We start from the raw sequence: 115,343 nt of genomic DNA on the forward strand, positions 1-115,343 counted from the left end.
AGAGACGGCTTTTTTCTGTAATGATAACTAAATCTCGCCCTGAGATCCTAAAAATGCAATGCCTTCATCACCACCAGCCAGTACCGCATACCACCATTCGATGATTTCATATCCGGCGGCGACCGCCATCATGGCCAGCAGGCCAAACAGCCCTGCAAGCAGTTTATTACAGTAGCCTTTGCGAAACAGAAACTCGGCAATCGGGAAAGCGTAAAAGCCAATAGAGTAGTGCGCCAGCCGGTCATACTGGTTACGCTCTGAGCCAATTAAATCGTTAAACCAGTCAAACGGGACTTCTGCGAAAGTGTAGCGCGCACCGATGGTGTGCAAAAACAGCCAGATAAACATCAGCACGTAAGCGGTACTACTGAACTGAAACTTTTTCCATGTGCCAATAATAAGCAGGAATACTCCAAGCACGGGAATGATTTCAGCGACCCAAACCGCCCATGAAGCCGGGTTGATGGCAGAAAAAATCAGTACTGCCAGATAAGCCAGACTCAGCCAGCAAAGGACGGGGTTGTGTTTAAGTAAATTACGCATAGCTGGATCAATCCATGTGGTTAACGTATGGATGCAGTATGCATTATAAATGAACGCTGTTCAATAAGGGTTTTGAACGCTGTTCATTTTAATGGATGTTCACCCAGTAGCGGGCGATGTAACGGCGGTACTCCTGAGCGTAGATGATGTTCTCAAGTTCGCCGCCATTAGCTTCGATGACCTTTCTTGAAGCGATATTATCTTCATCGGCTGATATGAGCACCCTGGTGAGCTCCAGTGAACGGGCGATGGGAAGCGCGAGTCTCAGCATCTCCTTTCCAAAGCCGTTGCCGCGGAAAGAGGGGGCTATGTCATACCCGATGTGCCCGCATACTTCGCGCAGGATCTCTGAGTCCAGATTATGACGAATACGAATAACGCCGACGATCTGTCCTTCGTCATCTATCAGCCAGCGGTGACTGCAGGGAACGTGCTGAGGGCGGAGGTATAACCCGGCTTCATCGTCGGCCAGTCGCTTAAGGTAGCGTGAAAAACTGCGGTCTGCTTCTGAGTAGAAATCAGCGTTGTCCGGATCATGATCCAAAAGATCCTCATAAAATCGCAAAAACTGCGATTTGTATTCCATGGCTGGCTTTATAAGCTTCATTCACGCTTCCTGTTCAACAGATTACAGTTAACATAAACACAGTTTGCACCGTGAAACAAACAGAAATCTGTGAGCTCTTCCGCTGAATCAAAGATGACAAATTACCATTTTTGTCTTTGAATTGAATTAGACCCAAATGCAAGAAGCCGTTATGCCGAACACTCAAGTTGTACACAGTCATGATCCGCACCTCGAAAACCCGCTGGTGTGGCCTATCCTGGAAGTTCTGCGCCGTCAGCATCAGGGATGGAAAGTGCATACCCTTGCCGCGCACCTCGCCGAGCTGGGGCTGGTGCCTTTTCTGGACTCATCGCCGGAAAAAGATCTGTTTAAACGTAATTTCCTGATAATGAATGCGCTTTATCAGCTTCAGGAAGTGCTCTATCCGGACTCCTGGGTACAGGTTCAGGCGATGGACATTCAATTGATGAACGCCATCCATGCCGCCCATAATGCCATCGATCCTGAAGATCCTCTCAGAGATTACTACACCGACTGGAGCAACTATGAAGCGGAAAACGGTGAAGTAAAACGCCTGCTGAATGAGTTCTGGACTCGCTATAAGAAGTTTGTCGGTTCGACCAACGGCAAGGATATGACCCGCTCGAAAGCTCTGCGGCTGTTTGAACTGGAAGAGGACGCAAGCCGGATAGAGATCCGCAGGCAGTGGCGACGCCTGGCACTTAAATGGCACCCGGACCGTGACGGAGGGGATACGGAAAGATTCAGGGTGATGTGCGAGGCCTGGAACATTCTCAGGGAGTAGGGTATTTAAGATATGAACTAAAAAAGAGAGGGAATCGCCCCCTCTCTTTTTATATCTACTTTTTATTGAGCAACGAAGCCTTCAGTGCGTTTAATACTGGCAAACAGCATGTAGATGGCGGTTGCCAGAAACGCGATGAACAGGTAGTTCATCAGGCTGAAGTGTTGCGCAATCGCCGGGCCGGCTACTGAGCCCACGCTGTAGCAAAACAGCATTACCTGGGTAGCCGAGACAATGTACTGCTCACCCAATTTGTCACAACCCAGGTTTATGGCCACCGGATAGACAGCAAACGCAGCAACGCCGAGCAGAAACAGGCTGATCACAATCAGCGCAGGTGATGCCCATACTTCGTTAGCAGCGATAGCCGCTACACCGACCAGACAGAACAGAGCCATGGCCAGAGTGCGGCTCATATAGCGCAGCAGTATGGTCACCAGTGGCTGAACTGCCATGCCACCCATGATAAATACCGTCATCAGTTTACCAATATCGCCCTGGTCAAACGCCTGACGTTTCAACTCCAGCGGCAGAAGGCCATACAAAGCGCCCAGTGTCAGACCGGAAACCACGCATCCGACAATCGCGGGTTTGCTGAGTTTCATGATCTGCTTTGGTGACAGCGCCGCGTGCTCTTCCTGCGCAGGCTGAGCAGGTTTTGCTACAAGCAACACCATTGCCGCAACCATGAACAGGGCAACCGTAATCGCAAATGGGGTGGTGCCGGAAAAGCCCAGCCCCAGGCCCAGCTGGCCAACGGAAGAGCCGCCGTACAGTGCGCCCATGTAAAGTGCCAGGCGTTTGGCCCGCTGCGATTCATCGCCACTGAGCAACCATGATTCAACAATCACAAATACGCCCGCAACCGCAAGACCGGCTACAAAACGCGCCGCCAGCCAGATTTCACGGCTTGCTGACAGCGGCATAATTGCTACGGAAAGTGACAAAATCACAAGTACCAGCACAAAACCAGCTCTGTGGCCTGTTTTCCTAACCAAAGGTTCGATAAACAAGGTTCCTGCCAGCAATCCGGCATAGAAAACGCTGGCCAGCCACCCTGCAAGTTCCACAGGCAAAGCATACCCGCTGAGAAGCAACGGAAGCATACTCATCAGGTAGCCGGATGCAACAGCGTAAAGGCACAAAGCTGTTACAGGCACTGCGATTCCAGCGCGCTGTGGAAGAGGAAGGGTTTGGTTCAATGCAGGATTCTCCGGGTCGGACAGATTAAAAGATCGGCGCGACTATCGGATTTTCAGCGTAATTTGTACAACGAAAAGTTTTGAACCTGACGACAAAAAATTTTTATCGAACTCTGAAGGGAGAAATCAGAAGAAAACACCCGCCAAAATGGGGCTGGCGGGTGAGATAATATATGGATATGAGGTTACTTTTGAAGTGCCTGATCCAGCCACTGATCAAACTGGGATTTTGGCAGAGCACCGTTAATTACATCAATGCGCTGGCCATTTTTAAACACCATGATGGTCGGAATACTGCGTATCTGGTATTTAGCAGCCAGTGCCTGCTGAGCTTCCGTATCAACTTTCACACAGCGTACGTCACCCTGGCGTTCTGCTGCGACATCGGCAAATACCGGGGCAAAGCCCACACACGGACTACACCACGGAGCCCAGAAATCGACCACAACCGGTGTATTGCTGTTTATCAGGGCATCCAGGTTTTGCTCTGTCCCTTCTACAGGCGCGCCATCGAGCAGCAGGGATTTACAGCGGCCACAGGTCGCTGCGTCAGAAATCCGCTCAACAGGTACACGGTTCAGGCCCTGACAGGACGGGCAACGGGTATTGAAACTTGTCATACTTCCTCTTTTTTATATTAGTTATGGCTAAACTTAGCAGTCATTGTACCAAATCTGTCAGCGGCTCTTAAAGTCGTCTTTTTCGATTCCGTGCTTCTTCATCCTGAGATAAAGTTTTTTGCGTGGTACCTGAAGGTAAGCTGCAGCCTCAGATACTTTGCCTGAGAACAGGAAGAGGGCATCTTCAATAACCTGTTTTTCATAGTCATCGACCAACTCATCCAACTGAACCGATTGCTGATGATGGAGCCTGTCCTGGCCGGTCAGTTTGACGATGCCAATGGCATACAGCTCTGCGACATTTCTAAGCTCCCGGATGTTTCCCGGCCAGTCATGGTTTCTCAGGCAGGACAGGTACGCGGGGTCAACATCCGGAAGTGGATTGCCCAGCTTGGCGCAGCTTTGTTTCAGGTAATAGTGAAACAGCGCGGCAATATCATCGGGACGCTGACGCAACGGCGGCACATCGATAACACCCTGGCTGAGCAAATAGTAAAGTTCCGGGTGCAGGCGCTGTTCCTGAATGAGTTGTTGCGGCGGCTGACTGAAAATCCCGATAAGTCGCACAGCCCGGCCGGAAAGCCGCTCCTGGTGAAGTAAGAGCTGACTGAGTTGTTGCTGCAGAGCCAGATCGGTTTGTTCAGCGTGTGTCAGGATCAGGGTGCCATCTTCTGCCTGAGATAAAGCTTCTGCTACCTGTTCCGGACTCGTCAGGCTGGTACCGTTAACTTCGTGCAACACGTTACTCTCTGAAAGCTGATGGATCAGGTACGCCAGGGTATGCCTGCCAACGCCTGATTCGCCAACCAGCAGTACGTGACTGCCAAGCAGCGCAAGTTGGGCGATGTGGTTGCGGATCAATGCCATTTGTGCTGATTTGCCGATAACTTCCCGTTTAATTGAGCGGGTCAGGTTTTGTTTTTGCTCGATAAACGCCTGGCGCCCGGCAAGATGTTTTTTGATAAGCGTTAACAACTCAGGTGGATTGATAGGCTTCTCGAGGAAATCACTCGCCCCTTTTTTGACCGCTTCAACCGCCATCGGAATATCTCCGTGACCGGTGATGACAATCACGGGGATTTTGGCATCTGTTTGCTTGATCCTGTCCAGCAGTTCCATTCCGTGCATTTGCGGCATATACATGTCAATGACTGCAACGCCGGCCCACTCTTCACTGATAAGAGGCAGTGCCTGTACCGGGTCGGCCAGTGTTTTGGCCGGAATACCGGCGATGGACATCAGATGGGCGTATGAGTCGAGGACATCCTGATCGTCATCGATTAACAACACATTAAATTCATTCATAAGGTAACTCCAAAACGACCATGGCTCCGCGCTGCAGAGATGAGGCCAAAAAGATATTTCCGTTGTATTTTTCTGTCAGGGAGCGGCAGATATTCAGGCCGAGTCCCAGTCCCACTTCTTTGGTGGTGGTAAAAGGGGTAAACAGGCGGTCAACCACCTGCGGATCGAATCCGTGTCCATTGTCTGAGATGGCGATGGTGTGAAATCCATTTTGACTTCCCAGCCATTCCAGCGAGACTTCGCGATCGATCTGTTCGCTGACCGCATCGATGCCGTTAGCGAACAGGTTGATCAGCACCTGCTCCAGGCTCATGGCATCTGCGCGTACCGTCAGGCCGTCAGGGATCGAGTAGCTGAGCCGGGTTTGCTGTCGCTTTGCTTTGGTTGAAATCAGGGTCAGGGTCTGCTCAATCACTTCCTCCAGCGCGACGTCGGAGGTGTCACTGTCGCCTGGTGATTTGCGGGCAAAATGACGCAGGCTGTTGACCAGTTTGCTCATGCGGGCGCTGAGTGATTCTATCTGATCCAGTGCGCCTGTAATCATCTCGGGGTTGTTCTGCTCCAGCGCCATACGGGCACTGAACAGATAGGTGGAAAGGGCGGAGAGCGGCTGATTCAGTTCGTGCGCCATAGTGGTCATGGTCTGACCGACAACTGCCATTTTGGCGGCCTGAATCAGCTCGCTTTGAGTCTTTTTCAGGTGATCTTCGGCGCTGCGCCGTACTTCTATCTCGCTCAGCAGTTCATCATTGGCTTTTTGGAGGGAGTGCGTTTTCTCAGCAACCCTCTGTTCGAGCAGGTAATTGGCGTGTGCCTGCTCGGTAATGTCAGTAATGGTGATAATGACTTTTTGTCCGCCACCCTGGCGATACAGGCTCATATAAAAACGAAGATAGTTGGGTCTGGACTCAGATCCCAGTGACAATGTAACGTTGTCACTCTCTGTTTTATCCAGTGCGCTGAACGCATGTTCCAACACCTGCGCCTGACCGTACGGAAGCCACTGCCAGATCCGTTTTGGCCTGTCTGTGACTCCACCCCCAAGCAGTTCGGCGGCGCTGCTGTTCATGGACTCAACCACGCCGGAGACATCACAGGTGATCAGGCAGGCAGAGGTATTGTTCAGCAGGTTTATCGCGTTGGTTTGCTCAATTTCACGCAGTGTCTGGCGCAGTACTTCCAGTTTGCTGCTGAGTCGCGAGATCTCGTCGCGGCCTTCAGGAACAAATGGCGTCTCCAGCCGGTTATCGGTGATGGCATCAAGCTGCTGGCTGAGGGTGTTCAGGCGGCGGACTATCCTGCGGTTGACGAAGTAATAGGTCAGAAACAGACTGATGAGAATCGACAGGCTGAAGCAGACTACCAGAACATGGTTGCCGTACGCGATCAGCCCGGCGGTGTCTTTTTTCACCTGACGGAAATCCCGGTCTGCACTCAGTACCAGCCCGGCAATGCCCTGGTGAACCCCGCCAAGGGAGTTACTGATTCGGGTCTGGTACTCAGCCAGTGACTGCTCCAGTAATACTTTATCGATAAGGGCGGTATGAAAAGGGCCGTTTTCGGCCAGCAGGGAATGCAGATCATCGAGTAACTGCTGGTAAGCGATGGCGGATGGGTGAATAAAAATGGGCTGACTGAGATCGCTCAGTTCGGAAAGCTTGTATCCCAGTACTTTCAGTCCATTATTCACCTGGCTTTGATGTCCGGCCTGGAGCAGATCCCGGGTAAGGGCAAAGAGTTCTTCCTCTTCATCCAGAATCGACTGAATCAGGTTCCACTGCTCCATACGAAAGCTGGTCGCTTCCGGCTGTGATGAGCGCTGAAGCTGCCACTGAACTTCCTGGCGCATCGGTTTAAGCTCGGAAACGATATCCTGGTGAATCCAGCTCAATTGCTCATCCAGCAGTTTGAGCTGGCGGTTCTGGTCGATCCTGGCAGATACCAGAACCGCGTAATGGTCTATCTGGGACATCAGCTCCTGGTAACCGCCGGCGAGATCAGAGGTGTTATCACGAAGCGCAGCTTCAATGGTTTCAAGCTCATTGTTCAGTTCACGCACCAGTTCATCGAGCGAGGTTTTGTTGCTGACCTGTGATAACTGAACAACCAGATGCCGGATTTCAGCACTGCGGCTTTCAAGTACAAAACTGGTGTTATAGGCCGGAACACTGGTGGTCAGCAGGGTACTTACCCGCCGGTCAAGGCTGTTCCATGTCATCCACGAAACCAGGCTGACGATGGTCAGCAGCAGGGTGGTCGTTGCAAATGCCATTATCAGCTTTGCGCCAATGGTATGGTACTTAGAACTGGTCATTGCGGTTACTCTGTTCTATCAGTTCGAGGGCTCTGCTGAGATTATCGGCAAGACGATGTTTGACCTCATGCAGCCACTCTTCTTTCTCTGCCGCAAATGCGGCCAGGCTCTGCTCATCAGTCCGGGAAGACAGCATTGTCAGTCTTGCGGCTTGCCGGCTGAACTCCTGCTGACTTACTGGCAGGGTAAACATCAGTGATTTTGCCGCTTTCAGCGCAGGTGACTCGAGCGCTGCGTCTCCGGAACGTTTCTGAGCGTTGAGCAGGGCAAGCCAGGCATCATTGAGCTCGGGCAGCCTTCGGGTAACGGCAATATCAAACAGCAGATTTACTCCCAGCTCCTGCGCCATCAGCGTATCGATATCCAGTGCGATATGCTGCTTCCTGGCCAGTGAGCTGTCGATCAGGGAATATTTGGAAAAGCTGTTGTCGGCCATGCGCTTCTGACTGCTTTCAGACATCATCATTTCAAGAAATGCATTGGCGTAAGGGTCATGCTGATTAAGTACGCCGATGTAGGTCGGCATCAGGGTAAACTGCGGGTCGTACTCAAAGCCGATATAGTTGTATTTACGCTGCAGATTATGCGCGTAACTGTCGATTGTCGGACCCAGCCCCAGGCTGCCCTTGGCAATACTGTCGCTGACGCCAAAGCTGCGTGAGGAGACCGTTGCGAAGTTGGCGGCAATATTGAGCATGTAGTGCCAGCCACGCTCCCAGCCATACTCAGATAACACGCTGGCCAGCATCATCTGTGTTGTCCCGGATCTTGCCGGGGTGCTCATAGTGATATGGCCGAAGTATTCCGGCTGCGCGAGTGAGATAAACCCGTTTGGCTCAGGCAGGTTGTGGCTTTCCAGGTAGTCTTTGTTCCAGACTACGCCCGCACCGGAGTAACCGATCGTGACGACTTTTTCGCTCTTTGGCAGAACATAGGGCTGCAGCCATTGCGGTGGCGTGTGCTGTGTCGAGAGATCTGCCAGCTTGCCTGCCCTGAGAAGATGGGTCATCAGGTAGGGGGAGGAGGTCAGCAGAATGTCTACATCACCGATATAGCTTTTATTAAGCATTTGTATGCTCGAGCTGGTTCTGCGATGCAGGACTTTAACTGCGATGTCCGGGTAGTGCTGATTAAATGCTTCAACCAGAGGAGTCAGTGGCTCGCGGGAAAACGTCGTCAGTATTACCAGCTCATTACTGTTTCGGGCAAGACCAGGCACTGCCACTAAAATACCGAGAAGACCGATCGTTAATTGCCTGAATAACCTCAAAATGTGCACTCCATCAAAACTTTGTATCCTGGGGTAAAAAACATGGGCGATGGTTTTGGGTCATTTCTGACCCGCGCTGCAGCTCTAGGCGCCTGCGGTCGTCTTACCTTCAGCACGAACGGGGGATGTCAGCCATTGCCATGATTAATTTTATCAATAAACCGCACGATTCCCCGCGCGAAATTCCCATTTTTGACCCGTTTCAAAATGCGGTTTGAGTCAAAAATGTCTCAAAACCGCGATTTTGAACATACTGCCACCGGTTGGTGATACTCGCTTCGTCAAAACGCCATAACGGCAAATAATCTGAAAACGGAGAAGCAGGTATGCTTAATTTCTTTAAAACCCGGCCGGATCTTCCTCTGGCCGATACCAGCAAAGAGGCGATGCAGTCGCGATTTAAGAGCTACCAGTGGCAGGTATTCCTGGGACTGGTGTTCGGTTACGCGGTTTTTTATGTAGTACGTATGAGCCTGGGTGTGGTGAAAAAGCCCATGCTGGATGCAGGCATCGTATCGATTGAAGAACTGGGGATCATGGGTTCCGCGTTCTTCTTTACTTACGCGATTGGTAAATTCTCGAACGGCTTCCTTTCTGATTATGCCAACATTGGCCGGTTTATGTCGTTCTCACTGATGCTGTCGGGTATCACCGCAGTATGTATGGGTCTGAACACCACCGCATTTTTCTTCATTCTGCTTTGGGGTTTGAATGGCTGGTTCCAGTCTGTGGGTTCTGCGCCTTCGTGTGTGTCCCTGTTCCAGTGGTTCTCGCCAAAACAGCGCGGCAGCCGTTACTCAATCTGGGGTGGCTCGCGTAACATCGGTGAAGGTATCACCTGGATCCTGACCGCATCGCTGGTGAGCTACTTCGGCTGGCGTGCAGGCTTTATCGGCGCGGGTATCGCGGCTATCGCAGCAGCGATGACCATGTTCTTCATCCTGAAAGACCGCCCGCAAACTTACGGTCTGCCTGATGCTGCAACTGCGTTTGATGAAGAACCTGAGTTCAGGAAAAAGAACAGCCCGGAAGAGACCCGTCGCGCTCAGCTGTTCATCCTTAAACAACCTACGGTATGGCTGATTGCAGCAGCGTGTGCAGCGATGTATGTATCACGTTACGCAATGTCATCATGGGCGGTACTGTACCTGCAGGGAGCGAAAGGTTACTCGCTGATGGATGCGGGATTCGCGATGTCGACTTACCCAATCGCGGGTCTGGCGGGTGCAATTCTGTCAGGCATTATTTCGGACAAACTGTTTAACGCTAACCGTCATATTCCGACGCTGCTGTACGGTATTGCCAACATCGCTGGTATGTGTCTGATGTTCTTTGGTCCTGATAACCGCGTGGTGGATGCTGTTGCACTGGGTCTGATTGGTTTTGCTATTGGTGGTCTGGTTGTATTCCTGGCGGGTCTGACTGCCTGTGACCTGATGCCGAAGAACGCAGTAGGGGCAGTAAAAGGCTTCATCGGTCTGTTCTCTTACATTGCTGCATCGGGTCAGGAACTGGTATCGGCTTCTCTTATCAAAATCACTGAAGTGGACGGAGTGAAATCGTATGACTTCGCTACTGCCCAATACTTCTGGCTGGCAGCCGGTGTGGTTTCACTGCTTCTTGCACTGACGGTGTGGAACGCGAAGAAAGTCACTGATATTCAGTAATTATCAGCATTAAGCAGGAGCACCGCTCCTGCTTTTTTCTCTGAAGATGTTGTAAGGAAAAAGAGATGTGTAATACCAAAATTCTTGCCACCCTGGGCCCGGCCAGCCAGAGCCGGGAAATGCTGAGCCAGTTGATCGAAGCGGGCGTGAACGTCGTGCGGCTGAACTTTTCTCACGGAACGGCCGAAGAACATATTGAAAGAGCGCGCCTGGTACGTGAAATTGCCGCAGAGCAGGGAAGACATGTGGGCGTTCTGGTGGATCTGCAGGGGCCCAAAATCCGTATTTCTACGTTTGAACAGGGTGCGGTTGAGCTGAACTGCGGTGATGAGTTTGTACTCGATGGTAACCTGCAGCCCGGCGAAGGAAATCAATACGCAGTCGGGCTGGATTATCCTGAGCTGATTGACGATCTGACTCCCGGAAACACACTGTTGCTCGATGACGGACGTATTCAGCTCAGCGTAACGGATGTTGACGCAGAGAATCGCCGGGTAATCACACGGGTACTGAACCGGGGCAGACTATCGAACCGTAAAGGGATCAACCTGCTTGGCGGAGGCTTGTCAGCCCCTGCACTGACAGTTAAAGATAAGCGTGACATTGTCACTGCGTCCGAGCTGAAAGCCGACTTTGTTGCGGTGTCTTTCCCGCGAAATGGCGCTGATATGGATTATGCGCGGAGCCTCATCCGCGAAGCAGGGTGCGATGCTCAGCTGGTTGCGAAAGTAGAACGTGCTGAAGTAGTCGCCAGCGAGCAGAGCATGGATGACATGATTACAGCGTCTGATGTGATCATGGTGGCCCGTGGTGATCTGGGGGTCGAGATAGGCGATGCGCGTCTGCCAAAAGTCCAGAAACAGCTTATTTCCCGTGCCCGCTATCACGGTAAACCGGTGATCACCGCCACTCAGATGCTGGAGTCCATGATTGAAAACCCGACCCCAACCCGCGCAGAAGTTCTGGATGTTGCAAACGCGGTGATGGACGGCACTGATGCGGTAATGCTCTCTGCTGAGTCTGCCGCCGGGGCTTATCCGCTGGAAGCAGTACAGGCCATGGTTCGTATCGCATCCGGCGCTGAAAAAGAGCAGGGCGATGCCCAAACGTGCTGGGATGATCTGGAGCACCTGTGTGATAACGCCGGAAAAAGCTTTGCCCTTTCATCAATGATTTCTGCAGGCCGTGTGCACAAAGATCTCGGCGTGGCGATTTTAACCACCAAAGGTGAAACGCCTTTGCTGATGTCGCGTTGCCAGAGCGATGCCCGTATCTGGGCGCTGTCCGATGACCCTTCGCTGCTGCAAAAGCTCTCAATTTTACGTGGGGTTACCCCGGTAGAGTTTAAGCGTAATACGGCTGTTACCCTGGCAGAGCAGGTGAAATCTGAACTGAAATCCCATGCGAAGGGGATCAGTTCGCTGCTGATGACCCAGCTGGATTCAATGGAAGGCATTGGCAGCATTAATGTCTGCTGGCTGCTTGACCTTGAACAACCTGAAGCGGTCGCAGCCTGATAAGAGCCACTTCCCCCTGTGAGCTCTCCCTTTGGCCTGTAACACATACAGGCCTTTTTTGCGGATGGCAGTTAAGTTTGGCATCATTCAATTTCATTTATTACGCTTTTTCTATATTCTCTGCATTAAAACTAAAACAATATAGGTGAGGAACGTATGTACGCCGAAATTACCGGGTGGGGCAAATGCCTGCCACCTGCAACGCTCTCTAATCAGGACCTGAGTACTTTTCTGGAAACCTCTGACGAGTGGATCCGAACCCGTACCGGAATTGAGAACCGCCGCATCAGTCATGTAAACACTTCAGACCTGGCTACAGTTGCCGCTCAGCGCGCGATTGACTGTGCGGGTATTGATCCGCAGGAAATTGACTGTCTGATCGTCGCGACCTGTTCTCCGGATAACCTTATCCCGAATATTGCTTCTAAAGTGCAGGGTAACCTGGGCATTCAGACTGCAGCATCATTTGACCTGAATGCAGCCTGTACCGGTTTTGTTTATGGCCTGGAAACCGCCACCCGTCTTGTTCAGGCTGGTAATTACCGCAATGCTTTGGTGATCGGTGCTGAACGCCTTTCTTTTTACATCGACTGGACTCAGCGCGATACCGCTGTGCTGTTTGGTGATGGTGCCGGTGCAGTTGTTGTCAGCCGCAGCGAAAAACAAACCGGTCTGCAACAGGCACAGCTGGGTTGTGACGCTGAAGGCCGCGACATTCTGGCTATTCCTGAATACGGCACAGCAATGGACCGTTTTGCCGCGGATAACGGTTACTGGGGTTTCAACTTTATCGGTAAAGAGATCTTTAAACGCGCAGTGAAAGGCATGGGCGCAGCAGCGCACACTGTACTGGAACGCTCGGGCATGAGCACCGATAAAATTGACGTGGTGATCCCACACCAGGCGAACATTCGTATCATTCAGACTCTGTGTGATTATGCCGGTGTCAGTCAGGACAAAGCGTTTGTAAATATTCAAAATTACGGCAACACCTCAGCGGCGACCGTTCCGATCGCTCTGTGTGAAGCAGTAGAGCAGGGTTTTGTGAAGCCAGGAGATAACATCCTGACAGCCGCCTTTGGCGCAGGCCTGACCTGGGGTGCCGGGCATATCATTTGGGGTGACAGGGTCACTCCGATAAATGAATCAACCGCAGAGCTGCCAGAATGTAACCAATCAGCACTGGAACTGTTGCAACAGGCGATTGAGCACTGTAAGAACAAACCTGTTCAGAACTAAATGTATTACGTGGTGCCATTGCGAAAATTTTCAATTCCGCACTGGTACCATGAAACCTTCAATACTCACTACCCTGGTCAGCCTTTCTCTTTCATTTCCTGCAATTTCATCGCCTTATGCTTTGTTTGGTATGTCGTCCAATACCGATGCGGTGAAGGATACTTCAGCTCAAATATCCCTTGGCTACAGTTTTAACCAAAGCTGGGCACTGGAGAGCGCTTATTCTTCGGTTTCTGTAAACAAGTATGAGAAAGAGCATACAGGTGGATCAAGTTATCTCGACCGAATGTTCTCCGTTGAACAATGGCAGGTCAGTCTGACTCCCGTATATAAGTACTTCATCAATGATGACTGGCGTTTACTGGCAAAAGCGGGCGCGGTATATACCAATAACGATGCAAGTTATCGCGAGTATGAGGTAACCGTGAGCAAGAAAACCCTCAATGAATCGGGTAGTGCCAACGGAAATGGCTGGGGCGCGACCTGGGGTGTTGGCGTGGAGTATTTGTTGGGTAATGGGCTGGCGAATGAGACCATTCTGCGTCTTAACTATGACGTTCTCGACGGCTCGGTGCTGAACTACGGCGAGTACCAATATGACATGGAAAACAGCCAGAAGCTGACACTGAGTATTGGGATGACTTTCTAGAAATGGTTGACTCGGAACGCTGAATAAACAAGAATTTCGCAGAATAACCCAAAAAGAGAAATGCCCCATGGCTAAGCAACTTGAACAGGCACAAATTGATACCATTAACGCTTACGATGCAGAGCAGCGTCTGAAGTACTGCGTGAAAGAGGTGGTGGAGAACCGTGAAATCTGGATTCTGACCGATGAGCACGGTTGTGTGATGCTGAATACAGAAGAAGAAGACTGTGTACCGGTATGGCCAAACCGTGAATTTGCCGAGGCATGGGCCAACGGTGAGTGGGAAGAGTGTAAACCAGAAGCCATTTCCCTGAACAAGTGGCACAGCCGCTGGACTTACGGCCTGGAAGACGACGAACTGGCAGTGGTTGTTTTCCCTAATGAGAACGAAGAAGGGGTAGTGCTGTACCCGGATGAGTTCGATTTTGAGCTGAAAAAACAGGCACGCTGATATACACAAAAGGGGCTTCGGCCCCTTTTTTAGTACCTGAGTTTCGAGATCAGGAAAAGATCCGCATATCGAAGCGGAAATCGAGTTTTTCTGCCCGGTCCAGTACCCGTTCCAGCTTTGGGTTGGCCGGGTTGAGTACAAAGTTGCTGTCCCGCGGAGAAATAGCGGAGGGCACCTGCAGCGCAGCGTACTCGTCTGCCAGTTCTTTCAGGAACTGATCGCCAATCTCCTGGGTGAGTTCAGAAGGGGGCACGTCGCGCCATCCCGGTGGCAGTTCATCCTCGTCCAGGGCGATCACCAGTTCTTCGGGCAGTTCAATCCGGTAGAGGTCATACTGGTCCGCAATCGCCGGATCTTTGTTCACATGGACAAAAACCTCAAGGGCACACAGGGATTCCGACTGAGCAAAGTAGAGCGCTTCGACGCCTTTGGAGTTCCAGCGCCCGCCAAACAGCTTGGCACCAATCGGATTAAACGGCTCATCCTGATAACGTTTTTGAGTAAGACGGTATAACTTCATCAGGAGAAAACACCGTGCTGAATGCGGCCAATCAGATCTTTTACCGTCTCAAAGTCAGCGGTGGTGGATACCATATCCAGCGGGCGTTTACCGCCGAGACCATAAACTTCCTGATGCATCCACTCCAGGGCGCGTTCTTCATCACCAAACAGCTCACCGGCCAGTTTGATAAGCATCGCAAGCCGGTACATGACATCACTCTCCTGCATGTTAAAACGCTCATCTTTTGCAAGGCGGCGTTTGATGGTGCTGAGTGGAATATGGGTGATGGTATGAAACTCACTTTGTGATAAGCCGGCTTTTTCCACAATGTTCCGGTACACCGCAGGTTTAAATCCATCCCTGACAGCCTGAGCTGTATTGGCGTTTTCCAGTCCCATCTGAAACCAGAAACTGTGCCTGTACGAATGACGGGGTTTGAATGTTCTTCCTGATTGCATTTTACGACTCCGCATTTCATTTGTTGGTTCATTTGGTCTCGTTATTATGGACCAAATGAGCCTTTCGGGCAATCCGGGAAATAAGAGGTGAGTTCCGTATCCCTGGTAACTTGCCTTAAAAATCAAACTGATAACTTTATAAATTACTGGTTATTTTTTGTTACTAATCAACTTGCGTATAAATAGCCTGAATCCCGTGAAGTTTACCGCATAACCACACAATAATTGCCAATTCTGTGCGTAAATTCCGCAGGAGTTGCTAACTTATTTTTAGGTGGAATTTATCTACCCAAGGGCAGCAATAAGCCCACAAGACGTGAAGCAATAACAATGAACCTCAGGGAATAATTATGTTTAGGATAAGCAAGATAGCAGCATCATTGGCGTGTTTAGCGCTGAGCGGTACCTTGTACGCGGCAGAACCTTACGACGCATCCCAGTCGTATGCGGCGGGCACTCAGGTCACCTTAGATGGCAACACCTACGAAGCCAAGTGGTGGGTTAACGCCGGTCAGAGCCCAACGGATAACTATGCCAATGAATGGGACTCTCCGTGGAAACTGGTCAGCGGAACTACGCCAGAGCCTGAACCGACCCCTGATCCTACGCCAGATCCGACTCCTGACCCAACGCCGGATCCAACACCTGACCCTGGACCTGTGGGCGGAGCCTGCGCTGATTTTAATGTTTACCCGAACTGGACGCAGGGTGACCATGCGACAGGTGGTGACATCATGGTCAATGAGAATGTTGCCTATCAGGCGAACTGGTGGACCTCTTCGATTCCGGGCAGCGACAGCAGCTGGGCACATCATCTGGATTGTAATGGTGGCTCTAACGGCGGCAGCACACTCGCTCTTCCGAATCCTATGGACCCGGTCAGACTTGAAGTCGCTGGTTGGCCGAATAGCTTTGTCGTCAGCAGCCCAAATACACTTAATGGCCCGTCAACTCTGTCAGTAAACACTCTTAACAGCCAGGATCTGGCCGATTTAACCAAACTGACTGACGCCTTCACCACTCTGATTCAAACCGCTGAGCTTGCCGGCTCGACCTCAATCATATTGAGCAGTGATGTACTTGACGTTGCCACTGCGGATAAAGGGGCTGCTTTAGGTACGGTCGCCGTCAAACAGGCGCTGACCGCGGCCGTTGATGCGACAGGTACTCACAGCAAGATTGATGTTAACGCGATCAACGCCCTGACCGATGATGTAAAAGGCTGGGCAAACGCGCATAACCTGGTGATCTCGAACGTCGCACCTCAGGCTACCTTTGGCTGGACGCTTGCGATTGGTGATTTCGCTTATAATACACACTCAGGTAAACGAGCAGTATGGAACGCGGCATCTGGCTTGTCTGCGGATCTGCTCACCAGTTTTGAGCTATACCAGGCGGCGTCAGCCACCAAAGCAGACTTTATCGCCTTTACCAAGTCGGTGGGTACGCCAGCGCTGAGCGATGAGCAATGGCACTACGCGCTGGAGTACGTCAAACAGGTTTCTGACTCGGTGAAAACTCCTGCACTGCTGGCTGCGATTCCGACTGCTCAGGCTGCGAACTACTTCCTGGGTAACACTACCGGTGACCGTCATATTCGCAAAGCTGCGCACAGTAATGTCTTTGCGATTACGTTTGATACCGCCACCACCGACCTTGATGCGAAAATCAGCAGCTACAATAACGCTACTGTACCGCTTTACTACGTCGGTGAGGATGTGATCAACGGGCCGCTAACGCGTATCGCCGCACTTAACAGTGAGCTGGCAAGTGCAGAAAATGCGATGAACAACGAAGCCTTCCTTTATGAGATGGCTCAGGGAAGCTGGACACCTTCCACAGTCTACAAATGGGCAGACTTCCTGGCAGGTCTGAACTCAATGCACAATGTCGGCGTGGCAGGCAATACCTTCTGGCTGCTTGATGACACCGCTGATGACGCAACCAACGCCATCTACGCTAAAGTCGCGATTGCGGCCTTCCTGTCACAAAGTATGCAGGAGACCATTCGCTACAACGCTTGTGATGAGAACAACTGGTCTGAAGTAAGATATGGTGCGCCGGTTAACTACCCAATGACAGCAAGTTGTGGTCAGCTGGGTCAAAAATACGCTGATTACGGTATGGACCCGAACACGGGTATCGACCACCCATACTCGTGTCCGCGCGACCCTAAGATGGAAGTTAGCGCTCTGACTAATGCCAAATGGTATGGTGCGCCAGCGCCAGTGTTTGCCGCACCGGATGCAGTACTCGCTGAGAAAGGTTTGTTGGTTAACGGCAATGTCGGTCGCTGGACCAACGATGGTCACTGTATGGAAGTACCAGCCAGTGTTGACGAGTCGAAACAGGTTTGGGAACGCTCAGACTGTAAGGTCTACAGCGGACAGAAAGCCGGTAAGTTTATCTGGGATGGCACCGATACTAACGGCACAGTCGAAGGCTGTGGCTGGTGGGGACGTGGTGTAATCCAGACAACAGGCCGTCAGAACTTTGGTACCCTGAACCACTTTATGGGTCGTTCGCACGTAAACCCTGACACTATTGGCACGACAGTGAACGGTGTTGTAGTGGAAGCGCCACCGGCCAATCCGCTGTATGCTAACCTGGACTTCTGTTCTAACCCGGGCCTTATCTGCAGCTCTGAAGAGAACCGGGAAATTAAATGGATTGCAGGTCTGTTCTACTGGGTAACTTCGGTGCAGGCGTACAATGATGAAGGAGGGCCATACGCACACTGGAACTATCACACTGAGCTGAAACGCTACGTTGATGGCGGGTTGCAGGGCACTGAGTTTATCGATGCGGTATCTGGTATCGTAAACCGTGGCTGTCCTGACCATACCTGTCCGGTCAGTGGTGAAGTTCACGCCATTAAAGAGCGCCAGGCTAACTTTAAGTTGGTGCTGCAGACCCTGGGGTTGAATCCGCAATAACCGACGCTGGGGCTTCTGCCTCAAGCCAGATTTAATCATCAATGGCTCCCGGTAACCGGGAGCCATTTTTTTATTGCCCTTTACTGCTGAGCTGCGCAGTAAGTACGGTAACCACCAATAAGATTGCGCGCACGGAAACCATTGTTTACCAGCTGACGGTATGCCACGTGGCCACGCAGGCCAACCTGACAGCAGATCACGATCTCTTTATCTTTCGGCAGCTCATCCATGCGGTGACGCAGGGTATCTACCGGAATATTGACCGCGCGCTCAAGACAGCCGTTAGCCACTTCAGCCGGGGTGCGCACGTCAATCAGGTACTGATCATCGGTCAGGCTGTCCAGCTCGTGGTAGTGAATGCCTTTGGATACACCTTTCATCAGGTTAGTCGCGACAAAGGCTGCCTGATTGATCACGTCTTTTGCGCTGCCAAACGGAGGCGCGTAGGTCAGTTCAAGGTGCTGAAGCTGCTCAACGGTCATACCTGCACGCTGGGCAACGGCCATGATGTCGATACGTTTATCGATGCCATCTTTACCCACTGCCTGAGCACCAAAGATTTTGCCGTCCTTCGGATCAAACAGCATTTTGAAAGAAACGATCTCCGCGCCAGGGTAGTAGCTCGCATGGCTGGCGGTATGAACATACACTTTCTCGTAGGCGATACCTGCCTGTTTCAGCTGCTTTTCGTTCTTGCCGGTTGAAGCTACGGCCATATCAAAGATTTTACAGATAGCGGTTCCCTGGGTGCCCTGATAGGTTTCATTGCCGCCCAGCATGTTGTCTGCCGCCATACGCCCCTGACGGTTCGCCGGACCCGCCAGGGGAACCAGAGTCTGCTCGCCGGTCACAAAATCTTTTTCTTCGATGGCATCGCCTACAGCGTAGATGTTTGGATCGCTGGTTTGCATCGAGTCATTAGTGTAGATACCGCCCAGTGCGCCGATCTGCAGGCCGGCTTCTGCGGCCAGTTTGGTTTCAGGACGTACGCCGATCGCCATGATCAGAATGTCGGTATTCAGTTTATCACCGTTGCTCAGGCCAAGTTCCAGATGACCGCACAGGTGCTGGTTCTCATTCGACTCACCGGCTTCAGTGTTAGCAACCATCGCTGAAGGTACGTGCTCCACAGACTGAAGCGCAGTGCCCAGTCTCAGGTCGATGCCTTTTTCGCGGATCTCCTGGTGCGCAAAACCGGCCATTTCTTTATCTACCGGCGTCATTACCTGATCGGCCAGTTCCAGCAGGGTGGTTTTGATACCCAGGTGGTGGAAGGCTTCCATCATTTCCAGGCCGATAAAGCCACCGCCAACCACAGTGGCATGAGCGGGCTTGTTCATCTGGATCGTTTTAAGGATCTTATCCATATCAGGAATGTTGCGCAGCGAATGCGTCAACGGGTTGTCGATACCAGGAATTGGCGGTACAACCGGGCCCGCACCGGGGCTTAACAGCAGAAAGTCATAGCTTTCTGTATAGTCAGTGCCGTCAAGTACATTGCGCACAGTCACTGATTTTTCACCACGGTTAATAGTGATCACTTCTGACATAACGCGAACGTCAACATTAAAACGGGCCAGAAAGCTCTCCGGCGTCTGAAGAAGCAGGTTACTGCGCTCGGTGATTTCACCACCAATGTGGTAAGGAAGGCCGCAGTTAGCGAAAGAGACGAACGGGCCGCGCTCGAACATGATGATTTCAGCATCTTCACTCAAACGACGTGCCCGGGCAGCAGCAGATGCGCCACCGGCTACACCACCAACAATTACAATTTTGGTCATTGACGAAAAACTCCGCTTATTTACAGGAACTCGGTGTACATCCTAACTTTTTCAGAAAATAGTTGGCAGGACAAATACCTGTAAATGCACTCTGGAGCAGATTGAGCCCAACAAACACTGTCAGCCAGACGAAAAGGGGATGGACCCACACTGTCAGTACTACAGATAACAGGGTCATTGACCCGGCCAGAACGCGAACACCATTTTCAATCGTCATGATTACACCCTCCGTGATTAGGTTCTGAAATGGACTATACATATCTATATTAGCCCTGTCTAATGTTAATTGAATGAATTTAGCATTTACTAAATAACCATTGACTCATGATGCTAATTTAGCTAAAACTAAATTAGAAGTGAGCAAGAGGGATAGGTTATGGACGTTGAAAGCATGAAAGCCAATGCAACTGAAGTCTCTGAAATACTTAAGATTTTATCTCACCCTGACCGTTTGATGGTGCTATGCCAGTTAATGGACGGTGAGGTAGGAGCGGGGCAACTACAGAGCCAGTCGCCGCTGAGTCAGTCTGCTTTTTCCCAGCATTTAACGGTGCTGCGTAAGCACAATCTGGTGAAAGCACGCAAAGAGTCACAGCAGGTGTTTTACTCTCTGGCGGACCCCCGAATCGAACAGTTGATCAATAGTCTGCATACCGTTTTCTGCCACTAAGCGAATTCATTCAAAAACTTTAATGAGGTAAACAATGCTCGATGTCATTCCATGGCACTCGCTGGCAGGCGGTGCGCTGCTCGGAATTTCTGCATCAATCCTGTTACTGGTTAACGGAAAAATTGCCGGGATCAGCGGTATTCTCAGTGGCTTATTAAAAGGCGAAAAGCGCGATTTCTCATGGCGCCTGTTGTTTGTGACCGGCATGGTCGCCGGTGGTGTTGGTGGCGTAACTATTCTTGGAGCGGAAGTACCAACCAGTTTCGATACCCCAATGTGGCTGATAGCAGTGGCGGGGTTGATGGTGGGGCTGGGTACAAAAATGGGTAATGGCTGTACCAGTGGACACGGTATTTGCGGTATTGGCCGCCTGTCGGTGCGTTCAATTGTCGCTACCTGCGTATTTATGGCGGTTGCCGCCCTCGTTGTTTTTGTTCGTCTTCATCTTATTTAAAAAAGGTTTTCGCATGCTACGTGTAGTTGCTTTGTTAGCAGGAATATTGTTTGGCCTGGGAATGACACTGTCGGGTATGGCAGACCCAAAAAATGTCATTGGTTTTTTAGATGTGGCCGGTGAGTGGCGGCCGGAACTGATGTTTGTAATGGGAGGGGCGCTTGCAGTCTTTATGCCGGTGTATTTCCTGGTAATTAAGCCTAAATCCAAACCGCTGGTAAGCAGTGAGTTTTGTGTGTCGAGCAAAAAGGAAATTGACGGCAAACTCGTTGGCGGTGCAGCGCTGTTTGGTGCCGGATGGGGACTGGCTGGGATCTGCCCGGGACCAGCGGTGGCATCCCTTGCTCTGGGTAATCACGCTGTGGTGGTGTTCTTCCTCAGCATGATGATCGGATTTACTGTGGTAACCGTCAAAGAGCGGGTTGAAAAACAAAAGCTTTCTGCCGCATAAGAGCAAGTTGTTGCCTATATTTTAAACGAAGTCAGATTCAGTCGGAGGAGCGATGAAGCACAATCGAAATCAGGGATTTGTTCAGCGTGTGATGAACAGCTTTTTCCCGCCGATCCTGATCATCCTGGCTTTGGCCGTTGGCGCAGTATCACTGTGGCTAACGCCCAAAGAAGAGGATCCTCAGATCGTCGTGCCAATGGCAGACGTGCTGATCCAGGCGCCGGGCCTGAGTGCCCGTCAGGTGGAAAAGCAGGTAACCGAGCCGCTGGAAAAGCTGCTTAGTCAAATCGACGGCGTTGAGTATGTTTACTCTATGTCGACCGAAAATGCCGCTCAGGTGATCGTCCGCTACTACGTGGGTGAAAGCCGCGAAGGTGCGTTGGTTAAGCTGTATAACAAGCTCTACTCCAATCAGGACAAGGTGCCACCATCGGTGACTAACTGGGCGATCAAGCCGGTTGAAATCGATGATGTACCTGTGGTGGTGGCATCGCTCTATTCGACTAATCCTGACGAAATCGGTACTTATGAGCTGCGCCGAATCGCCGCGCAGGCAACGCAGCGTCTTAAAGCGCTGGATAGTACCAACATCGTTGAAGTGATTGGTGGTCAGCCGCGTGTTATTGAAGTGGATCTCGATACCAGCGCGATGGCGAGCCGAAAAACCACCATCGATGACCTGCAAAACGCATTTGCGCTTAGTCACCAAAAGGTGGGAGCAGGTTCAACCCAGTTTAACGGCAGGCAGTTTGCTGTTGAATCCGGCCAGTTCTTTACTAATGCCGAAGAACTCGGCTCTCTGGTCGTTAACGTGGTAAATGGAAAGCCTGTTTATCTTCGTGACGTGGCCAAAGTAGTCGATGGCCCGGCAGAAGCAACAGATGATACCTGGTTCCGTTACGGCCCGGCGAGTGGCAACAGCAATGAAGCCTGGCCCTCGGTGTTTATCTCGGTTGCCAAGCAAAAAGGCTCCAACGCTGTTACGGTTGCCAAAGACGTACTGGCAGAGCTGGATGCGCTGAAAGCTGAGCAGCTTCCCGGTGGGGTGGAGACTGAGATCATCCGTAACTACGGTCAGACGGCCGATGACAAAGTATCAAACCTGGTTTCAAGCCTGGGTATCTCAATTCTGACTGTGGTGGTGTTCGTTGGCCTGTTTCTGAACTGGCGCAGCGCCCTGGTAGTGGGTATCGCGATTCCTATCAGCTACGGTGCTGCCCTTGGGATGGACCTGGCGTTTGGGTATTCCATCAACCGGGTAACCCTGTTCGCACTGATCCTGGCGCTGGGCCTTATCGTGGATGACCCGATCGCCAGTATCGATAACATTGAACGCTATCTGAAACGTAAAGATCTCAGCCGTACCAAAGCCATTGTGCTCGCGATGGCAGAAATCCGCAGCGCTCTGCTGATGTCGACAGTTGCGATCGTGATTGTGTTTACACCAATGTTCTTTATCACCGGCATGATGGGCCCATACATGGCACCACTGGCGTTTAACGTGCCGATCAGTGTGGTGTTCAGTACCGTGGTGGCCTTTATGATCACACCGTGGCTTGCGAAAAAGATTCTGAGAGCCGCTCAGGACAAAGGCGAGTACAAAGTCGAAAACACCGTGCTTTATAAGGTGTACGACAGGATGCTCAGCCCCTTACTGGTCACCCGTCGCCGCAGTTGGGCATTCCTGGCCTTAATCGCCGCGATGTTTGTTGGCGCCGCGCTGCTGCCGGCCCTGCGACTGGTACCGCTGAAACTGCTGCCTTATGACAATAAGAATGAGTTCCAGCTGGTACTGAACATGCCGGAAAGCACCAACTTTGCCGATACATCGAACGCACTTCGGGAGTTCTCTGACTTCCTGGTGACGGTACCGGAAGTAGAGTCAGTCTCTGCGTTTGCCGGACTCGCATCCCCGATGGACTTCAACGGTATGGTGCGTCATTACTTTATGCGTAATCAGGCCTATCAGGGTGAGCTGCGCATCGTACTGGCTGAGAAAGACCGACGTAATATGCAGTCCCATGAAATCGTGACCCGTTTACGAAGTGATCTGGAAGCCATTGCCGCCAGACTGGGCGCTGACATTCAGTTAGTTGAAGTACCTCCTGGCCCGCCAGTGATCGCGACTATTACTGCAGAGGTGTATGGCAAAGAAACAACCAGCTATGAGCGACTGCAGCAGCAGGCGGGCAATGTCATCAACCGTCTTAAACGTGAAGAGTTTGTATCTGAAGTGGACAGCTCTATTCAGGGCGACAGTCAGGTATGGCAGTTTGTCGTGGATCGGGAGAAAGCAGCGCTGTCCGGGATTTCCGTGGCCGATATCAACCGTACTCTGGCCGCGGCCAATAACGGTTTTGTTCTGGCCAACCTGAAAGCAGAACGTGAACTGGAACCACTGCCAATTAAAGTTCAGCTTCCGACAGAACAGCGTGATGTACTGGATAATCTGCTTTCACTGTATGTGAGAGGTCAGGCTGGCATTGCTAAACAGGAAACCGGTAGCGGGCTGGAAACAACGCCGCAGCCGCTGGTACAGCTTTCTGAGCTGGGCAGCTTTGTACTGCGAGACCAGGAGCAGCCGATCTATCACAAGAACCTGAAGCCGGTCGTGTATGTGTACGCAGAAGCGGCAGGGCGCGTGCCGGGTGAGATCATTGCAGATGTATTGTCTGACCGCGATGAGCCGGTGTCAGACCAACGCCGTGATCTGTCAGACCGCAGTTATCTGAGTAATGGTGCTGGCGATGGCTGGTCAGTGGGCTCTGATATCGAAGTAGTCTGGTCTGGTGAAGGTGAATGGAAGATAACTGTGGATGTGTTCCGTGATTTGGGTATCGCCTATGGCGCTGCGCTGCTGGGCGTGTTCGTAGTGATGCTGGTGCAGACGGGTCTGCCTGCGGTATCCGGGATCATAATGCTGGCCATTCCGCTGACGGTGATCGGTATTATGCCTGGCTTCTGGCTGCTGAATATGCTCAGCAGCGATATCAATGGCTACCCGAACCCGGCCCTGTTTACCGCAACGGCCATGATAGGCATGATCGCCCTGGCGGGGATTGTGGTGCGTAACTCGCTGGTGCTTATCGAATTTATCCATCAGGCGCTGGCGGAAGGGCACAGCCTGCACATGGCACTGGTTGAAGCAGGCGCGGTACGTATGCGGCCAATCCTGCTAACGGCGGGAACCACTTTGCTGGGTAATATTGTTATCACCCTGGATCCGATTTTTAATGGCCTGGCCTGGTCGATTATCTTCGGTATTACCGCGTCAACGGTGTTCACTCTGGCGGTGATCCCGGTGGTATACAACCTGGCGTATGAAAATGTTGAAGGGCACGGCTTGCCTGTCCATGAGGAGGAAGACGCATGAAATCATCTAAAATCCTGACAGGCCTGGTACTGTTCTCTGTTCTGGGTGTGTTGTTTTTGTATATGGCGGGATTCTTTACAGAAAAACTGCCGTCTGAACCTGTACTCAGCCAGCAGGAACTGTCAAAGCTTCAGCAACAAACGCTGCAGGCTGAAACTGTTGACGTATACCGCGAATTTACAGGCACAGTCGGCGCGGATCAGAAAGCGGTGCTTTCTGCCCGGTTAACTGCCAAAGTGGCGGAAGTACTGGCCGATGTCGGAGACACCGTAACTAAAGGTGACGTATTGATGCGCCTTGAGAGCGACGATCTGGATGCTCGCGTAATGCAAACTGAGCAGGCGCTGTCATCCGCTCAGGCTCAGTTGAATGCGGCACGTAAGGAGTACAACCGGGTAAGGGAACTGGTACGAAAAAAACTATTGCCACAATCTGAGTATGACCGGGTAGAAAGCCAGCTGAAAACAGCCAATGCAGGTTTTAAACAGGCTCAGGCCGCGGTACGTGAAGCGGAAACCACCTTTGGTTTCAGTATCATCACCGCACCATTTGATGGTGTGATCACCCAGCGTCCGATAAACCAGGGCGATACTGCTGCACCGGGTGCATTATTGGTCAGCATGTTTAACCCGGACACCCTTCAGCTGGAAGTCAATGTTTCGGAGAGCCTTATCAGCAAACTGGCGATTGGCAGTCAGCTGGCGTTTTCCCTGCCGACTTTTGAAGAGCAGGGAACCGGTGAGGTGGTGGAGATCTCTCCGGCAGCCGATAACACCTCGCGCAGCTTTTTGGTTAAGCTGGCACTGAGTGAACTCTATCAGGTGTATCCGGGTGTGTATGGCAAAGTCAAAGTACTCAGCCACCAGAAAGAAGTCGTCAGGCTGCCGCAGGAGGCAGTGTATCGTGTCGGCCAGCTTGATTACGTCAAAGTGGTGGAAGACGGCATGCTGAGGCCAAAACTGGTACAGCTGGCTGAAGGTAATGTGGTTCGCAAAGGCGTGGCCGAGGGAGACAGTGTAGTGCTTAATCCGCTGGGTTATGCGCAGTAACTGTTCAATAGAAAAAGCCCCGTAAGTATAAAAAAGGGCGGCAACCTTCAATGGTGCCGCCCCTGTTTTTATAACCAGTTATCAGTAACCAAAAAAACGTGCCCACTTACACCAGACTTTCTGTAGTCCTTCACGGTCTCCGCGGACAAAAAATACTTTCTGGCCTGGTTTTGCCTGAGCCAGACGCGGCAGGTCAATTCGTGCTACGCAACCAAGCTTTGGATAGCCTCCTATGGTTTGCCGGTCGTTTAGCAGAATAATGGGATTACCATCAGGTGGAACCTGAATAGACCCCAGCGCGATGCCTTCGGAGATCAGTGATTCCTGAGGCGGAGTGAGTCCAGGGCCGTCCAGTCTGTAACCCATCCGGTTTGCTGCCTGATTGACGGTAAACTCACTCTCAAAGAAAGTGGACTTAAACTCATCACTGAACTGGTCACACTGATAGGACTCAATCACCCTCAGGCGCAGGGGCAGGTTGTAGTCCGGGGTAAAGCGGAATGTAACTTTGCTTTTGCGCATCCCGGTGCTCTGACGGTGAGTAAAAGGGATATAGTCTTCTCTCTGAAGCGGAGACCCGTCACAGTGCAGTCCGCCAAGCAAATCACGTTCTACCGTTGAACAGCTTCCATAGTGCTCAGGGACATCAAAACCACCCTCAATGGCAATATAACTTCGCAATCCGTTACGGGGTAACCCGAAGCTGAGCAACTGACCGCGACGGGCGTGGAAACGCGACCAGTTAGGTATAGGATCGCCGTCGAGCTTGGCCCGTAAATCACCGCCACAAATAGCCAGGTTACAGTTATCCCGAATATAGAATGCTGCCTGACCAAGCGTCACTTCAATCACGCTGGCATTGGTTGGGTTTTTTAGAAGGTAATTAGCCCAGCTGAATGCATAATCATCGACGGGGCCGCCCTGAGTGATACCAAGCTGACTGAGTCCAAAGCGGCCAAAGTCGTGGATCAGGCTGAGCTGACCAGGTTTAATGACTTCTATTGCTCCCATACTTTACCTCCAAGGCTCAGATATTCCTCTTCGTCTATCGCCACAAACGTGACGCGGTCACCAACCTCAAACGGGCTGATCACATCACTCTCGGGCCGGTAAAGCGGAACGGGGCAGTTACCAATGATGTTCCAGCCTCCGGGGCTTTCCAGCGGATAGACCGCCGTCTGAGGGCCTGCAATACCGACACTTCCGGCCGGGACGGATGCACGCGGCGCAAACAACCGGGGCAGTTGAAGCGATTCAGGCAGTTCTGCCATAAATGCAAACCCGGGGGCAAAGCCAATCGCACAGACCGTAAAGGGCTGAGAAGTATGAAGAGAAATAATCTCATCGACTGACAGATCGTTCTTCTCTGTAAGACGGGTCAGATCCGGTGCTACGGATGGATGGTAAAACACCGGAAGCTCAATATCCCTGCCGGGGAAAGCGGCGCAGCTTTCAATCGCGTTACCTGTGATGGAGTGAACCGACTCAACCATCTGTTGCTCAGAAATTAAAAAGGGGAGGTAGTCGACAAGAATGGTGGTGAAGGAAGGGGTCACATTCATGATCACATCTGCATGCCTGTCGCGAATTTGATTCGCGATATAGGCGATGCAGGGTGCCCGCTCCGGTGCAATGTGGTCACCGAGTTTGATCAGAATACTGCACTCAGCGACCGGACAAATCTCAAACTTTTTCAATGCTCGCCTCCTGACGGATTCAGGCCACGCGAAATGCGCTCTATCATCGCAATTGCGTCCGGATTATCCCCGTGTACGCAAATCGTGTCGGCCTCAATGGGAATGACGTTGCCGTTAATACTGGTGACGCTGCCATAACGGGCCAACTGCATCACCTGATGATAAATATCGTCTTGCAAATGGTGTACCGCTTTAGGGTGACTGCGCGGTACCAGCTGACCATTATCCTGATAGGCCCGGTCAGCAAAGGCTTCAAATAACAGAGGAACGTTAAACTGATCAGCAAGGTCAAGATAACGCTGATTGTCTCCTGCCAAAATCATGACGGGCAGGGCAAAATTTTCTGCCGCGGCTAGCACGGCTTCAAACACGGACTCATCACGCATCATGTCGTTATACAGCGCACCATGGGGCTTAATGTACTCGACGTTCACATCACAAAGCTGAGCCAGTGCCTGCAGCGCGCCAACCTGATAACACAGGCTGTGAATGATCTCCTGAGCTGAGAGCTTCATCTGGCGACGGCCAAAACCCTGAAGGTCAGGATACCCCGGGTGGGCACCAACCGTTACATCGTACTGGCGGGCAAGTTTCAGTGTTTTTGCCATCACATCCGGGTCTGATGCGTGAAAACCGCAGGCGATATTAGCCATATCGACCCATGGCATGACGGACTCATCCATACCCATGTTCCAGGCGCCAAAACTCTCCCCCATATCACAGTTGAGTTTAATACGTTGTAACTGCATGATTTCATCCCTGTTTAACCCTGCTATTCTTATCCTAGACCGGGCAGGACGAAAAACAGAGTATTTAAGCGCGTAAATATGACCGGGATTACGCTTTAAACGGGATCCAGCCTCCGGGTAAGGGTAGGAATTTAAAATGATTTCTGTAAACTATTCGCCAAACAAACGTTGGCAGGAAAGCAAATGAAAGTATTAGTAACCGGTGGCATGGGCTATATCGGCAGCCACACCTGTATTCAGATGATCGAAGCGGGCATGACGCCTGTTATCCTGGATAACCTGTATAACAGTAAAGCCAGTGTACTTGAGCGTATTGAGTCCGTTGCCGGTAACCGTCCGGAGTTTGTTCAGGGCGATATCCGTGATAAAGCGCTGCTGGTAAAAACCATGCAGGAACATGAAATTACCGCCTGTATTCATTTTGCCGGCCTGAAAGCGGTGGGAGAGTCGGTTGAAAAACCGCTTGAGTACTACGATAACAACGTGCATGGAACCCTGGTTCTGGCAGATGCCATGCGTGAAGCCGGCGTTAAAACCCTGGTATTCAGCTCATCGGCGACCGTGTATGGCGACCCTGCCAGTGTGCCAATTACTGAAGATTTTCCGACCAGCGCGACCAACCCTTATGGCCGCAGCAAGCTGATGGTAGAAGAGTGTCTGACTGATTTCCAGAAAGCGAATCCGGACTGGAGCATTACGCTGCTGCGTTACTTTAACCCGGTTGGTTCCCATCCAAGCGGCGATCTGGGTGAAGATCCTCAGGGGATCCCAAACAACCTGATGCCGTTTATCTCTCAGGTAGCCGTAGGCCGCCGCGAGTTCCTGAGTGTATTTGGCAGCGACTATCCAACCAAAGATGGTACAGGTGTACGTGACTACATCCACGTAATGGATCTGGCTGACGGCCATATTGCGGCGCTGAAGTCTGTGGGTGACAAAGACGGCCTGCACATCTATAACCTGGGTACCGGTAATGGCTACAGTGTACTTGAGATGGTGAAAGCGTTCGAAAAAGCCTGTGAGAAAGAAGTACCTTATAAGCTGGTGGAACGTCGTCCGGGTGACATTGCCGAGTGCTGGGCTGATCCGGCGAAAGCACAGAATGAGCTGAACTGGAAAGCAACCCGTACGCTGGAAGAGATGACCGCCGATACCTGGCGCTGGCAGTCTGCCAACCCTCAGGGATATCCGGACGCGAACGGATAAGAAAATTGAAAAAAGAGGCCAGAGGGCCTCTTTTTTGATCTAAATCGAGATTTTCCTAAATTATCTTACCGTACGCTTTCCATCCGGACTCAAACTGCTAGACTTACAGTGTTACTGGTTTCAAACGTTTAAAAAACATTTTTTTAACCGCCTCTTTTGAGTTACGGTGACTTTTTTCAGGCGTGGGGAATGGTAGATGGATTTAGCCCAGGTTATCGATTTTTTGGTGGAGAATGGTATGGAATTAGGTCTGATTATCACGTTTATCGTGGTTGCAGTGATCATGCTGCGTAAAGAAAAAGCAGAGAAATAATTACCGGTAGCAAGTTCCCTGATTTACTTTTTGTTTACCTTTTAAGAACTTGTCATCTGAAAAAGCCAGCTTTCGCTGGCTTTTTTGTTATGTGTTATTTATGTGCCTCAGCAACCGAAAAACTCTCAAATTCAGCACTTTCCTGAGCTCAGGTTGCGGAGCATTTAAAAGAAGTACTCCAGGCTCACGCCCCAGTTTCGGCCCGGTTGTGAACGATAGTCCATATTGTCACCAGCTTGCTTGCCCTTCAGATCATCATACAGCCAGTATTTGGTATCAAAGGCGTTGAACAGACCGGCGCGCAGGGTTAAATCATCCATTGGGCGGTAATATCCGGTCAGGTCCAGTACCGCATATCCTGGAGCGTCGATGTTGGTATCTGTCTCCCAGCGAGTTTTGGCAGCAACCATGGTCACATTTGCAATGCCACCAAACTGTTTGTCTCTGTTGTCATAACCAAGGCCGAATACGCTGGTCAGCGGTGCTACGCTGTCAAGCGCCATGCCGGTCTTCATGTCTTTGCCCGTGGTGTGAGCAACAGAGAACTTAGAGTAAAGGCCTTTCGGTGCAGAGAAAGCTTCATCCAGCAGGACAGTCGTACCAAACTCTACGCCACTGATTTCTACTTTATCAAGGTTTACCTTTTCGTAAACTTTCTTGCTGCCGTCCATCCTGCCGGTATCACGGGTGGTAATGAAGTCAGAGTATTTGTTATGGAACGCCACCAGCTCGAACTTAGCCTGTTGCTTACGGCCACGCAGACCCAGTTCATACGAAAGGCTGCGCTCTGCTTTCAGGTTTGGATTCGCTTCAATGATCGCGCCACGTTCATAAAAGTAATACAGGTCTTCAACGGTAGGGGCTTTAAAGCCCTGGCTTACCTGTGCAAAGGTGCTTAGCTGTTCATTGAGGTGATAAACCGCTCCAAGCTTACCGGTAAAGGCCGAATCGCTGTTTGCACCGTATTCTGTCTTAAATCCGTCATCAACACTTGGGTTGGCTTCAAATGAATCGTAGCGCAGGCCCGCGTTCAGGATCAGGCGGTCTTCCATCAGGAACACCTGATCGTTGGCAAAGATCCCCCAGTTTGTCAGCTTTGAATCCGGGATCAGGGTGGAGCCTGGATTGGATGTGCCTTTGTCCAGGTAGTAGTCGGTGTTCTTAAGACTGTAATCGGTTTTCTGGAATGAACCACCATAAGTCAGCATGTGATAGCTGTTGTCCATTTCGATCAGCTTGTTCACCAGGGCATCGAACTGAACCGAGTCATCCTGGCCCTGACGTTCACGCAGACGGCGGCCGTAATCGAACATCGGATTGCCTGATGTAACTGTCTCGTAGTTTTTGTTCAGAGTCTTGTGTTGCTGATAGTTCAGGGACCATTTCACATCATCCGCAATAGTCGTGTTCGCAAGCCACTCGTGTTCAATACCGACGCGCATACGAGTGTTGGTATCATCGCTGCGGTTATCGTTGTAATGCAGAGAACCCGACGGTCCCATGCTGATACTGGTTCCATTTGATGAACGTTCATCTTCATCATAACGGTGCTCATAGTACTCAACTGTCGCACCAACACGGTGTGCATCATTTATCTGGTAGAAAGCTTTGGCCAGCAGATTACCCAACTGTTTATCTGCTGGATCTGCCACACTACGATCCGGACCATCAATATCTGAGCCACCGCCATGAGTCTTCATCTCGTTACCATCGGCATACGTCAGCATCAGCAGGGTTTCCAGCTTATCTTTGCGTGCAGCCCAGGTAAGGGTGTTTTTAAAAGTATTATCTGCTGAGGTATAACCAGACTTAATCCCAAAGCGCTGTTCATCGCCGTCGGTTTGAAGAATGTCGTCCGGATTTTTGGTGCGCATCAACACCACACCACCCAGAGCATCTGAGCCGTAAAGGCTGGAGGAGGGGCCTTTGTTGATTTCAATTGACGCCAGTGTGTCTACTTCAAATGCATTCGGGTAGTGACGCTGCTCATTTGCGCCAGGGTTATAAGGTACGGCCTGCTGCACGCCATCAACCATGACTTTCACCCGGCTGTCGTCCATGCCGCGAATGTTGAAGCCTGAGATACCAAAGCGGCCGCCACCGTTAACAGACACACCGGGAGTGTGTTTAAGTGCTTGTTTTACGTCTGTGGCCATTGCATTATCGATCTCATCACCCGATACTTTTTCTACCGTTGATGAAACGTCTTTGACGTCCTGTTCAATCTTGGTGGCAGAAACTACCACTTCATCAAAGACCACATTGGTCTGGGCAAAAGCCTGGGATTGAAGGGCAAGCAAAATGCACGAGGCGAGCAGGGGTTTCTTAAATACTTGTTGCGACATACTTTATCCATCTCAGTCGTTACTACAGAACGGAGCGGATTGTAGTGGATCGAAATGATAATAACTATCATTTCGATAAAGAAATTTTGAGACTATGCCCATAAGCTATACAGGGTTATGTGCCATAACAGACTGAAATTTCAGGTATTTAACCCGATTATTCTCCGGTAAAAAAGCCGTAACTGATTTACCTTAACGTGATCCTGATCACGCAATCAAGCAAGGACAGACCATGAACAGCCCAATTACCCTGGAAGCCCTGCACATTCTCGATGCAATTGAACGCCGGGGAAGTTTTGCCGCCGCAGCTGCAGAGTTAAACCGGGCGCCTTCCTCCCTGAGCTACCAGATACAAAAACTGGAACAGGACCTGGACCTGGTGATTTTTGATCGTTCCGGCCACAGGGCTCACTTTACTCAGGCCGGGAGATTGCTTCTTGAACGGGGCAGGCTGCTGCTCAATGCTGCCGATGACATGGTTGCTGACGCCAACGTTCTCGCCCATGGCTGGGAGCTGGACCTGACCCTGGCGCACGATGGCATTATTCCGGTATCTGCCTTTTTTCCTTTGGTTGAAAAGCTGGGTGAAACAAGTAAAACCCGGGTGAAACTTCAGGAAGAAATCCTGGCAGGCTGTTGGGAAGCACTGGCGACCGGACGTGCCGATCTGCTGGTCTGCCCAAAACAGGACAGCATCCCCCAGGACCTGAAATACGAAACCATAGGTACTATGGCGATGACCTGGGTCGCCGCGCCAGATCACTTCATTCATAAACGTAAAGGTAAGCTGGATCAGGAGGCATTACGTCGTTACCGTATCATCGCCATCGCTGATACAGCCCGGGATGCGCCTGCGCTGACCAAAAATATTCTCGATGAACAGCCAAGGCTGACGGTCACCAATTTTCACGCCAAACTAGAAGCCTTGCTGGCAGGGATGGGGATCGGTACTATTCCGTCACATATTGCTCAAAGGTTTATTGAGCAGGGGTCACTGACCCAAATCGCCGATACTGAAGGCGCCAGTATCGACATTGTTCTGGCCTGGCGGCGGGACAAAATGGGCAAAAGCAAAACCTGGTGCATTAAGTACCTTAAAGAGCACTGGGATCTGAATTACTCGTTTAGTGGCAGCCTCATATCCGCTACGCCATCTTCAAACTGAACATCCAGCTCAAAGCCAAGCTTTTGTGCCAACATGAGCATGCCCCGGTTTGAGGGCATTGTCATGCCGGACATCTGTTTGGTTCCGCGCTGGCGGCAGTAATCGATGATCTTTTCCATCATTATCTTACCCAACCCGACGCCTTTCAGGTCTGAGCGCACCAGGACTGCAAACTCTGCATCGAAATTCTGCGGGTCTGCCACGGCTCTTGCTACTCCGATAATGAGTTCGTGCCCGTCTTCCTGCCAGGTCGCGACAAACGCCATTTCCCGGTCATAGTCAATCTGGGTCAGATTGGCCAGCGCCTCATGATTAAACTCACCGACATCACTGAAGAAACGTTTATAAAGATCCTCTTTTGATACTCTGGAGATAAATTCCGCGTGCAAAGGTTCATCTTCAGGCAGGATAGGGCGAAGCATGATTTCCCGGCCATTTTTGAGCATACACTTTTGCTCATACTCGACCGGATAAGGTCTTATCGCCAGCCGCTGATGAGGGTGACTACTGTGTGGCGCAAGCTTCAGTCCTGCATCGAGAATGGTAAAATCGCTCCCGCCAGCCAGTACTGGATGCATGTCCAGTTCCCTGATTTGAGGGCAATCCACCACCATTTGCGAGAGTCGAACCAGAAACTCACACAAAGCTCCTATATTAATGGCGTTTGGCCCGTGCTGCAGGCGCAGATTTCCGGACTTTATTGCCCTGACAATCAGATAACGGGCCAGCGCCATGTTCAGGGGAGGGATAGCTACTGCAGCACTGCGTGTTTCATCCCACTCCATCCCACCTTCACCAAGCATGATCACCGGGCCAAACACAGGATCAGTATGGATCTTTACCCGGATTTCCTGGCCGCCACTGTTGCTGGCCATTCCCTGAACCACGAGCCCCTGAATGTGAGCTGCCGGATAAGAAAGCGATACCCGGTCCAAAATAGCCTGCGCGGCATTTGCGGCTTCGGTGCTGTTACGAAGGTTGAGCATCACCCCATGCACCTCTGATTTGTGGGCAATATCGTGAGAGCGCAACTTAATCGCAACCGGGTAACCAATCTCTTCTGCGATGTGCAGCGCTTCACTGGGATCAGATGCAATCCATGTCGGCAGCACGTCGAAACCGTAATATTTAAGCAGGGGCGTGATCTGATGGGTATCGAGAACTGTATTTTGCTTGCTGAGCTGTCCTTCGATCCAACTTTTTGCTTTGTCGCAATCCTGGCCTGAAATCTGACCGCTGGAAGCGGGCGTTTCCATCAGTTGCTTCTGATTACGCCGATACTCCACCAGGTGCATGAATGCGACCACAGCACTTTCTGGTGTACGGTAAGTCGGGATACCAGCCTCGGTGAACAAAAGTCTTGCTTCCCTGGTGGTTTGCTCGCCGCTCCAGTTAGTCAGGATATTAAAATGACGGGCTCTGGGGTGAGTCTGAATACACTCAATTACTGCCTGTGCGGTTTTGGTTGAATGGGCAATGGCTGACGGGCTGTGCATGATCAACAGCGCATCGAAGTCGTCGCTGTCCATCAGGGTGCGAATGGTGTTCACGTAACGCTCGCTGTCTGCATCCCCTATCAGATCGACCGGGTTACTGTGTGACCAGCTCTCCGGAAGCTGACGGTTCAGCGTCCCAATCAGTGATTCAGACAGTTCAGCGAGCTTTCCGCCGCGTTCGATCAGAGTATCGACCGCCATGATGGCCGGACCGCCACCATTAGTGACAATAGCCAGGCGTTCCCCGCGCAGTGGAACAGAGTGAGTCAGGGTTTCTACTGCGGCAAACAACTCATGGGTATTGTTTACCCGCAGCATGCCGGAACGGCGGATAGCCGAGTCATAGACAATATCCAGCCCACACTGACCACCGGTATGGAGAAGGGCAGCGTGCTGACCTTCGGGCGTTCTGCCACCTTTCAGAACCAGGATTCGCCTGTTGCGCGATGCCGCCCGGGCCGCTGACATAAACCGCCGGGCATCTTTAATCGAGTCGAGATAAAGCAAAATCGCATCGGTTTTACTGTCGGTACACAGGCAATCGAGCAGCTCTGCCACGTCTATGTCGCCCGCATTACCCAGTGAGATAAAGGCAGAGAAGCCGATGTTCTTGTCATTGGCCCAGTCCAGCACGGTTGTGCACACCGCCGCGGACTGAGAGATAAAAGCGATCTTTCCGGGTGACGCTGTAACGGGCGAGAATGACGCATTCAGCCCCTGCCATGGCAGCATCATACCGAGGCTGTTAGGGCCAAGCACCCGGATCCCATGCCTGCGGGCAATATCCAGACAGGCCTGCTCAATACTCAGCTCATCTTCTCCTGAAGGCTGATACATGTCAGAAGAGAGAACAATAACTGCGCCAACCCCTTTTTCGGCTATCTGCCTGAACAACTCAAGATTGCGTTTAGCGTGAGTGCAAAGTACAGCCAGGTCCGGTACAACCGGCAGTTCGGCCACGCTTTTGTAGGCCAATACCCCCGCGACTGATTTGTACTTTGGTGTGACCGGCAAAATAGCACCTTTGAATCCGCCGGCAAGAAGATTGCGCATTACAATCTCACCGGCGCGCATTGGCTTTTGTGATGCCCCAATCACGGCGACTGAGGCAGGCTTCAGTAATTTGACCAGACTGTTCACAACACCCTCTGCAGATAATGACCAGATGTTATTGAGTGTAATCGAAAAAAAGCCCGGAGATTTCTGAAGTTAACAGCACTGTGATCCGTGCAGTGACCAATCTTTGTTCAAAACCAGCCGGACAAAGGGACCAACACAGAATAATGTGTGATAAATCACGACTTCCAACGGAATAATCCAGGCTATACTCTTGATTCCAGTGCGATCAATCGGCATGATTTGAAAGAATTTAATCAGACATCGATTCTAACTATGAAAAAAGTCACCATCATCGGTTTATCCGTGCTTCTGGCGGCCTGTGCGTCAGATACCTACGAAAAAGGTGTTACCACTGAATCTTACCGCGAAGATTACAAAGTGGAGCCTGTGGTAGCGCCATTAATGGCAGAGCAGGATAAGACTGAAATCAGGGAAGAGGCGGTAGTGGCGTCTGCACCTCAGGAACAACCTGCGCAGGCAGCTCCGGTAACCAATAAGAAGAAAGTAAAAATTCTTCCTCCTACCGAAGAGCAACTGAAAAAGAATCCGCGCTATGGCTTTACCATTCAGGTTATCGCTGTAGACCGCGCCAGCAAGCTACCAGGTATTGCTGAAAAACTGCCAGCCGGTCAGCCGGTATGGGGTAACTATAAACTGGTAAATGGTACCAAGTGGTACACAGTTCTTTATGGTGACTACGCATCAAAAGCAGAAGCCAAAGCGGCGATTGCGACTCTGCCTGCGGACTTCCGTAAGCTGAAGCCATTTACCAAGAGCATTGATGACATCAAGAACTCAGAATATCCAACTCTGGATAAACTGAAGTGATCACCAAGTGTGAACTAAAAGGGGCTGAGGCCCCTTTTTTGCTTCTGCCTGTCGTATAAACCATCAGTTAATCCGGCGATTCAGACAATTGACACATTTTTAGCTGAAACCACCCGGTGAAACCGATACACTCAGCTACAAACACGTTTCTTCATGGAAAGGCGTAATGAAACAAACAAATATCCTATTGTTGTGCGGTGGTGGCTCCAGCGAACACGAAGTGTCTCTGGTGTCTGCGGACTACCTGCACCAGCAACTTTCTCTGACTGAACATTTCAACGTGATCCGGGTTGAAATGGGTACCCAGGACTGGCGTCTGCAAAACGGCGACAAAACGGAACTGGACATTGCACACTCGGTGCTCAAAGGGGACAACCACGAACTGAGCATCGATTACATTGTACCCTGCATTCACGGCTATCCCGGCGAAACCGGCGATGTACAGTCGATGTTTGAACTGGCAAAAATCCCATACCTGGGCTGTGGTCCGGAAGCCAGCACCAACAGCTTTAACAAGATCACCTCCAAGCTGTGGTATGACGCGCTGAACATTCCAAACACACCTTACCTGTTCATTACCGAGCAAAATGAGTACACCCTGACGATGGCAAATGAAGCCTTCGATAAGTGGGGTAAGGTATTTGTTAAGGCGGCCAGGCAGGGGTCATCGGTAGGCTGTTATCGTGTTGACCAGAAACAGGACCTGGAGAAATCCATCTCCGATGCCTTTGGTTACTCAGACCAGGTACTGATCGAGAAGTCGGTAAAACCACGTGAACTGGAAGTAGCGGCATTTGAACTTAATGGTGAGCTGCACATTACTAACCCTGGTGAAGTCATCGCCCCGGGTGACACTTTCTACTCGTATGAAGAGAAATACAGTTCAGACAGCCATTCAGTTACCCACGTTGAAGCAGACAACCTGACTGACGATCAGCGTGATCAAATCCGCGAGTTCTCTGCGAAAGTCTTCAAACACATGAAGCTGAAAGACCTTTCGAGAATCGATTTCTTCCTGACTGAAGAGAACGAGATTTATCTGAACGAAGTCAATACCTTCCCGGGTATGACGCCAATTTCAATGTTTCCAAAAATGCTGGAAAACACAGGGATCCGCTTCAGCGATTTCCTGCGCAACACCGTTGAACTGGCGCTGAAATAAACTCTTGTGCGAGCTGACCGCAAAAGTCAGCTCGCATTAATCCCACGGTTTAATCCTGACGAACTTCAGTTTCTCCCGTTCTGCTGTCCCTTTACAGTGAAGATACTGCGCCGGCATAACCGGGCTTGCCCAGCGCCCGAACTGCTGAATATCGCGAACTTTCATACCCTGTTCACCCAACTCCTGTACCGCTCCAACCCGGCTTGACTGACCGGTAAAACGCATTTCATAAGGCAACTCAAGCAGGTCGCTGGCACGGCGGAAAATTCGGTATACCGTAGAATCATCGATTGGTTGAAAATACAGGTTTTCATGCCGGTCAATGCGGCAAAACAACGGCCCGGCCTGTGTACCGCGATAACTGAGCCATCGCTCCAGCCAACGGGCACTGAGATCACTTAAACAATACTGCTGCTCTCCAACCCTTACGTTACCATCATCATTGACTTCGTTGATCTCAATAAGCCTCAGTTCAGAACGCTTGAGAGCGCATTCAAGCATCACGGCATAAATCGCCATATCCCGGCAATCCTTAATTGCCTGTGATTTATCCAAAATAGCTGACAACTGCTCTAAGTGCTTTCGGGTAAAAGGATTGGTTTCAGATGCATCGCCATGTTTGTCTAATCTTAAATTCTGCAGAGTTATTTTGATCTGGCGGTGATTGGTTGGCTCGGAATATGAGTGCCAGCGATGAATGTTGCCTATGGTTACCGCATAGCGTTTCAGTGAAGCAAATTTCCTCTGCCGTGATTCTTTCTCCAGAAATATACGCACCGCAGACACCGAAGCGGGAAGGGGAGAGACATGACAAGTCTGACAGAAGTCAACAAACCGGTTCCAGTCATTGAGCATGGATTTGAGTGAATTGAGGGAATAGGCATTCTGAGTTATGATTTCTAACTCGTTGATTGTTATGGGTTTAGAAAAAACCTTTGTGCTCTGCCGTTGTCTGTCCGGATCTGTGATGGGAGCAATATTTTTCTTCATATTCAAAGCTCTAGCGCGGTTCTTTAAGAAGATTCTACTTGCGAAACCATCAATTACAATTATTATTACAGAAAGGCTAAACAAAAAAGTGTCTGCACATGGCAAATACAATACATCGCGGGATCCCTATTCAATCGGACAATAAAAACCCTGATATTTGGCAGGCCCGCATAAAAAACAAAGTCCTGACCGGCAATCTCGCTGCGGTTAAAAAAAGTATCGACTGGTGGTGTGATACCGCGCAGTTTATTGATCCCAAGGAGTTCACTTCTTTAGGGAATAAGAAACGTGCTACCTCGGGCAGCACAGAAGAAAACTACAACGGCTTTGCCCTTAAGAATGATACCGGCGAACCCAACGCCTGGTACTGCTTCTTCAATGGCCGTCTGATCAAAGGCTCAAAGCCGGCGCTTCAAAAACACATTGATGCGCACATCGCAGCTGCCCGTAATAAAGGTCAGTAACTGCTGTCAATCTCATCACTCTGCAGGCTTTATGCCTGCAGAGCCTCGCTAAATGCGCCCATTGGTATACAATACTCCTACCTTAGTAACCTGAGAAACCAATTCTATGAGCCTGGTATATTCGACAGAAGTCGGCCGAATCAAACCTGAAGAAGAAAAGAAAGAGCGCCCTAAAGGCGATGGTATTGTTCGCATACTGCGCCAGACCAAAGGCCGTAAGGGCAAGGGCGTTTGCATTGTGACCGGACTGGATCTGGATGACGCGCCACTTAAACTGCTGGCAGCAGAACTCAAAAAGGTTTGTGGCTGTGGCGGCTCGGTGAAAGACGGCACCATTGAAATCCAGGGTGATAACCGTGACAAGATCAAAGCCCATCTGGAGAAGAAGGGTCACACGGTTAAACTTGCCGGCGGTTAACTCTTTTCTCTATTGATAAATAAGCGAAGCTGAACTGACGGCTTCGCTTTTTTTGACCCAGCTCCACTTCAATCTCTCTGTTTGTGATTTATATCCATGAAAGCGCTTTCTTTAGTGAGTTTGCTCTCATCAAAACGATTCAGAGCGCTATATCTTAATTTCTGTGCAGACTACCTGGTAAAGTTCAAACAAATTCCAAATGAGTTTCGCATTATAAAGAAAGCGCTTTCACACTTAAGGAGCAGAAGGATGAGAAAAGTTTTAGTGTATTCAGCAGTAGCTCTGGCCGTCGCCGGGTGCAGCAGCACCAGTGACGAAAGCAGCAGCGAGTTCGCCCAGACAACCGCACCAGTCCTGCTGGATCAGGATCCGGTGGAACGAAATTCCGCCTGGAAACTCATCTGGAGTGATGAGTTTGAGGGTGACACGATCAACAAACGGAACTGGCAGTTTGAAGAAAACTGCTGGGGTGGCGGTAACAATGAACAGCAGTGTTATACCGATAGTCCATCCAACGCGTTTGTGAAAGACAGCATGCTTCATATCGTGGCAAAACGGGAAAACCACACCGGACCGGCAACCGCAGACGGAAAAACCAGTGAAACCCGGACCCTGCCTTATACTTCAGCCCGCCTCAGGACCCTTGATAAGCGTGACTGGAAATATGGCCGTTTTGAAGTCCGCGCTAAACTGCCAAAAGGTCAGGGCACCTGGCCTGCTATCTGGATGCTGCCTTCTGAATCCCGTTATGGTACCTGGGCCGCCAGTGGTGAAATTGACATTATGGAAGCGGTAAACCTTGGTACACCATCGGATGCACAAGGCTATCAGGGCCAGCCTGAAACCCGGATTTACGGCACGCTTCATTATGGAAAGAACTGGCCGGATAACGTTCACAGCGGACAGGGTGCGGTACTGCCGGAAGGCGTGAGCCCGGCAGATTCATTCCACACATACGCGATCGAATGGGAAGAAGGCGAGATTCGCTGGTACGTGGACAACATTCACTACGCAACCCAGACTCAGGAGGGCTGGTACAGCCAGTATAAACAAGATGGACAACTGGTGAACGCACCGGCCAGCGCGCCTTTTGATGAGAAGTTTCATCTGTTGCTTAACCTTGCAGTGGGGGGCTCATGGTCTGCCAATGCAAACAACAAAGGTATTAATGAAGACATCTTCCCGCAGACTATGCTGGTTGATTACGTGAAGGTGTATCGCTGCTCAGTGGATCGCTGGAAAGGCAAAGGATGTGCAACGTTATCATCAGATGCCAAACTGGTTAAGGGCCACACTGCGCCGAAGATCCTGACTCAGGATGACAGTTACTCCCACGGAAGTGAAATCCAGGTGTTCGGCGATGCGCTGAACGAAGCGCTGGCTTACGGCAGTTACGACCCGGCCAACATTGTTGAACATGAAGTTGTAGAAGAGCCGGGCAGGGGTCAGGTACTTCACATTACCAAATCAAATGGCGCCGGAAACCTCTATTTCCGCTCACCAAAAACCGACTTCTCTGCGTGGGAAGATAGTGGTGAGCTGGTATTTGATATCCGTCTGGATGAGGTTACAAAAGGCGATCTGCTGGTAAAAATCGACAGCGGATGGCCAAAGACCAGTGATTACACCGTTCCTCTTGCGTCAAATACAGAATGGCAGCAGATCCGGATTCCGGTAAGTGACATTGTAACTGGTGGCAACCGTTTTGTTGCAGGTAACAAAGTCAACCTTAAGGCGGTCAGTAACCTGCTTGTCATCGAACCTCTTTCAGCGATGAGCTTTTCACTCGATAACATTCGCTTCGAGCGCTGATCCAAATCCTTTTCGGGACGGGTAACACCGTCCCGCCTTAAATACCAATAACAATCCTACTCATGGAGAGAACAGTATGCGATTAACCCAAATAGCCCGGGTGACGGGCCTCCTTTTGCCTGCAGTTTTGCTGACCGGATGTGGCTCAGAATCTCAAACAGCAAATGACAGTTCATCCGATTCCACCAGTAACGACCTGATTGTGTTCAGCGCACAACCAACGGCCAGCGGCTTTTATCCTCAGTCCGAGCTGACCGGAGAGCCAATCCTGGGGAACAAGGATTTTCCAGCCATCTCTTATGGCGCGTGGAGAACCACTGAACGTAAGAGTGCGGACCCGGATGCAGGCTTTGAGATCCCAACGGTTGCAGAGCAGATGGAAGACATGAAAATCCTGTCTGCCATGGGCTATAAAGTGCTTCGTACTTACAACACTCAAAAATTCACCACCACCCAGTGTGATGATATTCCGGGTTTCACCGGCGATAAATGCAGTAATACAGAAAAACTGATGGCGGCCATCAAATTGCTCAAAGAGCAAGACTCAAACTTCGAAATGTATGTGATGCTTGGGATCTGGATTGATGCGCTGAACTCATGGACAGGACTGGACGTAGTTCACGACCAGGAAAGCCCGGACAATGCCAACGAAATGGCCAAAGCGATCGAACTGGCGAAGCAGTACCCTGAAATTGTAAAAGTACTGGCAGTAGGCAACGAAGCCATGGTGCACTGGGCTACATCTTACTTCGTTACCCCGGACATTATTCTTGGCCACGTTAAAGATCTGCAGGCCCTTAAAGCGGGTGGGGAACTGGATAGAAACATCTGGGTAACCAGCTCTGATAACTTCGCTTCATGGACGGGAACCGGTGACTACACGAATCCAAATCTGGATGAGCTCATCAAAACGGTCGATTACTTATCCATCCACGTTTATCCGTTCCATGACACGCACTATGATGCCGATTTCTGGAAGATACCGGCTTCTGAACAGTCGCTTACAGATCTGCAGAAAATTGACAACGCTATGGTACGTGCACAAAACAAGGCGCTCAGTCAGCTGAAACAGGTCCAGGATTACATGCTCAGCCTTGGCGTAAACAAGCAAATTCACGTGGGTGAAACCGGATGGGCAACCCTGGCGAGCCCGGGCGGAGCAGATTTCACCGCCAGCGGTTCAGGTGCTGCTGATGAGTACAAACAAAAGGCCTACTACGATGACATGAAAGGCTGGTCAGACGCGTTCGGCGCATCGCTGTTCTTCTTCCAGGTATTTGATGAGCCATGGAAAGGTGGCAATGATCTTTTTGATCCCGAGAAACACTTCGGTTTGATAGATAAAGATGGCAAAGCCAAGTACATCGCATGGGAAATGGTAGACCAGGGAACATTTACCGGACTTACGCGTGGAGGCGTCAGCATCGGAAAAAGCTTCGATGGTGACACTGAAGCCATGATGGACACCGTAGCGGTACCACCAGCCGCCTTTGTACCTGATGGTACTGTTGATACTCAAACCTATAACGTTAGCGAAGTCATCTCAGCTAAAGGAGCAATCCTTAATGGCTGGGAAGGCACTGCTGGCATTGGCTCGAATGAACAGGGCGAAATCACGGTAACCACTGGCGGCGCATCAGCTCCATGGTGGGGCGCGGGCGTTGAAGTAGCCAACGGTGGCTTCGCAGATCTGAGCAATTTCGCCAATGGCAGCATGCAGTTTGAAATCCGCGGTACGACAAACTCATCATTTAACCTTGGATTCCAGACAGGCCGCTGGGCCGACGGTACACAGGTAAACAACTTTGTGGTGTTTGGTGGCAGCGGCAGAGCCGTCACCAGTGAGTGGGTATCGCATACGCTCCCTATGAGTGAACTGCTGGGCGATGGAGCCAATCTGGCGGATGTCACAGGCTTATTTGCAGTGTTAGGCATCAGCGGTTTTGACGGGGGCAACATAGAAATCCGCAATATCGTATTCAGCCAGTCGAATTAATCTCAATTACAGGCAATCTGCATCAGGGTTGCCTGTTTCTTATCGGGTGTGATATGTCCCGAAGAATGCGCATCCGCTAAGGGCTAACATCAAAGTGAACTCACCAAAAAGCTAAGGACAGCCAATGGACAGTTTCCAGGAAGAGCAACTAGAACAGGCCGCAATGGCCGAGCAAGCCGAATACCAAAACACACCAGAACCACATCAACAAGAATCCCAGTAAAACTCACAAGCAATAATCACCAATAAATCTCTGATTATATTGGTGATTATTAGCTATTTTATGGTAAATCCGCATTATGGTTAAATAGCATTGTTTTCTGGCTTTTGCAGAAAAGCGGTGGAGCAATTGGGGCCGGTAGTAGTCAGATCTTGCGTAGCTGCAGACCTGATTTAACATAAGATAGATAATGCGCACTGGGATAGATAAGAAAGGCCAAACACCAGACCACCACAAGCCATTGTTATTGTTGAACTTCCTAGCCCTTTATACTTTTTTGCGATGTTTGCCCACGCTGTTTGTGCCTTGTGCGTCTTGGCTTTATCAGCAGCCAGGTACACAAGTACCATTTCTGTATCTGCGCCAATTTCGTCAGCCAAGAAAAGTGCTTCTGATTCAGTTAGATAGCGAGTTCCTTTTCTTACTCCAGACAACTTTTGCACACTCATATTCAAATCATGTGCAATTTGCTTGTCTTGTACATAGTTCTTAGACGCTTTGTAGGCGTCTAGCAGTTGGTTTATGTACATTTTTGAAACCTCCTTACGGTTACATTCCTAAAATTGTAGCTCATCCGTTCACAAAAATGCGTATTTACAATCCACGGATTTGTGTATTTACTTTACGCAAATCTGCGTATTTGACTGCCTTGGGCGTTTGTCCTTGAAACTCTCGCCCTTGGTAGTCATCCCAACTGTTCAAGGTGGTTGTTATGGAAATCAATCAATTCATTGGCTCTCAAGTTTTCAGCGAGCTGGTCCAGTTTATCGGCCTGTACTGTTTCATGTTCTCTTTCGCTGGCTGGGTTGCCGCTAGCCTGCTGGCACACTTCGCAAATCGTTTCCTGCGCAAAGAGCTGACCAAAGAGATCACTCTGCTTGAGTGCCAGCGTGATGAGTTGATCGCATCCATCAACCAACTTCGTCTGCAAGAGCTGGAGCGTTAATTATGAGCGGTTTACTTAACGCTAAAGGCATCATCGTTTACAGCACACCGAAAACACCGCGCTGGTTCTACAAGTTTGGTAAAGGCGGTTCGGTTCAAACTGCCTGGTCATTGGCTGGCGCAAATCTGTTTGTTCACGATGAAAAGCTGACCGAAGTTACTGACAAACTTGCCGAAAAAGGCAAAAAATTTGTCGTGGTTGACGTTAACGCTCAGCCATTTTCGGAGTGCTAATCATGGCCGTTGAACTGGTACACGACTTAGCGACGGGCGAATACTATCACCGGGAGTTTATCCCTGTGCCCGACCCTATGCGCCCGTTTACTGCTGACTGTTACGACAACCAGCTCGACGGCGAGAAGCGTTTCGTTTCACGCACGCCCTATCCTGTCCAGTCTCAGCTCAGGGATGAGCTGACCCTCACGCTCGAAGATATGCAGCTGCCGCGCGAACAAGGCCACAAAGTACGCCTGACCAACTGGCGCGCGCCTGTGTTCGATGCCTGCAAACGTCACGGTGATTTTGCGCCGTCCATGCTTCGCGCGTTCACCAATATTCTTGAGCGCCGTGATTACTACACGGCATTGCAGGCCATTCAGTCAGCAGATGAACGGTTACGGCGTAACGGCATTAGGTTTGCCCGTAACGATGAGGAAATCATTGAGCTGGCCAAGGCCAAAGCGCGCGCGTTCTCGCGTCACCTGCTCAAAATCGACGATATCGAGCTGCGTTTTGAAAAGGCTCAGAGCCTATTGGCTTCGCTGGGGCTAGGCTTCCGTCCGGAGCTGGTTAAGCAGAAAGACAACAACGACGAACTTGAATCCCTGTGTAACCGCGCTTGCTGCGATAAGTGGCTGCGCCGTCAGCTTCGCCGCAAATACTTTTCCGAAGTTGAGCGCGTTGCCCGTGACCTGTATCTGGTACACAAAAACCAAGACGCCTATTGCTCACGCCACTCTGTGAACGTGATGAAAGAGCGTAAGTCCGACACCGAGCAAGCCCTGATTAACACAGTTTGCTACCTCGATGACGATCCGGAAACGTGGTTCACGCTTCAGGAGCTGGCCGCAAAATCGACCTCAAACCCGGTGATTCGCCGCGCGGAAATGTTCGTGCGTCTTCGTGCATTCGATGAGATTTCTCTCGAATCTGGTCATGATGCCATGTTCTATACAGTGACCACACCGAGTCGTTTTCACGTCTATTCTGGTGATGACATCAACCCGGCATGGGAAGCAGCAGGCAAACCAAGCGCCCTCGATGCGCACCGCTATTTGCTGGGTGTCACCAATGCGTTCCGCAAAGACTTAGACAAACTGGATATCAAAATCTACGGCCTGCGCATTGTGGAGCCACACCACGACGGCACTCCACACAACCACATGTTGTTTTTCATGGCACCAGAACACCGTGACACCGTCACTGAGTTGCTGCAAAAACACGCCATGGCCGACACCCCAAACGAAAAAGGCGCGCGCAAATACCGCTTCAAAGCGGAAAGCATCGACCGCAAGAAAGGTTCAGCGGTTGGCTACGTCGCCAAGTACCTTTCCAAGAATATCGACGGTGAGCATATCGACGCTGACCGGGGTACCAGTCAGAGCGGCAAACAGGCCGCTAACGCTGTGGTGTCATACAACCGTATCAACGGTATTCGCCAGTTTCAGTTCTACGGTGGCCCATCGGTCACTGTCTGGCGTGAAATGCGCCGCTTCCGTGAAGAGTTCAAAGAGGACGACGCTGTGATTTTAGGAAACCAACTTTCCGAGGATGAGCATTTCGTTCTCGAAACCATCCGCCGCGCCGCTGATGACGGTGATTTTAAGCGCTTCGTGATTGCAATGGGTGGCGTGTTTGTACGCCGTAAAGACCAGACCATCACCACCGCTTACACCAAGAAAATCGACGTGGCTGGCCTGCTCCGCACTACCCGCTACGGCGATGAAATGGCGGCGGCCATCGAGGGGATCATGTTCAAAGGCAAAGTCATCAAAACCCGGTTCAAAGACTGGAAGTTTGCCAACAAGAAACAGTTCATTCGCGGCATTCGCACCATGATGCAGGGTACGCGCATGGTGTTCGATACCCTCGAAGAAGAATTCGAATACTACGCCATGAAGCAGGAAGAATATCAGCGTATGCAAGATGAATGCGCGTTCCTGCTCGATATGGCCTGCACCGACCCCGTAGTAATGCATGGTGACGATCTCTACAGCGTAGCTGAGGCACCGCCGGACAGTTGGGGCTGGGCGCAGCCCGGTCCCGACTGGTCGACGGTGCCCTTGGACTCGTGTCACTAACTGTCGCCATTAATTTACTACCCCGGAGCTAACGACTTACCAACCATAAAACAAGGACAAACATCATGATCATCAAAGGTCGCATTTCGGATGTGGACGACATCCAGCAAACCAGTTTCAACAACCGGGAGACCGGGGAAATCGTCGTGCGCGGCGAAATCCTCCTGTCGGTGAAAAAGCCCTCCCAGGTTATCAAAGTGAAAGTTAATCCGGACCAGTGGCGCGAGGCTGGCAACGGCAAAGCGTTTGAAAAGCTGCTCGACCAAGAGCTTGATTTCTGGATTGAACAAAAAGAGTTCAGCTTCACCCGCCCGGATGGTCAGGTGATGTCTGGCAGTAACAACAACCTCTTCCGCCTGCCCGACTTCGGCCCGGCTAAGGGGTAACGCACCATGACCGATGCCCAATTCGCGGAGTTAATGGCAAAGCTCGATAGCCTCTGGATGCTGATATTTATCGGTTTCATGGCGACGCTGGTCGGTATCGGTTGGTTTATCGGAGGGCAACGCTAATGGCCGAACTCTCATTCATCGCCGGGAATTTTATCGGAGCGCTGGCCATTGGCTGGTCTATCGGATTCAAAATCCTGGCATTTAAGAAAGCCGCCGAAGCAATCGCATCGGCGTAATTTAAAAAGGAAATGTTATGAAAAACATGAAACTGAAAGCACTTCTCGCTACCGCACTGGTGACTACTTCTGGCTTTGCAGCTGCGGAAACCACTCTGCCACCTCAGGCACAAGCTGCGATGGATTCCATCAGCGGACTGGCTAACTCAGTGACCGGCTGGGCGTGGGTACTTGGTACCTCAATCACCGTGGCATTCGTTGGCCTGAAACTGGTTCGCAAAGGTGCCCACAAAGCGAGCTAAGACAATGTCGGTTGGGTGTTCAAGGTGCCCAACTCCCCTAACCCTTTCCCACTCACACAAGGATATCCATCATGAACACTAACAAAACTCTCTACCTGCTGGCGCTGGCTCTGCTGGGGAGTTCTTTTAGTGTGTCTGCCGCAATGGTCAGGGTTAAGATGGTCCAGCCGGGTCAGGAATGGATCAAAAGATATGGCGTCACTGAAGGTGCGGTATTTGATTCTAACGTGCTGACTAAACGGCTGATTGGTGAAACGGCATCAAATGGCTATGTGGTCGCAAGAGCCTACTGGACGGGTACATGGCTTCGCTGGGAGGCGAGCGATCACCGGATAAAAGCGTCACCGGTTTATGGCGTTGCTGTTGGTTCCTGTCCATCAGGTCAGACGGTCAATTCAGACGGTGTTTGTGAAACACCGCCAGTGGATTGCTCCTCGTTCAACGGCGAGTTTGCACATAACTTTACGTGGGATTACTACAGCTTAGGCGGTCGTCCGACCGGACTCTGTACTGAGCAATGCGAAACCAAAATCGGCCTGACGAACTACAGCTGTGATGCGTTCTCCGGCAAGTGTCAGGCTGACCTCTACTACACAGGGAACAACTGTCCGGGAGAGACTTCGCCGGGCGGCACTATCCCTGAAAAACCATACACTGGTTGTCAGCCTCATCCTTTCGATAAAACGCAGGGCTATTTCTGCCCAAAAGACAAAGACGGTGACGGCCTGCCCGACCCCGGCGCTGAGCTGGATTCATTCGCTATCTGTAAGCATGACCTTAACATGAAGTTCAGCTGTAAAGGCGGCTCTTACAAAGAGAAGATCACCCCGGACGATCCAACCAAGCCCATCACGCCACCAAGCGGTGGCGGTGTGACCGACCCCGGCGGCAATCCCATTGATGTGGACGGCGAGCCAAACGTCGAGGAACCTTCGATTTCAGAAAATGGAACGAACGAAGATGTGGTCGCGGCTATCACCAACCAAAACCGTGACCTTAATAAGATGTTGCACGGCCTGAATGTGGACAACAACGCCAACTTTGCAGAGACCAACCGTCAGCTTGATCTGCTTAATCAGCGACAGCAAAACACCCATGATTCGATTGTCGACCAGATGAGGCAAGACATCGATATTTACAACAATAACAAGGCGATGCTGCAACAGTTTCACGGTGACGTGGTAACGTCACTGGAGGGAAACGGCACCGCTATGCTGCGCGAAATGACCGACGTAGGCGGTCGTGTTACTGCTGCCGGGGACAAAGTAACCGATGCGGTAAACAATCTTGCTGACAAGCTTGGCGGCGACCAGTGCGATCCGGAAACCGACCCGCGTCAGTGTGAGGGTGAACATGGCCTGACGGCTGATTATGCCAATACCGCCTACACCCAAATGATGGACGGCGCAGGTAAGCAGCTTTCCGCCGCTAACAGCACCATTCTGGGCGCGGCTACAACGGCTGCATCCAAACCGATGACCGACGAGGCTCAGGGCTACATCGACAACATCAAAAGCGATCTGCTCGGTGTGATGCCAGAACCCGGCGAATGTCAGGATTTACCACTGGAAACCAAGTTCGGTAAGTTTTCGCTGGGCTGTAAGTTCTCAACTGAGCTGAAAGCGATTCTGTCGTTTGTCCTTTACGTCTACACCCTTTACACCCTGTTTGGCATTCTGACCGACGGCGTAACGCCAATGCCGGGCACGGTGCCTTACGGCTCACGGAGGTAACGCCATGCCTGTATTTCTGCTTCCTCTGCTCAGTGGTATCGCCGGAGCACTGCGCATCCCGGCCATTGCCGCCTTTCTGGCGGGGCTGGCCTCAAATATCCTGTCGTTCTTCGCCGTTCGTATGGCGCGTAACGTGGCGATTAACCTGACGGTTGTCACCATGCTGATTGGTTTGACGGTCGCGGTCGCGGCGGCTATTTACGCCCTTGGCGCTGGCATCAAAGCAGTTTCTCCGCCAGAAGCGGCCATGGCATGGGGAATGGTTATTCCGGGAAATGCCATTCCGTGTTTGAGTGCGATCTTCTCGGCGCGTGTCCTGCGCTGGGTGTGGTCGTGGCAGTTCTACGTGATCACAAAGGTGTCGTCATAATGGCTTCGGTTTACTTCGTTACGGGCAAACTCGGTTCCGGTAAAACCCTGACCGCTGTCGGCAAAATCCGCGAGGCGTTTCTGCGTGGTGTGCCGGTGGCGACTAACCTCGATATCAACCTCAAGGAAATGCTGGGCGCAAACAAGCGCAACACTCGCCTCTACCGCCTGCCGGATAAGCCTGTCGTGGAAGATTTGCAGGCGCTCGGCTCGGCCAATAAAACCTATGACGTGAAGAAAGACGGCCTGATTGTACTCGATGAGTGCGGTACCTGGTTCAACTCGCGTACATGGAATGACAAAGGCCGCCAGAAACTTATCGATCACCTGCTCCACATTCGAAAACTCGGCTGGGACGTAATTTTTATCGTTCAGGATATTTCCATTGTCGACAAACAGGCGCGTCTGGCCTTGGCCGAACACACCGTATTTTGCCGCCGCTTAGACCGGATGAAAGTCCCGTTCCTGTCAACACTGGTTTGGGTGCTGACGCTGGGACAGTTCTCCCTGCCACTGCCAAAACTGCATGTTGGCATAGTGAAGTACGGCGACAACGTTAATTCGTTGACCGTAGATAAATGGATGCTCTGGGGCACTGACCTCTACAGCAGTTACGACACCAAGCAGATGTTCCGCAATGACTACCCGAACGGCCTTTACTCGGTACTGCCGCCCTACTTCACCCATGGCCGCTACCGGGTACCCCTGACAGGAAAAAACCTTATGCGTATCACCAAAATCTACCTCCGTAAGTATTCACGCCTGAGTATGTTTATGGCTGGAGTCGCCGCCTGTTTTGGCATCGTGTCTTTGGTATCCGAACCTGAGCCAGCTGCCCCGGCGCAGGTTCAGCAAATCGACGTTACCCCCGATAGCCAGGTCAAACTGACCGAACTACTGGATGGCTACAAAATTGAAAGCACGTTCAATCCGCCGGGCGCTCCGGCCTCATTCACCCTGACCAAAAACGGGGAGGCTCTGACCAGTAACCAACTGCGTGACATGGGCTTCACTGTCTCCATTCAATCCCGCTGCAAAGTGACCATCATTCAAGGTGATGACCGTGAAAGTATCTTCTGCCACTAAACCAAGCCGCAATCAGCGCTACGAACAGCGCCGGAGAGACAAAGGGCTGGAAAAGAAAACCCTCTGGATACCGTCCAGCCACATCGCTGAATTCGAAATGCTGGCGAAAATCTGCTGCGACAACCCAGACCTTATTATCAACACGCTGCGAGATACCCGAACCGGTCGCTTTGTCTCGCTTGAGCGTTTTAAGTAGCCGTCACTGGTGACGCTAAGGAAACGACATGACAAAGTTAACCCGCACCCTTTTGCTCTCTCTGCTGCTGGCTTTTGGCGCTTATGCCAATGAGCCGCTGAACTTCGAATCCAATAACACCCCTATCGGTGATTTCGTCTCATGGTTTGGCGGCCATACCGGGCAAACCATTGTGCTTGGTAAAGGCGTCACCGGAACGGTGAGCTTTTCCGCTGTCGACCTCAAGCCTGCTGAATACGCCGCGTTCTTTGACTCGGTTCTGAAATCTCACGGCTATAAACTGAGTCAGCACAACGGGTTCTATACAGTCGAACTCAACGCAGAAGAGATCACCACCGTCGCGCCGGCAATGGTAAAGCTCTATCGGCTCCGGCATGTGCGCAATACCAAAATCACTCAGCTTATGGCTTCCATGCTTCAGGCCACACAAACGCAGTCCCTCAAAGGACAGGAGATTAAAAACCATGATGTTCAAGTTCTCCCTACTACTAACGCTATTATTGTTACTGGCACTGATGAACAGCTCGCGAAGATAGACGCCATCATTGATGGTATCGACCGTCCTCAGCGTCAGGTCTTTATTGAGGCAGTCATTACAGAATCGGAAGTTGGAGATTCAGAGGAAGTCGGCACCAATCTCAAGCTCGAGCTGGGGAACGCCGGGTTTGTTACCAATACGCTGGCGGCCGACAAAGGCAAAGACAACCTGCTGATATTTGACGGCGGTAACTTCTCTGCTTTCATCAAAGCCGTTGCCAAGAACGAGAAAACACACCTGCTGTCCCGGCCAAACCTGCTCATCATGGACAGGGAAAAAGGCTATATCACGGTTGGTCAGAACGTTCCGTTTCTGGTGTCCAAGGAAGTGACTGACGGCGGCAAAGAAATCCAGCAAATCGAGCGCAAGGACGTGGGCGTGTCGCTACAGGTGACACCGCATATCATGAACGATGAAGTAATACTCGAAATCCAGCAGGAGTCCAGTTCAGTGAGCAAGTCGGCGGTGGCCTCCGACATTATCACCAACAAACGCACCCTGACGACGGTCGTTAAAGTCGGCCATGGCCAGACGATCTCACTTGGTGGGCTTATTTCGACCGAAGAAAAGGAATCGGTATCTGGTGTGCCGGTTCTGATGGACATCCCTCTGCTCGGGTGGTTCTTCAGTTCGAATAAGACGGAAGAAGTACAGAAAGAGCTATCAGTAGTAATCAAAACTACCGTCCTTTAACCCTGCCCCAGATGACAAAAGCCGCCACATAAGTGACGGCTTTGCCCGGTACAGGCAAGCGCTCCACACCGTTTCGCGTTCCCCCCGGATACGCAATTTCACTATCCAGGTATTTTGAGTCTGAGACAACCCTCAATAGCCCCACTACGACGCATATCCCATCCTGTTGTAACTGATAAAACACCGAAGGCTTACTGCTCAGAACACAAATCAAAAACTGTAGGGCTTAAGCTAAGCTCGAGTGCTTGCTGCTATAAGCGATAGCTTGTAGAGCAAGTGCTGAGCAGACAAGCGGAAAAACCGCCAAGTCACTCTCCGAGATCGATCCCGCGCGTCAGTGATTTCTCAACTTTTTGTTTATCTCACATTTTTCAGTTCAACATTTATCTACCATATGCAACTTAGGTTACTCACTACTGTTGACTATGATAAAAATACTAATAGCGCTGGTAGCGCTTGGATACATCTATCTGAAGCTTGTTGCGCGGCCCAAAAATAAAACCACCTCACGCCGAAAGAAGAGAGTTCAGCCCAAACCGATTAGGCAAAGGCAACCTGATATTACTCCTAGAACTGATGTTCCCATACCTGATGTGAATGAACTATCAAAGCGAAATGTTGTACCACATGAGAGACGTTCACATCTAGCTACACATAACGAACAGCGTTTTTACAAAATTTTGTTGGATATTCTGCCATCTGATTACGTAGTACATAGTCAAGTCTCTCTAATGGCACTAATTACACCTATAGATTTTCGTGACAACTCCAAAACTTGGGCTAAAAGGATGGACTTTGTGATTACGGATAAATGCACTAAGGTACTTGCGGTTATTGAGCTAGACGACTCAAGTCATCTTCGAAAAAAGAGGAAGCAACGAGATGACTATGTTAACAACTCATTGTTAGGCCAGCACCCTTTAATTAGATTTAGAAGCCAGAGAACTTATAATTGGGACGATGTAGTGAAAGAAATTGAGAGCGTAACCAATATAAAGTGCAATATAAGCACCAGCGTTCCAATTGTATCAAGTTAAGAAAGAGTCAATATGAAATCAGTTTATAAATTTATGTCTGGTCAAGACTATCACCTTGAAAGTCTCAATAACGATCAAGTATATTTTTCAAGCGTATCGGAGTTAAATGATCCATATGAGGGCCTGCTTCACTTTGAAGAGTCTGGTGTTGATATTTCACAGAGAAAAGTGGCGCTAACCAATATTTATAAACAGGATCATAAGGACATTTCTGATGCGAGAAAAGAAGTAGAGGCCCTCTTCAAAAAAAATGGTTCAAGTTGGTTCTGTAATTTTGTTGATGAAAAAACACGACAGCAATTTAATAAATTCCTAAAGGCTCATCGTGAAAATAGATTTATATTATCACTTTGCACGGCGGCTGTAGGTAAGCAGGAAGACAAGTTTCCTTGGCCATTAACAAGTATGATGATGTGGGGTCACTACGCTAATGGAATGCGAGGGCTCTGCATTGAATATGACTTCAAAAAACTATTTGACAGTATAGCTGAACTAAACAATGTCAGCTTGAGAGCGAAATCAATCACATATGAAAATGGTGAGCTACCTGTTATTAATTCGTCAACGATATTAGATGACATAATAAACAACTCAGATCGCGCATCTAACAAAATTCTTGACGCATTTTGTACAAAAAATGACAGTTGGGATTATGAAAATGAGTTGAGAATAATAAGCTCCCAACATAAAGCCAATAATTACTGCCCATCTTCCATTGAGCGAATATTTGTTTCTGAATCCAATGAAAAATTACTGTCTGATGTAGTGCGAATTGTAAATAGTAAAAAGATCAAGCCTGATATATACTCAGTTAAGACTCATCCCAAGCTATATGGTGTGATATTCATCAGGGTTAATTATTAGCCGGAAATATAAGAGATTAGAATGAAATATATAATTTTTGTCATATCCTCCTTGCTGCTGTTAGGCTTGTCAGTAACATACCTCCCTGCATTCGCTAGTTGTAAAGTTGACAGTTTCTCATTTTGTGTCTTTAGTGAAATGATCTTGAAAATGCCGTCATGGATTGGTTCATTCTGTGGTGTATTGATTTCCGCCACCTTGGCATATCGTTACTCTATAAAAAAGCAAAAAGATGATGATGACAAGAAAAAAATCATTGCCGACATTGATGAGGCTAATAAAAGCATCATACTAGTATCAAAATGTTTTTCTAACTTAGCCACCATTAAATATACTTATGCTAGCAAGTTAAGGGGAAAGCAAAACCTAGATAGAGGCCTTATGTATCCTTATATATCCGGCAGCCCGTCGGATGTCATTGAGTTCGATCCTACGAAACTATATTTCCTTCTTAAAACCGGCATCCTGGAATCGCGCTCACCTAAAAACCCAAACTATATATTAAACTTATTCGAAAGATATAATGCAGCAATGTCAATATATGAGACTAGAAATAAAATGGCATTCGAGGTAAGTGATTTCATGTCCACGGTAGACCCGAGATATATGACGGGAACAGTTGCCAATCTGGACATTTGTTTTTTTAAGGAGCGCATGGGAGCAAATAAGCTAGTAAATTTCCTGTTATTTACTGAGCAGCATATTGCGTTCTTTGACGAGTTGATTGAAGAGTTTTCCCAATTGCTATATGAGCTTCCCTTCATATTTCAGGAGCATTTTAAAGATGAAAAGAAAAGATTCTCTGACGTTGAAGTGAGAGTTGCATCTTTCGATCCATACGTCGATGCAAATGAACAAGTGTTATCACCAATTAACAAAATAAACACTAATCTTGAGGTTGAACGAATTATGAGACATTTTATCCTTGATGACTTCAACTGGAGTCCCAACGTTTGGGTAGAAACAGAGTACCGCTATACACATGTATACCGAATAGAATTTATTTAGGTAATAAGGCCACAATAGTGGCCTTAGCTTCAGAGTTTTACTCTACTTATCGCTCTAGCATAACGAAGTAGTTTACATGTTGTTTTAAGCTCTAGTTCAGAGTTAATTTCCAATAGAGCTATACCCGTAATAAGCTGTTGCGGGCTTATGAGGTTCCCAGTCGGAAGTTTAAGCTTGTCACCTATCATCTCGAAGCCTTGCCATTCCGGGGAGTATGAGATTTTTCGGTACTTGTATAAGCGCATAAGTCGCTTACACTCCGGCGGGATCTGTTTACCTTTGTCCCAATCCTTGACCGTCCTCACACTTTTAAAACAAAGCTCCGCAGTCTTTTCAATGCTCAAACCACACTCAAGCTCACGAAATATGTAGTTTTTAGTCATCAGGCTGTATCTCATTCACAAACCCCTCAAAAGTGAGGGATTCTACAATGTGTTGATATGCAACCAGATTTAACTTAATCAAAGATAATGCGCACTGAGAGGTGGATTGTAAATGAGCCAAGAATCCCACACAAGCCACTGTTAAAGCTGGCTTTTAATGCCTAGCATTCATAATCATATTGAGGCCACCGGTTGAACATTTGCTCGCTAGTTTGAATTTTTAGCTCTCTATATCGACGCATGGCTGTCTCTCGTATCCTTTTAACTGCCTCATGATTCGCAGGACAATCGAGCATGTTAAGCTGCGCTTTAAAAACATCATCTAAGTTGTGGCTCTTTGGAATTCTAAGCGACTTCATGCTTTCACTGTTTCGCGCTATTATCATGAGGCTCATAACTTGTTTTAGCGTCATTACCATATTGGGTATACTTTTATTTGTGCAGTACAAAACTTGCTTTTCCAAGTCAACACAATGCTGGGGATACTCTTTTAAGTTGAGCATGGCCTTGTCTATATTAGGTGTAAAGTGCTTTGAGCAATATCCGGGGAACCCCAAAATCGAAACGTGGTCTACATCTGGGTTGTTCGTCACTCTCTGAAATTGCAGGTTGTTATAGGCTATCCTCGCCAAACATTCCCCAACAAAATGACAGTTGAACTCAAACTTTCGTCGTTCAGGCATGTAAAAGTTAACATAGTAGAATATGTACGATACGATGTAACCAAGGAGAATATCATCCAGTTTATCAATTAGTTCCGCCCCTCCTTCAAATGTTTCCGGTAAGTGCCTGGAAAAATAGATAACCGCTATACCTACCAAAGAGATGGCTGCGAGCCATGTCAGATTGTTATGTGGGCTACGTCTTACACTTCCAACACGAAAAGCAGACTCTCTCAAACTCTCAAGTGACACTGGATATAGCCTCTTCTATTTGTTGTTTGCATACCCTCCCTATAACGAGGGTTCACATACAATCTTGGGGCGAATCCAAATATTTCAATTCCTAACAAGAAAACAGGTAAAAAGAAAGTAATAGAATAGAAAATGTAGCGGGTATAAAGTGCGGGCAAAATGCCAGCTCAACATGAGCTGGCATTTCGGGGGTTATTTAATCGGCTTACAAGTCCCTATCGCCAGGAATGGCTGGCTGACCTGCATGTCGTTTTCAACGTAACCGTTCATGTAGGCGTAAATGAAACGCATAGAATCCGGGGACATTTTGAACTCACCCATCAGGTCGTCTGAGCAAATCAAATCGTCGTTGTCATGGACCAGACAGCGGAAGCGGGAGTGCTGCTCGCCGATTCGGGTTACGCTGACATAGGTGTCGCCCTGTTTGCTCACTGGCCATGGCATCTTTTTGATCAGGTACTTATCTTCGTTTTGAACGGTTACCGGAGCGACGGTCCCGTCCATCTCTGCGTAGCCGGTTGCTGAGCTGGTTTCACACAGAAAAGGCCCGAAAGATGCAGAAGCGAAACCAGGTGCCAGAAGTAGTAAAGGTAGCAAAGCTTTTGAAAATGTAGTCATATCATCACCATCACGCTATATCGTTATTGATACTACCTCCCGGTAGTTGGTTGCGGTTGCAAACCATTTTGTTTTTTCTCAGCCAGCGATAACCGGCTCTTGTTACATTTCAGCAAATCTTACCGCTTGTTAAAATGCAGTTATTCCTGAAACAATCACAGGATTTCCCGACATATTTAGATACATACCGCAAATACGAGCAATATGTTACGCCGTCACTCTAATCTACCGGTCTGCCACCAAAACTGGTTTGTCATCCCGTGATTACATTATTACGACAATTTATAAACTGAATGTTCTGCCCAAACGATTACTATAGACGTGCTTAACTGTTTAAGTGCTAATGCGAACGTGCACCTGACCAGTGAAGTGACATTCAATATTAGTATCGGACTGACCGGGCATTTTCTTCCCCTGTTTCGAAAGTGCCAGCTTAGTCCGCTTGATACGCAAGCCTGGCCGCTCTGTGCCAGGCTTCCTTTCATATGTTACGACGTAACACGCATCACTAACCGACGACCCAGCAACTCCCAGCGATCTCAGCCCTGCAAGCACTTACACCGCAACTGTAATAAACTTACCATTTGTGGATAAGTTGTTGATAGCGGCAGTTTAAAAGAAAACCACCAGAGAAATATCGCCCTGAATGCGCCCTGGTAATTAAAACCCCCACACCCTGGGCATTCCTCACCAAAACCATATCCCATTGTAATAACGGGAATTTTTATATCAATGCAGTCATATCATCTACTCATTAAGTGCTCACTTTACTTATTAGCTCACTGCGTCACAAACCTCCCCTGTCACACACGTATTACAGTTCCGGAGCCTGTTAATTAACCAGAGAAGATGGATTAAAGGGGTTAACTGGAGATGACGTTTGAAAGAAGGGAAAGAACAGAGATTAAGCAAAAGCTTAGTTATAGTGCGCCAGGGTGCTTTTTTACAAGCAGGGGCTTATCCCCTGCCCTTGACCGTCTTGCGGAACAGTGCAGCCTGAAAACGAGTCATCACTATAACTAGTGTGAAGAGAAGTACACTGAATGGAAAACGGAATTACACCTGTTGCTCTGCGATTTCTTTTCGGATTTGCTCAGCAACGATTTTGATGGCTTCAGCCGTACTGATACCCTGCTGCATCAGTTCCTGAATTTGCTCGACTGCTTTTTGTTGTTCTTCGTGAGATAGTGTCGGTAAGTCTTGAAACATTTCGGCCTCCATAAGTTGGAGGCCGAGAATAACCGATTAATCAGTAACTGCCAAGGAAGTTTACATACACGCCCATCGATTTAGAGTTAGTGTAACTCGCACCGATGTCCATAGTGATGATACCGAGAGGTGAAAGACCAATACCCGCAGTCATGGTGCCCTCGTTGTTCTCTTTAGCAAGGTTGGTGTAGTAACCTGCACGGAACTGAATTTGACGCATCAGATCCAGTTCAAGACCAGCACGCAGCATTTGTGCATCATCATCCACACCTTTAAACTTCTCCCGCTTCACCAGATCGTAATCAACGCTGAAGGAGTAGTAATCCCCTACCAGACCCACACCAACGGTGTAGTTAGGCTGGAGTTGGTAAACATAACTGATGTTAGCCGGTGTACCACTGGCATTGGATACCGCAGTGTTGGTTTCAATGTCACGCGAGAAAATGTTCATCGCAGAAAAACCAATCCGGTAAGGGCCATAAAACCATACTGCCCCCGCATCCATATTAAATGCGGTTTCACCGGCTGCGGAGTCAGTCAGTGAACTAAAACCAAAATCGTCTGGTGACATGATATCCATCAGGGTATAAACCCGCTGGATCTTTGGAGTGATACCGAACGAGGTGTGCTGACCGAGCAATGTATAATACTTGGCAAACGTCATACCGATCTCGGTAACCCCAACAGAAAACAGACTGATCTCTGTACGCTGCAAATCTTCCAGGTCATTGGCTCCGTTAGAACCTTTAATTGGGCTAACGAACGATTCGGTATACGCTTTGGCGTAGACGTTCATCGACAGATAAGAGTTTGGGATTGCAAACGCAATAGCACCACCGAAATCAAAGGTCAGATCTCCATCGTCAAGCTTGGCAAGAGCCTCTGTTGCTTCTGCTTCAGTGCTGATATCCGGGATGGATGTAATAGTATTAAACAGATCTCCCTGATCGTTATAGCTCAGCCCCAATGCAGGTATAAGCATGCCAGAGTTATCTTTACGTCGGTAGAGCGCTGCCAGCGCAGGGTTATAGAAAGGGGCAGTAAGAAAGTCAGCCGAAACCACACCAACACCACCCATGGCGTCGCCGCGGCCATCGACCGAGTAGTTTGCTGCCGACACGCCGGTGGCAGTTAAAGTGAGAGCGATGGTTGTCGCTAAGGAAATTCTTTTCATATTAAGACCGCTAAACGTAATCCTTTCGTCTTATATCGGCTTTAATTATCGAATCTTTAGCGCTATTAATCCACCGATATATCGTAAGTTTTACTAATAACCTGCTGATCTTCTATTGAAATTACACCCTGCCAGCGTTTATGGGTTATCGAAACCGCCAAAACATAGCGATCCGGTGCAAAATCAGACAGAGGTATGGTTGTTGGATATTCGGTTTCGTAGTCCTTGGTCCAGATTTTCTGATACTGGCCTTCAAAGTAATCGAAAACTGAGATATTCATTACCGGCAGCGGACAGTGGCGGTTCAGCAGGCCGGTTTTCTCAACTTTCCACGCGTCTTTGGATTGCCAGCGAAGCACTTCTTTGGCCTGAGGCTCCGATACAATTACCCAGGAATTCCATTCCTCACCCCCCACGGGTGACACCGTAACCTGATAAAGGCCACTGGGAAGGCGCGAGTTGAGGCTGTAGCGTTTACTGTAAACCAAATCCCCGTTGGGCTGTTCAGACAGAAGGTTGAAGTCATTATCCGAGGAGACTTTTGCCTTCGTCCACTTACGGAAGCGAATGTTTTGAAGTTTCTGTTGGGCCAGTGCGTCAATGATTAAGCTTGAAGACTGTCTGCCCGGAGATTGTATTACCTGACGACGGATCACCAGCTCATCCAGCCATTCCGGCAGTTCTGTTTTACTCAGCGAACGGCCACAGTCTTTTTCCAGCGATTTGACCAGTAACTGATCAAGGTGCCTGGCCACATACTCTTCCGGAGACTTCTGCCAGACCTGCACCATAGCCGCAAATGAGCCAGGAAGATCATTTTCCAGCAATTTTTTGTGGGCATGGGTCAGCTCAGTTTGCTGTTCAAACCAGGGAGGATTGTTTGCCGCACATGCTGTGGCGGCAAACATCAGAGTGAGAAAGAGTCGTTTCTTCACTGTCAGCCTTTCATCTTGTAGCCAACGCCACGCAGGGTTTCAATCTCTATGCCCGGCAGTTTCTGACGCAGCTGCAGTACGTGGGTATCTACAGTACGGGTTGTCGGGAAGTGGTTGTAACCCCAAACATGGTCCAGCAGTTCATCACGGGTGAATACACGACCGATATTGGTTGCCAGGAACAGCAAAAGATCGAACTCGGTACGGGTCAGCGTAATTTGCTCTTCGTTAAAAACGACTTCGCGGGTTTGGGTATCGATAGCAAGATTACCGACAACCACGCGGTGCTCCTCTTCCCCGTCACTATCCGGCACACGAAGCTGGGCACGAATGCGGGCAAACAGCTCAGCTTCAGCAAACGGCTTGGTCAGGTAATCGTTGGCACCGGCATCCAGGCCGGAGACTTTATCTTTTATCGATACCAGCGCCGTCAGCAGGATCACCGGTACTTTCTTGATCTTTTTCCAGTCGGCCAGATGATCAACGGAATCACCGTCCGGCAACTGCCTGTCGAGAACTACAAGATCCACTTTTTCCCACAACGGCGCAACTTCGGCGATCGTCTCCGCATGCAACACGTCATAACCAGCCTGCTCAAGACTGACCAGCAGACCGTCAGCCAGGTTTTTATCATCTTCAACAAGAAGCAGAGTCTGTTTCACAAGGTATCTCCAATATAAATGTCGTCGGTGGGCCTTCAAGTGAGAGTTTGCCTCCCATTCGCTCTACCATCGATTCAACGATGGTCAGGCCCAGTCCTAAGCCGCTTTTACTGACAAACGGCTTTCTTAATTCTTTCCAGTCTTTGCGGGTTAACGTGCCCTGATCCTGCACTTCAAAACGAATGCTCTTATCACCCGTTGTAATTCTGATGCCAACAGGAGCAACGCCATATTTGACCGCGTTATTAACCAAATTATCCAGGCAGGTACCAAGCCAGTAAATGTTAACTTTTACTGCCCTGTCCTGGTTTAACTGAATATCTATAGGTACCGGCAGCTCTTCGTACCGATAAGCCAGCCATTCATATACTGATGGTAACCATTCAGAGGCCAACTGTTTGTTATCGGATTGCAAATAATCCTTACTTGCCTCCGCTAACTGGCGTAATCTGCGTGAATCTTCGCATAATCGGCGAAATTCATCGTAAACCGACTCGGGCAGGTGTTCAAATTCCCGGCGAAATCCCTCAACGGTAAGGGAAAGGCTGGCAATTGGAGTGCGCAGTTCGTGGGTCAGGATCTGCAGGACCAGCATCCGGCTTCTCAGCTCTTTACGCTTGTCATTCCAGCGGGATGTTGCCCACGCAGCCAGGATCACCACGTTAAACAGCACCAGCGCGATCATAATATTGAGCAAAAGATCCGAATGATCTTCCTGCTCCCAGCAAATATTACCACTGCGCACGTAACAAATGCTGGCGTTATTCTCCAGCGTGGCTTTCAGGCTGGTTTCGGCCAGAAACGGAGACCAGACTGAGTAGGGATAGATCAGATACTTGTCACCCTGACGAAGCCAGAGCTCCTGCCCCTGCTGCAACATGTCTGATCCCGAAATGAGCGCATTAATAGCACTATAATCCATCGCCTGCAGGCGACCGAGCAGGCTTTCAGGCTCCGCAACCGGACGCTCTTTAATGTGCATGTAATCTTTCAGATCATCATACAAAACAGGGTATCTTGCGGCATAACGGGCGGCATACGTTCCCCCGCCCGGATGAATAAGACCTGATCGGGCAAACCATTTAAGCGGCAGTTTGGTGCTTTTACACATCGCGCGGGTGAACACCAGTGGTTCTGTGATAAGCGGGCTTAAAGGAAGTTTGCCGGTACAGGTATGGGCGAGCTCATACAGGCGCTGAACATCCCTAAGAGGATAATCTTCGGTCTGGGGGAGCATGGACTCCGGTGTCAACAGTTTGGTAGGAAAGTCAGACTGGATCACGCGCATGTCATAAGAGACAAGCGCCGGCACGTTATCAAATTTGGCGCGAAAAGCATCAATGCGCTCTGGCAGGCTCTCTGCCGTCGCAGTCGTACTTGTCAGGGCAGCCGTAACAAAAAGCAAAAGTGAACGATACAAAATCTGACTAATCTCGTTTTTTATAATAGGTATAAGCAGTTATCAATATAACATATCCGCACTAAAGCGCTAAAACAAAAGGGAGGCCGAAGCCTCCCTTTGATTCAAAACTGATTAGCAGATCAGATATGCGCTGAAATATTCAGACAGCTCTCTTTTGCATCACCAAACAGCATTGAGGTGTTCTCTTTGAAGAACAGCGGGTTCTGAACGCCGGCATAACCAGTATTCATAGAACGCTTAAACACAACAACGTTCTTCGCATTCCACACTTCAAGAACCGGCATGCCAGCGATTGGGCTGTTCGGATCTTCCAGTGCTGCCGGGTTCACGGTGTCGTTCGCACCGATAACCAGAACGGTATCTGTCTCTTCGAAGTCATCGTTGATCTCGTCCATTTCCAGCACGATATCGTACGGTACTTTCGCTTCCGCCAGCAGTACGTTCATGTGGCCAGGCAGACGACCCGCTACCGGGTGAATACCAAAGCGAACTTCAACGCCGTGTGCACGCAGTTTTTCAGTGATCTCGTATACCGGGTACTGAGCCTGAGCTACTGCCATACCGTATCCAGGAGTGATGATCACAGACTTAGAGTTCTTCAGCATTTCTGCGACTTCTTCAGCGTGAGTCTCGTAGTGATCACCCTGCTCTTCTGCATCGCCGCTGACCACAACTTCCTGACCAAAGCCACCAGCAATAACACTGATAAACGAGCGGTTCATCGCCTTACACATGATGTAAGACAGGATCGCACCTGAAGAACCAACCAGAGCACCGGTTACGATCAGCAGGTCGTTTGCCAGCATGAAACCAGCCGCCGCGGCTGCCCAGCCTGAGTAGGAGTTCAGCATTGAAACCACAACCGGCATATCCGCACCACCGATAGATGCCACCAGGTGGTAACCGAATGCGAATGCAATCAGGGTCATCACGATCAGGGCAAACATGCTGCCGTCGTTGTTTACGAAGTGCATCATCAGAAGGAATGACACAACTACCGCTGCCAGATTCCACTTGTGTTTGTGTGGAATGTTCAGCGGAGAAGATGAAATCACACCACGCAGTTTACCGAAGGCAACAATCGAGCCGGTAAACGTAACCGCACCGATGAATACACCAAGGAACACTTCCACCAGGTGGATCACGTGCTCTGCGTGGATCTCAGCCAGATCGGTTGAGATCGGTGCCGGTGGCTCAAGGTAACTGTTGAAACCAACCAGTACTGCAGCCATACCCACAAAGCTGTGTAGGATTGCAACCAGCTCCGGCATTTCGGTCATTTCTACTTTACGAGCGTAGAAGATACCAATCGCACCACCGATAGCCATAGCTACGATAACCCACGCAAAACCTTCAGCTTCCGGGCCAAAGATCGTCGCGATCAGAGCGATCGCCATACCTGCGATACCGTAGTAGTTACCAGAGCGGGCAGATTCCTGCTTTGACAGGCCAGCCAGACTCATAATGAATAGAACCGCAGCAACAATGTATGCGGCTTGTACTAATCCTGCAGACATTTGTTACTCCTTAGTCTTTACGGAACATTTCAAGCATCCGCTTGGTGACGGTAAAGCCACCAAAGATGTTGATGCTTGCTATCAACACGGCGATAAACGCCAGGAAGGTCACCACTCCGTTGCCCTGCCCAATCTGAAGCAGCGCACCAACAACGATGATGCCTGAGATTGCGTTGGTCACTGACATCAGTGGCGTGTGCAGCGCATGAGTTACGTTCCATACCACGTAGTAACCTACAACACAGGCAAGAACGAATACCGTAAAGTGCGACAGGAATGCCGCAGGAGCAACAGACGCGATCCAGGCAAAGGCACCGACACCGGCAACCAGACCTGCAATCTTCTTAACCGGAGAAACCGGCTCGTCTGCTTTTACTTCTTTAACTGGTGCAGCCTGAGGCTTGGCTTCCGGCTGAGCAGACACCTGAATCGGTGGCGCAGGCCAGGTCACTTCACCTTCTTTAACCACAGTTACACCGCGAAGTACCACATCTTCAAAATCGATGTCGATGTTGCCGTCTTTTTCTTTACACAGCAGTTTCAGCAGGTTTACCAGGTTGGTACCGTAAAGCTGGGAAGACTGAGTAGGAAGACGACCAACCATATCGGTGTAACCAACAACCTTAACGCCGTTGTCAGTGGTGATCACTTTGTCCGCAACTGTGTACTCACAGTTACCGCCGTTAGCCGCAGCAAGGTCAACAATCACGCTGCCCGCTTTCATGCTGTCGACCATTTCTTTGGTGATCAGACGCGGAGCCGGACGGCCAGGGATAAGTGCAGTCGTTACGATAATATCAACGTCTTTCGCCTGAGCTGCGTACAGCTCTTCTGCTTTCTTGTTGAACTCGTCAGACATTTCTTTCGCGTAACCATCGCCTGAGCCGGACTGTTCCTGGAAGTCTACCTCAAGGAACTCGGCACCCATTGACTCGACCTGCTCTTTTACTTCAGGACGAACGTCAAATGCGCGAACGATAGCACCCAGGCTGCCAGCAGCACCGATAGCTGCCAGACCAGCAACACCGGCACCCGCTACCAGAACTTTGGCTGGTGGCACTTTACCGGCTGCCGTGATCTGACCGGTAAAGAAACGGCCAAACTCATGCGCCGCTTCTACAACTGCACGGTAACCCGCAATGTTTGCCATTGAGCTCAATGCATCCAGCGCCTGAGCACGAGAGATACGAGGAACAGCATCCATTGCCATTACGTTAATGTTCTTGCCAGACAGCTTTTCCATCAACTCCGGATTTTGTGCCGGCCAGATAAAACTGATCAGGCTTGCACCCTCTTTAAGCTTCTCTACTTCGTCAATGTCACCTTCATAAAGAGGTGCATTCACTTTAAGGATCAGATCGGAGTTCCAAATCTCATCTGCAGATACAACTTTAGCCCCTGCGGCTTCATACGCGGCGTCATCAAAACTTGCCAGTACGCCCGCCTGGGTTTCTACTGAGACTTCAAATCCCAGCTTTAAAAGCTGCTCAACCGTTTTCGGTGTCGCAGCAACTCGTGTTTCACCTACGAGTATCTCTCTAGGCACACCAATTTGCATAGTTATTCCCTACTATTGGCACAATGAATATTCTTTTTTTATACAAGCCTGAAGCGTACTTCAAGCTCTTTGTAATAAAAATACAAACTTTCATTACATATAACTGAAAGTAAGGGTCAATTCTCCCTTTATTAGCGTAAAAAAACAACGTGCGAGACACTAAACAGAGGTCAAACCAGATGACTTTTGCCAGCAAATTGAACACCATTCAGTCAAACGTTGCTTTTTCACCCAGAATACAAAAAGAGCCAACAGATTAATACCTGCTGGCTCATAAAAACGGATGGGACTCAAACCTCAGGAAAAGCCCTTGTGTTTATAATGTTACCGACAATTCAGAAAATCTCATCACCCATTTGATCGATAAACATCTGCGCTTTTTTCAGCATAAACTCGTTGGCATCATGCTCAGTTGATAAAAGATCTGAGCGGATGAACACATGCTCCTTCACTTCACCATCCGGATACTCTTTGGTTATCCGTCCGGCAATACGAAACTGACCACCTTCAGCCCTGGCTTCCTGATAGATCTTAAATCCTTCGTACTCAACCGGTTCCGCCTGCTTTACTTCCGGGGTTTTCGCCCCACCAAACAACTTTGAAAACAGACCCACGCTTAACCTCCGTTTTTGTCACTGTTTTGCTTTAAAATAGGCACTTCGTACCATTCCAGTTCGTCATCGTCGACGCGTCTTGGACGACTGTACACTACCGGCACATCACCTTCACGCTCTTTTCGCCGGTCATCTTCTATCATCTTTTCTGCGGCATCGAGAGCTGCATCGACCTGCTTATTGATCGCCACAAATTTTTCTTCCGGCAAAGAGGAGAGAAAATCAATGTCATAACGAATGTAAACAGGCCTCAACTGATTTAATGTAATACATGCTAAATCTGCAAGCTGATCAGAGGAATACTTCTCCGTGTAGTATTCCAGTGCTAACCGGTGACCGACCAGCGTTTCCATATAGTTGTGAACATCGACACTAATTTGCATAACGTCCTTTCCTTAAGTTGCTATATCTCTGCTCTGACTCTTTTTATACCCTAAGTCACCACATAAAACTGATGTACCTGCGCTCTTTTGACAACATTCGTATCTGCAGAGCTCCCAATTCATGTACTTTTTTCTAAATAGTTTAGCAAAGTACTTGGAAAATAGCGGAATAAACGTATCCTTAGAAGCTCAATTCCACTATGTACAAAATACACAATACTAAGTAGCTCTACGAATGCCCTGGCTCTCTTCCTACTCTAATCAGATCCGTTTTCTGACTCCTGTCCTGCTTGTTGCCGGGGCCTGGGGGGGGCTTGATTATCTGAACAGCTTCGTTACTGACAACCTGGGTTTTGTCAGCCTGCTGCCGTATATGCTGTTCGGCATAGCGCTGCTTTTATGCCACAGCTTCAGCCAGGGCCGGATGGGCATGATTGCCGTGGCGATGACGTTGGCCTACTACTTTATACAGAGCCGTCTTCAGGTTCCGCTTTCCTACGGCACCGCCCGGCTGGAGTTCAGCCTGCTGGCTTTTCTTCTGCCTGCCGCGTGCTTTTCTGTTTATGCCTTTCCCAACAGACGTTTTTTCTCCCGCTCCGGCATACTTTATCTTGTCGTGATGGCAGGTTTTCTGTTTTGGAGTGATCTGATTATTTCTCACTATAAGCAGGCCGGTGATGAACAGCTGTGGGAAGGGCTGCTGTTTTCCATTGAAGGCGTTTCCCGCCTGCCTTTCCTGGCGATACTCTACTGCGCAGGCTTTGTCGCTGTCTCCGGGATAATGGTGCTGACCCGTAATGAACCCATAGACAGCTGTATCTATTCAGCACTGCTGTTCGCCAGCATGACCTTTTTTGGCTTTCATCTGACCTATATTTCGTCGGTGCTGTTTACCTGCGCCGGTATTTTGCTGATTTACAACATCATCTCCACCAGCCATAAACTGGCTTTTGTTGATCAGCTTACGGAAATCCCAAGCCGCCGCGCACTGGAAAACGAAATGGCGCATCTGGGCCGTACCTACTCTATTGCCATGCTCGACGTCGACCACTTTAAAAAGTTTAACGACACTCACGGCCATGACACCGGGGATCACGTCCTGCGTCTGGTAGCGAAGAAACTGCTTAAAACCGGTGGTAATGCCAAAGTATACCGCTATGGTGGTGAGGAATTTACCGTGCTCTTCAAGTCAAAGTACGCAGACGAAACCATTGAGTATCTCGAAGAGCTTCGTCAAAGCATCGCAGATTACGAGATGATCATCCGTAATAAAGATTCCCGGCCGAAAAACGACAAAGCCGGCACCAAAAAACGCGGCTCCGGCAACGCGGCCAAAACGGCTAAAGTCACCATCAGTATTGGTGTGTCCGATAACCAGCAACACAGCAAGTACACAGAAGTTATCAAAGCAGCCGACGAAGCCCTATATAAAGCCAAGAAAAAGGGCCGTAACTGCGTCGTTGCAGCATAAAGTGCCGTAAATCCCTTTCACGGTTCACTTTTACTCCCAGGTTAAGGCATGTCTGATGAATCAAAAACCATACCCGGAATGAGACTTAGCTCGGGAATTAGCAATTTATCTGGACAAGATCACACCATCAAACACTTCCCCGATATTTCACTGGCTGTAATTATCGCTCTGCGGTAGTGTGAATTTGTTGTTGCGATAGTGCATCAACGTGTATATAGAAGAGTTTGAAATATGAGTGAAAAAGTCAATGGCACTGTAAAGTGGTTCAACCAGGATAAAGGTTTTGGTTTCATTACACCGGCAGCAGGCGGTAAAGACGTGTTCGTCCATTTCTCAGCGATTAATGGTACTGGCCGTCGTAACCTGACTGATGGTCAGCAGGTATCTTTTGTGGTTACCCACGGCCAGAAAGGTCCTCAGGCTGAAGATGTGAGTGCCATATAAAGGCTTGACATAACAACGTCAGTAAAAGTAAGCCACCATTACGGTGGCTTTTTTCATTCCGGTTTTCCTGCAGGGGAAAGCCAGATCTCTCAGCACACGCCCTGTTCACACACTTCAAACCGATCACGACCCGAATGTTTTGCCTTATACAGCGCTTTGTCTGCGCGGCTGAAGATTTCATCGACGGATTCCCGTCCGGTTGGGATCAGGGCATAGCCCCCTTGTGACACCGTCACGCACCCAGAAACCACAGACTCACGGTGAGGAATGCAAAGCTCCGCAATGGTATCGCGGATCCGATCCATCTGTCTGACTGCGTAGTGTGTATCAGAGTTACTCATGATCACGGCAAACTCTTCACCACCGTAACGGCCAACGAACTCGCCAGTACGGGTGAACATGTCATGCAGGGTTCCGGCGATGGACTGCAAACAACTGTCCCCTTCTATATGACCATAACTGTCGTTATAGGCTTTAAAATAGTCCACATCGAGCAATATAACCGTCAGCGGAAGGCGATGCCTGCCATGCCAGGTAATCATTTTGGCCAGCTCATCATTGATAAAGCGACGGTTATATACACCAGTCAGCCCGTCTTCATTGACCTGCTGCTGCAGTGAAGAGTTCATCGACTCCAGCTGAGCGGTTGCCAGTTTCAGCTCTCTCCGCATTCCGGCGATACGCTGCATGGCAACCAGCTTGGCATTGAGCACCAGTTTGTCCACCGGCTTAACCAGATAATCATCGCCACCGGCTTCAATAGCCCGGGCGATCATGGCAGGCTCTTCGTGACTGCTGAGGAAAATAATCGGAACCCATTCATCATGAGTTTCACGCAGATGCCTCGCGACCTCAAAACCATCCATGTCGGGCATACTGATATCAAGCAGCACCAGCTCTGGTTCAAACACGGAATAGATTTCCAGAGCCTTCTCACCACTTTCTGCCATCTCAACAACATGCCCAAGCTGTTTCAGCCGTATCGCCAACTGCATACGTTCTATCTGCAGATCGTCGACCAGCAGTATGCGGATTGACGAGGTTGTTAACTCCATACAAATCCAACCAATTATCATCACATTAAATCAAAATATAGCATGCCGGTTTTCTGTTCTGCCAGATAACGGCGTGAATAAGTTGACATTTATCCACAGACACATAGTATCCCCTTTTTTAAAAACCGAATTAGGACACTTCCATGTCAGAACAATCCCAAACTGCTGAAGCTACCAAAGTAGACCTGAACTCTCTTTCTCCTGAACTGCGCGCTGTTATCGCGTTCGATGATGTACCTGAAGAGCTGTACAATATGGTCGCTTCAATCCACGAAGTTTCTGAGGAAGCAGTACGCGAGACCTGGAATACTCTGCCAGCAAGCGCTCAGAACATCCTGGATAACTTCGAGCAATTTCACGCGTTGATCTCTGTTGGCCAGGCATTTGCCGGCGTAAGCGTAATGGAAGAGTTCCAGACCCTGGAACTGCCAGCAAGCATGAGCGACGAGCAGAAGACCGATTACAAAGCACAGCTTCTGGATCAGTCTCTGCACAACTGTGTTAAAGACATAGCCAAGCAGCTGAAAAAAGCACGTCGTGACCCTCTTCTGAAGAAAGAGTTCAAAGAAGTGTTTGCTAAATAAGCACTTAATGAATCATCAGCCACGCCTTCGGGCGTGGCTTTTTTTTGTTTCAATTTTAAGAATTTTTGCATTTTGACATTTTTTTTACCTCTCAAAATTGATTCCTTCATTTCTGAAATCAATAATTAAGCCGCAACAATAACTAAAACCTACCCAATGCGGATAAGGATTCCACTATGAAAAAGCAGTTAATCGCGTTGTCAGTTCTTGCAGCCCTTCCTCTGGCGGCACAAAGCCAGACTTATATTGGTGCAAAAGCCGGCTACTCCTTCCTGAAAAATGCCTGTGTCGCATCAGAGCCCTGTGATGATAACAGTGTTGGATTTGGTGGGTACCTCGGTTACCAATACAGTGAGACCCTGTCGATTGAGGCCGGTCTGGAACGAATTGGTGACTTTAAAACCAACTACGGTGCGGGAACCGAAATGGACGGCGCGTTAAGCCAGCTGACCTTCGCACCAAAGTTCAACGCCCCTCTTACTGACTCTCTCGATTTCTACGGCAAACTGGGCGTGAGTTTCTCGAAATATGCCTCCTCAGATACAGACTTCAGCCTGCTCAGCGCGCTTGGTCTGGAGTACTTCATCAGCCCTGATGTCTCTGCCCGTCTTGAATACCAGATGGCAGCACCGCACAGCTATGATTCGTTGCGCAATGTCAGCTCTGGTCTGGTAAGTCTGGGCTTCACATACCGTTTTGGAAGTGCGCAGCAAAATTACGCAGAACCAGTGCAAACTGCCGCATCGGTACAGCCGGCAGTTGAAGCTGCTCCGGCAAAAGAAGCTGCTGTTGTTGCCGCAGCACCTGTCGCTCAAGCCATCACTTTCCGCTCTCAGCACGATGTCGGCCTGTTTGAAACCGGCAGTAACAAACTCAGTCCTTCAGCGCTTCACCAGTTTGATGAACTGAAAGAGCTGCTTCTGACCTACCCTCAGTCTTCAGTTACCATTGTCGGCCATACCGACAGCACCGGCCGCGCTGAGTTTAACCAGAAACTGTCTGAGCAGCGCGCTCAGTCTGTGGCGGATTACCTGGTTTCCCAGGGTGTAGACGAACGTCGAATTACCGTACGCGGTGATGGTGAAACCAATCCGATCGCTTCTAATGACACAGCAGGGGGCCGTGAGCAAAACCGCCGCGTTGAAGTCACAGTTGGTGAGTTCACTGCAGAAAAATAAGTAAATCAAAACCTTTTTGAACCAAACGGCCCATATCAGGGCCGTTTTTTTGTCTATAGTTAACTAAAAGGAATGAGTTGGGGTCACACAATGAAATGGTTTAGTAATCTGACACTCAGGGTCAAAATCTCCCTGTCGTTTTTAATCCTGATAGCAGCTTACTCAGCGCTCCTGCTGCTGGTGCTTTCCCGGTTCGGCGGGCAGCAAAGCCCGGCGGGGCTGATTATCGGTGGAGGCATAATCGTCGCAGGTATTGGCCTTGTCCTTATGTGGCTCACAACCAGTCAGGTTCTTACCCCGCTTAACCGGATCAAAGACGCACTTGAGAAAATGACCCGCGGAGACACCGATCTGACCCTGCGCCTTCCCGTCAATTCCGCAGATGAAGCCGGTAAACTGAGTGAAGCCTTTAACTCATTTCTGGCATCGGTTCATAGTTCAATGACAGAAATTATCATTACTTCCAATTCAGTACGGGCCGAGATGGAGAATATTCGCAGCCTGACCCAGGGGATCGTGATGTATGTATCGAGTCAGCAGGGTGAGAGTGACCAGGTCTCGCACTCAGCCAGTCAGGTACAGGCCATAAGTGACACGGTAACCCACAACGCCACACAAACTGCTCAGGTGAGTCAGGAAGGGTTGAACCAATTAGGTGAAGCAAACCGTTTGCTGGATCAAACCGTCTCTTCGATGGCGGTACTGGAGAGCCAGATCAAATCCGGTGGTGAAGTCATTGGCGATCTCGACAGCAACGTCAACAGCATCGTTGGTCTGCTGGCGGTTATCGTTGAAATCGCTGACCAGACTAACCTGCTGGCACTGAACGCTGCAATTGAAGCAGCAAGGGCTGGCGAACAGGGTCGTGGTTTCGCTGTAGTGGCTGATGAAGTGCGCGCCCTGGCCGGAAAAACCCAGCAAAGCACCGAGCAGATCCAAAAGACCATTGACCAGTTGAAACAGGCCGCAGAGCAGGCCGTATCAGCAGTCAACATCAGCCTGGAAACAGGTACCACAACCATTAATCTGTCAAAACAGACCAGCGAAACCCTTGCCTCAGTTACCGGTGCTGTTGAGGGAATAGCATCCGGCAGTAAGGAAATAGAAGCTTCTTCCGGCCAGCAAAACCAACTGGCCAACGAAGTCGCCGGTCACATGCAATCTATCATCGAGAGTTCATTCCAGATGGTGGAAATGGTCAGCAGCGCTGAAAACGCCTGCGACATGCTTGCCACCCAGTGCGAGGCACTGGACGGACTGGTGGAGAAGTTTAAAGTCTGACCCCTATGATTCGTGACCCAGGACGGCAACCATATCTTTCTGGGTCACACTCACCCCTTTGATGAGCGCGTATACGCTCAGTCCCGGTTTCAGACCAAGATCGTCCACTGCCCACTGGGTAACGTTCGCCCACAAAGTTCTGCCCGGCGAAATCTCCAGTTCCAGTGATACACTCTGGCGCTCTTTAGCTGGCTCACGCGTCTCGACACCCACTATCTTCACCGGGATCACATTACGAATAGAGGTAGCAGCCGGCTTTTCCAGCGCGACTGACACATCGTTGGACCGCACCTGGATCCGTACCGGGCTGCCTTTGCTGCCGGCAAGACGCTGCACCCAAAGATGCTTGTCTTCCCCAAGGCTCAGACAGCTCAGGGCGTATTCCGGGTGGTGGTGGTCTATATGCGCTTCAAACACAGTACTTTGATCCGAAAACGACTGCCAGGGTCTCATCACTTTTGACTTCCACACGTCTTCAAGACTGCCCTGACACACCAGCCTGCCCTGGTCAATCACCAGCATATTATCTGCAAGACGCAGTATCTCACTCAGGCTGTGAGTCACGTACAGGATCGGCACAGAAAGCTCCCGGGAGAGGCGTTCCAGATAAGGCATGACTTCGCGTTTACGTGGCATATCAAGTGAGGCCAGTGGCTCATCCATGATAAGCAGTTCAGGTGAAGAGAGCAGAGCCCGGCCAATTGCGACCCGTTGTTTTTCACCGCCCGAGAGCTGAACAGGCCTGCGGCCAAGTAACGATGACAAGTCGAGCAATGAAACTATTCTGTCAAACTGTTCCTGATCATACGGCCTGGAACGACCATAGTTCAGATTGCCCAGTACAGAGTAATGGGGAAACAGACGGGCATCCTGAAAGACATATCCAATACGGCGTTTCTCGACAGCAATATTGACTCCGCTTTCTGAATCAAACAGCAGTTTACCGTTAATCTGTACCCTGCCGGAATCGGGGGTATGCAGCCCGGAAATAGCGTTAATAAACGATGTCTTGCCTGCTCCTGAGCGGCCAAATACCGCGGTGATCCCGCCTCCGGGCTGACGCCACTCCATATCGAGACTAAGGTCACCGAGCTGTTTTTTGATTGATACCTCAATCATGGCCACCTCCCTCCGACTGACCAAGCCTGCGTTGCGTCAGACGCGCCATCCACTCCGACAGAACAAGTGACAACAGCGCCACCACAACAGAGATCACACACAGGCGCGCTGCATCCGCTTCTGCGCCCGGGGTTTCAATAAAACTGTACATCGCCAGTGGCAGAGTCTGTGTTTCGCCGGGAATACTGGACACAAAGCTGATGGTTGCACCAAACTCCCCAAGACTGCGGGCAAACGCCAGCATGATCCCACTGATAACGCCAGGCAGAGTCAGCGGGAGCGTAATGGTAAAGAACACCTTCAAAGGAGATGCACCCAGAGTGCGGGCTGCCTGCTCCAGGCGACTGTCAACGGCTTCAAGGCTGAGCCTGATTGCCCGGACCATCAGAGGCAGCGCTACTACTGCTGAAGCCAGCGCCGCGCCTTTCCAGTTGAAGCTGAACACCAAATCAAAATGCTGCTCAAGCCACTGACCAATGAAGCCGCGCCGTCCCATTACGACCAGCAACAGATAACCGATAACCACCGGTGGCAACACCAGCGGAAGATGAATAACACTGTCGAGCAACCCTTTACCCATAAACTGCTTTTTTGCCAGCAGCCAGGCCAGAAGAATCCCCACCGGAAGCAGCCAGATAACTGCGACTGATGCCACTTTGAGACTCAGAACCAGTGCCTGCCATTCGAAATCTGTCAGCATCCTTCACCCTGAAGTATTACCGGTACAAAGCCATACCGGGTCAGTATTTCCATTCCTTTCGCTGAGCGCATATAGTCAGCCAGCGCTTTACCTTCCTGCGTAAAGTACACCATTGGGTAAACCACGGGCTGATGCGTCTGCGGACTGAATTGATGCAATATCGTGACAGCGTCACTCATTTGTGCATCAGTTTTGTAAACAATACCAAGTGGTGCTTCTCCCCGCTCCACAAGTGCCAGTGCCTGGCGCACGTTACTGGTCTGAGCCAGGTGCTTTTCTGCAATCACCCAAAGCTTAAGGTGACTCAGCGCCTCACGGGCATAAATCCCGGCCGGTACTGCGCGGGTATTTCCGACCGCCAGCCTTTCATTACTGAGAGTATCCTGCCACCATTGCGGCTTGTATACCGCCACTGATTCGGGCAATACCACCGGGCGTTCCTTTGGTGTGATCAGCACCAGTGCATTGCCTGTAAGCGGACTGCACTTTGCCTCCTCTGCCAGCCCTTCATCAATAAGGTAACGGGTCCACTTCTGATTGGCAGAAATAAACAGATCGGCCGGCGCGCCACGTTCAATCTGCCTTGCCAGCGAAGAAGAACCGGCAAACACATTGCTCAGTGTCTGCTGTCTGTCATTCTCGTATGCCTTTGCCACATCCTGCATGACATTGGTCATTGAGGAGGCCGCCAGTACCCTGACTGGCTTCGCAATAGCTGATTGCGGGCAAACGACTAACGCGGACAGCAGTAATACAAATATCCGGTTACTTATCATCTGCAAACAACTCCGGCCATATACGGTTCAGATCCATATACTCTTCAATGGCATCGGCAATAGCATCAATACCCTGTTGCTTCATTTTATCAAAGTCGATGCCGCCGGTCGGATGACACCCGGCCCAGTTCAAAATCGCTTCACTTGCCTGTGGCAGATCCAGTACGCCATGCAGGTAGCCGCCCATCACCTGGCCACATTCGCTTACAGCACCATCAGGCTGACCATCAAGGATAAACGGTGCTCCGGAAGTATCTGCCAGATGTGTAATACCTGCATGGATTTCATAGCCGCTAACCTCAGCACAGGTTCCTCCCGCCTTCAGTTCACCGGTGACCGTCTTAAGCTGCTTCTCCGCCTCCAGCACCGTGCGGGTATCGAGCCAGCCAAGACCTTCAGAACTGCCTGGCTCACCTTCAATCCCCTGTGGATCTGCAATACTTTTGCCGAGCATCTGATAGCCGCCACATATCCCATAAACTTTACCGCCGAAACGCAGGTGACGCTCGATATCTTTATCCCAGCCCTGGCTTCTCAGATAATCAAGGTCCTGACGTACCGACTTGGTACCAGGCAGAATAATGAGATCCGCGCCCTGAAGTGATTCACCTTTACCAACATACTGGAGATCTACAGCCGGATTGAGCCTGAGCGGGTCAAAATCGGTGTGATTACTGATGCGGGTAAACACAGGTACTTTGACCGTAAAGAGCTTGTCCTCACCTTTTATCTGTTCTGCGGTAATCGCATCTTCTGCTTCCAGATTCAGTCCGTGCAGATAAGGCAAAACACCCAGCACCGGCTTCCCGGTTTTCTCTTCCAGCCAGTCAAGACCGGACTCCAGCAGCTTAATATCACCGCGAAAGCGGTTAATAACAAAACCTGTCACCCGGTCCTGCTCAGACTGAGAAAGAAGTGCCAGTGTTCCGTACAGGTGGGCAAAAACACCGCCCCGGTCAATATCAGCGACAATGATCACCGGTATATCGGCTTTTTCAGCAAAGCCCATATTGGCGATGTCATTTGCCCGTAAGTTAATTTCTGCCGGACTGCCAGCCCCTTCGATCATCACTGACTGATAGTCATTTCTGAGGCGGCCGAACGAGTCCATCACGCTGTCCATCGCTACTTTTTTATAGTCGTGGTAGCCGGTTGCCTCCATATTAGTCAGCGCCCGCCCCTGAACAATTACCTGAGCACCGGTGTCCGAATTGGGTTTAAGCAAAATGGGATTCATGTGCACACTGGGTTCAACACCACACGCCAGCGCCTGCACTGCCTGCGCACGGCCAATTTCGCCTCCGTCCGGTGTCACTGCGCTGTTTAACGCCATGTTCTGAGGTTTAAAAGGGGCAACCTTTATCCCTTTACGGGCGAGGACGCGGCATAAGCCTGCCACTAATACGCTTTTACCGGCGTCGGAGGTGGTGCCCTGAACCATGAGGGCCTGAAATGGAGACAGCATAGGTGATTATATTTTCAGAAAAATTTCTCTTTAGTATATGCGCTTCTCTGTCCGCTTCCAAATGATGAATGGAACATGAATCACAGCCTCAGCACCGGTTCAAATGAAAAGGGTTTTAATAGACGCGAATCAATAACAAACCCGAGGAATACTGATGAAAACCTTTACTTACGCAGTTGCTGCTGGCCTTATTCTTGCTCCTGCCCTTGCTCTGGCAAAAGGCGATCATGACCGCCAGGGCTCAGTTCAGTTTACCGGCCCCGTCAATGTTTCGTCAGTCAGTGAACTGCTGCAGGATACCAGCATGTTCACAGAGAAAGATGTTGTGGTTGAGGGCCACCTGATCCGTCAAATTAACAAAGATACTTACCTGTTCAGCGACGGAAATGGTGAAATCCAGGTTGAGTTTGATGACGACATCCGTCTGGCACAACCCCTGACACCTGAGTCAAATATTCGACTCTTTGGTGAATATGAAGGGGGCACGACTCCGGAAATAGAGGTAGATCACGTCATCATATTATAAATCAAGGCATTATCTCCCATTCCAAAAATATGGCCTGCTTATTGCAGGCCATTTGGCATAGTGGTATTTTTGGCACTCTGCCAACGCACAGAATGAATGGATGGGAACAATATGTTTGGAAAAGCCCGCGCAATCGCCGTATTTGGACTGGCAGCACTGAGCCCTTTTGCCGCCCAGGCAAACAACTTTAACTATACGTCATTTGAAGTAAGGATCGGCGCAAACCCAAGTACTTATGGCGTGGAAGGCAAAATGGCCTTTACGGATAACACACACTTTATCGGCCGTTTCGACTCCAGCTTTGAAAGTGATTACGATTTTGCAGGCGGTGTCGGTTTTAACGGCCCGGCAACTCAGTTCGCAGACATCTATGGCCACATTCTGCTGCACAATGTAAAAACCTCTGACGACAAGTTCGTTGGCAGCGACTTTATCCCAGAACTGGCGTTTGGTGTGCGCGCATGGGTGATCGACAGCATTGAAGCGAATGCAATGATCGGTCAGCTGGTTTACAAAGATGGCTCTGAAACCATCTACAGCTTTGGTGGCCGCTTCCACTCTACCGACCAGCTTTCTATCGGTGCCAATATTGCTGACCACGGTATCTACGGTCCTCAGTTGATCCTGGGCGCACGCTTTATGTTCTGAGGCCGGTCCTCAGACATAACGCCAATAAAGATACAGATACAAAAAAACCGCGGCCCAATCAGGTCGCGGTTTTTCATTGCTGTTTCGAATTACTTCACTTTCGGCTGAACATAAGTGCGGGACACGTCCACTACCGCTACATCCGTAAAGAAGTTTCGGCCAAGCAACACCCCGAAATCCATGTGAGTACGATCAACCAGGGTAAACTGCACTTTGTCTTTCAGGTCCCCGACCTGAATCCAGCCCAGAACAACCGGTCTTCTGTCGTACTCTTCTGAACTGGCTTTCTTGATTTTAACCCAGCGCTCTACCGGGAGAGACAAAGGCTCACTCTCGTGCTTGTCATGGGCCACGGTAAACTTCACCCAGTCTTTGCCATCACGCTCAAAAGGCTCAATATTTAGCGCACTGATAGAAGAAGTAGTTGCGCCGGTATCGATACGTGCCCTGAAGCTTTTATCCAGCCCCGGGAAATATACCCACTCTTTCTCACCCAGAATCAGCTTGCCATCGGAGGTTTTCAGTGCTGGTTTAGGCTTTGGCTTCACCTCTGGCTTGGTTTCCGGTTTAACTTCCGGTGTCACCTCTGGCTTCGCTTCCTCCGGCTTAGTTTCCGGTTTAGTTTCCGGTTTTACCTCAGCCGTCTCCTCTTTGGTCTCAGGCTTAGTGTCCATGGTGGCACAGCCGGCAAGACTTCCCATGGCGACCGCAAGTAATACTGTTTTCCAGGGGCTCATAGGTTCTCCTTATTAATTCTGCTTCGCAACCTTACAGACAGCATCGGCAACATAAGGAATGTCCTTTTCTGTAAGACCTGCAATATTGATCCGGCCATCCGCCACACCATAAATTCCGAAGTCCGTTTTCAGCGCAGCCATCTGTTCACTGCTAAAGCCTAGCACAGTGAACATTCCTTTGTGATCACGTATAAAATCAAAATGTTGGCTATTGTGAACCTGGTTAAACTGTTGCACCAGTTGCGTACGCAAACTGACCAGGCGTTGCTGCATTTCGCCCAGTTCTTTTTTCCAGACAGACGTCAGTTCAGCATCCTGCATTACCGTCCGTACCAGCGCTGCGCCGTGATCCGGTGGCATGGTATAAGTCGCGCGGGCCATCTTAAGCAGCATGCCTTTGGCATTTTGTGCGTACTTGTCACTTTTCGCGATCACCATCGCTGCGCCGGTACGCTCGCGGTAAAGACCAAAGTTCTTTGAACACGAAGCGGTAATGAACATCTCTTCTGCCCGCTCTGCCATGTAACGCAGGCCCTTGACATCTTTTTCCAGACCATCACCAAAACCCTGATAAGCCACATCCACAAATGGAGTGAAACCCTGCTTCACGGCCATTTCAGTCAGGATCTGCCAGGTAGCAAAATCGATATCGGCGCCGGTCGGATTGTGACAACAGCCATGCAGCAGCACGACGTCATTCCGGCCTGCCTGAGACAGGTCAAACAGCATTTTGTCGGTATCGACGTGTTTGGTGCGTCTGGAGAAATAACGGTAATGGCGTACTTTCAGACCAGCCGCTTCCATCACCGGCTTATGGTTCACATAACTGGGATCGCTCAGCCACACCGTGGTATCCGGCTGGGCCACTTTAATCAGGTCACCAAGCATACGCAGTGCGCCACTGGCTCCCGGCGTCTGAATCGTGCTCATTCTGTCCTGAACCGGGGTATCGCCCAGAACGAGGTTTTGCATGCAAAGGTTAAACTCTTCACAACCGGCAAGCCCTACGTAGGATTTGGTGGTTTGACTCCGGGTGAGTTTTTCAGCAGCAAGACCAACCGCTTCCATGATTGGCGTCTGACCATGCTGATTTTTGTATACGCCGATCCCAAGGTCCACTTTTTCAGGACGGGGATCGTTACGATAAGCAACCGAAAGAGAAAGGATAGGATCTGGCTGGGGAACCGGCAGTGTTGAAAGCATAAAAGTCTCAGTCCTTTGAACAAGTTATGGTGACTTCAACTTACCCGTTTGTGAGCGGGCTCTCAACCTTAATTTGCGCCAGGAATGAAAAAAGGAGCCAGCCGGCTCCTTTACAGTTTAATTTTGTGGATGACCTGATTGGCACTGCCGCGCCACTCAAGCTCAGGATCCGCAAGATCCTGTTCAAACTTACCATCCACCAGCACATCAATCAGAGATACAACTTCCTGCTGAGCTGGCGTCAGCTCATCCATTGTGTACCCGGTCCATGCCCAGATATCTTTGCCCGGACACTCTTCACGTACCCGACGAACCAGCGCCAGCACGTCTGAGACGTTATCCGGGTGAAGCGGATCACCGCCGGAAAGGGACAACCCTCTTCGCGGTATCCTGGTATCACTAAGGTCAGCGATGATCTGGTCCTGCATTTCACGGGTAAACAGATTACCCGAACGCGGTGACCAGGTTGCCTGGTTATAACAGCCCCGGCACTGATGCACGCATCCGGAGACGAACAGGGTACAGCGGGTACCCGGTCCGTTCACCACATCAATCGAATAATACTGACTGTAGTTCATATTACAGGTGCTTCACGCGGCGCTGAACTTCTTCCTGCTTACCAAAGTTGAACGGACGCGCATCCGGACTGCCCAGATAACCACATACGCGACGGGTTACTGAAACCTTGGTAGCATCGTGGTTGCCACATTTCGGGCAGGTGAAACCTTTGCTGGTACAGTCAAACTCACCGTTGTAACCACACTCGTAGCACTCATCAATTGGCGTGTTAGTACCATAGTAAGGCACGCGGCTGTAGCTGTAATCCCAAACGTTTTCCAGCGCTTCAATATTACGCTGCATATTCGGGAACTCGCCGTAACAGATGAAGCCACCTGTTGAAATGGCCGGATATGGCAGTTCAAAGTCGATCTTATCGTATGGGTTTACTTTCTTCTGTACATCCAGGTGGAAACTGTTGGTGTAGTAGCCTTTGTCGGTTACGCCTTCGATAACACCAAACTCTTTGGTATCCACACGACAGAAACGGCTGCACAGGTTTTCACTTGGGGTTGCGTACAGGCTGAAACCATAACCGGTCTCTTCTTTCCAGCCATTAACAGCCTTCGCAAGGTACTTAACGATGTCCACTGCTTTTGCACGCAGCGCAGCATCATCGAAGACGTGCGTTTCTTCACCAAACAGCGCAGTGATGGTCTCGTGCAGGCCAATGTAGCCAAGAGAGATCGACGCACGGCCGTTTTTGAAGATATCTGCAACTGAATCATCCGCATTCAGGCGGACGCCACACGCACCTTCCATGTACAGGATAGGAGCAACGCGTGCTTTTACATTTTCCAGACGTTCGATACGGGTTTCCAGAGCCAGACGCGCGACGGCCAGTTTCTTATCCAGAATCTGGTAGAAACGCTTCTCGTCACCTTTCGCTTTCAGTGCGATACGAGGCAGGTTCAGGCTGACAACACCAAGGTTGTTGCGACCTTCGTGAATAAGCTCACCGTTCTCTTCGTAAGCGCCCAGGAAGCTGCGGCAACCCATAGGAGTTTTAAACGAACCAGTCACTTCTACTACTTTGTCGTAGTTAAGAATATCCGGGTACATGCGCTTGGACGCACACTCAAGCGCCAGGTGCTTGATATCGTAGTTAGGATCGCCCTTACGATGGTTAAGACCATCTTTAATGGCAAATACCAGTTTAGGGAACACCGCAGTTTTACGGTTTTTACCCAGGCCGGCAATACGGTTTTTCAGGATAGACTGCTGGATAAGGCGTGATTCCCAGCTGGTACCCAGACCAAAACCAAACGTCACAAACGGAGTCTGGCCGTTCGCCGTATGCAGGGTGTTTACTTCATACTCCAGAGACTGGAATGCGTCGTAACACTCTTTCTCAGTACGCGCACGGGCAAATGCTTCAGGGTTTGGAATATCCCACTCCTGAGCCACTTTCATGTGCTTGTCGAAGCTGGTGGTCACGTAAGGCGCAAGAACTTCGTCAATACGGTTAATGGTGGTACCGCCGTATATGTGGCTGGCTACCTGCGCGATGATCTGAGCGGTTACCGCTGTTGCCGTTGAAATTGACTTGGGTGTATCAATCTCCGCGTTGCCCATCTTAAAGCCGTGCGTCAGCATGCCTTTCAGGTCAATAAGCATGCAGTTAAACATCGGGAAGAACGGTGCGTAGTCAAGATCGTGGTAGTGAATATCACCACAGTCGTGCGCCTGTACAACTTCACGTGGCAGAATGTGAGTTTTAGAGTAATGCTTTGCCACGATACCGGCCAGCAGGTCACGCTGGGTAGGAATTACTTTACCGTCTTTGTTTGCGTTTTCATTAAGCAGATCGGCGTTACTTTGTTCGATTAGACCTTGAATCTCCTGATTCAGTGCACTGCTTTTTTCGCGCGCAATGTCACGGTCATGACGGTATTCGATGTAAGAACGTGCCAGCTCTTTGTAAGAGCCCTGCATCAGTTCGTTCTCTACCAGGGTCTGGATTTCACTGATGTCTACCTCGTCGCGTGTACGCAGCGCATCCTGAACCGTCATTGCTACCTGGGCCGCATAAGCAGCCAATGCGCCATCAACGACTTCAGCAGCACTTTCCACCGCTGCTACGATACGCGCTCTTTCAAACGGGGCTTTCGAACCATCCCTTTTGATTACGACAGTATTCACCTTATTCTCCTTACCCGCAGGCATTATTTTTATTGACCGATACCTTATATGGTGTCCTGTTGAGCACCAGACACAATATATTGTGGCGTATTTAACGAAAACCCCCAAGAAATAGTTTTGATCCAGATCAAAAGAAACCGCACACCGAACAAGATCAAGTCGATCTTATTGCCACGGATCCCAGTTATGAATGACAGCATGAAAACCGCCTTAAATGTCTGTTATTTGACGGCTGAATCACGGTAAGCTCAGGATTGATTTGATAGCCCGGAAAACGTTCAAAAGGATAACTTAGTGCGCATATATATGACTGTTTTGATCTGGCTGATAAGCGCGACTCTCCACGCAGCGCCAGTTCATGTAGCCAGCTGGAATTTTGAGTGGCTCAGCTCCCACAAAGTATCTCACATTAAACCAACAGAGCGTACTGAGAGAGATAACAATAAGATGAAGCACTACTTTGATGCGCTTCAGCCTGATGTGCTGGCATTTCAGGAAGTCAACGACCTGGCCGCAATTCGCAAAATCACCGGGCCGGATTATCAGATATTTTTTTCTGATCGCTTTGATATGCCAGAACGGCATTTTGACGACGTTAATCAGTTTACCGGCTTTGCTGTACACCCTTCACTGATCATCTCAGACCCACAAGATATAGATTTGCTTCCCCAGCAAACACACAAGCTGCGCTTTGCCACGTATATCACCGTACAGAGAAACACAACGGATAAACCACTGCACCTGCTTTCTGTTCACCTTAAAGCCCGCTGCAGCGGCAAGTACCGGGCCAGCCGCGACTGCAAACAACTTGCCAGGCAGGGAAAGGAACTAAACCAATGGATTCAGGAAAGGGTGACCAATGAAGAGGCGTTTGTTATCGCCGGAGACTTTAATCACAACCTGAGCTACCCGGGTGACTGGCTATGGGCAGAGCTGACGCGCTCTGTCAGCCCCGGGCCACAACTGCTGACCGAAAAGACCCGGCCGGACTGCCTGATACGCTCAGCTAAAAAGCCTGGCCAGACTTTTCAGTTTCGCAAGGTCATCGACCATATGGTTACCAGTCCATCCCTTACCGGAAGCGACGCAAAGCAGCGGGTGTTCAGCCGTCAGGATGTACTGGATTATCGGCTGAGCGATCACTGTCCTGTCAGCAGTTATATACACCTGCCCTGAACAGTGAAGTAACTCAGTCAATATACTCCGCCAGCTCGTGGGGATAACCGCGCTCCTGAGCCAGCTCAACCGCCTTGTCCCCTACTTCAATACGGCCAAAAGATGCGGCGGTGACAAGTACCGGCTCATCACTGACCGGCCAGCCCCGGGCTTTAAGGTGGGCCAGGATGCCTTTTGCCGCATCGATAACCGATGAGCCTTTCACCACTTCAAGGCGGGCATAGTTATCACCACAGAACGAAAGGTCTGCCGCCCGGAGAGTCACGTCATCTCCCGGGATTTGCTGTGCGCCAAACAGTGGCTTACCGGCAACCTCAGCCCCTCCAAAAGCAGGAATAAACTGACTCATGTGGCTGATAGCCCTGGTGGTTCTTTCCTGCTGCTGTCCGGGCAGCCAGCCCGTTTTCACCTTATTAAGCAGCAGCGGTGGCAGTACCGGCTGCGCAGAAGCACTGCCTGAAGACACGAGGCCTCCTTCAAACAGGGTAATGTCATGGGTCATACCGTGAAGCTGGAAAACACCTCCCGGATAGGGCGTAAACTGCGCCATCCCCTGAGGCGTTCCACGCGGGCCGTGGAAGATCACTTCCGGCCACTGCATCTTATTTTCCGGCCAGCGCGTGACATAAGCGGCTTTAAACTCCACCAGCCGCTGACGCGGCTTATTGGCCCAGTCATCCACCGTACCGGTTTCAAATCCACAGGCATTGACCAGAAAATCATACTCTTCGGTTTCCGTACCCGCTTCACTGGCGTAATCCAGCTTCCAGCCCTCACCTTTGGCCGATACCGACTCAACACTGGTACCAGAGCGCACTGTGCAATGACTGTTACTCTCCAAAGCCAGGGTCAACGTCGCGGCCAGACGGAAAATGCTCCATCCGTGTTCCTGCACCGCCACAACCGGGTAGCGCAGCTTATCCAGCTCTGCAAAACGGGCAAACGGGATCACCCAGTCATCATTGGTTTGCGGGTGCGCCGGCTGAGGCTTTTGTGCCAGCGCTTCGAGTGCTTCTCTTGTATAGAGCTGGAAATACTCATCCGGTTCACCGAGCACTTTATTACTGCAGTCTTTCTCAACCAGCGACTGATATGCCTGGCGAATGGCATCAAGGCGGGAAACAATGGCCTGAGGTGTGCCGGGATCACTGCACGGCACAGCAATAATGGTCGGACGGTGATTAAAGGTATGCGGAAAGGCTTTAACGCTGTCAATGGACTGACGCAACAGGGTAATGCACTGCTGCTGTGAGATTTCCCGGTAAAGGTTACCACCGGCATGAAGGTGACAAATCGGCGGTCCGCTGACCAGGCCGGATTTACGTTCAAACAGCGTAACATCGAGCCCCTGCTCGGCAAGAGCCAGGGCCGCGGTCGAACCGGCGATACCGCCGCCGATAACCGCAACGCGGCGGGAAAGCTTTGAAGCTGGCTGAGATAACATCAGACTGAATCTCTGTCTTGATAAATAGGCAATCTGGCGGCCATTCTACTGACTAAGGTGCGGGAATTAAATCACATTTTTTGCAGGTCTATTGCCACTTTCCATCAGCAGAGACAAATGCAACAGCAACCGGGAAAACAATGAAGTAATTCTTCAGTTGATACGACGCAGATTTTCAAAAACGCTCTCTTCTGCCCTTAAACCTTAGTCTTAAAAAAACGAAAAAAAACCTTGACTGAAGTTGGGCAAAACGCCGGGTATAAACCGGTGTGAATAACCCGGTTTGCCGATCACCGGTGACTGCTGGCTTCAGGGCGAATCCGGGGTTATCCACAAAAAAGTTATCCAAGAATTTATCCACCGATTTTGTGGATAACTGCGTCTGAGTTATTCACAGTTCTGTCAGCCAGCTTTATTCACCGGAATTAATAAACGTTTAATCAAAGTGTTAAGAACTACTGACAAAATCATAAATGTTGACACTGGCAGCATCAGCCACATCAATGGATGCAACTGTGCCGGGATTTCAAATCCCATATGCATAATAGCTCCCACACTCACCTCAGCACCAACGGCGGCCACGATACCAGCCACTGCCGCCATAATACCGTATTCACTCCAGATCGTTCTGGTAATACGCTTTCTGGACGCGCCAAGTGTCCGGTAGAGACGAAACTCCTGCTGGCGCTGATTCAGACTGAGACGCAACAGGGTAAATATAAGCAATATGCCTGCAACCACGCCAAGCATAGCCAGCAAAGTAATGGCCCAGACAATCTGTTCCAGCAACTGCTGGATTTTTTCGCCCATGCTTCTTACATCTAACAGGCTGACAGTAGGAAACGCCCGCGCCAGCTGATTGAGAAACGCATTGTGAGTGTCCTCTACCCTGAAACTCACCAGATACGTCGAAGGTACTGAAGCGAGCACATCCGGCGAGAAAATAAAATAGAAATTGGGCTTCATATCGCGCCACTCGACGCGTCGAATGGTATCGACTCTTGCGTTCACTACCTGGCTGTTGATCACAAAACCCAGCGTATCGCCAGTTTCAATACCCAGCTCTTCGGCCACCTCCGCTTCTACCGATACGCTGTTTTCTCCGCGCCACTGCCCGGCCAGGACTTCGTTATAATCCGGCAGGCTTTCCGCCCAGGTGAAGTTCAGCTCCCTTCTTAGCGCATCGGTCGAAGGTTCACCATTGCGGCTGGCGTACTCTTTTGCCGGCTGACCGTTAATCTGGTTGATCCGCCCCCTGACAATCGGATACGCGTCAGAACGGTTGAGCGCCTGACTGTCGATTTGCGCGAGATAATCCTGACGTTCATAGTCAGCGATATTGAGCGCAAACACGTTCGGTGCATCAGCCGGAAGCGTTCTCTGCCAGTCGGTAAGAAGATCGGTTCTGACCAGCCAGACAATTGCCAGCAACATCAGAGATAATGCGAGTGCACCAAACTGCACCCCACTGGCATAACCACTGCGTGTTATCCGCATCAGGGCGAGGCGCGCCGCGGTTGGCAGCGGAAGTTTTTTAATAAGCCTGACCATTACCAGACTCACCAGCGCCAGCAAAATAAACAGTGCGGCCATACCTGCGGCGATAAGCCAGACGAACAGGTTATCGGAGTACGCCCACAGCATAGCTGCGAGCGGAAACAGGACCAGGCTCCACGCCCAGCGAGCATTTTGCCCTGCCTGTTCCTGAAGCACACTCATGGCTGGCGTGTACAAAAGCTTAATTAACGGTATCCCCAGCGCAGGCAGTGCGATCAGGGCGCAGGTGGCCAGCGCCGACAGTAAAGGAGTGACGCCGTAACCTGGAAGTGGATCCGGCAGCAGATCGACCAGCGGAAGCCGCAGCGCGTTTTCAAGCACAACGCCAAGACCCAGCCCGGCGGCTGTGCCAAGAGCAAACAAAATAGTGACCTGCAGCCACAACCAGCGGCGCAGCCAGGCCCGGCTGGCTCCGAGACTTTTCAGCATGGCAATGGTTCGTGCACGGCTTGCCACATAATTCTGACAGGTCAGCACCAGAGTGGTGGCCGCCATCAGTATCACGATCGCAACGGTAAGAGACAGGTACTGAGTCGTGCGGTTAAAAATATCTGAGCTCCGGCTCTGACTCGACTGATCCCGCCAGCGGTCACTCGGCGTCAGCTCTGTTTGCTGCTTCAGTGAATTCAGGCTGGCTTCATCTCCGGTCAGATAGAGCAAAAAGCGGATCCGGCTGCCCAGTTGCAGCGCCCCGGTCGCCTCTATATCCTGCTGATGGATGTATGCCGTCGGCATCTGGCGGAACGGATTAAATGACAAACCCGGCTCCTGAAGGATTTCCCCGGTAATGGTCATATCTGCATCGCCCACAGTGACAACGTCACCCACCTTCACTTCCAGGCTCTGCATGATCCTGGGGTCCAGCCAAAGCTCCCCTGGACTGACATGCGCACCGGCATCACGCCCCTCTAACAAGAGTTCTCCGCGGAGTGGAAAGAAGCTGTCTACCGCTTTGATGGTGACGAGCTGCATCTGCTCATCACTGAAGGCCATGGTCGCAAAACGTGTCATGCGACTGGATACCAGTCCCGGCTGCTGCGCGCCACTGACCAGTACGGGAGGCAACGGGTTAGATGAATCAAACACCACATCCGCCGTCAGTGCATCGCGGCCCTGTTTCACCACCACCTGTTCAAGCCGGGTCGCGAGTGCTGAAAGTGCAAATACACTTGCAACAATCAGGGTAACCGCAGAAATGATTGGCCAGAGCTGGCCATGTCTTATCTCGCGCCAACTCCAGCGGACCAGCTGTCTGGCCGGGAAATACCCACTCATAACTGCTGCTCCAGTTTTCCGCCCTGCATATGCAATACCCGATCGCACCGGGAAGCCAGCTCACTGTCATGAGTAACAAGAATCAGCGTGGTTCCGTGATCGCGGTTTAACGTAAACAGCTGCCCGATGACTTTTAACGCCGTTTGCTGGTCCAGGTTTCCGGTCGGCTCATCAGCAAACAAAATCCGGGGCCCTATCATAAAGGCCCGCGCCAGTGCGACCCGCTGCTGCTCGCCACCGGACAACTGCCCCGGCAAATGACCCCCGCGATGACCCAGCCCGACCAGTTCAAGCAGTTTATTGCCCCTGTCGTTATCTTCCGGCTCCCCTTTAAGCAAACATGGCAGGGTGACATTTTCCAGAGCGGTTAACGTGGGAATAAGCAGGAAACTCTGAAAAACAAAACCCACCGAGTGACTTCTCAGCTCAGCCCTTTGCTCATCATCAAGCTGAGACAGCGGCTTTCCGAGCAGCTCGATCTCTCCCTGAGTTGGGGTATCAAGCCCTGCCAGCAGCGTCATCAGGGTGGATTTGCCCGCTCCGGAAACCCCGACAATGGCAACCGACTCACCCTCACAAACCGACAAATTAACCCCATCCAGGATTGTTAACTGCTCCTGATTAGTAGTAACTTGTTTGGTAACGGATTTTGCACTTAATACTGGGGTTGGCATGATACGCATCCTTTCGATTGTTCTTGTGTTGTTCTCTTCACTGACTTCGGCTAAGACTCTGTTAATTCTAGGCGATAGTTTAAGCGCGGGGTACGGAATGCCCGCAGAACAGAGCTGGCCGTCACTATTATCAGACAAACTCGCTGAACAGAAGATTAACATCCGTGTTATTAATGGCAGTATCTCCGGCGATACCACAGGTAATGGTCTATCTCGACTGCCCGGGTTGCTTGCAACCCACCAGCCGGACTGGGTGTTGATTGAGCTTGGTGCCAACGATGGCCTGCGTGGATTCCCGCCCAAAAAAATTCGCTCAAACCTGAACAGGCTAATCGCACTGAGCAGGCAGGCCAGTGCCGATCCGATCCTGATGCAAATCCGTATGCCGCCCAACTATGGTAAACGATACAGTGAACTGTTTTTCTCCCTCTATCCGGAAACAGCTGAAGCTTCGAATGTACCGCTGGTTCCCTTCTTCCTTGAGCACGTACTGCTTAAACCCGAATGGATGATGAGCGACGGCCTGCACCCCAAACCCCAGGCCCAGCCATGGATTGCCGGATTTATGGCAAAGCAGCTGGCCCCGTATCTCAGTCAATAAGCCACTATTCAGCAAAGCCATTGTTTTTTCACTAACCTGTTCCAGCTCAATGCATCACAGAGCGCATCCCGATAAAATGCGCTTTGGTAAAAGGTTCAATAAGGAAATTTGAATGATCATCGAACCCGTCATCAAAGGAGTGGTGGCACGCTCTGCCCATCCTTTCGGCTGCCAGGCCGCCATTCGTCGTCAGATTGAATTTGTAAAAAGCGCCACGCCTGTGCAGACCTCCCCAAAACGCGTTCTGATTATCGGCGCTTCATCCGGCTTTGGGCTGGCATCCCGTATTGCACTCACCTTTGGTGGTGCTCAGGCAGACACCATTGGCGTTTCTTTTGAAAAAGGCCCCTCAGAAACAGGCACTGGCACCGCTGGCTGGTACAACAACATCTTTTTTAAACAGGAAGCCGAAAAAGCCGGGCGCAAAGCGATCAATATTATTGGTGATGCCTACACTCCGGCTGTACGCAATCAGGTCATCGAAGCCATCGAGACTTATTTCGAAGGTGAAGTCGATCTGGTAATCTACAGCCTGGCCGCAGGCTTCCGCCGCAAGCCAGGCAGTGATGATTTCTGGCAATCCACCATCAAGCCGATGAAAAAGCCCGTAGCCGGCGCTACTATCCTGCTCGATACCGATACCTGGGTAGAAAGCCACATCGACCCGGCCAGCGACCAGGAACTGGCAGATACCGTCAAAGTCATGGGTGGCGAAGACTGGGAGAACTGGATTGATACCCTGATCAACTCTGACTCCATCGCCCACGGCTGTCAGACGGTCGCTTTTTCTTATATCGGCTCCGACATCACTCACCCGATTTATCTGGATGGTACCCTTGGGCACGCCAAGATAGACCTGCACCAAACCAGTCATTCACTGAACCTGAAGCTGTCACAGTACGGTGGCGGTGCGTATGCAGCGGTGTGTAAAGCACTGGTCACCAAAGCCAGCGTGTTTATCCCGGCTTTTACCCCATACATGCTGGCGCTGTTCCGGGTCATGAAAGAGAAAGGCACCCATGAAGGATGCATCGAGCAGATGCAGCGGCTGTTCAGGGATCGGCTCTATTGTGACGGCGTCACGCCAGTAGACGCTGAACGCCTTATCCGGATTGATGAATTTGAGCTCGATCCTCAGGTACAGGCACGGGTCAAAGCTCTGATGAGCGAGATGAACGAAGAAAACTTCCGTCTTATCGGTGACTACGACGGATACAAATCAGACTTCCTGGCCCTGAACGGATTCGGGTTCGAAGAGGTTAATTACGATCAGCGTGTTCCTTATGATGTTCTGACTGAACTCACGCCCTGAGACTTTCTCGCGCACGAGACGAAACAGGCGATCGATATGCTAACCTGACTCAACGTGAATAAACGGGTATATACTGAAATATATACCCGTCAGCACTGCTGGCATGGATGCCAGAAGGAAAGGATTTCCACCACATGAGCAGAATCAATACTCACTCTATAACAATACCTGACTATATGCTCGATGGCTGGCAGCAAATTGTCTCCCTGATGGCTACCCTTGGCCAGGTGCCTTCCGGCCTTATCATGCGCCGTAACCGCGACTCCATGGAAGTGATTGTCGGTAACGTTTCAGAAGACAGCCCCTATCACAGAGGGGACAGCGAGCCACTGGGCAACGGGCTGTACTGTGAAGCCGTGATTGAAAACCAGTCTCCGCTGTGTGTTCCCTACGCTCCGGAGGATGAACTCTGGAAAGATAATCCGGACATCAAACTTGGTATGGTGGCTTACTACGGTATGCCACTCAACTGGCCGACCGGTGAACCCTTCGGAACCATCTGCATTCTGGACAACCGGCAAAACGTGTTCACCGACACCATACGCCAGTTGGTCGATTCATTCCGGATATCCGTTGAAGCACAGCTCGCTCTGCTCTACCAGCACCAGCAACTGGAAAACGCCAATCAGGAACTCAAACAACGTGTCGTCAGCCGCACTAATGACCTTGCCAGCCTCAACTATTCCCTCTGCACCGAAATCAACAAGCGAAAAGCCGCCGAAAAAAAAGTCGTCTACCAGCAGACCCACGACCTCGGCACCGGTTTTCTGAACCGGGGGGCTTTTATCGATCAAACACAGGCCATCTTCAGCCGGTTACACGAAACACGCCATAACCTGGTTTTTGTCCACGTCGGGTTTACCAACGGCCGGCGTATCCAGGCCAAGTACAGCTACGATGCCTTTGATGCCGTGCTCAAACAGTACCGCCTTCGTGTCGGAAAGATCCGGGCACTGCATACCCTGACAGCCCGTGCATCCACCATCGACCTTGTCTTCGCCCTGGAGCTGGAGCGTGACAGCACTGAAGGGATTATCGAGTCTCTTTGCCACCATCTGATCGACATCAGTCACAAAGAGTTCTATATCAATGATGATCCGGTTCACCTGCATGCGTTTATCGGCATTTCAGTTTCCGGGGATGCGGACAGCGCCAAAAGTATGCTCAAGCACGCGAACGAAGCCATGCTGGTTTGCCGGGATAACGGAAAAAAGTACGCCTACTACCAAAGCAGTGAGAGCACTTCCCCGGCGCAGAATCAGCTGGAGAGCTACCTTCTTCAGGCAGTGCGCAATGATCACCTGGTGTTGTTTTTCCAGCCCAAAGTAGATCCTTCAAGCCGAAAACTGCTGGGTGCAGAAGCTCTGCTGCGCTGGAACCACCCGTTTCTGGGTCAGGTATCGAACGACTCTCTGATCCACATGGCTGAGCAAAACGGACTGATCTTTGAAGTAGGCAACTACGTGCTGCGCACTGCCATCGAGCAGGCTGCCGACTGGGTTGCAGACCACCCTGACTTTATCATCGCGGTTAACGTCTCTACCGTGCAGCTGAGGGATAAGAATTTTGTTTCCCAGCTCAGGCACCTGCTTGATACTTACCACATGCCGCCACAATGTCTGGAGATCGAAGTGACCGAGTCCAGCCTGATCGCCGACGAATACCTGGCAGGCCAAACATTGCGCGCACTGCATGAGCTTGGGATCACCCTGTCTCTGGATGATTTTGGCACAGGCTACTCGTCATTCAGCTATCTGAAAAAGTACCCCTTCGACTGCATCAAAATCGACAAAAGTTTTATCAACCAGATCACCGGCAATCAGCAGGACCAGGAGATAGTCCGCTCCATCATTCATGTCGCCCGCAAACTGAAACTCAAAGTGGTAATGGAAGGTATTGAGACCAAAGAGCAGGAAGCTTTCATACTTGATGAAGGATGCGACTATGGCCAGGGCTACCTGTACGGCAAACCAATGTGCCGCCAAGAGTTTGAAAAACTGCTCAGGCAACATAAGCCACCAGGCAAAGCACTGCCCCGGGGGTCAACAAGCTCTACAGGGTAAATACGCGCAGTAACTGATAATAATTTTGCCTAAGCCCGGTGAGTTACCTATAATCTGCGGCCAATTCCAAACGATACAAGACGTGATATGGACCAGTTAATCGCAAACCTGAAAAAAATCGAAAAAAAGAACTACCGCAGCTACCAGCAAATCAAAGGCAGCTACGACTTCGATGATTTCACCCTGCACATCGACACCATTCAGGCTGATCCGTATGCACCACCCTCACGCATGCGTGCCACCCGCGCCTGGTCCCTGACCGGCCTTGAGTGGCTGCGTGATGAATCACCGGCTTACCAGATTGCGGCGCGCGACTACATTGCCCGCGCTTTTGCCCGTTTTGCTGCCGGTGACAACCTGATCACCATCTCACTGACCGGCCAAACCGTCCTTGACCACACTGCAGTGCTGTTTACTGACCACGGTATTGAACTTCGCTTTAAGGTTGATCTGCCGGCTGACGGCCGTACCATTCTGGGCAAGAAAGCCATCAACATGCTGACTTTCCACCTGCCAAAGTTCATCCGCCGCTCGACCATTCACCGTGAGCTGGATATTGACGAGCTTAAAGCACACTGCGCCGCGATTGAAGATCAGGTAGCCCTGCGCGGGCAGCTTGCTGCGCACAGCCTGGTGGCCTTTGTGGGTGATGGCAGCATCCTGCCACGTAAAGCCGGTAACAGCGACCTGCCAATGAGCGATGCTGTCGCCTTTACTGCACCGGAATCACTGGCCGTTGAACTGGATACCCCTAACCAAGGTAAAGTGCGTGGCCTTGGCATTCCAAAAGGGATCACCCTGATCGTCGGTGGCGGTTTCCACGGTAAATCTACCCTGCTGAATGCAGTCGAACGTTCGGTCTATGACCACATTCCGGGCGATGGCCGCGAACTGATCGTGACCGACGCACAGGCGATGAAAATCCGCGCCGAAGACGGCCGCTGCGTTCACAACCTGAACCTGTCTAACTACATCAATCACCTGCCACAGGGTCGTGATACTGAAAACTTCTCAACTCAGGACGCATCTGGCTCTACCTCTCAGGCAGCCTGGCTGCAGGAGTCCATTGAAGCGGGTGCACGTGCCCTGCTGATTGACGAAGATACCTCAGCGACCAACTTCATGATCCGTGATGAGCGAATGCAGGCGCTGGTTGCCAAAGGCGATGAGCCAATCACACCACTGGTAGACCGTATCGGTCAGCTTCGCGATGAAATGGAGATCTCAACCCTGGTCGTTATGGGGGGGTCCGGTGACTATCTGGATGTTGCAGACACCGTGATTCAGATGCACGATTACCAGCCTCAGGATGTGACTGAAAAGGCCCGTGAAGTGATTGCGCAGCATCCAAGCCAGCGTCAGCAGGAGACCGAGCAGCCTCTGGCTTCCTTTGCACCGCGCCAGTTTGAAACGGCATGCCTGCAGGCCATTCTTGCTGAAGGTAAATTCCGCATTACAGCCCGTGATGTCAACGGCCTTCGCTTTGGTAAAGAATCGGTAGACGTATCAGCGCTGGAACAGCTGGAGAGCAGCTCAGAACTGCACGCCATCGGCTGGACCTGGTTCCAGCTTGCCCAGCAGCCTGGCTGGAGTAAAAATCCGGCTAAAGCGTTCCATGCCATGCTGGACACCAAAGAGTGGCATCAAGCCATGCCTGTCCACGGCGATCTCGCCAAGCCACGTGTACTGGATATCATGGCAACCCTGAACCGGATGCGTAAAGCACGGTTTAAATAGTGAAGAAACGGGAAGCGAGTGATAAGTGACGAGAAATTCTGGTCTCGCTCTCTGAAATCTCGTATCCCGAATCTCATGCATGAAAAAGGAGTGTGAAATCACACTCCTTTTTTGATGACCCCGTTCAGGCGCCCGGTAAAACGTCGCAGACTGATGTACTAAATACCAGCCATCGGCATCAGATACACCAGCGCGGACCAGGCAAATACCCAAACACAAACCATTAAGGTGTCAACAAGGTCTTTGCTCCACATGGTTCTCTCCCAATTGCTTAAGACAATGAATCATCTCTCGCATTGGATATAGCAAGTTATGTGCCAGCTACTGCCCAAAAACGGCTCAGACCCCGTTCTCAGTAACATCAGGCGAACAGCTCAGGCTGCTCCTGAAGCAGGGTAATAAAGCAGTCAGCCATCGAATAGCTGCTGAACTGGCTCTCACTGGCATTCAGGATAGCGTGATACCCTTCTTTACCTTTCATCGTATAAGCCGTTGAACTTCCGGTATAAATTCGCTCATCCTCAACCGGCTGCCAGTCTCCGTCCAGACAGATTTCCAGCCGCGCAATACGCTGACCGGCAGGCGCATCAGCAAGATAGTCAAAGCAGAGATTGTGAGCGTATGGATAACTGCCAGAGCCGGTACCATTCACACCATTACCCAGCGCGTTATTGATCGCCCCTTCCAGCATATCGCGAAGATAAGCGCCGGTGAGCTCATACACCCCAACCGGTATGGCAAACGGCAAAATCTTACCCGCCACATCGTCCACAGTGACATTCCCTGCCGACAGAGAGTTACGCACCCCACCTGCATTATGCACCGCAAACTGAACCTTATGTCCTTCCTGATTCATCTTGTACCAGAAGGATTTTGCGACGAGCGGGCCCAACTGGCTCGGACCAACATCATCCGGAATGCGCACGTGGCGAAGCTTATAAGGCAGGTGCCCCACGACCCGGGTTTTGATTTCCCGGACTTCAGGCCTGTACTTATCATCAAGCAACGCTTTAACTTTCGGATCTTTGGTGCAGCGTACCACGTTCGGGTGCGCATATATGGCCTGCTGCGTCTGGTCATAAACGCTGTCATCCACCAGCTCCTCAAGACTGGCATCCATCCCGAGGCGTCTGCCTGCCAAAAGTTCATTGCAGCCCTCAAAACGGATGACTTTTCCGTCTGAGTCAAAGTCAATTTCACAATGGCCCATAAACTGCGCGTAGCAACCCGCCTGAACAATACGGGTATCATTCACTTCAATGCCATAAGGATCCTGAAGCGGGAAACCCAACGCAGTAAAGTCCCCCTGCAGCTGATGAGAATGACCGCCTACAATCAGGCTGATGCCATCGACTTCCTCTGCCAGTTTCTGATCTTCATCGTAACCCAGGTGACTGAGCAGGATGATCTTGTTGATACCGGCCTGGTGAATGGCAGCAATGGTCTGCTCCGCCACCATTTTGGCGCCGAGAAACGGAGTATCCGGATCAGGGTTAGAAATCTCGGTCATTTTATCCAGTGACAGGGCAAACAGGGCTACAGGCTCACCATCTGCGTCAAATGTCAGCCAGCTGCCGTGCCCCTGCTCCGTCAGGTAGGAATGCAGGTGACCTTTGGTTGACAGCGGATTTTTCTGTGATGAACTTTCGGTACTCAGGTCCCAGTTACTCGCGATCAGAGGAAACTCAATCCGGTCAAGGAAATCAGCCACCGGGGCATTGCCCATATCCAGCTCATGATTACCCACCGCCATGGCGTCCGGTTTAAGAGCATTGAGCATGTCAGCGTTTGCCCGGCCTTTAAACAATGAGTAATACAGGGTGCCCTGGAAACAATCCCCGGCGTGGAGAAACAAAAAACGCCTGCCCAGGGAGCCGGCCTTACTGCGAAGCTGCTCCAGCCGGTTCGCAATCCGGGCAAAGCCACCAATACTGATAAACGGAGATACCTGCTTGCCGTTGACGTTTAAATGCAACTGAATGGTGCTTGGTTCAAAATAGGAGTGGGTATCGTTGATATGCGCTATGGTCAGCGCTGCGGGTTTATTATTATTCTTCATCATATATCTTCTTCTCTTTTCTGCAGTTTATCATAGAGCGCGACGGATGACAGAAAGATGAACAGGAAAGCAGCAGTCAGAATCTGCCACTGCAAGTTTGTGATCCCATTAGCACCCACTTTGCTGATATATCGTATAAGCTTTAATTAAACAGGTTGATTTCGCCGATCCCGGCCGTTGTTTGTCAAAGTGCAACCTTCCCCGACCACAAAGCAGATTTCAAACCATTCCTGAAGCCTGCGCCTGTCAGACAACACTTATCCCGGCCAGAAGGTCTGCCGGTCAGCCGAGACAGTACGGAGATACCCTATGCAGTTAGAACGGATCGACATTTCCGGCTTTCGTGGAATTCAGCGACTATCGCTGTCGTTTGCAGAGCTCACGACTCTTATCGGGGAAAATACCTGGGGTAAGTCTTCATTGCTCGACGCCCTTTCCATTGCGCTGCCCAGTGACTGCGAGCCCTATCAGCTGGTAATGCAGGACTTTCACGTTGATTACGCCATTTCTCACCCGCAGACCCAGCACCTGCAGATCATCCTGACCTGGAAAACCAGTATTGACGGAGAAGAAAAAGCTGGTCGCTATCGCAGGCTGAGACCGGTATGGACAGAAGACGAAGATGGTGTAAAACGGGTGATCTACCGGTTAAGCGGAACCCGGGACCAGTATAAAATCACCACCAGTTACGACTTTCTTGACCAGCAGGGCAACCCGCTCCAACTGCACCACAGTGAAAAACTGGCCCAGGAGCTGATGGCACTGCACCCTGTGATCCGCCTGCGTGATGCAAGGCGCCAGCAGCGTCTGCCCGGTGATGACCATCCTGATCTGCGAATGGAAAAACGCATCGCCAACACTTCACGAAGATTGCTCGCCATGCCCGGCCACGTAAATAAAGGTGAGATGCGCAGCAGTCTGGAATCGATGCAGAACCTGGTTGAGCACTACTTCAATGTTAACGGACAGTCCCGCAGTAACCCGCGCAAGCAGCGTGACCGGATCTTTTTTGGTAATGCCAACAGCGACAAAAATGCGCTGGTGCAAATGGCTGAGCGCGGTAACAACAAACAGACCCGCCTGCTTCTGATGGGCCTGTTAAGTGGCTTCCTGCAGGCCAAGGGACCCACAACGCTGCGGCGCTGCGCCCGTCCTATTCTGATCATTGAAGATCCGGAAGGCCGTCTGCACCCGACGCACCTTATCCGCGCCTGGAGTATCTTCCAGCTCCTGCCGATGCAAAAAATTCTGACCACCAACAGTGGCGACCTGCTCGGTGCAGTACCGCTGGCAAGCATCCGCCGACTTACCCGTCAGTCCAACCGCACCGTTGCGTTTGCCATTCCGCCGAGAAAGTTTGGTGATGACGAACTGCGCCGAATCGGTTTTCATATCCGCTTCCACCGCTCCAGTGCGCTGTTTGCACGCTGCTGGCTGCTGGTAGAAGGAGAAACGGAAGTCTGGCTGTTTAATGAACTGGCGAGGCTGTGTGACTACAACCTCGCCGCAGAAGGCGTTCAGATTGTTGAGTTTGCCCAGTCCGGACTGAAATCACTGGTGAAAGTCGCACAATCTTTCTCTATCGACTGGCACGTTGTGACCGATGGCGATGCAGCCGGTAAAAAATACGCCCACTCGGTGCGTAACCTGCTTCATGGAGACCAGGAGCGTCACCGCCTGACCGAACTGCCGGATAAAGACATCGAGCACTTCCTCTATCACCATGGTATGGAGGAGTTCTTCAAGAGAATGGTCAAGATCCCGATTGACCACCCTATCCCAGCCAAAAAAGTCATCAACCGGGCACTGAAGAAATACGCCAAGCCTGATCTGGCGCTGGCTATCGTCAGCCATATTGAGGAACAGGGCCCTGACCATATCCCGCTGCTGATCCGCTGGACACTTAAACGGGTGGTGAACATGGCGAATGGCAATACATGACCCCTTTTAACGATACAAACGAAACAGGCCGCGCAGTAATGCGCGGCCTGTTTATTCAGCCTATCAGTTTTTCTTATGCAGCGTTATGCAGTTTCTGTTTCTGCTGAAACATTCTCTTCAGGGCGCTCAAACCGGGCATGCAACCACAGGCCGCTGGCCTTCATCAGGTAACCAAAAATCGCACCCACGATCAGAGACGGTACCACCAGTTTCCAGTTTCCGTCCGCAGCAAATGTAGCGCAGGAACCAATGAAAGTACCAGGAATGTAGCCCAGCCAATGCTGCTTAGCCTGAATACACATTGCGAAAGCCACAAATGCGGTAATAACGAAGCCAAGAATATCCAGGGAAACAAACGAAGAGCCATGGATGATAACCATCGCCCAAAAAACACCAGACAGGTTAGTCAGCATAGTGGACGCAAGGCCGGTAAGGCCATCTTTTGGCGACGCGAAATAACCGGTACAGCCCAAAAAGCCAGCCCAGGTTAAAAGGCCAAGTGAAACAGACACCCAGCCCCACAGGCCGGAAAGGATACCGGTCGTTAGCGCGATAGCAAACAATACGCTCATAGTTGACTCCCTGACATAAAAGACTGTGGAGTTTACCGGCCAGATCTGCAACTGCATGCGACCCTTGTCACATCCCGATGTACCCATACAGGCTGTATTTCATCAAACTGATAACGCAATCGCTTTCCCAACGGGGAGTGTAAATAAACAGGCCGCGGATGCGGCCTGTAGGGAGAGTTGCTGCAGTGCTATCGCTGCAGGTGGCTTGAACGCCCTTTCATCATCCGCATGCCTTCGCGTTTAATACAGTCCGCCAGCGGGTTTTCAACCATATCTGCCCGCCAGATAAACGACAGGGTACGGTCCATTTTGAGTTCCGGCACGTTCAGCTCCACCAGTTCACCGCTGGAGATAAAACGCTCCACATCGAGAAATGGCAGACAGCTCAGGTATGGGCCGTTTGCCACCATGGCACGCAGTACCGGTACGTGTTCGTACTCACGCCATACATCAAGGTCGGATATAAGATGATGAATGTTGCTATCAAAAATATTGCGGGTGCCTGATCCATGTTCCCGCAATACCCATTTCGCCTGTTCCAGCTGAGCCATACTGACCCTTTCCTGTCTTGCATACGGGTGGTGTGCCGCAGCTACTACCGTCAAATAGTCACGGCACCACTCTTCCTGATGAACCCGGCTGTCATCACAGCGGCCCTCAATGATCCCAAGGTCGAACTGATAATCGATCACCCCTTCAATCACTTTGCACGAACTTTCCACGTTAAGTGAAATGCGCATCTCGGGAAAATCATTATCAATAATACTGATAAGGTCCGGAACCAGATGCTCTGCCGGCGTCTGGCTGGCGCATATCCGTATCTCACCACTCAATAAATGCTGATCGTAAAAACCCATTTCTATCTGTTGGGCATCCTGAAGCAGCTTCTTTGCTTTAGGACGTAACCATACGCCCCAGTGTGTCAGCATCATACGCTTGCCCTGCCGCTCAAACAGCGGGCGTCCTAACATTTTCTCAAGCTGAGCCAGAGACATACTGGTTGCTGACTGGGTCAGGGCCAGTTTGTCGGCCGCCTGGCTGACACTGCCACTGTCTGCTACAGCGTCAAACACTGCGAGTTGTTTGAGTGAATACCTCATCGCGATCGCGTTCCTTATGCCATCCACATCGTTGTGATCAGCAATCATTTTACCTGCAATCTATTTCTTATCAAGAAAACTGATACGGTTCCTTGAAATAATCAATTTTATTCACAGGCATCAGGTCGCTAATCTGAAATGGAACCGCAGATAAGCAAAGCGGATTCACATTCAGCCAACTGGATTGGCATTTTTGAGACTTTTTAAATGAACGCAAGTCGAAGGAGCAACGATGGCAACATCTGAGTCAAACTTCAAACCCTATATCGCGCCGTATGACATGATGGGCGAAGCTGAGCAATATGCGCTGAGTAAAACCAGCAAATCCACCAGCATGACCATCAGCCTGGCGATGATGGCCGGTGTATTTATCGGTATCGCATTCCTGTTTTACATTACCGTGACTACCGGCAGCAGTCAGATTGGCTGGGGTATCAGCCGGATGGCAGGCGGTATCGCATTCAGCCTTGGCCTTATTCTGATTGTTATCGGCGGGGGTGAGTTGTTCACCAGTACGGTACTGTCTTCTATCGCACTGGCCAATCGCGAAATCAGCGTGAAAAAGATGCTGTCCATCTGGGGCAAGGTTTATCTGGGTAACTTCCTGGGTGCCCTGTTTCTGCTGGGTCTGGTGACTCTGGCTGGCCTGTATCAGCTTGACCACGGTCAGTGGGGCCTGAACGCCCTGAACATCGCTCAACATAAACTTCACCACACTCCGGGTCAGGCTTTTGCCCTTGGCGTGCTGTGTAACCTGCTGGTTTGTCTGGCTATCTGGCTGTCATTCAGCGCAAGCAATGCGATGACCAAAGCCGCCATGCTTATCCTGCCAGTTGCCATGTTCGTCAGCAGTGGTTTTGAGCACTGCGTAGCCAACATGTTTATGGTGCCACTGGGCATCGCAATTCAGACTCTGGCTCCGGCTGAGTTCTGGACTCAGGTAGGCGCAACCCCGGCACAATATGCGGATCTGAACTGGACACAGTTTATTACTGCCAACCTGATCCCGGTAACCTTCGGCAACATCGTTGGCGGCGCGGTCCTGGTAGGCCTGTCAAACTGGTCTATCTACCGTCGCCCGCAACTTAAAGCAACACAAGCAACACCAATTACCAGCACACTAACAACGTCTTTAATTAAGGAAACTACTATGGATACCAACACTACTATCAAAGCACTGCTAAATGGCCCGGCTTTCTCACTGCAGGCAGATATGCCGGTTGAAACAGCAGTAGATTCACTGATGGGTCTGAACCTTCAGGGCGCTGCGGTTACCGATAAAAATGGTCGCCTGGTTGGTTTCTTCTCAATCCATGATGTACTGGTTGAACTGTGGTGTCAGGACTACATCCCGGTACAGGGCCAGAAAGTTGTCGACCTGATGAGCCGTGATGTAATGGCACTGGACGCTAACGACAAACTGGTTAACATCGCAGAGTACATCTGTCTGGACAAAGAGCAGCTTTACCCAACCACCAGCATGGGCATTGCAACCAGTTTCAACACCCTGTCTCTGGAAGAACGTGCAAAAACCCTGAAGCACAACCGTCCGAAGAGCTACCCTGTTCTTGATGGCGAGACCTTTGTTGGTACCCTGAGCCGTATGGATGTAATGCGCTCACTGCGCGCTGTATATGGTGACCAGGGTATTACCGAAACCCGCGCAAGTCTGGAAATCGCATAACAGACAACGTGTGCTGATAAACGATGCAAAACCCCGCCGGCATTCCACCGGCGGGGTTTTTGCTTTCTGCTGTTCAAAGCTGTTTACCGCGAATTATTTACGGACCCCTTCAATGTGCAGTTCCATATCCACATAGCTGGAGGTTCCCATCACCGCAATGTTGAAATCCGCCAGTTCCAGCCGGGTGCTGCCTTCAAAGCCGGCGCGCTGACCACCCCAGGGATCTTTACCTTCGCCAATCAATTTGGCTTCAATCTCAATCGGTTTGGTCTGTCCGTGCAGAGACAGGTCGCCATGAATCGTCATCATGCCATTGCCTTTGTCTACCACTTTGGTACTGGTAAACGACGCCTGTCCGTATTTGCCTGCATCAATAAAATCACTGCTGCGAATATGTTTATCACGCTCGGCATGGTTAGAGTCCAGACTGGTAGTATCGACCGTCACGCTGACTTTGGATGCCTCAACGTCTTTCGGGTCAAACGAGAAAGTGCCGCTAAAGGTGTTAAAACGCCCTTTAATATAGCTGTAGCCCAGATGGCTGACTTTAAAGTTCACCGAAGCATGAGCGCCGCGGGTATCGATCATATAGTCTGCGGCCTGTACCGGCAGTGCGAATGCCCCCGCCAGTGCTATTGCTGTTAAAACCTTTTTCATTGTCCTGCTCCTGTCATTTTCCTTAAGGTGTTGTCCTTGTCTATAAAGTGATGTTTCAGCGCGGCTAACGCATGGATAACGGCGAGACCAATCAGGCTCCATGCCGCGTAAAAATGTACCCTGCCCGCTGTATCGGCCTGGCCTTTGAACAGCTCACCTGCACCAGGCACTTCAAACCAGTTAAATACCAAAATGCCACGTCCGTCTGCGGTTGAGATCAGGTAGCCGGAGACAAACAGCACGATGAGTAACAGATACATCAGGTGGTGAACGGAAACCGCCGCAGCAATTTCCCAGCGCTTACCTTCGGTCTTTGGTGCGCCGGATACTGTCTTCCAGACAAGGCGAACCAGGGTTAATACCGCAAGTAAGATACCAATTGAACGATGCCAGTCCGGCGCGGTTTTATACCAGGGACTGTAATAGGTCAGCTCCACCATCCAGATACCAACGACAAACATGCCGGTAACGACGATGGCAGATATCCAGTGAATCCATCTGGACAGCGGGTGATAATGTGAAGGGGTGGGTTTGTTCATATTTTTTGATGACCATTACCAAAACTGATGATCTCAGTATCTCTGCCCTGGCGGAGTAACAACACCGCCCCGGGTCGAAAGAGTCATTCAAAATTTTAGAACATAATCGAAATCATTCTCGTTATTTTCTGACTGCAGATCACAACGAGAGAAATTTACACTGTAAAAATGACAGTCGTTTCAAAAGGAAAAATCAGGTTTTTTCCTCCATTTCAATCTCATACAGCTCATCTGCCACATCTGCCATACGCCGCTCAAACACTTTTTGAGCGGCGGCCAGCCCTTCGTTGAAGTACACCGGGGCAAACTTTTCAGTGATAAAGTCAAACAGGAACTCAGCATCGAACTGCCCAAGGTCAGTGTCCAGTTCATCAGCCAGATAGCGCTGAAGGTCGGTGACCAGTGCCTGCTTCTTATTTCGTTCTATTTCAATTTTCACTCTGAGCTCCCTGAAAGAAAATGTAATCCGGCCGGGTCTGAATCAAATACCAGTATGGTGTATCTTACCAGGAGTTAAAAGATGCTGATAAAGATGATCCGGTCATGGCAGCTCAAAGAAAACCAAACCACCCCGCCGGATGTTTACCACCAGCGACGGGAATTACTAAAGAAACTCGGTCTGCTGGCAGCCACAGCACCGGTGGCACACTCAGCTCACGCCAGTCTGTTTGACCTGTTCACCAAAACCGATGACGCAAAACCGCTGCCAACAGATAAACGTGAGCCGCTTAATACCGTAAGCTCCCCTTTATCTGATAGTGGCCTTTCCCTTACCCCAGAATCTAAGATACTGACTTATAATAATTTCTATGAATTTGGCACGGCCAAACACATGCCCGCCGAGAATGCCGGTAACTTTGTAACTAATCCGTGGGAAGTCAAAGTTTCAGGAAAAGTCCACCGCCCCCTGATACTGGACTACGACGATATCCTGACCAGCCTGCCACTCGAAGAGCGTATCTACCGGTTTCGTTGCGTTGAAGCCTGGTCCATGAACGTACCATGGATAGGATTTCCATTGCATAAACTGCTTGAAAAAGCCCGTCCCACCGGCGATGCCAGATATGTTGCGTTTCAGACTCTGTATGACCCGGAGCAAATGCCAGGGCAAAAATCGTCCCGGATTGGCGGGGGCATCGACTACCCCTATACCGAAGGCCTGACCATTGAAGAGGCAATGCATCCGCTGACCCTGATCGTGGTGGGTCTTTACGGGAAAACGCTCGCCCCCCAAAACGGTGCACCTTTGCGGTTAATGGTGCCGTGGAAATACGGGTTTAAAAGCATCAAATCCATTGTCAATATTGTGCTTACTGAAGCTCAGCCGGTGAATACATGGAACAAACTCGCCCCGCATGAATACGGATTTTATGCCAACGTAAATCCCAACGTTGACCATCCGCGCTGGAGTCAGGCTACAGAGCGCTTTATTGGCGAAGGTTCCCTTTTTGGCTCGCGCCGCCAGGATACGCTGATGTTTAACGGCTACCAGGATGAAGTCGCCCGGCTATACACCGGGCTCGATCTGTCGCGGAACTACTGATATGAAGCGGGTTGTTGCACTAAAACTGGTAATTCATACCGTCCATCTGGCGGCGCTGGCATGGCTGATAACGTCGGTTTTGAACGGAAACCTTGGCGCAGAGCCTGTCGATGAGGTTATCCACTTCACCGGCAAAGCCGCACTCAATGGCCTGCTCGCCACTCTGTGTATTACACCGCTTATTCGCCGGTTTCGGTCCGGGTGGCTGATACAGTGTCGCCGCGTGACCGGGCTGTACAGTTTTGGCTGGGCTGCCCTTCACCTGAGCGCTTATCTGGTTCTTGATCTGGACTTACGTGTCGACCTGCTGTTTGATGAAATCACCTCCCGCCCTTATCTGGTCATCGGCGCTGTTTCCTGGATCATCCTGGCCCTGCTGGCCCTCACGTCATTTAAAATGATAATGCGCAAAATGGGAAAAACGTGGCAAGCGTTGCATAATTGGATTTATCTCACTGCACTGCTGGTACCAATCCATTATCTTTGGTCTGTTAAGTCAGCCCCGGCAGAGCCTGTTATCTATCTTTGCATTGCATTATGGCTGCTCAGTTTCAGAAAACAGAAGCTTACCCGCTGGCTCTCCCTGAGCAAACCAGGCTGACCACAGCCGCGAATCTGTTTCATCATGGAGTGATGAATTGTTAAAAGACATCGTAGTACAAGGACTTCACGAGTTTAGGACTGACTGTCATCAACTGTGTCAGCGTCACTATCCTACCGTGCACAACCGTGGAATGAGCGACCATCACCTTGGCCTGGCATTTGCCAGGCGCATGGCCAGTACCTTTACCCTTTACGGCCATGCCAGCAGCTTCGAGTCACTTGACTGGTATCCCGCACCTGCCCAACCTTTTCATTTCAGGGTCAGTTCAGACATTGGCACAGTTTGGGTACACAGCCACCATCTGGTAAGCGCAACCAACAGCTGCCGTAACAACATCCTTGAAGACATTCAAATGTGGCAACAGGAATACGGCTGGGCCATTCAGCCCAGTGATCTGCTGGTCGTCATCGGCGACCACTGGTTTAGCCGCAACAAATCAAGCCGCGAACTCTATGCCTGGTGGTACGGGGAACTTCCCGAAGATACCTCAGTTTATCGCCAGCAGGGCGTTAACCTGCAACCCTGTGAACGTTCACTTCGCCAGGATCTTGATGACTTCTTCCACTTAAGTCCCTGTTACGTCAGACATGCGCACCCACTTCCACAACCCAGTGGTGAGCGCCGGGTTAAAAAATACATTCAGCTCTACTCCATCATCGAGTGGAACATACACTCAGGCCTAAAACCGTCTATATCAGGTGAAATTACTTAATTAATCAGCTCAAATTGCGTAATCGAATTATGTCGGGTTAACCTGAGTTCATTAATTACTATCATACAGTTAGTGAAAAACAATTAGTTTATGATTCTGAATTGATCGGCTCAGACTATTTACCAATCCGAGTTCAATAGTTCGATTCATTCCCTGAATCACTATTTACATTTGCGATAAAAATCAAATTAAGACTATAAAACTGCGACCGGAAACCGATAATAAACAGTTACAGTAATATACTCATATTGAACATTGTGACATCACGCGCACCACTTAACCACATAATTAATAGTAACTTTTAATTTAACTTCTCTCAGCTATATTAAAAACATTCCACTCTTTCTGGTATTTTGATAAGCAACCGGATGTAATGAACATCAGGCTCATGAATAAAGCAAAACAGAAGCATTAATGAAAAATTGACCAAAATCAGAAAACGGCAATGAACTTTATTTATAATTCTGTTTTTAATTTTTGTAATTGGTAAGTATGGCTCTGTCTGGATTTAAGCGATTTAAAAACTGCCTGACGCAAAACGCCCAGGGTGAATACACGGCTTTGTATGCCGGTTATCGCCTGCGCAGCGTTTTTCAGCCAATTTTTAACGCAGATCAGCAGATCATTGGCGCTGAAGCGCTGCTTCGCCTCAAAGGCCCGGACGGAGAAGAAATCCGCCCTGACACCTTTTTCCATACCCGGCTCTACCCGTCCAGGCTCCGAGTGGCTATTGAAACACTGAGCCGTACCATGCACATCCTTAACTTTTCTCAGTCGCATTATCACGAGCTCAAGCTGTTTCTTAACGTTTTGCCGGAACCTGCGCAGAATCTGCTCCACGAAGAACAGGATAACTCCATCTGCGAGTATCTGCGTCAGCTCAACCTTAACAGCCATCAACTGGTAATGGAATTTGTTGAACTGGAAGTAAGGGAAACCGGACTGCTGTCCCGGATTCAGACGCTTATCCACAACAACGGCTGTGAGATAGCCGTTGATGACTACGGCAGCCACGCTTCAAACGAAGAGCGGGTGCAACTGCTCTGCCCGGAGATCGTGAAGATTGACCGCCACCTGCTCAACCGCTTTATGCTTGGTGACTGCCACCCGCTTTTATCTGCCCTCAAAACCGCCGCTAAAGCCGGAGCAAAAACAGTTATTGAAGGCATTGAGACCAGAGAACAGTTTGACCGGATGGCAGCACTGAGTATCGATATGTTTCAGGGCTATCATCTTGCAAAGCCAGCGCCACTTCAGCCAGGCATTGCCCATCCTCAGCAGCAAATAGCCTGAGCCGGATGCCTGCATATTCCCAGGCTATGTAACGCCAGATTTTCAGAAACTTACGTCTGATGCTATAGTCTCAATGAAAGCCTCCTTCTGATACAGTCAATATGGAACGACAGAGAAGAAAATACTACCGCCTGCGCTACCCGCAAGACGAACGCCCGATAGCGAAGCTGATGGACCGCCGCTTTACTGTTTGCGAGATTTCAGAGCACGGCATGCGCATTCTGTTTAACGAACTGCACGCATTCAGCCCGGGCATCCCGATTCGGGGCAACATCCGTTTTCACGACGGCGAAGTCGTGGAAATTGAAGGCCACACCCTGCGCCTCGATCTCAGTGAAGCCGTCATTCAGCTCAGTACAGGTCCTTCCCTGAAGCGTATGACCAAAGAGCAGCTCTACCTTCGTAAGAAGTATCCCGGATTTTTCAAGCGTCAGGAGAGCTGAGTTTAGTCAGAATTTCACCGCTTAATCCGGACCGGGCCGGATAAGCGCTTTACTCCTTCGCTCTAAACCTTACAATGAGCGCAAATCATTTGTTCCAAGGTATCACTATGTCCATTCAATGGTTTCCTGGCCACATGCACAAGGCCCGAAAAGAGATCGAAGAAGCTATTCCTCAGGTAGACGTGATCATCGAAGTCCTCGATGCACGTATCCCGTTCAGCAGCGAAAACCCGATGATCTCTGAACTGCGCGGCGACAAGCCGGTAGTCAAAGTTCTGAACAAGCGTGACCTGGCCGATCCTGAAATGACCCAGCTTTGGATTGAGCACCTTGAAAAAGAAAACAACGTTAAGGCCATGGCGGTAACCACCTCCAACCAGAGCGAAGTGAATAAGATCCTGGAGCTGTGCCGTAAACTGGCCCCGCATCGCGAAGAAATCGGTAAGAACATCCGCACAATGATCATGGGGATCCCGAACGTCGGTAAATCCACCATCATCAACACCCTGGCGGGCCGCACCATTGCTCAAACCGGTAACCAGCCAGCAGTTACCCGTCGCCAGCAGCGCATCAATCTGCAAAATGGCATCGTACTGTCTGATACCCCGGGGATCCTGTGGCCTAAAGTGGAAAACCCACACAGTGGTTTCCGTCTTGCCGCTACCGGTGCGGTGAAAGATACCGCGATGGAATATGACGAAGTCGCTTTCTATACCGTTGAATACCTGGCACAGGCTTACCCTGAGAAGCTTCAGGAGCGCTACCAGATTGAAGATATGCCGGAAACTGATATTGAGCTGATGGAAACCATCGGACGCAAACGCGGTGCCCTGCGTGCTGGTGGCCGGGTCGACCTGCATAAAGCTTCAGAAATCCTTCTGCACGAGCTTCGTGGTGGAATCCTGGGGCAAATAACACTGGAACGCCCTGAAATGATCACTCAGGAACTGGTTGAAGTAGAAATTGAAGCTGCGCGTAAGGCAGAAGAGAAAGCCAAACGTAAAGAAGATCGCCGCAAGCGTTACCTGAAAAACAAACGTTAAGAAAAAGAAGGCGCTGCCTTCTTTTTTTTGTCCCTTGCACACCTATTAACCGGCTGAACGACTCCTTCTTGAATAGCGGTGATTTCTATTGGTCACCAGGCAGCAATAACGATACACTGGCCACTGCCCACCAGTAGTGCGACGCAAAACCAAATGATTATTTCACGGCAATCCGATTACAACCACCTCTTTCAGCGCGATCTGTGCGGCGCTTATACTGCCCGCTTTAAACACTGGCAACTGACCAGCAAATTCCAGGCGATTTTTGATACGTCCGGCTGCCTTATCGGTTATGAAGCCCTGCTTCGTATTTACGATGAAAGTGGCGACAAATCAATAACACCGGATCAGTTCTTTCACAGTGACTACCTGAGCTGTGAGGAGAAAATTAACGTTGATCGCATTGCCCGCGCTATCCATATCCGCAACTTCGCCCGCTCAGATCAGGCGCACCTAAAACTGTTTCTCAACATACTGCCTGTCAGCAGTGAGCACGGGCTGACGGCAGATAAAAACGCGCAACTGCTGAAAAGACGCCTGAGTGAACTGGCTCTTTCCAATGATCAACTGGTGATGGAGATCATCGAGCAAAAAGCCAGTGATGAGCTGATGCTGGCAAAAGCGGCGCATAACATGAAGAAGAATGGCTTCTCCCTGGCGGTAGACGACTATGGCAGCAAAGCATCGGATATCAACCGGATCCAGCTTCTGAAACCTGACATTATCAAACTCGACCGACAACTGATGCTGGAATACATGTCCGGCTGCAGAGGCCGGCTGGAACATATCGTCGACGTTGCCAAATCATCCGGTGCCCTGACAGTTGTGGAAGGGATTGAGCTGCCCGCTCAGCTGAAAGCAATGAAGCAGCTCGGAATTGATTTCTTTCAGGGGTTCTATCTGGCACGGCCGAAAAAGCTTAAAGCGACACTGGCGGTGTAAGACCACACAGACTGAGCAGTACCTGCTCCAGTGCAGCCCAGTCCATCAGCTGTGAATCAATCACTTCTATACGGGTTTCAAAACCTTCCAGTGACATCTCGTTCACTGATACGATGCCCGAAGCGACGTTAAAGGCATAGCAACCTTTATCCGTATTAATCACTGCCTTAACCCGCTCTGCCGTCAGGGCACTGAGCATGCTGAACAGCTGATCAAAGTTAAACTCATACTCCGCACCAAACAACCAGCCACAACTGTGATAGCCCTGACCAAGGTTTTCCTTACGAATAAACGCTTCACCAGGTGGCAGCAGAAACTCAGGTTCCATTTCAGCATGTTCGCGATGGTGTGCCAGTAAACGGGTAGACTGCATGCCCTTCTCACGCGGCACATCCAGTAACTCAGCCTGAAGCTGACCTTTGCAGGTTTTTGCGGTTTTCACCACATCGAGACCGCTGCATTCAACCCACTGATCAAAGAACGCCAGATCATCATCGCTGCACAGATCTGCCTTGGTCGCGACCAGGATATCTGCGCTTTGTAGTTGATCGTTAAAGTTCTGATTATCGGTGTATTTTGAATCGGTCAAATTACGGGGGTCAACCAGAGCGAGCGTCGCTTTGAGGTCAATGATCTGTTGATACTGTGGCAAAGTCAGGGTGGCAATCACCTGCTTTGGGTGACCAAGACCGGTCGGCTCAATCAGAAGACGATCCGGTTTTTGTCTCAAAAGGGCATTGATACCGACAGACATAGGCACACCTGCAGTGCAGCACATGCACCCCCCGGGAACCTGCTTGATCATCGCGCCCTGCTCACTCATGAGCGCACCATCAATACCAATTTCACCAAACTCATTTACCAGCACCGCCCAGTTTTCATTTTCTGGCTTGTTCGCCAGCAAATGTAAAATAGTGGTTGTTTTGCCTACACCGAGGAAACCGGTGATGATGTTGGTGGGTACCGCTGTAATCATGTCAGACTCCTGTTATTTGGATGTGTTATCTTATAACAGATTGACCGTGTAACAAACGCCGGATAAGTGCTGGCAACCCCGGACGTCTAAAAAACCACCTGTTTAAGCGGTTTTGATACAGAGTGACGTGAACTCAGGAAGAGACAAACTAAACTTTTGATGCACAGCACCAGGCTGAATAGCGGACCAACAGCGATAAAAAAAAGACGTTACACCGCTCACCGGCTATAACATTGATTTTTGCACACAAAAAAGGCGCACTGGTTAAAGTACGCCTTCTTCCCCGTTCCTCAATCGTGAGCCTGCGAATCGGCTTTAGTATTATGCCGAACATTTAACGGGGCATCGTTTTCAATATCAGATTCCATCCAAATTGTAGGTAAGACAACAATCAGTCTCCTGGTTGATCAATCCGGTTGCCTCACGCTTTAACTATGGCTCATTCAGCGAATTTTACAAGTCTGTGTACCGTTTTTTTTTACGGTTAAGTGACCATGCTCCGGCTTTCGGCACTCTATCAAATTTGGAATAGAACATTGCAACAATGTTGGTATGGAATTTGTCACAGAGGCGTATAATTGACGGCGTTTTCTCCCTGATAAAATGAAGCAACGTCACGCACATATAACGCGTGTAACAGGGTGAATTACACCAACTCAGTCAGTTAACCACAGCCTACGGAACCCCAACCAAAATGACAAAAAGAGAGAAAATCAGACAGTCCTTTATGGCCGCCTTTCCCAAAGACGCGATCAATCAGGTGTTGTCCCGTGACACCACCCCGGTTTCTGTCCTGATCCTCTCGGCAATCGTTGGCGTAACAGCAGGCGCGATTGCTACCCTGTTTGAAATTGCAGTCCATTTTGTTTCCGAATCCCGCACTGACTGGCTGAAAGACGTAATCGCCAGTGATCTTCCGCTGTGGCTGGCCGCATTTCTTATCAGTGCCGGTCTTGCTTTTATCGGCTACTTCCTGGTACATAAATTCGCACCGGAAGCTGCCGGCTCCGGCATTCCTGAAATTGAAGGCGCAATGGACAATATCCGCCCGGTTCGCTGGTGGCGGGTATTACCGGTGAAATTTTTTGGCGGCATGGGGGCTCTGGGCTCAGGTATGGTACTTGGCCGGGAAGGCCCAACCGTACAAATGGGTGGTAACGTTGGCCGGATGATCACCGATATCTTCCGGGTTAAAGACGATGACAGCCGCCACTCTCTGCTTGCCTCTGGTGCCGCTGGTGGCCTGGCGGCCGCCTTTAACGCACCACTGGCGGGTATCATGTTTGTAGTAGAGGAGATGCGCCCTCAGTTTCGCTACTCACTGATCTCAATTAAGGCTGTCATCATCTCTGCGATTTCTGCCAATATCGTTTTCCGGGCGATTAATGGTCAGGATGCAGTGATCACCATGCCCCAGTACGAAGCGCCAGGTCTGCGTTCCCTGTGGCTGTTTTTGCTGTTGGGTATCCTGTTTGGCTGCTTTGGAGTGGTATTTAACAAGCTGATCACCCTGAGCCAGGACATGTTTGTCGCAATCCACAAAAATGACCGCAAACGCTATCTGATCACAGGTACGATTCTTGGTGGTCTGTTTGGCCTGCTGCTGCTCTACATCCCGGATCTGACCGGTGGTGGTATCGAGATTATTCCTGCGGTAACCAACGGTAACTATACCGCCGGCGTATTACTGTTGTTGTTTGTTGGCCGTATCATTACTACCCTGCTCTGTTTTGGTTCCGGTGCTCCGGGTGGCGTGTTTGCCCCTATGCTGGCACTCGGTACCCTGTTTGGATACGCATTTGGTGCAACCGCACACAGCATGCTGCCTGGCCTGCAAATAGACCCTGGCATGTTCGCGATTGCCGGTATGGGTGCCCTGTTTGCAGCCACGGTACGCGCACCGATCACCGGTATTCTGCTGGTGATCGAGATGACCAATAATTATTACCTGATCCTGCCACTGATCATCACCGGTCTTGGCGCGGTCATCGTTGCGCAGGCATTAGGCGGACAGCCTATCTACAGCCAGCTGCTGCACCGTACCCTGAAAAAAGACAAACTTCGCCAGCAGGATCTTCCTCCTCAGGAAGAAGAAAAAGGCTGCCGTTAATACAATCTGCGGGCCGGTTCCTTTCCGGCCCGCAATCATTTCACTTCCCTGTTTCATCCTATATTGCTTACACAGCTCACAATTTCCTGTTTTAGCCTGCTCTGATGTATAATTTTCTCTAGAGTTAAATAAGGGAATCAATCAGTTAGGATCGACAGTGAAGCAGTTTTTAAATATCCCCGTACCCCAGGTACCACTTTCTCAGGCTTCGCTCGCTTTAGGGGTGATAGGTCTGGGCCAGGCATGGACCATGTATTTTCCTGCAGTAGGATTCTGGTTACGTCCTGTATGTGCCGTAACAGGCTTTTTACTGCTGCTGCCTGTACTGCTGGGCTACCTCACCAGTTATTCCCGCTTTATTACCGAAATCCGCCATCCACTGAGTGGCAGCCTGATGGCCCCCATCAGCATGGCGCTGCTCATCCTGTGTGATTATCTGGCTACGGTGGTCCCCAAACTCGCCTATCCCTTCTGGTTTGCCTCAATCGGTCTGCACCTTACACTGCTGTGCTTTTTTTTCTGGTTTCAGTTCCGCTCTTTTCACATTGCCAATATCGTACCCAGCTGGTTTCTTTACCCGGTTGGACTGATCAGCAGCTCCCTGGCTGGTTCCCAGTTTGGTCACACTGTATTTTCCGCCACCCTCGCCATGACCTGTATTACCATCTACTTCTTCATGCTGCCACTGGTGCTCTACCGGCTTGTATTTGCAGGTATGCTTCCCAGGCGGGCCAAACCCACCCTGGCGATTATGGCCGCGCCTATCAATCTGACTGTTGCCGCCTACATGGTTAACTTTTCCTCACCGGATCCCATCCTCACCGGTGCACTGGCCGGGATCGCAATGACCATGACCATGCTGATTTATCTCTGCTATATTCCATTGATGCGGATTAAATTTCAGCCTTCCATTGCGGCGACTACGTTTCCATCCGTTATCAGCGCCATCGCCACCCATCACCTGACAGAGTGGTTCAGAACTGATTATCCTCAGTGGTACTGGCTGCGCTCTTTTGGCCTGCTGGAACTAATGATTGCAACCATTATGGTTTGCTGGGTATCGTGGAATTACTTCAGAATGTATCAGAAAGGTTCTCAGCCAGTTTAGAGCATTAATAAATGCAAATATATAGCCTAATAGTTTAGTCCGGAATAACATTTATAGCTCCTGACGCTAAAACCTCCAACAGAATATTAAATACAGAATAGTCAATAATGCAGAGGACTGCAAAATAATAATACTTTCATGGTGACAATACTTCTTTTGTGAGCAATAACTGATTTTGTCAGCTGGCATTAAGTTATTTGCAACGATGAGTATTAAAAAATGAAAATTAAATCTTCAAATACTAAGACACTACCCTCATTCATCAGCGATCGAATGGATAATTACCTTTCTGAAAATATACATTGCAGAAAGAATGCCAAACATCTTGTTCTGGGTCTCAATCCGGACAAGCAGGATATTCAGTTAAGAAGCAATGATTACCTTTCTGTTTCAAACAATGAGGAAATAAAGCAAACTCAAATTAATTCGATAAAAAAGGCGGAGAAGGAAATTGTTATGTCCGCAGTTTTTGAACAACGTGATCAGTCGGATGCCAGCTCTTTTGAGCACAAACTCTGCGAATATACCGGCTTTGGCCAGTGCATCGTCACTCAGTCCGGGTGGGCAGCCAACGTGGGATTGCTCCACACCATTGCCAACGAAAGCACCCCCGTTTATATCGACTTTTACGCACACATGTCTTTATGGCATGGGGCCCAGAATGCCAAAAGCCCGATTTATGCCTTCATGCACAATAATGTGAATCACCTGCGTAAGCTGGTGAAAAAAAATGGCCCGGGGATAGTGATTGTTGATTCAGTCTACAGCACGATAGGCACGGTTGCTCCACTTGAACAGATTGTTCAGATTGCTAATGAGCATGACTGCGCCATCATTGTGGATGAGTCTCACTCCCTTGGCACCCATGGCCCGCACGGAGCCGGATTACTGGCAGAACTGGGATTAACTGACCAGGTGGACTTCATGACCCTGAGCCTGGCCAAAGCATTTGCCTATCGCGCCGGTGCTATCCTTTGCCATGAGAAAATGGATCAATGGCTGCCCTTCACGTCCCTTCCGGCCATATTCAGCTCAGCACTGCTGCCGCATGAAATGGACACCCTTAAGGCAACTCTGGAAGTGATCAAACAGGGGGATGACCGGCGTGAACATCTGTTCCACCAGGCCGATATTCTTAAGGACGGGCTTCGTCAACTGGGGTATGAAATTCAGAGCCAGTCTCAGATTATAGCCATTGAAACCGGCACTGAAGAGCGAACGGAAATAGTCCGGGATTTTTTTGAAAAACATGGTTTATTCGGTTCGGTGTTCTGTCATCCGGCGACACCGAAAAACCGGGCGATTATTCGTCTTTCGTTAAACAGTGACATGACCAACAGGGAAATAGACAAAGTGCTGACAATTTGCAGCCAGGCAAAGGAGAAAAAGCTCATCTAAACGCAGGAAGATAATTAAAGCCGGCAACGCAAGCCGGCTTTAATTTCCATTTGAAAATTA

Annotated in this window: 105 protein-coding genes and 1 pseudogene (1 of these 106 only partly in view); 57 read left to right on the forward strand and 49 right to left on the reverse strand. The window is 50.3% G+C overall.

The features are described from left to right. Window positions 1–30: 30 nt before the first annotated feature. Window positions 31–543, reverse strand: a pseudogene (locus tag ACVB80_RS00575) (DUF2238 domain-containing protein); the annotation flags it as partial. 88 nt (window positions 544–631) lie between these two features. Continuing rightward, window positions 632–1,150 carry a GNAT family N-acetyltransferase gene (locus ACVB80_RS00580; RefSeq protein WP_481079309.1) on the reverse strand — a complete coding sequence of 173 codons (519 nt, stop codon included), beginning with the start codon at window positions 1,148–1,150 and terminating at the stop codon, window positions 632–634. 151 nt (window positions 1,151–1,301) lie between these two features. Here ACVB80_RS00580 and ACVB80_RS00585 point away from each other — a divergent pair, with 151 nt between their 5' ends. Further along, window positions 1,302–1,916 (forward strand): DNA-J related domain-containing protein, encoded by a 615-nt coding sequence (locus ACVB80_RS00585; RefSeq protein WP_481079310.1) that lies wholly within the window; start codon window positions 1,302–1,304, stop codon window positions 1,914–1,916. A gap of 62 nt (window positions 1,917–1,978) precedes the next feature. Here ACVB80_RS00585 and ACVB80_RS00590 read toward each other — a convergent pair whose 3' ends face one another. The 5 genes from ACVB80_RS00590 to ACVB80_RS00610 all read right to left on the reverse strand — a co-directional run bounded on the left by ACVB80_RS00590 (window position 1,979) and on the right by ACVB80_RS00610 (window position 8,582). Continuing rightward, complete coding sequence (locus tag ACVB80_RS00590) at window positions 1,979–3,118, reverse strand: MFS transporter (protein ID WP_481079311.1); 1,140 nt, start codon at window positions 3,116–3,118, stop codon at window positions 1,979–1,981. Window positions 3,119–3,303: 185 nt separating this feature from the next. After that, a complete protein-coding gene (gene trxC, locus ACVB80_RS00595) occupies window positions 3,304–3,738 on the reverse strand; it encodes a thioredoxin TrxC (protein WP_481079312.1) in 435 nt (144 codons plus the stop codon). Window positions 3,739–3,795: 57 nt separating this feature from the next. Further along, a complete protein-coding gene (locus ACVB80_RS00600; RefSeq protein WP_481079313.1) occupies window positions 3,796–5,043 on the reverse strand; it encodes a sigma-54-dependent transcriptional regulator in 1,248 nt (415 codons plus the stop codon). After that, entirely contained in the window at window positions 5,036–7,357 is a 2,322-nt protein-coding gene (locus ACVB80_RS00605) for an ATP-binding protein (protein WP_481079314.1), read from the reverse strand. Before ACVB80_RS00605 ends, ACVB80_RS00600 begins: the two co-directional genes overlap by 8 nt. After that, the gene (locus tag ACVB80_RS00610) at window positions 7,344–8,582 is read right to left on the reverse strand and encodes an ABC transporter substrate-binding protein (RefSeq protein ID WP_481079315.1); all 1,239 of its coding nucleotides are present in this window, start codon (window positions 8,580–8,582) and stop codon (window positions 7,344–7,346) included. Before ACVB80_RS00610 ends, ACVB80_RS00605 begins: the two co-directional genes overlap by 14 nt. 371 nt (window positions 8,583–8,953) lie before the next feature. Between ACVB80_RS00610 and ACVB80_RS00615 the strand changes: the two genes are divergently transcribed. The 5 genes from ACVB80_RS00615 (at window position 8,954) to ACVB80_RS00635 (ending at window position 14,150) form a co-directional block, all read left to right on the forward strand. Further along, window positions 8,954–10,294 carry an MFS transporter gene (locus ACVB80_RS00615; protein ID WP_481079316.1) on the forward strand — a complete coding sequence of 447 codons (1,341 nt, stop codon included), beginning with the start codon at window positions 8,954–8,956 and terminating at the stop codon, window positions 10,292–10,294. Window positions 10,295–10,359: 65 nt separating this feature from the next. Then, window positions 10,360–11,811 carry a pyruvate kinase gene (gene pyk, locus ACVB80_RS00620; protein ID WP_481079317.1) on the forward strand — a complete coding sequence of 484 codons (1,452 nt, stop codon included), beginning with the start codon at window positions 10,360–10,362 and terminating at the stop codon, window positions 11,809–11,811. 156 nt (window positions 11,812–11,967) lie between these two features. After that, entirely contained in the window at window positions 11,968–13,050 is a 1,083-nt protein-coding gene (locus ACVB80_RS00625; RefSeq protein WP_481079318.1) for a beta-ketoacyl-ACP synthase 3, read from the forward strand. 49 nt (window positions 13,051–13,099) lie between these two features. After that, entirely contained in the window at window positions 13,100–13,699 is a 600-nt protein-coding gene (locus ACVB80_RS00630) for an outer membrane beta-barrel protein (protein WP_481079319.1), read from the forward strand. Window positions 13,700–13,766: 67 nt separating this feature from the next. Further along, window positions 13,767–14,150: a DUF2750 domain-containing protein gene (locus ACVB80_RS00635; RefSeq protein ID WP_481079320.1), complete on the forward strand. Its 384-nt coding sequence runs from the start codon at window positions 13,767–13,769 to the stop codon at window positions 14,148–14,150. 49 nt (window positions 14,151–14,199) lie between these two features. Here the strand turns inward: ACVB80_RS00635 and ACVB80_RS00640 are convergent, their stop codons facing one another. Continuing rightward, on the reverse strand, window positions 14,200–14,670 hold the full coding sequence (locus ACVB80_RS00640) for an RES family NAD+ phosphorylase (protein WP_481079321.1): 471 nt from the start codon (window positions 14,668–14,670) through the stop codon (window positions 14,200–14,202). Beyond that, window positions 14,670–15,110 carry a type II RES/Xre toxin-antitoxin system antitoxin gene (parS, locus tag ACVB80_RS00645; RefSeq protein WP_481079322.1) on the reverse strand — a complete coding sequence of 147 codons (441 nt, stop codon included), beginning with the start codon at window positions 15,108–15,110 and terminating at the stop codon, window positions 14,670–14,672. Before parS ends, ACVB80_RS00640 begins: the two co-directional genes overlap by 1 nt. Window positions 15,111–15,460: 350 nt before the next feature. On the opposite strand from parS, the gene ACVB80_RS00650 reads away from it, so the two are divergent. Beyond that, complete coding sequence (locus ACVB80_RS00650; RefSeq protein WP_481079323.1) at window positions 15,461–18,046, forward strand: cellulose-binding domain-containing protein; 2,586 nt, start codon at window positions 15,461–15,463, stop codon at window positions 18,044–18,046. Window positions 18,047–18,126: 80 nt separating this feature from the next. Here ACVB80_RS00650 and ACVB80_RS00655 read toward each other — a convergent pair whose 3' ends face one another. Then, window positions 18,127–19,827 (reverse strand): FAD-dependent oxidoreductase, encoded by a 1,701-nt coding sequence (locus ACVB80_RS00655; RefSeq protein WP_481079324.1) that lies wholly within the window; start codon window positions 19,825–19,827, stop codon window positions 18,127–18,129. Window positions 19,828–19,843: 16 nt separating this feature from the next. Next, window positions 19,844–20,044: a YgaP family membrane protein gene (locus ACVB80_RS00660; RefSeq protein WP_481079325.1), complete on the reverse strand. Its 201-nt coding sequence runs from the start codon at window positions 20,042–20,044 to the stop codon at window positions 19,844–19,846. Between the two features lie 159 nt (window positions 20,045–20,203). Between ACVB80_RS00660 and ACVB80_RS00665 the strand changes: the two genes are divergently transcribed. The 5 genes from ACVB80_RS00665 to ACVB80_RS00685 are packed head-to-tail and all read left to right on the forward strand — an operon-like array spanning window position 20,204 to window position 25,824. Further along, window positions 20,204–20,497: an ArsR/SmtB family transcription factor gene (locus tag ACVB80_RS00665; RefSeq protein ID WP_481079326.1), complete on the forward strand. Its 294-nt coding sequence runs from the start codon at window positions 20,204–20,206 to the stop codon at window positions 20,495–20,497. Window positions 20,498–20,531: 34 nt separating this feature from the next. Beyond that, window positions 20,532–20,951, forward strand: a complete 420-nt coding sequence (locus ACVB80_RS00670; protein ID WP_481079327.1) for a YeeE/YedE family protein — start codon at window positions 20,532–20,534, stop codon at window positions 20,949–20,951. 13 nt (window positions 20,952–20,964) lie between these two features. Then, window positions 20,965–21,402 carry a DUF6691 family protein gene (locus ACVB80_RS00675; RefSeq protein WP_481079328.1) on the forward strand — a complete coding sequence of 146 codons (438 nt, stop codon included), beginning with the start codon at window positions 20,965–20,967 and terminating at the stop codon, window positions 21,400–21,402. A 52-nt stretch (window positions 21,403–21,454) separates the two neighbouring features. Then, complete coding sequence (locus ACVB80_RS00680; protein ID WP_481079329.1) at window positions 21,455–24,775, forward strand: efflux RND transporter permease subunit; 3,321 nt, start codon at window positions 21,455–21,457, stop codon at window positions 24,773–24,775. Then, window positions 24,772–25,824 carry an efflux RND transporter periplasmic adaptor subunit gene (locus ACVB80_RS00685; RefSeq protein ID WP_481079330.1) on the forward strand — a complete coding sequence of 351 codons (1,053 nt, stop codon included), beginning with the start codon at window positions 24,772–24,774 and terminating at the stop codon, window positions 25,822–25,824. Before ACVB80_RS00680 ends, ACVB80_RS00685 begins: the two co-directional genes overlap by 4 nt. Window positions 25,825–25,905: 81 nt before the next feature. Here ACVB80_RS00685 and ACVB80_RS00690 read toward each other — a convergent pair whose 3' ends face one another. The 3 genes from ACVB80_RS00690 to ACVB80_RS00700 are packed head-to-tail and all read right to left on the reverse strand — an operon-like array spanning window position 25,906 to window position 28,270. Continuing rightward, window positions 25,906–26,835 carry a 5-oxoprolinase subunit C family protein gene (locus ACVB80_RS00690; RefSeq protein WP_481079331.1) on the reverse strand — a complete coding sequence of 310 codons (930 nt, stop codon included), beginning with the start codon at window positions 26,833–26,835 and terminating at the stop codon, window positions 25,906–25,908. Then, entirely contained in the window at window positions 26,823–27,521 is a 699-nt protein-coding gene (gene pxpB, locus ACVB80_RS00695) for a 5-oxoprolinase subunit PxpB (protein WP_481079332.1), read from the reverse strand. Before pxpB ends, ACVB80_RS00690 begins: the two co-directional genes overlap by 13 nt. After that, on the reverse strand, window positions 27,518–28,270 hold the full coding sequence (locus ACVB80_RS00700; RefSeq protein WP_481079333.1) for a 5-oxoprolinase subunit PxpA: 753 nt from the start codon (window positions 28,268–28,270) through the stop codon (window positions 27,518–27,520). The genes pxpB and ACVB80_RS00700 overlap by 4 nt, the downstream gene beginning before the upstream one ends. Before the next feature lie 183 nt (window positions 28,271–28,453). On the opposite strand from ACVB80_RS00700, the gene galE reads away from it, so the two are divergent. Further along, window positions 28,454–29,476: a UDP-glucose 4-epimerase GalE gene (gene galE / locus ACVB80_RS00705; protein ID WP_481079334.1), complete on the forward strand. Its 1,023-nt coding sequence runs from the start codon at window positions 28,454–28,456 to the stop codon at window positions 29,474–29,476. Between the two features lie 477 nt (window positions 29,477–29,953). On the opposite strand, the gene ACVB80_RS00710 is transcribed toward galE, so the two are convergent. Beyond that, window positions 29,954–32,134 carry a TonB-dependent hemoglobin/transferrin/lactoferrin family receptor gene (locus ACVB80_RS00710; RefSeq protein WP_481079335.1) on the reverse strand — a complete coding sequence of 727 codons (2,181 nt, stop codon included), beginning with the start codon at window positions 32,132–32,134 and terminating at the stop codon, window positions 29,954–29,956. 232 nt (window positions 32,135–32,366) lie between these two features. On the opposite strand from ACVB80_RS00710, the gene ACVB80_RS00715 reads away from it, so the two are divergent. Continuing rightward, window positions 32,367–33,299, forward strand: a complete 933-nt coding sequence (locus tag ACVB80_RS00715) for a LysR family transcriptional regulator (RefSeq protein ID WP_481079336.1) — start codon at window positions 32,367–32,369, stop codon at window positions 33,297–33,299. On the opposite strand, the gene ACVB80_RS00720 is transcribed toward ACVB80_RS00715, so the two are convergent. Beyond that, window positions 33,251–35,935 carry a bifunctional acetate--CoA ligase family protein/GNAT family N-acetyltransferase gene (locus ACVB80_RS00720; protein ID WP_481079337.1) on the reverse strand — a complete coding sequence of 895 codons (2,685 nt, stop codon included), beginning with the start codon at window positions 35,933–35,935 and terminating at the stop codon, window positions 33,251–33,253. The two genes, ACVB80_RS00715 and ACVB80_RS00720, sit on opposite strands and share 49 nt — an antisense overlap. A 252-nt stretch (window positions 35,936–36,187) precedes the next feature. Here ACVB80_RS00720 and ACVB80_RS00725 point away from each other — a divergent pair, with 252 nt between their 5' ends. Next, on the forward strand, window positions 36,188–36,742 hold the full coding sequence (locus ACVB80_RS00725) for an SPOR domain-containing protein (protein ID WP_481079338.1): 555 nt from the start codon (window positions 36,188–36,190) through the stop codon (window positions 36,740–36,742). A gap of 166 nt (window positions 36,743–36,908) precedes the next feature. Then, window positions 36,909–37,904, forward strand: a complete 996-nt coding sequence (locus ACVB80_RS00730; RefSeq protein WP_481079339.1) for a D-alanine--D-alanine ligase — start codon at window positions 36,909–36,911, stop codon at window positions 37,902–37,904. 36 nt (window positions 37,905–37,940) lie between these two features. Here the strand turns inward: ACVB80_RS00730 and ACVB80_RS00735 are convergent, their stop codons facing one another. After that, on the reverse strand, window positions 37,941–38,894 hold the full coding sequence (locus ACVB80_RS00735; RefSeq protein WP_481079340.1) for a tyrosine-type recombinase/integrase: 954 nt from the start codon (window positions 38,892–38,894) through the stop codon (window positions 37,941–37,943). A gap of 98 nt (window positions 38,895–38,992) precedes the next feature. On the opposite strand from ACVB80_RS00735, the gene ACVB80_RS00740 reads away from it, so the two are divergent. The 4 genes from ACVB80_RS00740 (at window position 38,993) to ACVB80_RS00755 (ending at window position 43,584) form a co-directional block, all read left to right on the forward strand. Then, window positions 38,993–39,358 carry a DUF3319 domain-containing protein gene (locus ACVB80_RS00740; RefSeq protein ID WP_481079341.1) on the forward strand — a complete coding sequence of 122 codons (366 nt, stop codon included), beginning with the start codon at window positions 38,993–38,995 and terminating at the stop codon, window positions 39,356–39,358. Between the two features lie 106 nt (window positions 39,359–39,464). Then, window positions 39,465–39,776 carry a stress response translation initiation inhibitor YciH gene (gene yciH, locus ACVB80_RS00745; RefSeq protein WP_481079342.1) on the forward strand — a complete coding sequence of 104 codons (312 nt, stop codon included), beginning with the start codon at window positions 39,465–39,467 and terminating at the stop codon, window positions 39,774–39,776. Between the two features lie 249 nt (window positions 39,777–40,025). Then, window positions 40,026–41,588, forward strand: coding sequence for a family 16 glycosylhydrolase (locus tag ACVB80_RS00750; protein ID WP_481079343.1), 1,563 nt, complete (start codon window positions 40,026–40,028; stop codon window positions 41,586–41,588). Window positions 41,589–41,664: 76 nt separating this feature from the next. Next, window positions 41,665–43,584 carry a glycoside hydrolase family 17 protein gene (locus tag ACVB80_RS00755; RefSeq protein ID WP_481079344.1) on the forward strand — a complete coding sequence of 640 codons (1,920 nt, stop codon included), beginning with the start codon at window positions 41,665–41,667 and terminating at the stop codon, window positions 43,582–43,584. Between the two features lie 393 nt (window positions 43,585–43,977). Here ACVB80_RS00755 and ACVB80_RS00760 read toward each other — a convergent pair whose 3' ends face one another. Then, window positions 43,978–44,334 carry a DUF3693 domain-containing protein gene (locus tag ACVB80_RS00760; RefSeq protein ID WP_481079345.1) on the reverse strand — a complete coding sequence of 119 codons (357 nt, stop codon included), beginning with the start codon at window positions 44,332–44,334 and terminating at the stop codon, window positions 43,978–43,980. Window positions 44,335–44,516: 182 nt separating this feature from the next. Here ACVB80_RS00760 and ACVB80_RS00765 point away from each other — a divergent pair, with 182 nt between their 5' ends. From ACVB80_RS00765 to ACVB80_RS00825, 13 genes are all read left to right on the forward strand, one after another. Further along, window positions 44,517–44,750, forward strand: coding sequence for a hypothetical protein (locus ACVB80_RS00765; protein WP_481079346.1), 234 nt, complete (start codon window positions 44,517–44,519; stop codon window positions 44,748–44,750). 2 nt (window positions 44,751–44,752) lie between these two features. Then, window positions 44,753–44,983 carry a hypothetical protein gene (locus ACVB80_RS00770; RefSeq protein WP_481079347.1) on the forward strand — a complete coding sequence of 77 codons (231 nt, stop codon included), beginning with the start codon at window positions 44,753–44,755 and terminating at the stop codon, window positions 44,981–44,983. Between the two features lie 2 nt (window positions 44,984–44,985). Then, window positions 44,986–47,049, forward strand: coding sequence for a replication endonuclease (locus ACVB80_RS00775; protein WP_481079348.1), 2,064 nt, complete (start codon window positions 44,986–44,988; stop codon window positions 47,047–47,049). Between the two features lie 65 nt (window positions 47,050–47,114). Further along, the gene (locus ACVB80_RS00780; protein WP_481079349.1) at window positions 47,115–47,435 is read left to right on the forward strand and encodes a hypothetical protein; all 321 of its coding nucleotides are present in this window, start codon (window positions 47,115–47,117) and stop codon (window positions 47,433–47,435) included. Window positions 47,436–47,694: 259 nt separating this feature from the next. Then, window positions 47,695–47,919 (forward strand): major coat protein, encoded by a 225-nt coding sequence (locus ACVB80_RS00785; protein WP_481079350.1) that lies wholly within the window; start codon window positions 47,695–47,697, stop codon window positions 47,917–47,919. A gap of 71 nt (window positions 47,920–47,990) precedes the next feature. After that, the gene (locus ACVB80_RS00790; protein WP_481079351.1) at window positions 47,991–49,652 is read left to right on the forward strand and encodes a hypothetical protein; all 1,662 of its coding nucleotides are present in this window, start codon (window positions 47,991–47,993) and stop codon (window positions 49,650–49,652) included. A 4-nt stretch (window positions 49,653–49,656) separates the two neighbouring features. Further along, entirely contained in the window at window positions 49,657–50,022 is a 366-nt protein-coding gene (locus ACVB80_RS00795; RefSeq protein ID WP_481079352.1) for a DUF5455 family protein, read from the forward strand. Beyond that, on the forward strand, window positions 50,022–51,107 hold the full coding sequence (locus ACVB80_RS00800) for a zonular occludens toxin domain-containing protein (protein WP_481079353.1): 1,086 nt from the start codon (window positions 50,022–50,024) through the stop codon (window positions 51,105–51,107). The genes ACVB80_RS00795 and ACVB80_RS00800 overlap by 1 nt, the downstream gene beginning before the upstream one ends. After that, the gene (locus tag ACVB80_RS00805) at window positions 51,085–51,303 is read left to right on the forward strand and encodes a hypothetical protein (protein WP_481079354.1); all 219 of its coding nucleotides are present in this window, start codon (window positions 51,085–51,087) and stop codon (window positions 51,301–51,303) included. The genes ACVB80_RS00800 and ACVB80_RS00805 overlap by 23 nt, the downstream gene beginning before the upstream one ends. A gap of 28 nt (window positions 51,304–51,331) precedes the next feature. Beyond that, the gene (locus ACVB80_RS00810) at window positions 51,332–52,534 is read left to right on the forward strand and encodes a secretin N-terminal domain-containing protein (RefSeq protein WP_481079355.1); all 1,203 of its coding nucleotides are present in this window, start codon (window positions 51,332–51,334) and stop codon (window positions 52,532–52,534) included. 425 nt (window positions 52,535–52,959) lie between these two features. Then, window positions 52,960–53,571, forward strand: coding sequence for a DUF2726 domain-containing protein (locus ACVB80_RS00815; RefSeq protein ID WP_481079356.1), 612 nt, complete (start codon window positions 52,960–52,962; stop codon window positions 53,569–53,571). Window positions 53,572–53,583: 12 nt separating this feature from the next. Next, window positions 53,584–54,435 (forward strand): DUF2971 domain-containing protein, encoded by an 852-nt coding sequence (locus ACVB80_RS00820; protein ID WP_481079357.1) that lies wholly within the window; start codon window positions 53,584–53,586, stop codon window positions 54,433–54,435. 150 nt (window positions 54,436–54,585) lie between these two features. Further along, window positions 54,586–55,443, forward strand: coding sequence for a hypothetical protein (locus ACVB80_RS00825; protein ID WP_481079358.1), 858 nt, complete (start codon window positions 54,586–54,588; stop codon window positions 55,441–55,443). Window positions 55,444–56,932: 1,489 nt separating this feature from the next. Here ACVB80_RS00825 and ACVB80_RS00830 read toward each other — a convergent pair. The 10 genes from ACVB80_RS00830 to ACVB80_RS00875 form a co-directional block, all read right to left on the reverse strand. After that, window positions 56,933–57,358 (reverse strand): hypothetical protein, encoded by a 426-nt coding sequence (locus tag ACVB80_RS00830; RefSeq protein WP_481079359.1) that lies wholly within the window; start codon window positions 57,356–57,358, stop codon window positions 56,933–56,935. Between the two features lie 1,056 nt (window positions 57,359–58,414). After that, window positions 58,415–58,567, reverse strand: coding sequence for a YoaH family protein (locus ACVB80_RS00835; RefSeq protein WP_481079360.1), 153 nt, complete (start codon window positions 58,565–58,567; stop codon window positions 58,415–58,417). 40 nt (window positions 58,568–58,607) lie between these two features. Then, on the reverse strand, window positions 58,608–59,741 hold the full coding sequence (locus ACVB80_RS00840) for a conjugal transfer protein TraF (RefSeq protein WP_481079361.1): 1,134 nt from the start codon (window positions 59,739–59,741) through the stop codon (window positions 58,608–58,610). 65 nt (window positions 59,742–59,806) lie between these two features. Next, window positions 59,807–60,676, reverse strand: a complete 870-nt coding sequence (locus tag ACVB80_RS00845; protein ID WP_481079362.1) for a DUF2861 family protein — start codon at window positions 60,674–60,676, stop codon at window positions 59,807–59,809. A 2-nt stretch (window positions 60,677–60,678) separates the two neighbouring features. Continuing rightward, entirely contained in the window at window positions 60,679–61,338 is a 660-nt protein-coding gene (vxrB, locus tag ACVB80_RS00850; RefSeq protein ID WP_481079363.1) for a response regulator transcription factor VxrB, read from the reverse strand. After that, window positions 61,313–62,761 carry a sensor histidine kinase VxrA gene (vxrA, locus tag ACVB80_RS00855; protein WP_481079900.1) on the reverse strand — a complete coding sequence of 483 codons (1,449 nt, stop codon included), beginning with the start codon at window positions 62,759–62,761 and terminating at the stop codon, window positions 61,313–61,315. Before vxrA ends, vxrB begins: the two co-directional genes overlap by 26 nt. Before the next feature lie 119 nt (window positions 62,762–62,880). Beyond that, window positions 62,881–64,278 (reverse strand): Re/Si-specific NAD(P)(+) transhydrogenase subunit beta, encoded by a 1,398-nt coding sequence (pntB, locus tag ACVB80_RS00860; protein WP_481079364.1) that lies wholly within the window; start codon window positions 64,276–64,278, stop codon window positions 62,881–62,883. Window positions 64,279–64,288: 10 nt separating this feature from the next. Beyond that, the gene (pntA, locus tag ACVB80_RS00865; protein ID WP_481079365.1) at window positions 64,289–65,836 is read right to left on the reverse strand and encodes a Re/Si-specific NAD(P)(+) transhydrogenase subunit alpha; all 1,548 of its coding nucleotides are present in this window, start codon (window positions 65,834–65,836) and stop codon (window positions 64,289–64,291) included. Window positions 65,837–66,171: 335 nt separating this feature from the next. Continuing rightward, on the reverse strand, window positions 66,172–66,450 hold the full coding sequence (locus ACVB80_RS00870) for an HlyU domain-containing protein (RefSeq protein ID WP_481079366.1): 279 nt from the start codon (window positions 66,448–66,450) through the stop codon (window positions 66,172–66,174). A 2-nt stretch (window positions 66,451–66,452) separates the two neighbouring features. After that, window positions 66,453–66,833, reverse strand: coding sequence for a late competence development ComFB family protein (locus ACVB80_RS00875; RefSeq protein WP_481079367.1), 381 nt, complete (start codon window positions 66,831–66,833; stop codon window positions 66,453–66,455). A 235-nt stretch (window positions 66,834–67,068) separates the two neighbouring features. Here ACVB80_RS00875 and ACVB80_RS00880 point away from each other — a divergent pair, with 235 nt between their 5' ends. Both ACVB80_RS00880 and ACVB80_RS00885 read left to right on the forward strand, forming a co-directional pair. Continuing rightward, window positions 67,069–68,304: a GGDEF domain-containing protein gene (locus ACVB80_RS00880; protein ID WP_481079368.1), complete on the forward strand. Its 1,236-nt coding sequence runs from the start codon at window positions 67,069–67,071 to the stop codon at window positions 68,302–68,304. Between the two features lie 231 nt (window positions 68,305–68,535). Beyond that, window positions 68,536–68,748 carry a cold-shock protein gene (locus ACVB80_RS00885; RefSeq protein ID WP_481079369.1) on the forward strand — a complete coding sequence of 71 codons (213 nt, stop codon included), beginning with the start codon at window positions 68,536–68,538 and terminating at the stop codon, window positions 68,746–68,748. 89 nt (window positions 68,749–68,837) lie between these two features. Here the strand turns inward: ACVB80_RS00885 and ACVB80_RS00890 are convergent, their stop codons facing one another. Then, window positions 68,838–69,803 carry a diguanylate cyclase gene (locus ACVB80_RS00890; protein ID WP_481079370.1) on the reverse strand — a complete coding sequence of 322 codons (966 nt, stop codon included), beginning with the start codon at window positions 69,801–69,803 and terminating at the stop codon, window positions 68,838–68,840. A 143-nt stretch (window positions 69,804–69,946) separates the two neighbouring features. Between ACVB80_RS00890 and ACVB80_RS00895 the strand changes: the two genes are divergently transcribed. The 3 genes from ACVB80_RS00895 (at window position 69,947) to ACVB80_RS00905 (ending at window position 72,846) form a co-directional block, all read left to right on the forward strand. Next, window positions 69,947–70,387 carry a DUF3069 domain-containing protein gene (locus ACVB80_RS00895; RefSeq protein ID WP_481079371.1) on the forward strand — a complete coding sequence of 147 codons (441 nt, stop codon included), beginning with the start codon at window positions 69,947–69,949 and terminating at the stop codon, window positions 70,385–70,387. Between the two features lie 176 nt (window positions 70,388–70,563). After that, the gene (locus ACVB80_RS00900; RefSeq protein WP_481079372.1) at window positions 70,564–71,565 is read left to right on the forward strand and encodes an OmpA family protein; all 1,002 of its coding nucleotides are present in this window, start codon (window positions 70,564–70,566) and stop codon (window positions 71,563–71,565) included. 90 nt (window positions 71,566–71,655) lie between these two features. Next, window positions 71,656–72,846 (forward strand): methyl-accepting chemotaxis protein, encoded by a 1,191-nt coding sequence (locus ACVB80_RS00905; protein WP_481079373.1) that lies wholly within the window; start codon window positions 71,656–71,658, stop codon window positions 72,844–72,846. Between the two features lie 3 nt (window positions 72,847–72,849). Here the strand turns inward: ACVB80_RS00905 and modC are convergent, their stop codons facing one another. The 4 genes from modC to ACVB80_RS00925 are packed head-to-tail and all read right to left on the reverse strand — an operon-like array spanning window position 72,850 to window position 76,906. Continuing rightward, the gene (gene modC / locus ACVB80_RS00910; RefSeq protein WP_481079374.1) at window positions 72,850–73,971 is read right to left on the reverse strand and encodes a molybdenum ABC transporter ATP-binding protein ModC; all 1,122 of its coding nucleotides are present in this window, start codon (window positions 73,969–73,971) and stop codon (window positions 72,850–72,852) included. Further along, entirely contained in the window at window positions 73,958–74,665 is a 708-nt protein-coding gene (gene modB / locus ACVB80_RS00915; protein WP_481079375.1) for a molybdate ABC transporter permease subunit, read from the reverse strand. The genes modC and modB overlap by 14 nt, the downstream gene beginning before the upstream one ends. Further along, entirely contained in the window at window positions 74,659–75,441 is a 783-nt protein-coding gene (modA, locus tag ACVB80_RS00920; protein WP_481079376.1) for a molybdate ABC transporter substrate-binding protein, read from the reverse strand. Before modA ends, modB begins: the two co-directional genes overlap by 7 nt. After that, the gene (locus ACVB80_RS00925) at window positions 75,431–76,906 is read right to left on the reverse strand and encodes a cobyric acid synthase (protein ID WP_481079377.1); all 1,476 of its coding nucleotides are present in this window, start codon (window positions 76,904–76,906) and stop codon (window positions 75,431–75,433) included. The genes modA and ACVB80_RS00925 overlap by 11 nt, the downstream gene beginning before the upstream one ends. A gap of 154 nt (window positions 76,907–77,060) precedes the next feature. On the opposite strand from ACVB80_RS00925, the gene ACVB80_RS00930 reads away from it, so the two are divergent. Together ACVB80_RS00930 and ACVB80_RS00935 are read left to right on the forward strand one after the other, a co-directional pair. After that, a complete protein-coding gene (locus ACVB80_RS00930) occupies window positions 77,061–77,432 on the forward strand; it encodes a YgiW/YdeI family stress tolerance OB fold protein (RefSeq protein WP_481079378.1) in 372 nt (123 codons plus the stop codon). A 111-nt stretch (window positions 77,433–77,543) separates the two neighbouring features. Further along, entirely contained in the window at window positions 77,544–78,080 is a 537-nt protein-coding gene (locus ACVB80_RS00935) for a hypothetical protein (protein WP_481079379.1), read from the forward strand. 89 nt (window positions 78,081–78,169) lie between these two features. Here ACVB80_RS00935 and ACVB80_RS00940 read toward each other — a convergent pair whose 3' ends face one another. From ACVB80_RS00940 to nrdD, 4 genes are all read right to left on the reverse strand, one after another. Continuing rightward, on the reverse strand, window positions 78,170–78,817 hold the full coding sequence (locus tag ACVB80_RS00940) for an ATP-dependent zinc protease family protein (protein WP_481079380.1): 648 nt from the start codon (window positions 78,815–78,817) through the stop codon (window positions 78,170–78,172). A gap of 12 nt (window positions 78,818–78,829) precedes the next feature. Continuing rightward, complete coding sequence (locus ACVB80_RS00945) at window positions 78,830–80,020, reverse strand: amino acid aminotransferase (protein WP_481079381.1); 1,191 nt, start codon at window positions 80,018–80,020, stop codon at window positions 78,830–78,832. Window positions 80,021–80,130: 110 nt separating this feature from the next. Further along, window positions 80,131–80,598 (reverse strand): anaerobic ribonucleoside-triphosphate reductase-activating protein, encoded by a 468-nt coding sequence (gene nrdG / locus ACVB80_RS00950; protein ID WP_481079382.1) that lies wholly within the window; start codon window positions 80,596–80,598, stop codon window positions 80,131–80,133. A 1-nt stretch (window position 80,599) separates the two neighbouring features. Beyond that, on the reverse strand, window positions 80,600–82,720 hold the full coding sequence (gene nrdD, locus ACVB80_RS00955; protein WP_481079383.1) for an anaerobic ribonucleoside-triphosphate reductase: 2,121 nt from the start codon (window positions 82,718–82,720) through the stop codon (window positions 80,600–80,602). A gap of 294 nt (window positions 82,721–83,014) precedes the next feature. Between nrdD and ACVB80_RS00960 the strand changes: the two genes are divergently transcribed. Further along, window positions 83,015–83,896 carry an endonuclease/exonuclease/phosphatase family protein gene (locus tag ACVB80_RS00960; RefSeq protein ID WP_481079384.1) on the forward strand — a complete coding sequence of 294 codons (882 nt, stop codon included), beginning with the start codon at window positions 83,015–83,017 and terminating at the stop codon, window positions 83,894–83,896. Between the two features lie 13 nt (window positions 83,897–83,909). Here the strand turns inward: ACVB80_RS00960 and ACVB80_RS00965 are convergent, their stop codons facing one another. The 3 genes from ACVB80_RS00965 to ACVB80_RS00975 all read right to left on the reverse strand — a co-directional run bounded on the left by ACVB80_RS00965 (window position 83,910) and on the right by ACVB80_RS00975 (window position 88,846). Further along, complete coding sequence (locus ACVB80_RS00965) at window positions 83,910–85,340, reverse strand: FAD-dependent oxidoreductase (protein WP_481079385.1); 1,431 nt, start codon at window positions 85,338–85,340, stop codon at window positions 83,910–83,912. 402 nt (window positions 85,341–85,742) lie between these two features. Next, window positions 85,743–88,172 carry an ABC transporter permease gene (locus tag ACVB80_RS00970; RefSeq protein ID WP_481079386.1) on the reverse strand — a complete coding sequence of 810 codons (2,430 nt, stop codon included), beginning with the start codon at window positions 88,170–88,172 and terminating at the stop codon, window positions 85,743–85,745. Then, on the reverse strand, window positions 88,169–88,846 hold the full coding sequence (locus tag ACVB80_RS00975; RefSeq protein ID WP_481079387.1) for an ABC transporter ATP-binding protein: 678 nt from the start codon (window positions 88,844–88,846) through the stop codon (window positions 88,169–88,171). The genes ACVB80_RS00970 and ACVB80_RS00975 overlap by 4 nt, the downstream gene beginning before the upstream one ends. On the opposite strand from ACVB80_RS00975, the gene tesA reads away from it, so the two are divergent. From tesA to ACVB80_RS00995, 4 genes are all read left to right on the forward strand, one after another. Next, window positions 88,845–89,447 carry a multifunctional acyl-CoA thioesterase I/protease I/lysophospholipase L1 gene (tesA, locus tag ACVB80_RS00980; protein ID WP_481079388.1) on the forward strand — a complete coding sequence of 201 codons (603 nt, stop codon included), beginning with the start codon at window positions 88,845–88,847 and terminating at the stop codon, window positions 89,445–89,447. The genes ACVB80_RS00975 and tesA overlap by 2 nt on opposite strands. A 112-nt stretch (window positions 89,448–89,559) precedes the next feature. Beyond that, the gene (fabV, locus tag ACVB80_RS00985) at window positions 89,560–90,759 is read left to right on the forward strand and encodes an enoyl-ACP reductase FabV (RefSeq protein WP_481079389.1); all 1,200 of its coding nucleotides are present in this window, start codon (window positions 89,560–89,562) and stop codon (window positions 90,757–90,759) included. Window positions 90,760–90,893: 134 nt separating this feature from the next. Continuing rightward, window positions 90,894–92,822 (forward strand): bifunctional diguanylate cyclase/phosphodiesterase, encoded by a 1,929-nt coding sequence (locus ACVB80_RS00990; RefSeq protein WP_481079390.1) that lies wholly within the window; start codon window positions 90,894–90,896, stop codon window positions 92,820–92,822. A gap of 87 nt (window positions 92,823–92,909) precedes the next feature. Continuing rightward, window positions 92,910–94,559 carry a P-loop domain-containing protein gene (locus ACVB80_RS00995; protein ID WP_481079391.1) on the forward strand — a complete coding sequence of 550 codons (1,650 nt, stop codon included), beginning with the start codon at window positions 92,910–92,912 and terminating at the stop codon, window positions 94,557–94,559. 361 nt (window positions 94,560–94,920) lie between these two features. On the opposite strand, the gene ACVB80_RS01000 is transcribed toward ACVB80_RS00995, so the two are convergent. Then, window positions 94,921–96,618 (reverse strand): bifunctional metallophosphatase/5'-nucleotidase, encoded by a 1,698-nt coding sequence (locus ACVB80_RS01000; RefSeq protein ID WP_481079901.1) that lies wholly within the window; start codon window positions 96,616–96,618, stop codon window positions 94,921–94,923. A gap of 309 nt (window positions 96,619–96,927) precedes the next feature. Between ACVB80_RS01000 and ACVB80_RS01005 the strand changes: the two genes are divergently transcribed. Then, window positions 96,928–98,559, forward strand: a complete 1,632-nt coding sequence (locus ACVB80_RS01005; RefSeq protein ID WP_481079392.1) for an ATP-dependent endonuclease — start codon at window positions 96,928–96,930, stop codon at window positions 98,557–98,559. 83 nt (window positions 98,560–98,642) lie between these two features. On the opposite strand, the gene ACVB80_RS01010 is transcribed toward ACVB80_RS01005, so the two are convergent. Beyond that, window positions 98,643–99,131, reverse strand: coding sequence for a DUF1097 domain-containing protein (locus ACVB80_RS01010; protein ID WP_481079393.1), 489 nt, complete (start codon window positions 99,129–99,131; stop codon window positions 98,643–98,645). 188 nt (window positions 99,132–99,319) lie between these two features. After that, window positions 99,320–100,231, reverse strand: a complete 912-nt coding sequence (locus tag ACVB80_RS01015; RefSeq protein WP_481079902.1) for a LysR substrate-binding domain-containing protein — start codon at window positions 100,229–100,231, stop codon at window positions 99,320–99,322. A gap of 232 nt (window positions 100,232–100,463) precedes the next feature. On the opposite strand from ACVB80_RS01015, the gene focA reads away from it, so the two are divergent. Then, window positions 100,464–101,915, forward strand: coding sequence for a formate transporter FocA (gene focA / locus ACVB80_RS01020; protein WP_481079394.1), 1,452 nt, complete (start codon window positions 100,464–100,466; stop codon window positions 101,913–101,915). 93 nt (window positions 101,916–102,008) lie between these two features. On the opposite strand, the gene ACVB80_RS01025 is transcribed toward focA, so the two are convergent. The 3 genes from ACVB80_RS01025 to ACVB80_RS01035 form a co-directional block, all read right to left on the reverse strand. After that, window positions 102,009–102,572, reverse strand: coding sequence for a YceI family protein (locus ACVB80_RS01025; protein WP_481079395.1), 564 nt, complete (start codon window positions 102,570–102,572; stop codon window positions 102,009–102,011). Beyond that, on the reverse strand, window positions 102,569–103,111 hold the full coding sequence (locus ACVB80_RS01030) for a cytochrome b (protein ID WP_481079396.1): 543 nt from the start codon (window positions 103,109–103,111) through the stop codon (window positions 102,569–102,571). Before ACVB80_RS01030 ends, ACVB80_RS01025 begins: the two co-directional genes overlap by 4 nt. A gap of 193 nt (window positions 103,112–103,304) precedes the next feature. Further along, a complete protein-coding gene (locus ACVB80_RS01035; RefSeq protein WP_481079397.1) occupies window positions 103,305–103,550 on the reverse strand; it encodes a DUF2164 domain-containing protein in 246 nt (81 codons plus the stop codon). A gap of 81 nt (window positions 103,551–103,631) precedes the next feature. Between ACVB80_RS01035 and msrP the strand changes: the two genes are divergently transcribed. Genes msrP through ACVB80_RS01050 form a run of 3 tightly spaced genes read left to right on the forward strand, consistent with a single transcriptional unit; the run spans window position 103,632 to window position 105,970 of the window. Further along, window positions 103,632–104,654, forward strand: a complete 1,023-nt coding sequence (msrP, locus tag ACVB80_RS01040) for a protein-methionine-sulfoxide reductase catalytic subunit MsrP (protein WP_481079398.1) — start codon at window positions 103,632–103,634, stop codon at window positions 104,652–104,654. 1 nt (window position 104,655) lies between these two features. Further along, the gene (gene msrQ, locus ACVB80_RS01045; protein WP_481079399.1) at window positions 104,656–105,255 is read left to right on the forward strand and encodes a protein-methionine-sulfoxide reductase heme-binding subunit MsrQ; all 600 of its coding nucleotides are present in this window, start codon (window positions 104,656–104,658) and stop codon (window positions 105,253–105,255) included. A gap of 37 nt (window positions 105,256–105,292) precedes the next feature. After that, the gene (locus tag ACVB80_RS01050; protein ID WP_481079400.1) at window positions 105,293–105,970 is read left to right on the forward strand and encodes a hypothetical protein; all 678 of its coding nucleotides are present in this window, start codon (window positions 105,293–105,295) and stop codon (window positions 105,968–105,970) included. Window positions 105,971–106,426: 456 nt separating this feature from the next. Here ACVB80_RS01050 and ACVB80_RS01055 read toward each other — a convergent pair whose 3' ends face one another. After that, window positions 106,427–106,666, reverse strand: a complete 240-nt coding sequence (locus ACVB80_RS01055) for a hypothetical protein (protein ID WP_481079915.1) — start codon at window positions 106,664–106,666, stop codon at window positions 106,427–106,429. Between ACVB80_RS01055 and ACVB80_RS01060 the strand changes: the two genes are divergently transcribed. The 4 genes from ACVB80_RS01060 to ACVB80_RS01075 all read left to right on the forward strand — a co-directional run bounded on the left by ACVB80_RS01060 (window position 106,595) and on the right by ACVB80_RS01075 (window position 109,691). Continuing rightward, entirely contained in the window at window positions 106,595–107,263 is a 669-nt protein-coding gene (locus tag ACVB80_RS01060) for an EAL domain-containing protein (protein WP_481079903.1), read from the forward strand. The genes ACVB80_RS01055 and ACVB80_RS01060 overlap by 72 nt on opposite strands. Before the next feature lie 101 nt (window positions 107,264–107,364). Continuing rightward, window positions 107,365–107,706, forward strand: a complete 342-nt coding sequence (locus ACVB80_RS01065; protein WP_481079401.1) for a PilZ domain-containing protein — start codon at window positions 107,365–107,367, stop codon at window positions 107,704–107,706. Between the two features lie 107 nt (window positions 107,707–107,813). Then, window positions 107,814–108,749 (forward strand): ribosome biogenesis GTPase YlqF, encoded by a 936-nt coding sequence (gene ylqF / locus ACVB80_RS01070; protein ID WP_481079402.1) that lies wholly within the window; start codon window positions 107,814–107,816, stop codon window positions 108,747–108,749. Between the two features lie 153 nt (window positions 108,750–108,902). Continuing rightward, entirely contained in the window at window positions 108,903–109,691 is a 789-nt protein-coding gene (locus ACVB80_RS01075; protein ID WP_481079403.1) for an EAL domain-containing protein, read from the forward strand. Here ACVB80_RS01075 and ACVB80_RS01080 read toward each other — a convergent pair. Further along, window positions 109,669–110,667: a CobW family GTP-binding protein gene (locus tag ACVB80_RS01080; RefSeq protein WP_481079404.1), complete on the reverse strand. Its 999-nt coding sequence runs from the start codon at window positions 110,665–110,667 to the stop codon at window positions 109,669–109,671. The genes ACVB80_RS01075 and ACVB80_RS01080 overlap by 23 nt on opposite strands. A 694-nt stretch (window positions 110,668–111,361) precedes the next feature. On the opposite strand from ACVB80_RS01080, the gene clcA reads away from it, so the two are divergent. The 3 genes from clcA (at window position 111,362) to cqsA (ending at window position 115,283) form a co-directional block, all read left to right on the forward strand. Beyond that, complete coding sequence (gene clcA, locus ACVB80_RS01085) at window positions 111,362–112,777, forward strand: H(+)/Cl(-) exchange transporter ClcA (RefSeq protein ID WP_481079405.1); 1,416 nt, start codon at window positions 111,362–111,364, stop codon at window positions 112,775–112,777. 157 nt (window positions 112,778–112,934) lie between these two features. Continuing rightward, window positions 112,935–113,885, forward strand: coding sequence for a TDT family transporter (locus ACVB80_RS01090; RefSeq protein WP_481079406.1), 951 nt, complete (start codon window positions 112,935–112,937; stop codon window positions 113,883–113,885). 219 nt (window positions 113,886–114,104) lie between these two features. Further along, window positions 114,105–115,283 carry an alpha-hydroxyketone-type quorum-sensing autoinducer synthase gene (gene cqsA / locus ACVB80_RS01095; protein ID WP_481079407.1) on the forward strand — a complete coding sequence of 393 codons (1,179 nt, stop codon included), beginning with the start codon at window positions 114,105–114,107 and terminating at the stop codon, window positions 115,281–115,283. Between the two features lie 57 nt (window positions 115,284–115,340). Here the strand turns inward: cqsA and ACVB80_RS01100 are convergent, their stop codons facing one another. Then, on the reverse strand, window positions 115,341–115,343 hold the 3' end of the coding sequence (locus ACVB80_RS01100) for an ATP-binding response regulator (RefSeq protein WP_481079408.1). 2,055 nt of this gene lie beyond the right edge of the window; 3 of the gene's 2,058 nt are visible here — the last part of the coding sequence; the start codon falls outside the window, past its right edge; the stop codon is at window positions 115,341–115,343.

It is taken from the genome of Vibrio sp. 9-16B-A1, assembly GCF_056726165.1.

Bases quoted from the DNA above. Each gene is read 5' to 3' on its own strand.
- ACVB80_RS00635 (WP_481079320.1), top strand. From the start codon at position 13,767: ATGGCTAAGCAACTTGAACAGGCACAAATTGATACCATTAACGCTTAC.
- ACVB80_RS01010 (WP_481079393.1), bottom strand. From the start codon at position 99,131: ATGAGCGTATTGTTTGCTATCGCGCTAACGACCGGTATCCTTTCCGGC.
- ACVB80_RS00765 (WP_481079346.1), top strand. From the start codon at position 44,517: ATGGAAATCAATCAATTCATTGGCTCTCAAGTTTTCAGCGAGCTGGTC.
- ACVB80_RS01005 (WP_481079392.1), top strand. From the start codon at position 96,928: ATGCAGTTAGAACGGATCGACATTTCCGGCTTTCGTGGAATTCAGCGA.
- ACVB80_RS00995 (WP_481079391.1), top strand. From the start codon at position 92,910: ATGGACCAGTTAATCGCAAACCTGAAAAAAATCGAAAAAAAGAACTAC.
- ACVB80_RS00775 (WP_481079348.1), top strand. From the start codon at position 44,986: ATGGCCGTTGAACTGGTACACGACTTAGCGACGGGCGAATACTATCAC.
- ACVB80_RS00965 (WP_481079385.1), bottom strand. From the start codon at position 85,340: ATGTTATCTCAGCCAGCTTCAAAGCTTTCCCGCCGCGTTGCGGTTATC.
- fabV (WP_481079389.1), top strand. From the start codon at position 89,560: ATGATCATCGAACCCGTCATCAAAGGAGTGGTGGCACGCTCTGCCCAT.
- ACVB80_RS00800 (WP_481079353.1), top strand. From the start codon at position 50,022: ATGGCTTCGGTTTACTTCGTTACGGGCAAACTCGGTTCCGGTAAAACC.
- ACVB80_RS01025 (WP_481079395.1), bottom strand. From the start codon at position 102,572: ATGAAAAAGGTTTTAACAGCAATAGCACTGGCGGGGGCATTCGCACTG.
- clcA (WP_481079405.1), top strand. From the start codon at position 111,362: ATGACAAAAAGAGAGAAAATCAGACAGTCCTTTATGGCCGCCTTTCCC.
- ACVB80_RS00840 (WP_481079361.1), bottom strand. From the start codon at position 59,741: ATGAAAAGAATTTCCTTAGCGACAACCATCGCTCTCACTTTAACTGCC.
- pyk (WP_481079317.1), top strand. From the start codon at position 10,360: ATGTGTAATACCAAAATTCTTGCCACCCTGGGCCCGGCCAGCCAGAGC.
- galE (WP_481079334.1), top strand. From the start codon at position 28,454: ATGAAAGTATTAGTAACCGGTGGCATGGGCTATATCGGCAGCCACACC.
- ACVB80_RS00630 (WP_481079319.1), top strand. From the start codon at position 13,100: ATGAAACCTTCAATACTCACTACCCTGGTCAGCCTTTCTCTTTCATTT.
- modB (WP_481079375.1), bottom strand. From the start codon at position 74,665: ATGCTGACAGATTTCGAATGGCAGGCACTGGTTCTGAGTCTCAAAGTG.
- ACVB80_RS00975 (WP_481079387.1), bottom strand. From the start codon at position 88,846: ATGCCAACCCCAGTATTAAGTGCAAAATCCGTTACCAAACAAGTTACT.
- ACVB80_RS00790 (WP_481079351.1), top strand. From the start codon at position 47,991: ATGAACACTAACAAAACTCTCTACCTGCTGGCGCTGGCTCTGCTGGGG.
- ACVB80_RS01080 (WP_481079404.1), bottom strand. From the start codon at position 110,667: ATGATTACAGCGGTACCCACCAACATCATCACCGGTTTCCTCGGTGTA.
- ACVB80_RS00710 (WP_481079335.1), bottom strand. From the start codon at position 32,134: ATGTCGCAACAAGTATTTAAGAAACCCCTGCTCGCCTCGTGCATTTTG.
- ACVB80_RS00970 (WP_481079386.1), bottom strand. From the start codon at position 88,172: ATGAGTGGGTATTTCCCGGCCAGACAGCTGGTCCGCTGGAGTTGGCGC.
- ACVB80_RS00715 (WP_481079336.1), top strand. From the start codon at position 32,367: ATGAACAGCCCAATTACCCTGGAAGCCCTGCACATTCTCGATGCAATT.
- msrQ (WP_481079399.1), top strand. From the start codon at position 104,656: ATGAAGCGGGTTGTTGCACTAAAACTGGTAATTCATACCGTCCATCTG.
- ACVB80_RS00760 (WP_481079345.1), bottom strand. From the start codon at position 44,334: ATGTACATAAACCAACTGCTAGACGCCTACAAAGCGTCTAAGAACTAT.
- ACVB80_RS00780 (WP_481079349.1), top strand. From the start codon at position 47,115: ATGATCATCAAAGGTCGCATTTCGGATGTGGACGACATCCAGCAAACC.
- ACVB80_RS00735 (WP_481079340.1), bottom strand. From the start codon at position 38,894: ATGAAGAAAAATATTGCTCCCATCACAGATCCGGACAGACAACGGCAG.
- cqsA (WP_481079407.1), top strand. From the start codon at position 114,105: ATGAAAATTAAATCTTCAAATACTAAGACACTACCCTCATTCATCAGC.
- ACVB80_RS00655 (WP_481079324.1), bottom strand. From the start codon at position 19,827: ATGACCAAAATTGTAATTGTTGGTGGTGTAGCCGGTGGCGCATCTGCT.
- ACVB80_RS00700 (WP_481079333.1), bottom strand. From the start codon at position 28,270: ATGCAGTTACAACGTATTAAACTCAACTGTGATATGGGGGAGAGTTTT.
- ACVB80_RS00880 (WP_481079368.1), top strand. From the start codon at position 67,069: ATGCCCTGGCTCTCTTCCTACTCTAATCAGATCCGTTTTCTGACTCCT.
- ACVB80_RS00730 (WP_481079339.1), top strand. From the start codon at position 36,909: ATGAAACAAACAAATATCCTATTGTTGTGCGGTGGTGGCTCCAGCGAA.
- ACVB80_RS00895 (WP_481079371.1), top strand. From the start codon at position 69,947: ATGTCAGAACAATCCCAAACTGCTGAAGCTACCAAAGTAGACCTGAAC.
- ACVB80_RS00690 (WP_481079331.1), bottom strand. From the start codon at position 26,835: ATGGGAGCAATAGAAGTCATTAAACCTGGTCAGCTCAGCCTGATCCAC.
- ACVB80_RS00835 (WP_481079360.1), bottom strand. From the start codon at position 58,567: ATGTTTCAAGACTTACCGACACTATCTCACGAAGAACAACAAAAAGCA.
- yciH (WP_481079342.1), top strand. From the start codon at position 39,465: ATGAGCCTGGTATATTCGACAGAAGTCGGCCGAATCAAACCTGAAGAA.
- nrdG (WP_481079382.1), bottom strand. From the start codon at position 80,598: ATGAACTACAGTCAGTATTATTCGATTGATGTGGTGAACGGACCGGGT.
- tesA (WP_481079388.1), top strand. From the start codon at position 88,845: ATGATACGCATCCTTTCGATTGTTCTTGTGTTGTTCTCTTCACTGACT.
- ACVB80_RS00940 (WP_481079380.1), bottom strand. From the start codon at position 78,817: ATGAGCCCCTGGAAAACAGTATTACTTGCGGTCGCCATGGGAAGTCTT.
- ACVB80_RS00815 (WP_481079356.1), top strand. From the start codon at position 52,960: ATGATAAAAATACTAATAGCGCTGGTAGCGCTTGGATACATCTATCTG.
- ACVB80_RS00825 (WP_481079358.1), top strand. From the start codon at position 54,586: ATGCCGTCATGGATTGGTTCATTCTGTGGTGTATTGATTTCCGCCACC.
- ACVB80_RS00905 (WP_481079373.1), top strand. From the start codon at position 71,656: ATGAAATGGTTTAGTAATCTGACACTCAGGGTCAAAATCTCCCTGTCG.
- ACVB80_RS00670 (WP_481079327.1), top strand. From the start codon at position 20,532: ATGCTCGATGTCATTCCATGGCACTCGCTGGCAGGCGGTGCGCTGCTC.
- ACVB80_RS01055 (WP_481079915.1), bottom strand. From the start codon at position 106,666: ATGGAAAAAGGTGTCAGGGCGGATTTCTTCTCCGTCCGGGCCTTTGAG.
- ACVB80_RS00770 (WP_481079347.1), top strand. From the start codon at position 44,753: ATGAGCGGTTTACTTAACGCTAAAGGCATCATCGTTTACAGCACACCG.
- ACVB80_RS00935 (WP_481079379.1), top strand. From the start codon at position 77,544: ATGTTTGGAAAAGCCCGCGCAATCGCCGTATTTGGACTGGCAGCACTG.
- ACVB80_RS01065 (WP_481079401.1), top strand. From the start codon at position 107,365: ATGGAACGACAGAGAAGAAAATACTACCGCCTGCGCTACCCGCAAGAC.
- ACVB80_RS00640 (WP_481079321.1), bottom strand. From the start codon at position 14,670: ATGAAGTTATACCGTCTTACTCAAAAACGTTATCAGGATGAGCCGTTT.
- ACVB80_RS00740 (WP_481079341.1), top strand. From the start codon at position 38,993: ATGGCAAATACAATACATCGCGGGATCCCTATTCAATCGGACAATAAA.
- ACVB80_RS00650 (WP_481079323.1), top strand. From the start codon at position 15,461: ATGTTTAGGATAAGCAAGATAGCAGCATCATTGGCGTGTTTAGCGCTG.
- ACVB80_RS00725 (WP_481079338.1), top strand. From the start codon at position 36,188: ATGAAAAAAGTCACCATCATCGGTTTATCCGTGCTTCTGGCGGCCTGT.
- pntA (WP_481079365.1), bottom strand. From the start codon at position 65,836: ATGCAAATTGGTGTGCCTAGAGAGATACTCGTAGGTGAAACACGAGTT.
- ACVB80_RS00810 (WP_481079355.1), top strand. From the start codon at position 51,332: ATGACAAAGTTAACCCGCACCCTTTTGCTCTCTCTGCTGCTGGCTTTT.
- parS (WP_481079322.1), bottom strand. From the start codon at position 15,110: ATGCAATCAGGAAGAACATTCAAACCCCGTCATTCGTACAGGCACAGT.
- ACVB80_RS00615 (WP_481079316.1), top strand. From the start codon at position 8,954: ATGCTTAATTTCTTTAAAACCCGGCCGGATCTTCCTCTGGCCGATACC.
- ACVB80_RS00900 (WP_481079372.1), top strand. From the start codon at position 70,564: ATGAAAAAGCAGTTAATCGCGTTGTCAGTTCTTGCAGCCCTTCCTCTG.
- ACVB80_RS00605 (WP_481079314.1), bottom strand. From the start codon at position 7,357: ATGACCAGTTCTAAGTACCATACCATTGGCGCAAAGCTGATAATGGCA.
- ACVB80_RS00580 (WP_481079309.1), bottom strand. From the start codon at position 1,150: ATGAAGCTTATAAAGCCAGCCATGGAATACAAATCGCAGTTTTTGCGA.
- ACVB80_RS00625 (WP_481079318.1), top strand. From the start codon at position 11,968: ATGTACGCCGAAATTACCGGGTGGGGCAAATGCCTGCCACCTGCAACG.
- ACVB80_RS00675 (WP_481079328.1), top strand. From the start codon at position 20,965: ATGCTACGTGTAGTTGCTTTGTTAGCAGGAATATTGTTTGGCCTGGGA.
- ACVB80_RS00890 (WP_481079370.1), bottom strand. From the start codon at position 69,803: ATGGAGTTAACAACCTCGTCAATCCGCATACTGCTGGTCGACGATCTG.
- ACVB80_RS00660 (WP_481079325.1), bottom strand. From the start codon at position 20,044: ATGACGATTGAAAATGGTGTTCGCGTTCTGGCCGGGTCAATGACCCTG.
- ACVB80_RS00795 (WP_481079352.1), top strand. From the start codon at position 49,657: ATGCCTGTATTTCTGCTTCCTCTGCTCAGTGGTATCGCCGGAGCACTG.
- ACVB80_RS00875 (WP_481079367.1), bottom strand. From the start codon at position 66,833: ATGCAAATTAGTGTCGATGTTCACAACTATATGGAAACGCTGGTCGGT.
- ACVB80_RS00750 (WP_481079343.1), top strand. From the start codon at position 40,026: ATGAGAAAAGTTTTAGTGTATTCAGCAGTAGCTCTGGCCGTCGCCGGG.
- ACVB80_RS00685 (WP_481079330.1), top strand. From the start codon at position 24,772: ATGAAATCATCTAAAATCCTGACAGGCCTGGTACTGTTCTCTGTTCTG.
- trxC (WP_481079312.1), bottom strand. From the start codon at position 3,738: ATGACAAGTTTCAATACCCGTTGCCCGTCCTGTCAGGGCCTGAACCGT.
- ACVB80_RS00930 (WP_481079378.1), top strand. From the start codon at position 77,061: ATGAAAACCTTTACTTACGCAGTTGCTGCTGGCCTTATTCTTGCTCCT.
- ACVB80_RS00600 (WP_481079313.1), bottom strand. From the start codon at position 5,043: ATGAATGAATTTAATGTGTTGTTAATCGATGACGATCAGGATGTCCTC.
- focA (WP_481079394.1), top strand. From the start codon at position 100,464: ATGGCAACATCTGAGTCAAACTTCAAACCCTATATCGCGCCGTATGAC.
- ACVB80_RS01030 (WP_481079396.1), bottom strand. From the start codon at position 103,111: ATGAACAAACCCACCCCTTCACATTATCACCCGCTGTCCAGATGGATT.
- pntB (WP_481079364.1), bottom strand. From the start codon at position 64,278: ATGTCTGCAGGATTAGTACAAGCCGCATACATTGTTGCTGCGGTTCTA.
- ACVB80_RS00585 (WP_481079310.1), top strand. From the start codon at position 1,302: ATGCCGAACACTCAAGTTGTACACAGTCATGATCCGCACCTCGAAAAC.
- modA (WP_481079376.1), bottom strand. From the start codon at position 75,441: ATGATAAGTAACCGGATATTTGTATTACTGCTGTCCGCGTTAGTCGTT.
- ACVB80_RS00755 (WP_481079344.1), top strand. From the start codon at position 41,665: ATGCGATTAACCCAAATAGCCCGGGTGACGGGCCTCCTTTTGCCTGCA.
- ACVB80_RS00885 (WP_481079369.1), top strand. From the start codon at position 68,536: ATGAGTGAAAAAGTCAATGGCACTGTAAAGTGGTTCAACCAGGATAAA.
- ACVB80_RS01000 (WP_481079901.1), bottom strand. From the start codon at position 96,618: ATGAAGAATAATAATAAACCCGCAGCGCTGACCATAGCGCATATCAAC.
- ACVB80_RS00665 (WP_481079326.1), top strand. From the start codon at position 20,204: ATGGACGTTGAAAGCATGAAAGCCAATGCAACTGAAGTCTCTGAAATA.
- ACVB80_RS01015 (WP_481079902.1), bottom strand. From the start codon at position 100,231: ATGAGGTATTCACTCAAACAACTCGCAGTGTTTGACGCTGTAGCAGAC.
- ACVB80_RS00990 (WP_481079390.1), top strand. From the start codon at position 90,894: ATGAGCAGAATCAATACTCACTCTATAACAATACCTGACTATATGCTC.
- ACVB80_RS00925 (WP_481079377.1), bottom strand. From the start codon at position 76,906: ATGCTGTCTCCATTTCAGGCCCTCATGGTTCAGGGCACCACCTCCGAC.
- msrP (WP_481079398.1), top strand. From the start codon at position 103,632: ATGCTGATAAAGATGATCCGGTCATGGCAGCTCAAAGAAAACCAAACC.
- ACVB80_RS00785 (WP_481079350.1), top strand. From the start codon at position 47,695: ATGAAAAACATGAAACTGAAAGCACTTCTCGCTACCGCACTGGTGACT.
- ACVB80_RS00680 (WP_481079329.1), top strand. From the start codon at position 21,455: ATGAAGCACAATCGAAATCAGGGATTTGTTCAGCGTGTGATGAACAGC.
- ACVB80_RS00820 (WP_481079357.1), top strand. From the start codon at position 53,584: ATGAAATCAGTTTATAAATTTATGTCTGGTCAAGACTATCACCTTGAA.
- ACVB80_RS00945 (WP_481079381.1), bottom strand. From the start codon at position 80,020: ATGCTTTCAACACTGCCGGTTCCCCAGCCAGATCCTATCCTTTCTCTT.
- ACVB80_RS00830 (WP_481079359.1), bottom strand. From the start codon at position 57,358: ATGACTACATTTTCAAAAGCTTTGCTACCTTTACTACTTCTGGCACCT.
- ylqF (WP_481079402.1), top strand. From the start codon at position 107,814: ATGTCCATTCAATGGTTTCCTGGCCACATGCACAAGGCCCGAAAAGAG.
- ACVB80_RS01075 (WP_481079403.1), top strand. From the start codon at position 108,903: ATGATTATTTCACGGCAATCCGATTACAACCACCTCTTTCAGCGCGAT.